101 protein-coding genes, 2 tRNA genes and 1 riboswitch (1 of these 104 running past the window's edge) are annotated in these 114,017 nt (G+C 66.8%); of the genes, 63 read left to right on the top strand and 40 right to left on the bottom strand.

Annotated features, from left to right (window positions below; genetic code table 11):
* Nucleotides 1–144: 144 nt before the first annotated feature.
* Nucleotides 145–1,050 carry a glutamate ABC transporter substrate-binding protein gene (locus tag ACNQPB_RS16495; protein ID WP_498753505.1) on the bottom strand — a complete coding sequence of 302 codons (906 nt, stop codon included), beginning with the start codon at nt 1,048–1,050 and terminating at the stop codon, nt 145–147.
* A 74-nt stretch (nt 1,051–1,124) separates the two neighbouring features.
* The gene (locus ACNQPB_RS16500; RefSeq protein WP_498753506.1) at nt 1,125–1,880 is read right to left on the bottom strand and encodes an amino acid ABC transporter ATP-binding protein; all 756 of its coding nucleotides are present in this window, start codon (nt 1,878–1,880) and stop codon (nt 1,125–1,127) included.
* 152 nt (nt 1,881–2,032) lie between these two features.
* On the opposite strand from ACNQPB_RS16500, the gene ACNQPB_RS16505 reads away from it, so the two are divergent.
* From ACNQPB_RS16505 to ACNQPB_RS16520, 4 genes are all read left to right on the top strand, one after another.
* Complete coding sequence (locus ACNQPB_RS16505; RefSeq protein WP_498753507.1) at nt 2,033–2,887, top strand: LOG family protein; 855 nt, start codon at nt 2,033–2,035, stop codon at nt 2,885–2,887.
* Between the two features lie 29 nt (nt 2,888–2,916).
* Nucleotides 2,917–3,246, top strand: a complete 330-nt coding sequence (locus ACNQPB_RS16510) for a DivIVA domain-containing protein (protein WP_498753508.1) — start codon at nt 2,917–2,919, stop codon at nt 3,244–3,246.
* Nucleotides 3,243–4,481: a hypothetical protein gene (locus tag ACNQPB_RS16515; RefSeq protein ID WP_498753509.1), complete on the top strand. Its 1,239-nt coding sequence runs from the start codon at nt 3,243–3,245 to the stop codon at nt 4,479–4,481. The genes ACNQPB_RS16510 and ACNQPB_RS16515 overlap by 4 nt, the downstream gene beginning before the upstream one ends.
* A 230-nt stretch (nt 4,482–4,711) precedes the next feature.
* Nucleotides 4,712–4,879 (top strand): DUF3117 domain-containing protein, encoded by a 168-nt coding sequence (locus ACNQPB_RS16520; RefSeq protein WP_009357720.1) that lies wholly within the window; start codon nt 4,712–4,714, stop codon nt 4,877–4,879.
* A gap of 59 nt (nt 4,880–4,938) precedes the next feature.
* Here the strand turns inward: ACNQPB_RS16520 and ACNQPB_RS16525 are convergent, their stop codons facing one another.
* Entirely contained in the window at nt 4,939–5,571 is a 633-nt protein-coding gene (locus ACNQPB_RS16525; RefSeq protein WP_498753510.1) for an O-methyltransferase, read from the bottom strand.
* Between the two features lie 246 nt (nt 5,572–5,817).
* Here ACNQPB_RS16525 and sigE point away from each other — a divergent pair, with 246 nt between their 5' ends.
* Genes sigE through ACNQPB_RS16540 form a run of 3 tightly spaced genes read left to right on the top strand, consistent with a single transcriptional unit; the run spans nt 5,818 to nt 7,805 of the window.
* The gene (gene sigE / locus ACNQPB_RS16530; protein WP_498753511.1) at nt 5,818–6,456 is read left to right on the top strand and encodes an RNA polymerase sigma factor SigE; all 639 of its coding nucleotides are present in this window, start codon (nt 5,818–5,820) and stop codon (nt 6,454–6,456) included.
* 7 nt (nt 6,457–6,463) lie between these two features.
* Entirely contained in the window at nt 6,464–7,372 is a 909-nt protein-coding gene (locus ACNQPB_RS16535) for a hypothetical protein (protein ID WP_498753512.1), read from the top strand.
* 43 nt (nt 7,373–7,415) lie between these two features.
* The gene (locus tag ACNQPB_RS16540) at nt 7,416–7,805 is read left to right on the top strand and encodes a twin-arginine translocase TatA/TatE family subunit (protein WP_498753513.1); all 390 of its coding nucleotides are present in this window, start codon (nt 7,416–7,418) and stop codon (nt 7,803–7,805) included.
* Between the two features lie 44 nt (nt 7,806–7,849).
* Here the strand turns inward: ACNQPB_RS16540 and ACNQPB_RS16545 are convergent, their stop codons facing one another.
* The 3 genes from ACNQPB_RS16545 to ACNQPB_RS16555 are packed head-to-tail and all read right to left on the bottom strand — an operon-like array spanning nt 7,850 to nt 10,972.
* Nucleotides 7,850–8,977 (bottom strand): Mrp/NBP35 family ATP-binding protein, encoded by a 1,128-nt coding sequence (locus tag ACNQPB_RS16545; RefSeq protein ID WP_498753514.1) that lies wholly within the window; start codon nt 8,975–8,977, stop codon nt 7,850–7,852.
* A 5-nt stretch (nt 8,978–8,982) separates the two neighbouring features.
* Nucleotides 8,983–9,708: a DUF1003 domain-containing protein gene (locus tag ACNQPB_RS16550; protein WP_498753515.1), complete on the bottom strand. Its 726-nt coding sequence runs from the start codon at nt 9,706–9,708 to the stop codon at nt 8,983–8,985.
* Entirely contained in the window at nt 9,689–10,972 is a 1,284-nt protein-coding gene (locus tag ACNQPB_RS16555) for a magnesium transporter MgtE N-terminal domain-containing protein (RefSeq protein WP_498753516.1), read from the bottom strand. Before ACNQPB_RS16555 ends, ACNQPB_RS16550 begins: the two co-directional genes overlap by 20 nt.
* A gap of 76 nt (nt 10,973–11,048) precedes the next feature.
* Here ACNQPB_RS16555 and ACNQPB_RS16560 point away from each other — a divergent pair, with 76 nt between their 5' ends.
* On the top strand, nt 11,049–11,921 hold the full coding sequence (locus tag ACNQPB_RS16560) for a YflT domain-containing protein (protein WP_498753517.1): 873 nt from the start codon (nt 11,049–11,051) through the stop codon (nt 11,919–11,921).
* Nucleotides 11,922–12,014: 93 nt separating this feature from the next.
* Here the strand turns inward: ACNQPB_RS16560 and ACNQPB_RS16565 are convergent, their stop codons facing one another.
* On the bottom strand, nt 12,015–13,586 hold the full coding sequence (locus ACNQPB_RS16565) for an aminopeptidase P family protein (RefSeq protein ID WP_498753518.1): 1,572 nt from the start codon (nt 13,584–13,586) through the stop codon (nt 12,015–12,017).
* Between the two features lie 197 nt (nt 13,587–13,783).
* Between ACNQPB_RS16565 and ACNQPB_RS16570 the strand changes: the two genes are divergently transcribed.
* Together ACNQPB_RS16570 and ACNQPB_RS16575 are read left to right on the top strand one after the other, a co-directional pair.
* Nucleotides 13,784–14,632 (top strand): PHP domain-containing protein, encoded by an 849-nt coding sequence (locus ACNQPB_RS16570; RefSeq protein WP_498753519.1) that lies wholly within the window; start codon nt 13,784–13,786, stop codon nt 14,630–14,632.
* A 129-nt stretch (nt 14,633–14,761) separates the two neighbouring features.
* Nucleotides 14,762–15,133, top strand: a complete 372-nt coding sequence (locus ACNQPB_RS16575; protein ID WP_498753520.1) for a hypothetical protein — start codon at nt 14,762–14,764, stop codon at nt 15,131–15,133.
* A 37-nt stretch (nt 15,134–15,170) separates the two neighbouring features.
* On the opposite strand, the gene ACNQPB_RS16580 is transcribed toward ACNQPB_RS16575, so the two are convergent.
* From ACNQPB_RS16580 to thiE, 4 genes are all read right to left on the bottom strand, one after another.
* Nucleotides 15,171–16,055, bottom strand: coding sequence for a DNA-methyltransferase (locus ACNQPB_RS16580; protein WP_498753521.1), 885 nt, complete (start codon nt 16,053–16,055; stop codon nt 15,171–15,173).
* Nucleotides 16,056–16,063: 8 nt separating this feature from the next.
* Complete coding sequence (locus ACNQPB_RS16585; RefSeq protein ID WP_498753522.1) at nt 16,064–17,740, bottom strand: DEAD/DEAH box helicase; 1,677 nt, start codon at nt 17,738–17,740, stop codon at nt 16,064–16,066.
* 265 nt (nt 17,741–18,005) lie between these two features.
* Nucleotides 18,006–19,517: an RNB domain-containing ribonuclease gene (locus ACNQPB_RS16590; RefSeq protein WP_498753523.1), complete on the bottom strand. Its 1,512-nt coding sequence runs from the start codon at nt 19,515–19,517 to the stop codon at nt 18,006–18,008.
* 277 nt (nt 19,518–19,794) lie between these two features.
* Nucleotides 19,795–20,478, bottom strand: coding sequence for a thiamine phosphate synthase (gene thiE, locus ACNQPB_RS16595; protein ID WP_498753524.1), 684 nt, complete (start codon nt 20,476–20,478; stop codon nt 19,795–19,797).
* 27 nt (nt 20,479–20,505) lie between these two features.
* Nucleotides 20,506–20,624, top strand: a riboswitch (TPP riboswitch).
* Between thiE and ACNQPB_RS16600 the strand changes: the two genes are divergently transcribed.
* The 4 genes from ACNQPB_RS16600 to ACNQPB_RS16615 all read left to right on the top strand — a co-directional run bounded on the left by ACNQPB_RS16600 (nt 20,615) and on the right by ACNQPB_RS16615 (nt 23,286).
* The gene (locus tag ACNQPB_RS16600) at nt 20,615–21,889 is read left to right on the top strand and encodes an FAD-dependent oxidoreductase (RefSeq protein WP_498753525.1); all 1,275 of its coding nucleotides are present in this window, start codon (nt 20,615–20,617) and stop codon (nt 21,887–21,889) included. It overlaps the preceding riboswitch by 10 nt.
* Nucleotides 21,886–22,122: a sulfur carrier protein ThiS gene (gene thiS / locus ACNQPB_RS16605; RefSeq protein ID WP_498753526.1), complete on the top strand. Its 237-nt coding sequence runs from the start codon at nt 21,886–21,888 to the stop codon at nt 22,120–22,122. The genes ACNQPB_RS16600 and thiS overlap by 4 nt, the downstream gene beginning before the upstream one ends.
* A 3-nt stretch (nt 22,123–22,125) precedes the next feature.
* The gene (locus tag ACNQPB_RS16610) at nt 22,126–22,923 is read left to right on the top strand and encodes a thiazole synthase (protein ID WP_498753527.1); all 798 of its coding nucleotides are present in this window, start codon (nt 22,126–22,128) and stop codon (nt 22,921–22,923) included.
* 21 nt (nt 22,924–22,944) lie between these two features.
* The gene (locus ACNQPB_RS16615; RefSeq protein WP_498753528.1) at nt 22,945–23,286 is read left to right on the top strand and encodes a 4a-hydroxytetrahydrobiopterin dehydratase; all 342 of its coding nucleotides are present in this window, start codon (nt 22,945–22,947) and stop codon (nt 23,284–23,286) included.
* A 57-nt stretch (nt 23,287–23,343) separates the two neighbouring features.
* Here ACNQPB_RS16615 and ACNQPB_RS16620 read toward each other — a convergent pair whose 3' ends face one another.
* The 3 genes from ACNQPB_RS16620 to ACNQPB_RS16630 are packed head-to-tail and all read right to left on the bottom strand — an operon-like array spanning nt 23,344 to nt 24,612.
* Nucleotides 23,344–23,646 carry a hypothetical protein gene (locus ACNQPB_RS16620; protein ID WP_498753529.1) on the bottom strand — a complete coding sequence of 101 codons (303 nt, stop codon included), beginning with the start codon at nt 23,644–23,646 and terminating at the stop codon, nt 23,344–23,346.
* A gap of 33 nt (nt 23,647–23,679) precedes the next feature.
* A complete protein-coding gene (locus tag ACNQPB_RS16625) occupies nt 23,680–23,904 on the bottom strand; it encodes a DUF3107 domain-containing protein (RefSeq protein ID WP_498753530.1) in 225 nt (74 codons plus the stop codon).
* Nucleotides 23,905–23,955: 51 nt separating this feature from the next.
* The gene (locus ACNQPB_RS16630; RefSeq protein WP_498753531.1) at nt 23,956–24,612 is read right to left on the bottom strand and encodes a TetR/AcrR family transcriptional regulator; all 657 of its coding nucleotides are present in this window, start codon (nt 24,610–24,612) and stop codon (nt 23,956–23,958) included.
* A gap of 85 nt (nt 24,613–24,697) precedes the next feature.
* On the opposite strand from ACNQPB_RS16630, the gene moeB reads away from it, so the two are divergent.
* The gene (moeB, locus tag ACNQPB_RS16635) at nt 24,698–25,897 is read left to right on the top strand and encodes a molybdopterin-synthase adenylyltransferase MoeB (protein WP_498753532.1); all 1,200 of its coding nucleotides are present in this window, start codon (nt 24,698–24,700) and stop codon (nt 25,895–25,897) included.
* A 71-nt stretch (nt 25,898–25,968) separates the two neighbouring features.
* Here the strand turns inward: moeB and ACNQPB_RS16640 are convergent, their stop codons facing one another.
* A complete protein-coding gene (locus tag ACNQPB_RS16640) occupies nt 25,969–27,108 on the bottom strand; it encodes a GGDEF domain-containing protein (RefSeq protein ID WP_498753533.1) in 1,140 nt (379 codons plus the stop codon).
* Between the two features lie 186 nt (nt 27,109–27,294).
* The gene (locus tag ACNQPB_RS16645) at nt 27,295–28,641 is read right to left on the bottom strand and encodes a glutamyl-tRNA reductase (RefSeq protein WP_498753534.1); all 1,347 of its coding nucleotides are present in this window, start codon (nt 28,639–28,641) and stop codon (nt 27,295–27,297) included.
* Nucleotides 28,642–28,790: 149 nt separating this feature from the next.
* Between ACNQPB_RS16645 and hemE the strand changes: the two genes are divergently transcribed.
* The 10 genes from hemE to ACNQPB_RS16695 all read left to right on the top strand — a co-directional run bounded on the left by hemE (nt 28,791) and on the right by ACNQPB_RS16695 (nt 40,297).
* Nucleotides 28,791–29,924, top strand: a complete 1,134-nt coding sequence (gene hemE / locus ACNQPB_RS16650; protein WP_498753535.1) for a uroporphyrinogen decarboxylase — start codon at nt 28,791–28,793, stop codon at nt 29,922–29,924.
* 2 nt (nt 29,925–29,926) lie between these two features.
* Nucleotides 29,927–31,444 (top strand): protoporphyrinogen oxidase, encoded by a 1,518-nt coding sequence (gene hemG / locus ACNQPB_RS16655; RefSeq protein ID WP_498753536.1) that lies wholly within the window; start codon nt 29,927–29,929, stop codon nt 31,442–31,444.
* Nucleotides 31,445–31,524: 80 nt separating this feature from the next.
* Complete coding sequence (hemQ, locus tag ACNQPB_RS16660) at nt 31,525–32,226, top strand: hydrogen peroxide-dependent heme synthase (protein ID WP_498753537.1); 702 nt, start codon at nt 31,525–31,527, stop codon at nt 32,224–32,226.
* Nucleotides 32,223–33,452, top strand: coding sequence for a ferrochelatase (locus ACNQPB_RS16665; RefSeq protein WP_498753538.1), 1,230 nt, complete (start codon nt 32,223–32,225; stop codon nt 33,450–33,452). Before hemQ ends, ACNQPB_RS16665 begins: the two co-directional genes overlap by 4 nt.
* A complete protein-coding gene (gene hemC / locus ACNQPB_RS16670; protein WP_498753539.1) occupies nt 33,449–34,432 on the top strand; it encodes a hydroxymethylbilane synthase in 984 nt (327 codons plus the stop codon). Before ACNQPB_RS16665 ends, hemC begins: the two co-directional genes overlap by 4 nt.
* Nucleotides 34,433–34,436: 4 nt before the next feature.
* Entirely contained in the window at nt 34,437–35,354 is a 918-nt protein-coding gene (locus tag ACNQPB_RS16675; RefSeq protein ID WP_498753540.1) for a uroporphyrinogen-III synthase, read from the top strand.
* A gap of 3 nt (nt 35,355–35,357) precedes the next feature.
* A complete protein-coding gene (hemB, locus tag ACNQPB_RS16680) occupies nt 35,358–36,338 on the top strand; it encodes a porphobilinogen synthase (protein WP_498753541.1) in 981 nt (326 codons plus the stop codon).
* 42 nt (nt 36,339–36,380) lie between these two features.
* Nucleotides 36,381–37,433, top strand: a complete 1,053-nt coding sequence (locus ACNQPB_RS16685; RefSeq protein WP_498753542.1) for an LLM class flavin-dependent oxidoreductase — start codon at nt 36,381–36,383, stop codon at nt 37,431–37,433.
* 62 nt (nt 37,434–37,495) lie between these two features.
* Nucleotides 37,496–38,809 carry a glutamate-1-semialdehyde 2,1-aminomutase gene (hemL, locus tag ACNQPB_RS16690; protein ID WP_498753543.1) on the top strand — a complete coding sequence of 438 codons (1,314 nt, stop codon included), beginning with the start codon at nt 37,496–37,498 and terminating at the stop codon, nt 38,807–38,809.
* Between the two features lie 102 nt (nt 38,810–38,911).
* Nucleotides 38,912–40,297 carry a glycoside hydrolase family 3 N-terminal domain-containing protein gene (locus ACNQPB_RS16695; protein WP_498753544.1) on the top strand — a complete coding sequence of 462 codons (1,386 nt, stop codon included), beginning with the start codon at nt 38,912–38,914 and terminating at the stop codon, nt 40,295–40,297.
* Nucleotides 40,298–40,383: 86 nt separating this feature from the next.
* Here the strand turns inward: ACNQPB_RS16695 and ACNQPB_RS16700 are convergent, their stop codons facing one another.
* From ACNQPB_RS16700 to ACNQPB_RS16715, 4 genes are all read right to left on the bottom strand, one after another.
* Nucleotides 40,384–41,121 (bottom strand): amino acid ABC transporter ATP-binding protein, encoded by a 738-nt coding sequence (locus ACNQPB_RS16700; protein ID WP_498753545.1) that lies wholly within the window; start codon nt 41,119–41,121, stop codon nt 40,384–40,386.
* The gene (locus tag ACNQPB_RS16705) at nt 41,118–41,882 is read right to left on the bottom strand and encodes an amino acid ABC transporter permease (RefSeq protein ID WP_498753546.1); all 765 of its coding nucleotides are present in this window, start codon (nt 41,880–41,882) and stop codon (nt 41,118–41,120) included. Before ACNQPB_RS16705 ends, ACNQPB_RS16700 begins: the two co-directional genes overlap by 4 nt.
* Before the next feature lie 93 nt (nt 41,883–41,975).
* Entirely contained in the window at nt 41,976–42,926 is a 951-nt protein-coding gene (locus ACNQPB_RS16710) for a substrate-binding periplasmic protein (protein WP_498753547.1), read from the bottom strand.
* A gap of 338 nt (nt 42,927–43,264) precedes the next feature.
* Entirely contained in the window at nt 43,265–43,975 is a 711-nt protein-coding gene (locus ACNQPB_RS16715) for a 3'-5' exonuclease (RefSeq protein WP_498753548.1), read from the bottom strand.
* A 72-nt stretch (nt 43,976–44,047) separates the two neighbouring features.
* Here ACNQPB_RS16715 and ACNQPB_RS16720 point away from each other — a divergent pair, with 72 nt between their 5' ends.
* The 3 genes from ACNQPB_RS16720 to ACNQPB_RS16730 all read left to right on the top strand — a co-directional run bounded on the left by ACNQPB_RS16720 (nt 44,048) and on the right by ACNQPB_RS16730 (nt 51,416).
* Nucleotides 44,048–44,464: an MGMT family protein gene (locus ACNQPB_RS16720; RefSeq protein WP_498753549.1), complete on the top strand. Its 417-nt coding sequence runs from the start codon at nt 44,048–44,050 to the stop codon at nt 44,462–44,464.
* Nucleotides 44,465–44,580: 116 nt separating this feature from the next.
* The gene (locus ACNQPB_RS16725; RefSeq protein ID WP_498753550.1) at nt 44,581–47,832 is read left to right on the top strand and encodes an ATP-dependent helicase; all 3,252 of its coding nucleotides are present in this window, start codon (nt 44,581–44,583) and stop codon (nt 47,830–47,832) included.
* On the top strand, nt 47,829–51,416 hold the full coding sequence (locus tag ACNQPB_RS16730) for an ATP-dependent helicase (protein WP_498753551.1): 3,588 nt from the start codon (nt 47,829–47,831) through the stop codon (nt 51,414–51,416). Before ACNQPB_RS16725 ends, ACNQPB_RS16730 begins: the two co-directional genes overlap by 4 nt.
* Before the next feature lie 53 nt (nt 51,417–51,469).
* Here ACNQPB_RS16730 and ACNQPB_RS16735 read toward each other — a convergent pair whose 3' ends face one another.
* On the bottom strand, nt 51,470–52,876 hold the full coding sequence (locus tag ACNQPB_RS16735) for a macrolide 2'-phosphotransferase (protein ID WP_498753552.1): 1,407 nt from the start codon (nt 52,874–52,876) through the stop codon (nt 51,470–51,472).
* Between the two features lie 158 nt (nt 52,877–53,034).
* Between ACNQPB_RS16735 and nudC the strand changes: the two genes are divergently transcribed.
* Genes nudC through ACNQPB_RS16750 form a run of 3 tightly spaced genes read left to right on the top strand, consistent with a single transcriptional unit; the run spans nt 53,035 to nt 56,766 of the window.
* Nucleotides 53,035–54,024, top strand: coding sequence for an NAD(+) diphosphatase (gene nudC / locus ACNQPB_RS16740; RefSeq protein WP_498753553.1), 990 nt, complete (start codon nt 53,035–53,037; stop codon nt 54,022–54,024).
* On the top strand, nt 54,021–56,159 hold the full coding sequence (locus ACNQPB_RS16745) for an ATP-dependent DNA helicase UvrD2 (RefSeq protein ID WP_498753554.1): 2,139 nt from the start codon (nt 54,021–54,023) through the stop codon (nt 56,157–56,159). Before nudC ends, ACNQPB_RS16745 begins: the two co-directional genes overlap by 4 nt.
* The gene (locus ACNQPB_RS16750; protein WP_498753555.1) at nt 56,149–56,766 is read left to right on the top strand and encodes a M48 metallopeptidase family protein; all 618 of its coding nucleotides are present in this window, start codon (nt 56,149–56,151) and stop codon (nt 56,764–56,766) included. Before ACNQPB_RS16745 ends, ACNQPB_RS16750 begins: the two co-directional genes overlap by 11 nt.
* Here the strand turns inward: ACNQPB_RS16750 and ACNQPB_RS16755 are convergent.
* Nucleotides 56,763–58,235, bottom strand: coding sequence for a zinc-dependent metalloprotease (locus ACNQPB_RS16755; RefSeq protein WP_498753556.1), 1,473 nt, complete (start codon nt 58,233–58,235; stop codon nt 56,763–56,765). The two genes, ACNQPB_RS16750 and ACNQPB_RS16755, sit on opposite strands and share 4 nt — an antisense overlap.
* A 215-nt stretch (nt 58,236–58,450) precedes the next feature.
* Here ACNQPB_RS16755 and ACNQPB_RS16760 point away from each other — a divergent pair, with 215 nt between their 5' ends.
* From ACNQPB_RS16760 to ACNQPB_RS16785, 6 genes are all read left to right on the top strand, one after another.
* Nucleotides 58,451–59,611 carry a YlbL family protein gene (locus ACNQPB_RS16760; protein ID WP_498753557.1) on the top strand — a complete coding sequence of 387 codons (1,161 nt, stop codon included), beginning with the start codon at nt 58,451–58,453 and terminating at the stop codon, nt 59,609–59,611.
* A 147-nt stretch (nt 59,612–59,758) separates the two neighbouring features.
* Nucleotides 59,759–62,767, top strand: coding sequence for a UPF0182 family membrane protein (locus tag ACNQPB_RS16765; protein WP_498753558.1), 3,009 nt, complete (start codon nt 59,759–59,761; stop codon nt 62,765–62,767).
* Between the two features lie 158 nt (nt 62,768–62,925).
* Nucleotides 62,926–62,999 (top strand) — tRNA-Met (locus ACNQPB_RS16770).
* Between the two features lie 121 nt (nt 63,000–63,120).
* Nucleotides 63,121–63,194 (top strand) — tRNA-Met (locus ACNQPB_RS16775).
* Between the two features lie 243 nt (nt 63,195–63,437).
* A complete protein-coding gene (locus ACNQPB_RS16780) occupies nt 63,438–64,367 on the top strand; it encodes a cytochrome b/b6 domain-containing protein (RefSeq protein ID WP_498753559.1) in 930 nt (309 codons plus the stop codon).
* A gap of 39 nt (nt 64,368–64,406) precedes the next feature.
* Nucleotides 64,407–65,552 carry an acyl-CoA dehydrogenase family protein gene (locus ACNQPB_RS16785; protein WP_498753560.1) on the top strand — a complete coding sequence of 382 codons (1,146 nt, stop codon included), beginning with the start codon at nt 64,407–64,409 and terminating at the stop codon, nt 65,550–65,552.
* A gap of 71 nt (nt 65,553–65,623) precedes the next feature.
* Here ACNQPB_RS16785 and ACNQPB_RS16790 read toward each other — a convergent pair whose 3' ends face one another.
* Entirely contained in the window at nt 65,624–66,412 is a 789-nt protein-coding gene (locus ACNQPB_RS16790; RefSeq protein ID WP_498753561.1) for a PspA/IM30 family protein, read from the bottom strand.
* A gap of 99 nt (nt 66,413–66,511) precedes the next feature.
* A complete protein-coding gene (locus tag ACNQPB_RS16795) occupies nt 66,512–68,557 on the bottom strand; it encodes a TPM domain-containing protein (RefSeq protein ID WP_498753562.1) in 2,046 nt (681 codons plus the stop codon).
* Between the two features lie 348 nt (nt 68,558–68,905).
* On the opposite strand from ACNQPB_RS16795, the gene ACNQPB_RS16800 reads away from it, so the two are divergent.
* From ACNQPB_RS16800 to ACNQPB_RS16820, 5 genes are all read left to right on the top strand, one after another.
* Nucleotides 68,906–70,525 carry a S1C family serine protease gene (locus ACNQPB_RS16800; protein ID WP_498753563.1) on the top strand — a complete coding sequence of 540 codons (1,620 nt, stop codon included), beginning with the start codon at nt 68,906–68,908 and terminating at the stop codon, nt 70,523–70,525.
* 230 nt (nt 70,526–70,755) lie between these two features.
* Nucleotides 70,756–71,547 (top strand): electron transfer flavoprotein subunit beta/FixA family protein, encoded by a 792-nt coding sequence (locus ACNQPB_RS16805; protein ID WP_498753564.1) that lies wholly within the window; start codon nt 70,756–70,758, stop codon nt 71,545–71,547.
* A gap of 15 nt (nt 71,548–71,562) precedes the next feature.
* The gene (locus tag ACNQPB_RS16810) at nt 71,563–72,516 is read left to right on the top strand and encodes an electron transfer flavoprotein subunit alpha/FixB family protein (RefSeq protein ID WP_498753565.1); all 954 of its coding nucleotides are present in this window, start codon (nt 71,563–71,565) and stop codon (nt 72,514–72,516) included.
* A 3-nt stretch (nt 72,517–72,519) separates the two neighbouring features.
* The gene (locus tag ACNQPB_RS16815; RefSeq protein ID WP_498753566.1) at nt 72,520–73,299 is read left to right on the top strand and encodes a PIG-L deacetylase family protein; all 780 of its coding nucleotides are present in this window, start codon (nt 72,520–72,522) and stop codon (nt 73,297–73,299) included.
* A gap of 74 nt (nt 73,300–73,373) precedes the next feature.
* Nucleotides 73,374–73,916, top strand: coding sequence for a gluconokinase (locus tag ACNQPB_RS16820; protein ID WP_498753567.1), 543 nt, complete (start codon nt 73,374–73,376; stop codon nt 73,914–73,916).
* Here ACNQPB_RS16820 and ACNQPB_RS16825 read toward each other — a convergent pair.
* From ACNQPB_RS16825 to ACNQPB_RS16835, 3 genes are read right to left on the bottom strand one after another with little or no spacing between them, the layout of a single operon-like run.
* Complete coding sequence (locus ACNQPB_RS16825; protein ID WP_498753568.1) at nt 73,909–74,667, bottom strand: MerR family transcriptional regulator; 759 nt, start codon at nt 74,665–74,667, stop codon at nt 73,909–73,911. The genes ACNQPB_RS16820 and ACNQPB_RS16825 overlap by 8 nt on opposite strands.
* 51 nt (nt 74,668–74,718) lie before the next feature.
* Nucleotides 74,719–75,186: a tRNA (cytidine(34)-2'-O)-methyltransferase gene (locus ACNQPB_RS16830; protein ID WP_498753569.1), complete on the bottom strand. Its 468-nt coding sequence runs from the start codon at nt 75,184–75,186 to the stop codon at nt 74,719–74,721.
* Between the two features lie 48 nt (nt 75,187–75,234).
* Entirely contained in the window at nt 75,235–76,164 is a 930-nt protein-coding gene (locus tag ACNQPB_RS16835; RefSeq protein ID WP_498753570.1) for a J domain-containing protein, read from the bottom strand.
* Between the two features lie 166 nt (nt 76,165–76,330).
* On the opposite strand from ACNQPB_RS16835, the gene ACNQPB_RS16840 reads away from it, so the two are divergent.
* Nucleotides 76,331–77,026, top strand: a complete 696-nt coding sequence (locus tag ACNQPB_RS16840; RefSeq protein ID WP_498753571.1) for a hypothetical protein — start codon at nt 76,331–76,333, stop codon at nt 77,024–77,026.
* Between the two features lie 21 nt (nt 77,027–77,047).
* Here ACNQPB_RS16840 and ACNQPB_RS16845 read toward each other — a convergent pair whose 3' ends face one another.
* Nucleotides 77,048–77,488 carry a hypothetical protein gene (locus ACNQPB_RS16845; RefSeq protein ID WP_498753572.1) on the bottom strand — a complete coding sequence of 147 codons (441 nt, stop codon included), beginning with the start codon at nt 77,486–77,488 and terminating at the stop codon, nt 77,048–77,050.
* 112 nt (nt 77,489–77,600) lie between these two features.
* Here ACNQPB_RS16845 and ACNQPB_RS16850 point away from each other — a divergent pair, with 112 nt between their 5' ends.
* Together ACNQPB_RS16850 and ACNQPB_RS16855 are read left to right on the top strand one after the other, a co-directional pair.
* Nucleotides 77,601–78,266, top strand: coding sequence for a helix-turn-helix transcriptional regulator (locus tag ACNQPB_RS16850; RefSeq protein ID WP_498753573.1), 666 nt, complete (start codon nt 77,601–77,603; stop codon nt 78,264–78,266).
* A 52-nt stretch (nt 78,267–78,318) separates the two neighbouring features.
* Entirely contained in the window at nt 78,319–79,566 is a 1,248-nt protein-coding gene (locus ACNQPB_RS16855; RefSeq protein ID WP_498753574.1) for a cysteine desulfurase family protein, read from the top strand.
* A 17-nt stretch (nt 79,567–79,583) separates the two neighbouring features.
* Here the strand turns inward: ACNQPB_RS16855 and ACNQPB_RS16860 are convergent, their stop codons facing one another.
* Nucleotides 79,584–80,837, bottom strand: a complete 1,254-nt coding sequence (locus ACNQPB_RS16860) for an NAD(P)/FAD-dependent oxidoreductase (protein ID WP_498753575.1) — start codon at nt 80,835–80,837, stop codon at nt 79,584–79,586.
* A gap of 188 nt (nt 80,838–81,025) precedes the next feature.
* Here ACNQPB_RS16860 and mnmA point away from each other — a divergent pair, with 188 nt between their 5' ends.
* Entirely contained in the window at nt 81,026–82,165 is a 1,140-nt protein-coding gene (mnmA, locus tag ACNQPB_RS16865) for a tRNA 2-thiouridine(34) synthase MnmA (protein WP_498753576.1), read from the top strand.
* 120 nt (nt 82,166–82,285) lie between these two features.
* A complete protein-coding gene (locus ACNQPB_RS16870) occupies nt 82,286–83,935 on the top strand; it encodes a gluzincin family metallopeptidase (protein WP_498753577.1) in 1,650 nt (549 codons plus the stop codon).
* A gap of 21 nt (nt 83,936–83,956) precedes the next feature.
* Here the strand turns inward: ACNQPB_RS16870 and ACNQPB_RS16875 are convergent, their stop codons facing one another.
* Nucleotides 83,957–84,790 carry a caspase family protein gene (locus ACNQPB_RS16875; RefSeq protein WP_498753578.1) on the bottom strand — a complete coding sequence of 278 codons (834 nt, stop codon included), beginning with the start codon at nt 84,788–84,790 and terminating at the stop codon, nt 83,957–83,959.
* Between the two features lie 383 nt (nt 84,791–85,173).
* Here ACNQPB_RS16875 and ACNQPB_RS16880 point away from each other — a divergent pair, with 383 nt between their 5' ends.
* The 4 genes from ACNQPB_RS16880 to ACNQPB_RS16895 all read left to right on the top strand — a co-directional run bounded on the left by ACNQPB_RS16880 (nt 85,174) and on the right by ACNQPB_RS16895 (nt 90,687).
* The gene (locus tag ACNQPB_RS16880) at nt 85,174–86,805 is read left to right on the top strand and encodes an ABC transporter substrate-binding protein (protein ID WP_498753579.1); all 1,632 of its coding nucleotides are present in this window, start codon (nt 85,174–85,176) and stop codon (nt 86,803–86,805) included.
* A gap of 86 nt (nt 86,806–86,891) precedes the next feature.
* The gene (locus ACNQPB_RS16885; RefSeq protein ID WP_498753580.1) at nt 86,892–87,977 is read left to right on the top strand and encodes an ABC transporter permease; all 1,086 of its coding nucleotides are present in this window, start codon (nt 86,892–86,894) and stop codon (nt 87,975–87,977) included.
* Nucleotides 87,977–88,981: an ABC transporter permease gene (locus ACNQPB_RS16890; protein ID WP_498753581.1), complete on the top strand. Its 1,005-nt coding sequence runs from the start codon at nt 87,977–87,979 to the stop codon at nt 88,979–88,981. Before ACNQPB_RS16885 ends, ACNQPB_RS16890 begins: the two co-directional genes overlap by 1 nt.
* Nucleotides 88,978–90,687 carry an ABC transporter ATP-binding protein gene (locus ACNQPB_RS16895; protein ID WP_498753582.1) on the top strand — a complete coding sequence of 570 codons (1,710 nt, stop codon included), beginning with the start codon at nt 88,978–88,980 and terminating at the stop codon, nt 90,685–90,687. The genes ACNQPB_RS16890 and ACNQPB_RS16895 overlap by 4 nt, the downstream gene beginning before the upstream one ends.
* 221 nt (nt 90,688–90,908) lie before the next feature.
* On the opposite strand, the gene ACNQPB_RS16900 is transcribed toward ACNQPB_RS16895, so the two are convergent.
* Nucleotides 90,909–91,571 carry an NADPH-dependent F420 reductase gene (locus tag ACNQPB_RS16900; RefSeq protein ID WP_498753583.1) on the bottom strand — a complete coding sequence of 221 codons (663 nt, stop codon included), beginning with the start codon at nt 91,569–91,571 and terminating at the stop codon, nt 90,909–90,911.
* A gap of 140 nt (nt 91,572–91,711) precedes the next feature.
* On the opposite strand from ACNQPB_RS16900, the gene ACNQPB_RS16905 reads away from it, so the two are divergent.
* Together ACNQPB_RS16905 and ACNQPB_RS16910 are read left to right on the top strand one after the other, a co-directional pair.
* Nucleotides 91,712–92,125: a chorismate mutase gene (locus ACNQPB_RS16905; protein ID WP_498753584.1), complete on the top strand. Its 414-nt coding sequence runs from the start codon at nt 91,712–91,714 to the stop codon at nt 92,123–92,125.
* Between the two features lie 3 nt (nt 92,126–92,128).
* Nucleotides 92,129–93,178, top strand: coding sequence for a uroporphyrinogen decarboxylase/cobalamine-independent methonine synthase family protein (locus tag ACNQPB_RS16910; protein WP_498753585.1), 1,050 nt, complete (start codon nt 92,129–92,131; stop codon nt 93,176–93,178).
* A 9-nt stretch (nt 93,179–93,187) separates the two neighbouring features.
* On the opposite strand, the gene ACNQPB_RS16915 is transcribed toward ACNQPB_RS16910, so the two are convergent.
* The 6 genes from ACNQPB_RS16915 to ACNQPB_RS16940 are packed head-to-tail and all read right to left on the bottom strand — an operon-like array spanning nt 93,188 to nt 99,282.
* The gene (locus tag ACNQPB_RS16915) at nt 93,188–93,904 is read right to left on the bottom strand and encodes a DUF4166 domain-containing protein (protein ID WP_498753605.1); all 717 of its coding nucleotides are present in this window, start codon (nt 93,902–93,904) and stop codon (nt 93,188–93,190) included.
* Between the two features lie 51 nt (nt 93,905–93,955).
* Nucleotides 93,956–95,248: a DUF58 domain-containing protein gene (locus tag ACNQPB_RS16920; protein ID WP_498753586.1), complete on the bottom strand. Its 1,293-nt coding sequence runs from the start codon at nt 95,246–95,248 to the stop codon at nt 93,956–93,958.
* Nucleotides 95,249–95,280: 32 nt separating this feature from the next.
* Complete coding sequence (locus tag ACNQPB_RS16925) at nt 95,281–96,375, bottom strand: AAA family ATPase (protein ID WP_498753606.1); 1,095 nt, start codon at nt 96,373–96,375, stop codon at nt 95,281–95,283.
* Between the two features lie 8 nt (nt 96,376–96,383).
* Nucleotides 96,384–97,565 carry a DUF4350 domain-containing protein gene (locus ACNQPB_RS16930; protein ID WP_498753587.1) on the bottom strand — a complete coding sequence of 394 codons (1,182 nt, stop codon included), beginning with the start codon at nt 97,563–97,565 and terminating at the stop codon, nt 96,384–96,386.
* A complete protein-coding gene (locus ACNQPB_RS16935; protein ID WP_498753589.1) occupies nt 97,562–98,248 on the bottom strand; it encodes a DUF4129 domain-containing protein in 687 nt (228 codons plus the stop codon). Before ACNQPB_RS16935 ends, ACNQPB_RS16930 begins: the two co-directional genes overlap by 4 nt.
* Nucleotides 98,245–99,282: a DUF7847 domain-containing protein gene (locus tag ACNQPB_RS16940; protein WP_498753590.1), complete on the bottom strand. Its 1,038-nt coding sequence runs from the start codon at nt 99,280–99,282 to the stop codon at nt 98,245–98,247. Before ACNQPB_RS16940 ends, ACNQPB_RS16935 begins: the two co-directional genes overlap by 4 nt.
* Nucleotides 99,283–99,679: 397 nt before the next feature.
* Here ACNQPB_RS16940 and mtrA point away from each other — a divergent pair, with 397 nt between their 5' ends.
* The 7 genes from mtrA to secA all read left to right on the top strand — a co-directional run bounded on the left by mtrA (nt 99,680) and on the right by secA (nt 110,203).
* The gene (mtrA, locus tag ACNQPB_RS16945) at nt 99,680–100,354 is read left to right on the top strand and encodes an MtrAB system response regulator MtrA (RefSeq protein ID WP_498753591.1); all 675 of its coding nucleotides are present in this window, start codon (nt 99,680–99,682) and stop codon (nt 100,352–100,354) included.
* A gap of 103 nt (nt 100,355–100,457) precedes the next feature.
* The gene (gene mtrB, locus ACNQPB_RS16950) at nt 100,458–102,290 is read left to right on the top strand and encodes an MtrAB system histidine kinase MtrB (protein WP_498753592.1); all 1,833 of its coding nucleotides are present in this window, start codon (nt 100,458–100,460) and stop codon (nt 102,288–102,290) included.
* Between the two features lie 19 nt (nt 102,291–102,309).
* Entirely contained in the window at nt 102,310–104,001 is a 1,692-nt protein-coding gene (locus tag ACNQPB_RS16955; protein WP_498753607.1) for an LpqB family beta-propeller domain-containing protein, read from the top strand.
* Between the two features lie 138 nt (nt 104,002–104,139).
* Nucleotides 104,140–105,159, top strand: a complete 1,020-nt coding sequence (locus ACNQPB_RS16960) for a ComF family protein (protein ID WP_498753593.1) — start codon at nt 104,140–104,142, stop codon at nt 105,157–105,159.
* 142 nt (nt 105,160–105,301) lie between these two features.
* Entirely contained in the window at nt 105,302–106,027 is a 726-nt protein-coding gene (gene hpf, locus ACNQPB_RS16965) for a ribosome hibernation-promoting factor, HPF/YfiA family (RefSeq protein ID WP_498753594.1), read from the top strand.
* Nucleotides 106,028–106,059: 32 nt separating this feature from the next.
* Complete coding sequence (locus ACNQPB_RS16970; RefSeq protein ID WP_498753595.1) at nt 106,060–107,298, top strand: winged helix-turn-helix domain-containing protein; 1,239 nt, start codon at nt 106,060–106,062, stop codon at nt 107,296–107,298.
* A 160-nt stretch (nt 107,299–107,458) separates the two neighbouring features.
* Nucleotides 107,459–110,203 carry a preprotein translocase subunit SecA gene (gene secA / locus ACNQPB_RS16975; protein WP_498753596.1) on the top strand — a complete coding sequence of 915 codons (2,745 nt, stop codon included), beginning with the start codon at nt 107,459–107,461 and terminating at the stop codon, nt 110,201–110,203.
* Between the two features lie 135 nt (nt 110,204–110,338).
* Here secA and ACNQPB_RS16980 read toward each other — a convergent pair whose 3' ends face one another.
* Together ACNQPB_RS16980 and ACNQPB_RS16985 are read right to left on the bottom strand one after the other, a co-directional pair.
* On the bottom strand, nt 110,339–110,767 hold the full coding sequence (locus ACNQPB_RS16980) for an Rv3235 family protein (RefSeq protein ID WP_498753597.1): 429 nt from the start codon (nt 110,765–110,767) through the stop codon (nt 110,339–110,341).
* Between the two features lie 35 nt (nt 110,768–110,802).
* The gene (locus tag ACNQPB_RS16985) at nt 110,803–111,594 is read right to left on the bottom strand and encodes a LysM peptidoglycan-binding domain-containing protein (RefSeq protein ID WP_498753598.1); all 792 of its coding nucleotides are present in this window, start codon (nt 111,592–111,594) and stop codon (nt 110,803–110,805) included.
* A gap of 181 nt (nt 111,595–111,775) precedes the next feature.
* Here ACNQPB_RS16985 and ACNQPB_RS16990 point away from each other — a divergent pair, with 181 nt between their 5' ends.
* Nucleotides 111,776–112,345 (top strand): hypothetical protein, encoded by a 570-nt coding sequence (locus ACNQPB_RS16990; protein ID WP_498753599.1) that lies wholly within the window; start codon nt 111,776–111,778, stop codon nt 112,343–112,345.
* Nucleotides 112,346–112,354: 9 nt separating this feature from the next.
* Here the strand turns inward: ACNQPB_RS16990 and ACNQPB_RS16995 are convergent, their stop codons facing one another.
* Entirely contained in the window at nt 112,355–112,576 is a 222-nt protein-coding gene (locus tag ACNQPB_RS16995; protein ID WP_498753600.1) for a helix-turn-helix domain-containing protein, read from the bottom strand.
* Between the two features lie 151 nt (nt 112,577–112,727).
* On the opposite strand from ACNQPB_RS16995, the gene ACNQPB_RS17000 reads away from it, so the two are divergent.
* Nucleotides 112,728–113,372, top strand: a complete 645-nt coding sequence (locus ACNQPB_RS17000) for an SAF domain-containing protein (RefSeq protein WP_498753601.1) — start codon at nt 112,728–112,730, stop codon at nt 113,370–113,372.
* A protein-coding gene (locus ACNQPB_RS17005) for a CpaE/TadZ family protein (RefSeq protein ID WP_498753602.1) crosses the window boundary here: on the top strand, nt 113,369–114,017 show its 5' end (the start). Its footprint extends 668 nt past the window's final position; only the first 649 of its 1,317 coding nucleotides appear in the window; its start codon is at nt 113,369–113,371; its stop codon lies off the right edge, out of view. The genes ACNQPB_RS17000 and ACNQPB_RS17005 overlap by 4 nt, the downstream gene beginning before the upstream one ends.

Genomic DNA, 114,017 nt, shown 5'->3' on the forward strand with positions numbered 1-114,017 from the left:
AAATTTTCGCCGCTGTGTTGTTTTCTCCCCCCCGTCCCCACCACGCTCTGGTTGGGGCCCCCCCGTCCCACACCCCTCCCCCGGTGTGCGGGGGGGGGGGGGGGGGGGGGCCCCCCCCCCCCCCCCCCCCACCGCCGTCGGATTCTAGTAGTTGTCTACGGCCGGCTGTTCAACCTTGGTGCCGGAGGTACCGAGGGTGGAGTCGTAGATCTTCTTCCAGGTGTCCTTGCCGTTCGTGAACATGTCGTTGATGAAGGTGCGCAGCGCCTTGTCGCCCTTCGTCAGGCCGACACCGTACTTTTCGGTGGTGAACGGTTCACCGACCACCTTCAGGTTGTCGGGATCCTGGGCGGCGTAGCCGATCAGGATGGCCTGGTCGGTGGTGACGGCGTCAACCGTGCCGTTCTTGAGGGAGTCGACACACTGCGAGTAGGTCTCGAATTCCTGGGGAATGGCCTTGGGGAAGTTCGCCTTGATGTTCTGGATCGGCGTGGAGCCGGTGGCGGAGCAGACCTTCTTGCCGTCCAGATCCTTCTCGCTCTTGATGGCGGTGTTGTCCTTCTTCACCAGGAGGCCCTGGCCGGTGATGAAGTAGGGGCCCGCAAAATCAATCTGCTTCTTGCGCTTGTCCGTGATGGAGTATGTGCCCACGTAGTAATCGATGTCGCCGTTGGTGATGGCCGACTCACGGTTCGCGGAGGGGATCGGCTTGAACTCGATCTTGTCCTTCGCGAAACCGAGGGAAGCGGCAACCCACTTGGCGATTTCGATGTCGAAGCCGCTGTATTCGCCCGTGGCTGCGTCCTTGAAGCCCAAACCGGGCTGGTCCTGTTTGACGCCGATCCGGATCTTGCCTGCCGCCTTGATCTTGTCGAAAGTGGGGCTGCCCGTCAGGGAGACGTTGTCGGCAACCTTGTAGGGTGCCGAGGCCTCGGGAGCAGGGCCGCCAGTTCCGCCGCCGGTTCCGCCGCCGCAGGCGCTCACGGTCAGGGCGAGCGCTGCACCGGCAGCGACCAGGAGGGATTTCCTCCGGGTGATGAGAGACTTCATGACATTCCTTTCATTGGGCGGCCGGGGATGCGGCCATGGTGCGAATGTGGAACGGACCAGTGTTCTTTTTCGGACTAGTGGGTCAGCAGCTTTGAGAGGAAGTCCTTGGCCCTGTTGCTCTGCGGGTTGGTGAAGAATTCCTCGGGCGTGGCATCCTCGACGATCTGGCCGTCCGCCATGAAGATCACACGGTCTGCCGCCTTGCGGGCGAAGCCCATCTCGTGGGTGACCACGATCATGGTCATGCCTTCCTTGGCGAGCTGGACCATGACGTCCAGGACCTCGTTGATCATTTCGGGGTCCAGTGCCGAGGTGGGTTCGTCGAAGAGCATGACCTTCGGCTTCATGGCCAGGGCGCGCGCGATCGCCACGCGCTGCTGCTGGCCGCCGGAGAGCTGGGCAGGCAGCTTGGGCGCCTGATGCCCGACGCCGACGCGTTCGAGCAGCTTCATGGCTTCCCTTTCTGCCTCAACCTTGCTGGCGCCCTTGACCTTGATAGGGCCGAGCGTGACGTTTTCCAGGATCGTTTTGTGCGCGAAGAGGTTGAAGGACTGGAAGACCATCCCGACGTCGGCGCGCAGGTTTGCCAGCTGCTTGCCTTCCTCGGGGAGGTGCTTTCCGTCGATCGAGATGTCGCCGGCATCGATGGTTTCCAGGCGGTTGATGGCGCGGCACAGGGTGGACTTGCCCGAACCCGACGGTCCGATGACCACCACCACTTCGCCCTTGCGGACTTGGAGGTTGATGTCTTTGAGGACGTGCAGCTGGCCGTAGTGCTTATTGACGCCGTTCAGGGAGACGAGCGCATCGCCGGACGCTTGAGTAGTCATAGCTCGAATCTAGCGAAGAAATACCCAAAGTTGATCCAGCTCACAGGAACTTTCCGCAGATCGTGACTGAACAGATACCTGTGCGCCGGGCGTGCCGCAACACCCCATCCGACCGGAACTTGCCGGGCCGCAAGAAGTAATAGCCTTGGTCAATGAGCACGAGCCAGCCTTCAGGACAGACACCGCCTCCGGCCCCGGACGCGAATGGCAAGCAGGGCGCTGTAGTGCCCGCACCGGCCCTCATCGCGGAAGCGCCTGCGAAACACAAGGGGCCCCTGGAGCTCCGCCGGAAACAGGCCGCGGCGCCGATGTCGGACCAGCGGCTGCTGGACACCCGCGGACCCGACCAGTTCATCCACACGGATCCCTGGCGTGTCCTGAGGATCCAGAGCGAGTTCGTTGAAGGATTCGGGGCTCTTGCCGAACTCGGACCGGCCGTCAGCGTCTTCGGTTCGGCCCGCACCAAGCCCGGCAGTTCCTTCTATGAAATGGGCGTGCAGGTCGGCCGCCACCTGGCGGAGGCCGGGGTCGCCGTGATCACCGGCGGAGGTCCGGGTTCCATGGAAGCGGCCAACAAGGGTGCGGTCGAAGGCAATGGTGTCTCGGTCGGCCTGGGCATTGAGTTGCCGTTTGAGCAGGGACTGAACCGCTGGGTGGACCTGGGAATCAACTTCCGTTACTTTTTCGCCCGCAAGACCATGTTCGTGAAGTACGCCCAGGGCTTCATCGTCCTGCCCGGCGGCTTGGGGACCCTCGACGAGCTGTTCGAAGCAATGGTCCTGGTGCAGACCCGCAAGGTCACATCGTTCCCGATCGTCCTGCTGGGCGTGGATTTCTGGAGCCCGATGATCGAATGGATCCGGGAAACGCTGGTGAAGGAGGGCATGGTGTCCGAAAAGGACCTTGACCTGATCCAGTTGGTGGACGATCCTGCCGACGCCGTCCACCGCGTGCTGCACGGGGTTCCACGTCCGCCGTCGAGCAACGGCGACCAGCGGCCGGAGTAAGCCGGGCCAAGGTCTGGCACGATGGGGTTGTGAGCTTCTTCCTGGTTTTCCTGGCAGTGGTGGTCGTGGGGGCGGCTGCCTTCCTGGCCACCGGCACGGCCCGCGGCGGCGCCCGGTCCGCCGTCGGGCTGGATGAAACCGTACCCAACCTCCCGCCGGTTCTCCTGCCGGAGAACGCGAGCCCGTCCGACGTCGACGCCGTGCGTTTCGCCCTCGCGCTGCGGGGCTACCGCATGGACCAGGTGGACCAGGTGCTCGATGACCTGCGCGGGCAACTGGCCGCCAGGGACGCCCAAATCACCGAGCTCCGACGGGCCCTCGAGGCGGCAGGTTCCCGCGACGGGGACGCCGAAGCGTGAGCCGTTCCTTCCGGACGGTACTGCCGGGAAGCGGCCTGGCGGGCCGGGCGGCCGCGTGGCCGTGGTGGCTCCAGGTTTCCTTCATCTACATCGCCGCCAGGATCGTCAGCGCCTGCATCTTCATGGCGGCTGCGCTGCACCAGGGAGTCAACCCCTGGTATGCGCCGTCGCCGGGGTACTGGGACTTCATCAGTATCTGGGACGGCCATTGGTACGCGCAGGCAGCCCGGGACGGCTACCCGTCGGTGCTGCCGCTCAACGCTGACGGCTCGGTGGCGGAGAACACCTGGGCCTTTTACGCCTTGTTCCCTGCTTTGGGCCGTGGGTTGTCGATGCTCACTGGCCTCGGGATCCTGCCGGCCCTCACGATCGTTGCGATGCTGGCCGGGCTCGGTGCGGCGCTCGTGGTGTTCCTGCTGTTCCGGGAATTCGCGGATCGCGGCACAGCACTGTGGGGCGTGGCTTTCTTCTCGGCGTTTCCCGTTTCGGCAATCCTGCAGGTGCCCTATGCCGAACCGCTGAACGTGCTGTTGCTTGCTGCTGCGCTCCTGTTGGTGGTGCGGCGCAGATACCTGGCCGCCATGCCCGTGGTGGTGCTCATGTGCCTTTCGCGGCCCACGGGTGTGCCTTTCGCGGCGATGGCGGGCCTCTACCTGCTGCACCAGTGCCGGCTGAAGTTCCTGCGTCCGCGCGGGAAACCGGAGCCGGCACGGGTTCCGGGCACCGGCGAGCTGGCGGCGCTCGCCGGGCTCGCCGTCGTGAGCGCCGCTGCGGCGCTTGCCTGGCCGGTCCTGGCATGGGTGCGCACCGGTGACATCCGGGCTTATACCCGGACGGAGACCGCATGGCGCGGCGATGACCTGGTGCCCTTCAAACCCTGGTTCGATACCGGGCAGATGCTGTTCGGGGCGGTGCTCGGCATCCTTGCGCCGTTCGTTTTCGCGGGGCTCTTCGCCCTCCTGCTGACAAGCCCCCCGGTGCGGGCGCTCGGCACCGAACTGCGGCTCTGGTGTGCCTGCTACATGGGCTACCTGCTGGTGTTCCTGCACCCGCAGACCAGCACCTTCCGGATGTTGCTGCCATTGTTTCCGCTGGCACTTGCCGCCGCCCTCCTCTCGCGCTCCCGTGCTTACAGGGGCACGGTGGTCGTGATGTTCGTGCTGCTCCAGATTGTCTGGATCGTGTGGCTTTGGGCCTGGGCGCAACTGCCCGGCGGCGGCGACTATCCGCCGTAGGATCCGCGCCGATCCGGGGCTCTGCCCGGTGCCCGCGGCGCGGCCAGTAAATCCAATCGATTAGCTACGCGCGGGTAATTACGGGATAATGGACACAAGCAAGGTCAGGGAGTGCCTCCGGGCACCCGGCGACGACGGCCGCGAGGCCGTGGCTGCCGAAGCTGCACTTGCCGCGCGGAGCCAGTCCGGCCGGGCTGGCAGATTTGGGACAACTGGAGGGGATTTTCCTAATGGCGGCTATGAAACCACGTACAGGCGACGGCCCTATGGAAGTAACCAAAGAGGGACGCAGCCTGATCATGCGTGTGCCGCTCGAAGGCGGAGGACGGCTTGTTGTCGAGCTCAACGCAGCGGAAGCGGCGAACCTCAAGGAATGCCTGGTAGGCGTTACCGAGTAGATTACGGGGCAGGGCCCGGCGAGGAGCCGGAGCCCTGCTTTTTTGTTGCGTTATGTTTGCTATTTCTTGACGGCAACCAGCAGGCCGTCGCCCGTGGGCAGCATCGCGGAGGCGAGGCGTTCGTCGTCGCGGACTGCCTTGCCGATCTGCCGCAGGACCACGGTGGTCGCATCCCGTGCAGCGGGATTGGAAACGCGGTCCTTGTCGAGGGCGTCGTTGACTACCAGGGTGCCGCCCCGCTTGAGGAGCCGTACGGCCTGCTCAACGTAGACGGGGAAGTTCGCCTTGTCGGCATCGATGAACACCAGATCGTATGCCGAGTCGGTCAGCCGGGGCAGCACATCCGCCGCCCGCCCCGAAATGGTGCGGGTGCGGTTTGCCGGGCTGCCGGACTCAAGGAAGGCCTCGCGTGCCGCCTTGAGGTGTTCGACGTCGGTGTCGATCGTGGTCAGAACCCCCTGCGGACCGAGACCGCGAAGCAGGCAGACGCCGGAGACTCCGGCCCCGGAACCGACCTCCACCACGGTCTGTGCCTTCGATGCGGCGGCCAGCACGGTCAGCATCGCGCCGACTCCGGCGCTCACCGCCGTCACCCCGAGTTCGAAGGAACGTTCCCGGGCACGCAGGAGCACCTCGTCCTCGGCAGGAAAGTCTTCTGCGTAGGACCAGCTGCTTGACTTGTCGGCACTCATGGGGATTCGCTTTCCGGGCAAGGGTGATTTTCCTTCCAAGCCTACTTGGTGCGGGGCCGCTTGCCCGGTTCCGGAGGGGAGCGTCGCGGGGGTATTCGGCGTGCTGCGGCGGAAAATCAGCCCTGAGTGGAAAGCAGCCAGCGGTCAGGAAACTCCCAGAGAATCCTGCGATGATATTTGTCCGGCCACCCGAGCGGTGGCGGCACCAGAGCACCGGGTGAAGAAAGGGTGCGAGGGGAGCGGACGATGCCGGCATCAAATGCTGCGCCATCCCGTACATCAGCTGTGGAGACAACCGGCGCAGAGCAAACAACCACTGAATGGGTCGCGCCCAGCTGGGAAGAAGTGGTGGAAAACCACTCTGCCAAGGTCTTCCGGCTCGCCTACCGCCTCACGGGAAACAAGTTCGACGCCGAAGACCTCACCCAGGAGGTCTTCGTCCGGGTGTTCCGTTCCCTGGAGAACTTCAAGCCGGGCACTCTGGACGGCTGGCTCCACCGGATCACCACGAACCTGTTCCTTGACCAGGCACGGCGCAAGAGCCGGATCCGGTTCGACGCACTGGCCGAGGATGCCGAATCCCGCCTTCCCGGCCACGAGCCGGGACCGGAACAGAGCTTCGAACTGAACAACCTGGACCTCGATGTCCAGCGCGCCCTGGAGGAACTGCCGCCCGACTTCCGGGCCGCCGTCGTGCTGTGCGACCTGGAAGGTCTTTCCTACGACGAGGTCGCAGAGGCACTGGGCGTCAAGCTCGGCACCGTCAGGTCACGGATCCACCGCGGCCGCACCATGCTGCGCGAAAAGCTCGCGCACCGCGATCCCCGACCCGCCAAGGCCCGCGCGCCGCGGCTGAAGATGCCCCGGATCGCCGGACTGCATTGAGGTCGCCATGGGTTTGCTGAACGGGCGGCACGCCGCGCCCGGGCGCGGCGTGCGGCACAAGCGGACACCGGAGCACCTCAAGGATTGCGCGCAATGCCAGGCGGAGATACTCCGGGAACGCCAGTATCTGGAGCGCCTGCGGAAGGCGAACGTGCCCGAAGCCAGCCAGGAGCTGACTGCCCGCCTCATCGAACAGACACGCAGGATTGCCGAGTCCGGCGACGTGGGGGTGCAGCCGGCCGGCGGTATCCGCCGCGCCATGCCGGTATTCCGGATGGCAGGGATTGCTGCCGGAGGCCTGCTGGTCAGTGCCGGGGCCCTCGCTGCCGCCGCGTACGTGGTGGGCGGGGACATGCAGCCCGGAGGGGCCAATGCGGGGGACCGCGAAGTGCGCAGCCTGGTGGGATCGACCTTGGCCGGAAACCTCTCCCTTGAGTCTGCGGTGCCGGGGAGCGTCCCCAATAGTGCCGGCGTGAAGGACGGCAGCGTGGCATTGAGCGCCGCCCAACTGGCCGAACTCCGCAGCAAGGGATGGGCGTGCCCGGAACTGGCCGGCATGGGTTTCCGGGTGGTCTCCGCCCGGGCCACCATGCAGGACGGGTACCCCGCCGTCGAGCTGGAACTGACGGACGGCACGCATCACGCAACCCTGGTGGAGCAGCACCTCCAAGGCGACACAAACTCCGGCGCGAGGCTCTCGATCAGCCACGGGAGCCGCTGGGAGGCTGTCTACCGCTCTCCGGCCGCCCTGCTGAGCTATGCCTCCGACCTCCCTGCGGAGAAGGCGGACGACGCCGTTCCGGAGCTCGTGCGTGCCGGTGATTCCATGCTTCATCCTGCCGCCGGAAGTCGGGACAACTGGCAGGAGAGGGTCCGGCGCGGCCTCCGCACCCTGGCGAACCTCGCCGGTTTCTGAGCTGGTTTCTGGGCGAGGCAGCGGACAAGGTAATCTTCGTAACGTGTTTGGAATCAATGGCCCGGAGTTTCTGCTCCTGCTGATCATCGGTGTGCTTGTGATCGGCCCCAGCCGTTTACCCGAATACACCCAGAAACTGGCAAATCTGGTCAAGGAAGTGCGCCGCATGGCTTCGGGCGCCCGCGATCAGATCAAGGAAGAAGTCGGCATCGACATCGACGATGTCGACTGGAAGAAGTACGACCCCCGCCAGTACGACCCGCGCCGAATCATCAAGGAAGCGCTGCTCGACGACGACACGAAGCCTGTCAGCGCGGGCGCACCTGCCGCGGCGGTTGCCGCTGCGGCCGATCCTGCCGCGCAGCCGCCTGCCCGGGTGGTGGAGCGGCTCGCCGAGGGCGAAGCCGCCCCCTTCGACAGCGAAGCCACCTAGGCCCGGAAGCCTGGCTAGCCCAGGAAGCCAGTAGCCCCCGAACGCTAGCGGGGCTGGATTCCCAAGGGCATCCCTGCCAGTCCGCGCGGCCTGGTCTGGATCTTGCCAGCGATGTCCTGGAGGGCCTGGGCCGCCGGCGTTTCAGGGGCAGCCAACACCACGGGCCGTCCCGCGTCCCCGCCTTCGCGGAGCCGGATGTCCAGCGGGATCTGGCCCAGCAGGGGAACGTCGCTGTCCACGACGGCGCCGAGCCGCTTGGCGAGCAGTTCCCCGCCGCCGCTTCCGAACAGTTCCATCCGGCCGCCGTCGGGCATTTCCAGGAACGACATGTTTTCCACGACGCCGGCAACCTTCTGTCCCGTCTGGGCGGCGATGGTTCCCGCACGTTCTGCGACCTCCGCGGCAGCCGCCTGCGGCGTGGTGACCACCAGGATCTCGGCGCCGGGCAGCAGCTGGGCGACCGAGATCGCGATGTCGCCGGTGCCGGGCGGGAGGTCCAGGAACAGGACGTCCAGATCGCCGAAGTACACGTCGGTGAGGAACTGCTCGAGCGCCCGGTGCAGCATCGGTCCCCGCCAGGCCACGGGCTTGTTCCCTTCGACGAACATGCCGATGGAGATCACTTTCACCCCGAAGGCCACAGGGGGCAGGATCATGTCGTCGACGCGGGTGGGCGGCTGGGTGATGCCCATGAGGCCTGGCACGGAGAAGCCATGGACGTCCGCATCCACGATCCCCACCCGCAGGCCGCGGCCGGCCAGGGCGCAGGCAAGGTTGACGGTCACCGAGGACTTCCCCACGCCGCCCTTGCCGCTTGCAACGGCGTAGACCTTGGTCAGGGAGCCTGGCTGGTTGAAGGGTATGCCGCGCTGCCCGCCGGGGCCGCGGAGCCGCTCCTTGAGGGCGTCGCGCTGAGCCTGGTCCATGACCTTCAGTTCCACGTCCACACCCGTGACACCGCGGACACGGGAGAGTGCCGCCGTGGCGTCGGCGGTGATGGTGTCCCGCAGCGGGCAGCCGGCAATGGTCAGCAGCACGGTCACGTGGACGGTGCCGGAGGCATCGGCGCTGACGGACTCCAGCATTCCGAGCTCTGTGATCGGCCTGCGGAGTTCGGGGTCGATGACGGTTGCCAGGGCGGCGTCGAGTGCCTCTGGTGACGGGGTGCTCATGTGTTTCAGTGCCGGCTTTCGGGCTGGTTCTTGCCAGGCAGTTGCCCGGTGGAGTGCTGGGGACGGACCTTGGGGATCTGCTGGGTGCGCGGATTCCGTTGCTTGTCCCGCTTCTCCCTCAGCTTTTCTTTGACTTTTTCGTGGGGACTTTCGCCGTCGGCACTGTCTGACGTCTCATGGGCGCGGAGCTCCTCCTGCGCCTCCAGCAGATCCTCCAGCATGGAGCGCAGTTCGGCGCGGACGTAATCACGGGTGGCGACCTCGCGCAGGGTAATGCGCAGGGAAGCCAGTTCGCGTGTCAGGTATTCGGTGTCAGAGAGGTTGCGTTCGGCGCGCTGCCGGTCCTGCTGCAGCGAGACGCGGTCCCGGTCGTCCTGCCGGTTCTGGGCGAGCAGCAGCAGGGGAGCGGCATAGGAGGCCTGCAAGGAGAGCATGAGGGTCAGCAGGGTGAAGCCCAGTTGCTGGGAGTCGAATTGCCAGTCCTTTGGCGCAAAGCTGTTCCAGGCCAGCCAGAACACACAGAAGATCGTCATGTAGACGAGGAACTGAGGCGTGCCCATGAACCGGGCGAAGCCTTCGGTGGCGTTGCCGAAGGCATCCGGGTTGGGGGAGAACTTGGGGAAGATCCGCTTGCGGCCGCTCAACGGCGTGTCGAGTCCACCGAAGGACGGCAGCTTGCCGCTGCGGATACCGGGCTTGGGCGGTATGTTTTCAGCCAATCCGGCCTCCAAGCTTCTTCACAGGGGCGTCATCCTCATGGGCGCGCCAGTCATCGGGCAACAGGTGATCCAGCACGTCATCAACAGTCACCGCCCCCACGAGGCGGCCGGCGTCGTCAACGACCGGAAGGGAATTAAGGTCATAGGTGGCCAGCGTCCGGGCGACTTCGCTGATATGTGCGTGGTCGGACACCGGCTCCAGGTTCTTGTCCACCAGGTTGCCGAGCGGCTCCGGCGGCGGGAAGCGCAGCAGCTGCTGGATGTGCACGACGCCGAGGAAGCGCCCCGTGGGCGTCTCCAGGGGCGGGCGGGCGATGAAGATCGAAGACGCCAGGGCAGGGGAGAGTTCCTCGCGGCGCACGTGGGCGAGGGCCTCGGCAACGGTGGCTTCCGGCGGCAGGATCACCGGCACCGGAGTCATGAGCCCGCCGGCGGTGTCCTCATCGTATTCGAGCAGGCGGCGGACGTCCTCGGCCTCGTCCGGCTCCATGAGCTGGAGCAGTTCCTCCGCCTGGGCGGTGGGGAGTTCGGCGAGGAGGTCGGCGGCGTCGTCCGGGTCCATCTCTTCCAGCACGTCGGCGGCACGCTCGACGTCGAGCGCGGAGAGGATCTCCACCTGGTCGTCCTCCGGGAGTTCCTGCAGGACGTCGGCGAGGCGCTCATCCTGCAGCTCGCTGGCGACCTCGAGGCGGCGCTTGTCGCTCATTTCCTGCAGGGCTTCGGCGAAGTCGGCGGGCTTGAGGTCCTCGTGCGTGGCCACGAACTGGGTGGCGGCCTGCGGCTCGGTGCGGGCACCCTGCCGGGCGTCGGCCCAGTCGATGATCATGGTCTCGTTGCGGCGCAGCCGGCTGAGCGGCGAAAGTGAGTGGCCGCGGCGGACGAACAGCTTGCTGACGAACCAGTCCCTGGAACGGTGCTGGTCCATGGCGATGTCCTCGATGGTTGCGTCCCCGCTGCCGTCCGCGAGGGTGACCCTGCGGTCGAACATCTCGGCCACCACCAGGGTTTCTGCGCCGCGCTGTTCGAAGCGGCGCAGGTTCACCAGGCCCGTGCAGATGATCTGGGTCTGGTCGATCGAGGTGATGCGGGTCATCGGAACGAAGACGCGCTTCTTTCCGGGAACCTCGACGACGATGCCCACCACGTGGGGTGCGCCGCGGGTGCCGCGGGAGAGCACGACGACATCGCGCAGGCGGCCAAGACGATCGCCCAGCGGGTCGAAAACATCGAGGCCGAGCAGGCGCGCAACGAAGACGCGTGAAGGTTGTGTGCTCACCTCTACAGGCTACCGAGTCTGCTCTCTTTTAGCTGAATTTCAGCCGACGCACATGTGCATGGGACAGAATGAAGCTATGGCAAACATTTTCGGTGCACCCAAGGCTACGGAGGAGTCCCGGAGCGTCCCTCACGGCGACACCGTCGGCTCCTATACCTCGTATCTTGATGCCCAAAAGGCAGTGGACTACCTGGCGGATCAGCAGTTCCCCGTCCAGCTTGTCTCGATCGTGGGAAACGACCTGAAGATGGTGGAGCGGGTCACCGGCCGGCTGAGCTACCCCCGGGTGGCCTTGTCCGGTGCCTTGAGCGGCATGTGGTTCGGCCTGTTCGTTGGCGTCATGCTGTCCTTCTTCTCCCCGACCGGCGGCGCATTCTCCATCATCACCTCGGTCTTGATGGGTGCGGCGTTCTTCATGCTGTTCGGCATCGTCACCTACGCCATGCAGCGCGGCAAGCGCGACTTCACCTCCACCAGCCAGGTAGTTGCCAGCAACTATGACGTCATCGTGGCCTTCGAAGCGGCCCAGGAGGCCCGGCGCCTGCTCCACCAGCTGCCGATGAATGCGGCGCAGGCCGCAGGTGCGCCGCAGCCCTACAGCCATCAGGGCCAGCAGACCCCGCCGTACCAGCAGCCCGGCCAGGCACCGCAGCGTCCGGCGGGCTGGCACGACCCTTACGGGCAGCGCATGCAGCAGAGCGGCGACGCCGCGCAGCCCGTGACGCAGGCTCCCGCCGCAGCCCCGGCGCCCGCGCACCATGGGGACCTGCCGGATGGCAGGCCCCAGTACGGTATCCGGGTGGAACCCGGTGAAGCCCCCGCCGCACCTGCCCGGCCCGCAGTGCCGGCCCGGAACGAAGACGGCCATGAAGACGGCAAGACGGACAGCGCCGGCCACGAAGGCGGCGGCCAGGACACCGGAGGCGAGGACACCCACCGGCAGCAGTAGCCGCCGTCGGGCATTCACCGCCTCAGTGCATGCGCGAAGGGCGGGTCACCGGAAAACTTTCCGGTGACCCGCCCTTCGTTGTGCTTCGTCCGGCTACTCGGCTTCCTGGTAGATGCCGGCCATCCAGGCTTCGACGTCCCCGGCCTTGCGGGGCAGGGCGGCGCTCAGGTTGACCGGGCCGTCGGCCGTCATGAGGATGTCGTCTTCGATCCGGACGCCGATGCCGCGGTACTCCGCCGGAATGGCGAGGTCCTCGTTCTTGAAGTACAGGCCGGGTTCGATGGTGAACACCATGCCTTCGGTGAGGATGCCGTCCAGATACAGCTCACGCTTGGCCTGCGCGCAGTCGTGGACGTCCAGGCCCAGGTGGTGGCTGGTGCCGTGGGGCATCCAGCGCCGGTGCTGCTGGCCCTCGGGGCTGATGGCTTCCTCCACGGAGACGGGCAACAGGCCCCACTCGGCTAGGCGTTCGGCCAGGACCTTGGTGGCGGCGGCGTGGATGTCGCGGAACTTCACGCCGGGCTGTGCGGCGGCGAAACCGGCGTCGGCAGCGTCGAGCACGGCCTCGTAGACCTTGCGCTGGACATCCGAGAACGTGCCGTTGGCCGGGATGGTGCGGGTGACGTCCGCTGTGTAGAGCGACTCTGCCTCCACGCCTGCATCCAGGAGCAGCAGCTCGCCGGCGTTCACCTTGCCGTTGTTGCGGGTCCAGTGCAGCACGGTGGCATTGTTGCCGGATGCCGCGATGGTGTCGTAGCCAAGCTCGTTGCCTTCCTCGCGGGCGCGGGCGAAGAAGGCGCCTTCGACGACGCGTTCGCCCCGCTCGTGGGTGAGGGCGCGGGGCAAGGCACGGACGACATCGGCGAACCCTTCAACGGTCGCCGCCACGGCGGTCTTCATCTGCTCGATTTCCCACTCGTCCTTGAGCAGGCGCAGCTCAGAGAGGGCCTCCGTAAGGAGTTCGTCCAGGGCGTCAAGCTCGGCGAGGTCCAGGTTTTCCGGATCCTTGGCCGTGTTGTAGCGGGCCGTGTCCACCAGGGCGTCGATGTTTTCGTCGACCTTGCGGACCAAGCGGATGGCGATGCCGCCGATTTCCGGGGCGCCCACGTTCTTGGTGATGGCCGCCTCGAGCTCATCGATGTGCGCGGTGGGCAGGCCCAGGCGAGCTTCGAATTCGGCGAGGGTGGGGCGGGCGCCGATCCAGAATTCCCCGGAACGGGCGTCGGCGTAGAACTGTTCGGTGTCCCGGCCGGCCAGCGGACGGAAGTAGAGGGTTGCGCTGTGGTTGCCGCCGTCGTCGCCGGTTCCTTCCTCGACGGGTTCCAGGATGAGCACGGCGTCGGGCTCGTGGTCCAGGCCCAGGCCGGTCAGGTGGGCGAAGGCCGAGTGCGGGCGGAAGCGGTAGTCGGTGTCGTTGGAGCGGACCTTCAAGGGGCCGGCCGGGATGACGAGGCGGACGCCCGCGAACTTGTCGGAGATTGCCCGACGGCGGGCGGCGGCATGGTCTGCAACGGCATCGCGCGCGGGGGTCACCTGCGCGGCGGGAGCCCAATTGCTGGCCATGAAGGTCTTGAAGGCATCGGAGGTGGGCCGCTGGGAACGGTTGTTGACGCGTTCTTCCAGGGGCTGGGCAGCTGAATTCCGGGTGGTTTCTGCATCGTTCACGCTCCCATGTTCCCATCACTTCGAGGCGCGGGCCAACGCGGCCCGCGAGGTTTGGGAGCCCGCGGGTGGGCCCACGGGGGCGAGGGGCCCGGGCCGAGCGCAGCGAGGTTTGGGAGCCCGCGGGTGGGCCCACGGGGGCGAGGGGCCCGGGCCGAGCGCAGCGAGGTTTGGGAGCCCGCGGGGATTAGGCTGGGAAAGTGAAGATCGACCTGCACACCCACTCCAACGTTTCGGACGGAACCGAGACCCCCGGCGAGCTGATCCGCTCCGCCGCGGCGGCCGGATTGGATGTGGTGGCGCTGACCGATCATGACTCGACGGACGGCTGGGCGGAGGCCTCCTTGGCGGCCCTGGAACATGGCGTGGCCCTGGTTCCCGGCATGGAGATTTCCTGCCGCACTGCGGAGGGAATCAGTGTCCACCTGCTGAGCTACCTCCACGACCCCGCGCACCAGGGCCTGCTGGAGGAAATTACGAAGTCGAAGGACGCCCGGCTGACCCGCGCGCAGCGGATGGTGAGCCTGCTTGCGGAGGACTACCCGCTGAGCTGGGACGACGTCATCCATCACGTGGCCCCGGGCGCGACCGTGGGCCGGCCGCACATCGCCGATGCGTTGGTGGCGGCCGGCGCCGTCGCCGACCGCACCGAGGCCTTCACCGCCATCCTCAGCTCCCGTTCGCGCTACTTCGTACAGCACTACGCACCCGAGCCGGCGCTCGCCGTCGAACTCGTCCGGGCCGCAGGTGGCGTGCCGGTGTTCGCCCACCCGGTGGCATCCGCGCGCGGCCGGGTGGTGGGCGAACGCACCTACCGCGAAATGGTCGACGCCGGCCTGCTGGGCTTGGAGGTCGAGCACCGGGACAACCCGGAGCAGGGCAGGGAGTTCCTGCGCCGCTTCGCCGCAGAGAACGGGCTGTTCATGACCGGTTCCTCCGACTATCACGGCACGGGCAAGGTGAACCTGCTGGGGGAGAACGTCACCAGCCCTGAGGTGCTGGCACGGATCGAGGAACTGGGCACCGGCTGCAGCGTTGTCAGACAATAAACAGAAACGGGTCTGCGGACGCGGAATTGTCTTGACTCGGCCTGCTGACTGAGTAGTGTTTCCGATGCTGGGGAGCGGCCAACCGGCCGAGGCAGGACACCGTTGGTCTCCGCACCCCAAGGAGTCATTGTGATCAGGAAATTCATTGCCGTGGGCGCCGCGTTCTTCGCGTTGATGTTCATCGCCCCCGCGGCGCAGGCCCTGCACTGCGAGAATGCGAGCCGGCCCGTGGATACCTCCCACGCCACGGCGGTTCAGATTGATATCGGTACCGTTTATGTCCAAGGAAACTGGGTGGTGCTTCCCTTTGAGCCCGATGTGTGGATCTTCGTCCCGCCTGGATCATTGAAGCTCATCGGCGTGACCGAGCACGTCACTCCGGCAGGCCAACAAGGGAACTACCTGGGCGGTGACGGCATGACGCTGCTGCAGAACAGGTGCGCCAACGTTGTCGTGGATAACCGCCAAACGGAGCACGGAATCCAGGTGGCGTGCCAATAACCGCGTGAACCGCGGCCGCGTGAACCGTTTGCCGTGATCAGCCTGTGGCTTCGTCGCCCAGGAGTTCCACGAACTCGGCCTTACCGTCGAGGCGCTTGCGCATGATGTCGATCGCCGGGGCGTTCTGGTCCACGCAGACGAACTTGCGGCCAAGTTTCCCGGCGACCGCGCCGAGCGTGCCGGAGCCTGCGAAGAAGTCCAGGCACCAGTCGCCGGGCCGGCTTGAGGCCGAGACGATCCGGCGCACCAGCCCTTCGGGCTTCTGCGTCGGATAGCCGGTCTTCTCCCTGCCGGTGGGGGAAACGATGGTGTGCCACCAGACGTCGGTGGGTAGCTTGCCCTTCTTCCGCTTGGCCTCGGTGACCAGGCCGGGCGCCATGTAGGGCTCCCGGTCCACTTCGTCGTTGTCAAAGTGGTACTTTGCCGGGTTCTTTACGTAGACGAGGATGTTGTCGTGCTTCGTGGGCCAACGGTTCTTGGCCCGGGCGCCGTAGTCGTAGGCCCAGATGATCTCGTTGAGGAAGCACTCCCTGCCGAAGATAGCATCGAGCATCACCTTGGCATAATGCACCTCGCGGTAATCCAGGTGCAGGTACAGGGTGCCGTCGTCGGAGAGCAGCCGCCAGGCCTCGAGCAGGCGCGGCTCAAGGAAGGACCAGTAGTCGCTGAAGGCGTCGTCGTAGCTGTGCAGGGCACCTTTGATGGTGTCGTAGGAACGGCCCTGGAAGCCGAAACGGTCGCCTTCACCGTCGGCATTGCGGACCATCCGGGTCTCCTGGCGGCGCTGCACCCTGCCCGTGTTGAAGGGCGGATCAACGTAGATCAGTGTGAAGGCTCCGTCCGGCAGCGTGGGGAGGAACGCGGCGTTGTCCGCATGCACCACCAGGTTGCTGCCGTCCGGCGCCCAAACAGTGTCAGTCATTGAGGCTTTTATGCCTCGGCGTTCTCGGCCGCAGAGGAGACAACTTCGCCGTTGCGGCGGCGGGTCCGGGTACGGCGCGTGCGGGCGGGCTTGTCGCCGCCGCCCTCGCCGCCTTCGGACTGTACGGCAGCGGAACGTGCCGCGCCTTCGGCGGGTGCTGCTTCCCCTTCGGTACGACGGCGGCGGGTACGGGTGCGGCCGCCGCCCTCGCCGGTGGACTTTCCTTCGCCGGATCCGGTGCTGCCGGAACCGCCCTGGCGGCGTCCGCCGTCGTGCTTCCCGCCACGGCCTCCGGAACGGGAGTTCTTCTTGCCGGTCTCGCCGAGATCCTCCAGGACTTCGGCGTCGACGCCGGCCAGCACGCGCTTGTCGCGCGGCAGGCGGCCCTTGGTGCCCTCGGGGATGTCCAGGTCCGAGTACAGGTGCGGGGAGGAGGAGTACGTCTCGACCGGTTCGGGAACGTTCAGGCCCAGGGCCTTGTTGATGAGCGCCCAGCGGGGGACGTCGTCCCAATCGACGAAGGTGACGGCGGTGCCCTTGTTGCCGGCGCGGCCGGTGCGGCCGACGCGGTGCAGGTAGATCTTCTCGTCTTCTACGCACTGGTAGTTGATGACGTGCGTGACGTCTTCGACGTCGATGCCGCGGGCGGCGACGTCGGTGGCCACCAGCACGTCGACCTTGTTGTTGCGGAAGGCGCGCAGGGCCTGTTCACGGGCGCCCTGCCCGAGGTCGCCGTGGATGGCGGCGGCCGCGAAGCCGCGGTCCACGAGTTCCTCGGCCACCTTCGCCGCCGTGCGCTTCGTCTTGGTGAAGATGATGGTCCGTCCGCGTCCCTTCGACTGCAGGATGCGGGAGACGACCTCGGTCTTGTCCATGCTGTGCGCGCGGTAGATCAGCTGGCGGATGTCGCGCTTGGTGAGGCCCTCGTCGTTGGGGTCGGCTGCGCGGATGTGGGTGGGCTGCGTCATGTAGCGGCGGGCCATCGCGATGACCGGGCCGGGCATGGTGGCCGAGAACAGCAGGGTCTGGCGGACGGCGGGGGTACCGGCAATCAGGGTCTCGACGTCGGGAAGGAAGCCGAGGTCCAGCATTTCGTCTGCTTCGTCGAGAATCACCATGCGAACGTTCTTGAGGCTCAGGTGCTTCTGCTTGTAGAGGTCGATCAGGCGGCCGGGAGTACCGACAACCACCTCGACTCCCTTCTGCAAGGCTTCGATTTGCGGCTCGTAAGCACGGCCGCCGTAGATCGTAGCGATGCGCGCGTTGCGCTTCCGGGACGCGGTCTGGAGATCGTTGGCCACCTGGACGGCGAGTTCGCGGGTAGGAACAATCACCAGGGCCTGGGGCGCGCCGGGAACCGCGAGCTTGTCATGGCCGGCGTCGCTCGGGCCGACGACGCGCTGCAGGGCCGGGATGCCGAAGCCGAGGGTCTTGCCGGTACCGGTCTTGGCCTGGCCGATGATGTCATGCCCGCCCAAGGCGACCGGAAGGGTCATGGCCTGGATGGGGAAGGGGTGGGTGATGCCGGCGTCGGCCAGCGATTCCACGATGTCGGCACGGACGTTGAAGTCGGCGAAGGATTTTTCTTCGATCTCGTGGGGTGTTTCGTCCGAGGTGATGGTTTCCTCGGGCTCGATCGATTCGTTGCCGTCACTCAGGACTTCATGGGTGTGCAATTCACTCACGGGGGAGTTTCCTTATTCATTTGGGCTGCGCTGCATGCTCAACGGTTCCGGCGGAGCCGTTCCGGAGCACGGACGGGCGCAAGCAGGTCCAGTGGAAGCCGATCGCGGGCTATCTGAATACTGGCACTGGTGACCAGCGGGCAAATCTCAAGATCGCGTAGGTGCGGGCTTGTTGAGTCAAAAAGGAAATGAATCAACGACCGGGCATCCATTACTACGGGTCAAGTGTACCGGTTTCTACGGTTTGCCCGCTGAAGACGGCTCCTCAGCCGATCAGCTCAAGGGAAATCTGCCGGGTGTTGATGTCGGCGGCCAGCAGCCGCACGCGGACTTTTGTCCCGGCGTCCATCTCACCCTCGCAGCGGGCGGTGACCGCGGGTTCGGCAATCTGCACGACGCCGGAGGGGCGGCCGTTCCCGTTCCCGTTCCCGTTGCCGTTGCTGCCGTTCGGTTTGGTGCCGTTCGGTTTGGTGCCGTTTGGTTTGGAACCGGAGATGACGACGGCGTCGAACTCTTCGCCCACATGGCTCACCAGCAGCGCCGCCTCCACGGTGTCCAAGGCCAGCCGTTCGAGCCTGGCGGCCAGTTGGTCCGATGCGGCCATGATGGCCGGCAGCGCCGGCAGCGCCTCGCGGGCCCACGCCGGAATTCCGCTGCCGTTGCTCAGGGCCTCGCAGATCACCAGGACAAAGCGGTCGATCAGGCGCCGCAACGGGGCGGTGGCGTGGGCGTAGGGGGCGCCGATGGCGGACTGCAGCACCTCCTCGGGGACATCGCCGTCGAAGGGGGTGTAACCCGCGCCGCGGAACAGCATGCCCGCCGAATGCAGGATGGCCAGCTGCTTGGGGTCGGTGGCGTCCAGGGTGCGGAGGTATTCGCCGTAGCTGATGCCCCCGGCGCCGTCCTTCCACGGTTTGCCAAGTGCCGCCGTCTGGCGCTTGAAATGCAGCAGGGAGCGTTCGTCCGGAGACGGCATGGTGCGCAGGATTCCCACTTTGCCGTCCAGCATCAGCTCCGCGGCCGCCATGCCGGTCATCAGTGAAATCTGGGCGTTCCAGTCCTCCACCGGCAGCGGCGGCGCGGCCACGATGCGGTAACCGCCCATCGGCAGGGGCGCGATCTCCTGCTCCGGCATGTTCAGGCTGGCGCCTCCGCGGCGGCGTTCCAGTTCCACGCGCTTCAGGCCGACCTCCTTGAGCAACTGCAGGACGGGCGCAGCGGTGCCGGCATCGATCTCGGCCTGGACATCGTGGTAGTTGAGCTTCGCCCGGCTGCGGACACTGGCCCGCCGGACCAGCGCGGACTGGACCTCCGCCGCGGCATCCAGGGCGAACTCCCACACAAACGCTCCGCAGCGCTGCCCGGCCAGCAGGCTGCCGGCCTGCTCACTGATCACCTCGGGGTGCAGCGGGATCCGCCCGTCCGGAGCGTAGAAGGTCTGGCCGCGGTGCCGCGTCTCCTCGTCCAGGGCGCCGCCGGGGGACACGAAGGAGGGAACGTCGGTAATGGCGTAGAAGACCTTGTAGCCCTCCCCGGAGCGTTCGATGTGCAGTGCCTGGTCCAGGTCGGTGGAGCCGGCAGGATCGATGGTCACGAAGGGAATGTGGTCGAGGTCGAGCGGAGGCAGGGTGTGCCGGGCCACCGCCTCCTTTGCCTCGGCGATAGCGTCATGCGGATAGTCCCCGGGCAGTTCGAGTTCCGTCCTCAGGGCAGCCAGTGCCTCCGCCAGCTGGTTCGACGTTTCACTGACATTCGGGGTTATCCGGTGATGTGACACGAAAGTCAGGGTAACCGATCCGAATAGGGCTGGAAACGACGCCGGGCGACCTAGCATTGCGTCCCGCGTCAATGGGGAGCAGAGGCTGTTTCCTGGTGGTGCCAGTGCGTCTAGTGTGGCGGGTGGGGGATAGAACCAGGAGTCCAAGCCCGAAGGCGCCCGCTACGGTGCCTGAGCTCGTCCGCTGAAACAACGACGGCGGCCGTCGCCCGAGGTGCCAAAAGCACCCGGGGCGGCGGCCGCCGTCGTCATTCAACGGATTGTGACTGCAGGCCCCTCACGTGTCCGGCAGGGCTGCGAGCAGTGACTTGGCGGCCGCCGTCGGGTCGCTTGCTTCGGTGATCGCCCGCACCACTACGATCCGGCCGGCACCGGCCTGCACCACCTGCTCAACATTGCTGTGGTCAATGCCGCCGATCGCGAACCACGGCAGCTGCACCCCGCCCACGCGTTCCTCGTCCGCGGCACGTACCGCACTCGCGGCGTACTTGACCAGATCCAGCCCGACGGCGTCCCGGCCCGGCTTGGTCGGCGTCGCCCAGACCGGGCCAACGCAGAAGTAGTCCAGGCCGCTGCGGCCCGGGGACGCGGCGATCGCGGCGTCAACCTGTTCCGGCGTGTGGGTCGACAGGCCGATCACGGTGGGATCATGCAGCAGCTTCCTCGCCGCGCGCAGCGGCAGGTCCTTCTGGCCGATATGGAACACGGGAGCCCCGGAAAGGGACGCGATGTCCGCCCGGTCGTTGACGGCCCAGAGCCGGCCGTGGCGCTGGGCCACCGCGTGCAGGACCTCCAGGAGTTCAAGCTCCTCGGCTGCTTCGATCGTCTTGTCGCGGAGCTGGATGATGTCCACTCCGCCTTCGAACGCGGCGTCGACGAATTGCTCGAAATCGCCCTGCTTCTTCCGGGCATCGGTGCACAGGTAGAGGCGGGCAGTGGTGTGCAGAACATGCTGGGTCATGGAAACCAGAGTAGTTCCCCTAAACTGGGCTGGTACTGCGGGAGCCGCGACCGTCGTAATGAGACCGTCCGGCTGAGAGGGCTTCAGCGCCGACCGCTTGACCTGATCCGGTTAATGCCGGCGTAGGGAAGGGCCCATGGACACACTTCACCCGGCACCCCGGAATCCTGCCATCACTGCCGACGTCGCGGTCATCGGCGCGGGCATCATCGGCCTCGGCATCGCCCATGAAGCCCGCCGCTCGGGGCGCTCCGTTGTGGTCATCGACCCCGCGCCCGCGACCGGCGCCACCTTTGCCGCGGCAGGCATGCTGGCACCGGTGAGCGAGCTGCACTACCAGGAGGAAGACCTCCTTGAGCTGATGCTTGCCTCCTCGCAGCTGTGGCCCGCATTTGTGCGCGGACTGCCCTCCGATGCGGCCGGTACCGGATACCGCACGACGCCGACCCTCGCCGTCGGTGCGGACGCCGCTGACCGCCGGGCGTTCGCCGACCTGCGGGACGTCCAACTGGGCCTCGGCCTGGAGATCCAGGCCTTGCCGCTGCGTGAAGCCCGCGAACGCGAACCCCTGCTCAGCCCGCAGATTTCCTGCGCTTTCGACATCCCAGGGGACCACCAGGTGGACCCGCGCAGGCTTGCCGCGGCCATCCTCGAAAGCCTGGCCCGGCACTCACCGGGAGACCGCAGCTGGGTCGACGCGGCGGGGTTCGACGGCCTCGTGGACGGTTTCCTGCTCAACACTGCGGCGTCAGGGCTCCTGTGGGAGGACGGCGACGTGGCCGGGGTGCTCCTGGCTGACGGCACCCGGGTCCTGGCCACGGAAACCGTGGTCGCCAACGGCCTGGCCGCCTCCGCGCTGGAAGGCCTGCCGGACGGACTCGCCCTGCCCCTGCGGCCGGTGTACGGAGACATCCTGCGCCTCCGGGTGCCAGGGCATCTGCAGCCACTGCTCACGGCCACGGTCCGTGGCCTGGTCCGCGGCGTGCCCGTATACATCGTCCCGCGCGAAGACGGCACCGTGGTGATCGGGGCAAGCCAGCGCGAGGACGGGCCCAGCTCCGCCATCGCTGTGTCGGCCGGCGGGGTGTACCAGCTGCTCCGCGACGCCCAGGTGCTGCTGCCCGCCGTCGCCGAGCTGGAACTGCTCGAATGCACCGCCCGCGCCCGGCCCGGGACCCCGGACAACGCGCCGCTGCTGGGACGGGTTGGCGGTCCGCATGGCGGCCCGGTGCCCGGCCTGATCGTCGCCACCGGGTTCTTCCGCCACGGCGTCCTGCTCACCCCGGCTGCCGCTGCCATCTGCGTGGGCCTCATGGACAACCGCAGTGACGAACGCTGGAGCAAGTTCGCCCCCGACCGTTTCTCCCACCCGCTCCACACCGCACCATCCGCCATCAAGGACCACGCATGAACATCAAACTCAACGGGGACCACCGTTCCATCGGCGACGGCGCCTCGGTCACAACCCTCGTCACGGAACTGACCGGCCGCGCACTTGACACCAGCGGCCAGGCCACGGACGGACGCAAGATCGGCGTCGCCGTCGCCCGCAACGCCGAAGTGGTGCCGCGCAGCCAGTGGGCTGCGACGGCGCTCGCAGAGGGCGACGAACTCGAAATCGTCACCGCGGTACAGGGAGGCTGAACCATGTCCACCACAAGCATCCAGACACAGAACGATCCCCTGGTGATCGACGGCGTCGGGTTTGGCTCCCGGCTCATCATGGGCACCGGCGGGGCACCGAGCCTGGACGGGCTGGGCGCGGCCCTGCTGGCCTCGGGCACGGAGCTGACCACCGTGGCCATGCGGCGGTATTCGCCCGCTGAAACGGGGTCCCTGTTCCAGCTGCTCCTGGACAATGGAATCCGCGTGCTGCCCAACACTGCCGGCTGTTTCACCGCCAAGGATGCCGTGCTGACCGCCGAACTGGCCCGGGAGGCCCTCGAAACCGACTGGGTGAAGCTGGAAGTCATCGCCGACGAACACACCCTGCTGCCGGACGCGGTCGAACTGGTCGATGCCACCGAGCAGCTGGTGAACCGCGGCTTCAAGGTTTTCGCCTACACGAACGACGACCCCGTGCTGGCCCTGCGCCTCGAGAACCTCGGCGCCACCGCGGTGATGCCCCTCGGTTCGCCGATCGGCACCGGCCTGGGCATCCTGAACCCGCACAATATCGAGCTCATCGTTTCCCGCGCATCCGTGCCGGTGGTGCTTGACGCGGGCATCGGTACGGCATCCGACGCCGCCCTGGCCATGGAGCTCGGCTGCGATGCCGTGCTGCTGGCCACCGCGGTCACCCGGGCCCGGAACCCTGTGCAGATGGGGGAGGCCTTCAAACACGCGGTGGTGGCCGGTAGGCTGGCGAAACAGGCCGGCCGCATCCCGCGCCGCGAGCATGCACTTGCTTCCTCGGCAATGGAAGGCCGCGCCGAGTTCCTCTGACGGGTTCCGCAAAGGAGTGCCATGAGCGAAGCGAAGGACATCCTGAGCCAAGCCGGGATTGATGAGGCCCTGCCTGGCCTGCCGGACTGGGAGTACCGCTCTGGCGCTCTCGTGACGGTCTACAAGCTACCCACGTCCGCGGTAGCGCTGGAGTTGATCGCCGCCGTCGGGCAGATCGCCGAGGAACTGAACCACCACCCGGACCTGGACTGGCGATACAACCGGGTGTTCCTCCGCTTTACTTCCCACGACGCCGGTGCGCGGCTCACTGCGCGCGATGTCCTGGCCGCCCGGCGTTGCAGCGAAGCCGCGGCGTCTGCCGGGGCCACGGCACAGCCGGAGCGATTCCCGGCCGCCGGCTGACCCGTAACGCAGTGAGGCCACCAACCTTCCGGCTGGTGGCCTCCTGCTTTTTGTGCCTTAGAGCCGCAGGGCGGCTGTCAGCTTCGCTGTGTCACGTGCGGTGCGGATCCGTCCCAGATAGAGGACGACGGCGATGGCGGCCCCGGTGCCCAGCACCATGGGCAGCACCCAGGGAATCCAGGTAAGCCCGGGCTGGTAACCGAAGCCGAGCAGGATGAAGATGATCCAGCTCAGCATGCCGACGGCAAGTGCCACTCCGGCCGGGAGCGCGATGCCGTACTTGCTGTGGCGTTTGTCGTTCGCCCAGACAATGAAGCCCGCGGCAATGGTGACCAAGGCCACGATGACAAGTGAAAGCATGGTTACTCCCGGCTGGTGGTCCGCAGAATGGGTCTAGAGGGCTCCGAAGCCTACCCGGCGCACTTCCTCGGCGCCGATCTCCACGTAGCCCAGGACGCTGCCCGGGACGATGACCTGGCGGCCCTTTTCGTCGCTCAGGCGCAGGTCGGTGCCCTTGGAGATGGCTTCGGAGACGATCTTCGCGACGGCCTCGGCATCGAGCGCAGATTCCAGTACGATCTCACGGCCAACGTTCTGAATGCCGATCTTTACTTCCACAGCAAGGCCTCCCAGCCGGTAAAAGGGTTTACTCAGTTCTCTATTTCTAGCCTAGGACTCTTTGGGGAAGCGACTGATTCCGCGCCAAGCTAAACGGTAGATCAGCTCGCTGGCCACATCGAGGTCAAGGCCGCCGTCGGTCTCCAGCCAGTACCGGGCGCTGACCTGGGCCATTCCGGCCAGTCCGCGGCCGAGCAGTTGGGCTTCCATGGGCGGCAGCTTGGTGTCTTCGGCAATGACTTTCGCGACGGCGTCGGCGAAGGTGCGGTTGAACGTCTCAAGCCGGGAGCTGACATCGGGATCGTTGATCAGGTCGGATTCGAACACCAGCCGGTGGGCCTGGTCGTCGGCGGCGATGAACTGGAAGTAGGCGCGCATCACTGCCTGCACGCGCAGCTTGTTGTCCGTGGTGGAATTCAGGGCACCGAGCATCAGCTCAGTGAGAGTGGCCAGGTGGCTGTCCAGCAAGGCCATGTAGAGCTCCCGTTTGGACGGGAAATGCTGGTAAAGGACCGGTTTGCTGACGCGGGCAGTCTCGGCTATTTCGTCCATGGCTGCGCCGTGGAAGCCGTTGGCCACGAACACTTCGAGGGCGGCATTGAGCAGTTGCGCGCGGCGTTCGTCCCGCGGAAGCCTGGCGGAACGCGCTGCCCCGCCCCGCTCCTGCTTTGCCGGAACCACCTGCTGTACACGTGTGCTTTCAGCCACTTGTCTGCCGCCTTTCCTTTGCAGTTATGACCACTTTACGTGCCGGTAATATGACCTGGCAGCAATGGCGGGCATACATTGAAGTATGGCCACTGCATTTGCTGCCCCGACCACGTCCGCCCAGCTGCCTCCCTTGGTGGAAGCTGCCGCGGAATTGAGCACCGAAGAGGTGGAACGCTATTCGCGCCATCTCATTATTCCGGAGATCGGTTCGGTGGGGCAGCGCCGCCTCAAGAACGCAAAAGTGCTCGTCATCGGCGCAGGAGGCCTCGGCTCGCCGGCCCTGCTCTACCTGGCCGCCGCGGGCGTGGGGACCATCGGCATCGTCGACGACGACGACGTCGACCTGAGCAACCTCCAGCGCCAGATCATCCACGGCGTGACCGACGTCGGCCGCCCCAAGATCGAGTCCGCCCGGGACGCCATCCTGGAACTGAACCCTCTGGTCACTGTGCAGCTCCACAACGTGCGCCTCGATTCCTCCAACGCCCTGGACATCTTCGCCGGCTACGACCTCATCCTGGACGGCGCGGACAACTTCGCCACCCGCTACCTCGTCAACGACGCTGCCGAAATCCTCGCCAAGCCCTATGTGTGGGGTTCCATCTTCCGCTTCGACGGCCAGGTGAGCGTCTTCTGGGCAAAGCACGGCCCCAGCTACCGCGACCTGTACCCCGAAGCCCCTCCGGCCGGTTCCGTTCCGTCCTGCGGCGAGGGAGGCGTCTTCGGCATGCTGTGTGCCGCCGTCGGCTCGCTGATGGTGACGGAGGCAGTCAAGCTCATTACCGGCGTCGGGCGCTCCCTACTGGGCCGCGTGGCGCTTTTCGACGCCCTCGGCGGCAGCTGGCGCGAGATCAAGGTGGCCAAGGACCCTGAAGCGGAGCCGGTCACCGAACTCACCGACTATGAAGCCTTCTGCGGCATCACCCCCGCACCCGACGCCGGAAGCGTGCCAACCGTGAGCGCCACGGAACTGGCCGGGATGCTGGCAGCGCGTGAAGCGGGGGAGCGGGACTTCGAACTGGTGGACGTCCGCGAGAGCGGCGAACACGACATCGTGAACATCGACGGATCCGTGCTGATCCCGCAGGGCCGGATCCTGGCGGGTGAAGCCTGGGCCGAACTGCCGCAGGACAAGGACATCGTGTTCCACTGCAAGAGCGGAGCGCGCTCCGCTTCGGTGATGGCGGCAGCCCGCAAGGCCGGGTACACCAGGATCAGCCATCTCGACGGCGGAATCCTGGCCTGGGTGCGCGAGGTGGAGCCGCACAAGGCGGTCTACTGAGCGGGCTGCTGCCGGTTCTTCGGGCCGTTCAGCCACCGGGCCGTTCAGCCACCGGGCCGTTTCTTCCGGGCTCAAGGCCGGGCGGTGACGATCCGGTTGCGGCCAAGTCGTTTGGCCTCGTAGAGAGCGATATCCGCGGCGCCGACCACGGCCGTGAGGTCGCCGGTGGACGTGGTGGCAATGCCGTAGCTCACGGTGGGGAAACAGACCCCTTCGGGAGGCTGCACGGTTGCCAGGTTCCGGTTGATGGTCTCGGCGATGACCCGGGCGTTCGCGTTGCCGGCACCCGGGAGCAGGATGATGAATTCCTCCCCGCCGTACCTGCCGGCAAGGTCCGTATGCCGGATCGAGTCCCGGCAGGCGGCAGCGAACGCCCGGATCGCGGCGTCGCCGACCGCGTGGCCGTGCGCGTCATTGACGGCCTTGAAATTGTCCAGGTCGGCCAGGATCACGGTCGAGACCGAACCCGCGGCGTGGAGCCGCCGGGTTTCCTGGGCGGCCTGCTCCATGAAAGTCGTGCGGTTGAGCAGACCGGTCAGCCCGTCGCGGCTGGCGCGCTCGTTGAGCCTGTTCATGAGCTGTTCGTTGCTGAGCGCCGTCATGCTGAAAGACACGGTGACCAGCATGACGATGGTGATCATGCTTGTGAACGCTGAACTGAAATAGGTGGTGAACGTGGGGCCGTCGGGTCCTTCCAGGATGTAGACGCCCGTCCGGGCGAAGTAATACGCGGACAGGATTCCCGCGGCCATGGCCAGTTCCCGGTGGGCGGCCTGGTAGTCCGCAGGTTTCAGCAGGGCCAATTCCCTGGTGGCAAGGCCCATGCCGAGGGCCATCATGGCGAGGTACACCAGGCCCCCGGACCAGGCGTTGGACGCCGGGTTCTCGATTGCCGACGCTATCGCGGTCACCGCGGGTGCGGCCAGGAGGACCCAGCGTGGCGTGGGACGCAGCCGCAGGGAACGCGATCCGATCCAGACGCTGAACGCCCCGCCCACCAGCAGTGCGTTTCCGAGCGGATCAGCCCAGACCTGCTGGGACGTTCCGGTCAGCAGATATGCGATGTTCCCGACCATCAACAACACCAGGGCAAGGCACCACCAGCCGCTGTACGGGGAACGGGTCCGCCGGAACGAGCCATAGAACAGGGCGCTCAACGTCAGGGCGACGATCCCGAGTGTGATTTTCAGGCTGGAGACATCGAGCACCATTGACGTTCCTCCCAGACTTCGTCACTGCAAGCACCCCTCGGGCCAGCGGAGCTTCAATCCAAGGGAAAGGTGTTCATCATTAAACGTGAAACGACCGGGCAGACGCGGCACCGCCGTAATAAAACGCGGAAACAAATATGCGGAGCAAAAAAGGGCCACCGCTGCGGGGGCCGCGGGAAGGAAGCCTCAGGCGCTTTCCGCGTGGGGGAGGGTTGCGCTCCTGCCCTCCACGGACTGGTGGTCCACCGGGCATTCGGCCTGCCGCGCCGGAGCAGCCGGCTGCTCCACCTGGATCCCGTACAGGGCCTCGAGGGCAGAAACGTAATCGTCCTGCTGGCCGTTGGCCGCAAGTTCCCGCGCCCTGACCGTGGGGATGTGGAGCAGCTGCTTGACCATGCGGCGCAGCGCGAACTCCACCTCTTCGGCGGCAGCGGTACAGCCGTGGCGGGCCCGGACCTTTTCCATCTCGGAGTCGAGCACGTTCATCGTGTGGCGGCGCAGCGCCACGATCGCCGCATCAACAGAACGGGCTTCGCGCTCCTGCTCGAAAGCGGCAGCGGCCCCGGACACAATGGTGCTGGCCTGGGCGAGGGACTCAGCCTGTTCCTGCGGGGCGGCGAGTCGGACGGATTCGAGCGTCAGCAGCTCCACGCCGTCGAGCTCGCCGACGGCGGGGTCGAAGTCATGGGTCAGTGCGAGGTCGATGGCGATCAGCGGGCCGGTGGACGCCTCGCGGATGCGCGCCAGTTCGGCGGCTTCCACGCGGTTGTCCGAACCGCTGCAGCCGATCATGACGTCGGCCGCGGCGACGGCGGCGGGCAGCTTGCCGGCGTCGAGGGCGGTACCGCCGCGCGTGGCCACGAAGGTTTCGGCGCGGCCCGAGGAGGAGTAGACGGAGATGTCGTGGCAACCGCGTTCGCGCAGCAAGGACATGGTGGCGCCGGCGTAGGCGCCGGTGCCGAACACGACTACCTTCTTGGTGCTCCAGTCGGCGTCGTCCGACAGGTCGGTGGCGAGGTCAAGCGCGACCGACACGATCGACAGGCCCCGCGATCCAAGGGCGGTCTGCGCGCCGACGTCCTTCGCGGTCTTTGATGCGGCCTGGAACAGCCGGACAAGGCCCGGGCTGGCGGTGCCTTCGTGCTGGGCGGTGATAAGTGCGCGGCGGACCTGTCCGGCGATTTCGCGTTCGCCCACGACGGCGGAATCCAGCCCGGCGCTGACGGCGAAGAGGTGCCTGCTGACTTCGGAGCCGCTGTTGGTGCTGAAGGCCTTGGAGACGAGGTGCTCGTTAAGGCCGCTCAGTCCGCTGATCTTGCCGACCAGGGCGGAACGGGCCGCCTCAAGGTCCTCGGCGTGCGCGGTTTCACCGTAAATTTCGTAGCGGTTGCAGGTGGCAAGGACAACGGCGCCGGAGACGAGCCCGCTTTCGGCGAGGGCCGCGGAGGCAAGCGCAGAAGAACCGGTGCTCAGCTGAGCAACGGTCTCAAGGTCGATGTCGGCATGGGTTGCCACTAGAGAAAAAAGAACCACAGCAGAGCCATCATAGCTTTTTCGGTGCCACGTAGAACAACAGGCACATGATGGTTCTTGCCACTGACCCGTGTGACGTGAGTCACCCGGGCTGCGCGGAGACAGGCTGTCGTTATCTTTTGCCCCCGATTTTCGGCACAATCGAAGGCATGACTTCCAGCTCTGCCCTGCCGGGTTCCGCCCAGCCTGCCCCTTCCACTGCCGGGGGAGCCGCGGCTCCCGGGCTCGACGCCGGCCACCCCCTGATGGACGGCCGCACCGCTGATTCGCCCCTCATCCAGGCGTACCGCGGCGGCAAGCCCAGCCGGCGTCCGGTGTGGTTCATGCGCCAGGCAGGCCGATCCCTCCCGGAGTACCTCAAGGTGCGCCAGGGCGTGGCGATGCTGGACTCCTGCCTGCGTCCGGAACTGGCTGCGGAGATCACCCTGCAGCCGGTCCGCCGCCATCACGTCGATGCCGGGATCTTCTTCTCCGACATCGTCATTCCGCTCAAGCTTGCCGGCGTGGGAGTCGACATCGTGCCCGGCGTCGGCCCCGTGCTGGACGCGCCTGTCCGCACCGCCGCCGACGTCGCCGCCCTGCCGCAGCTGAGCTGGGAATCCCTGGAACCCATCCGCGAAGCGGTACGGCTCACCGTGGCAGAACTCGGCAGCACCCCGCTGATCGGTTTCGCCGGCGCGCCGTTCACCCTGGCCGCCTACATGGTGGAAGGCCGTCCGTCCCGTGACCACCTCGGCCCGCGCACCATGATGCACGCCGACCCGGAGACCTGGGCCGCGTTGGCCAACTGGGCGGCCGACGCTTCCGGCATGTTCCTGCGCGCACAGTTGGAAGCCGGCGCCTCTGCCGGCCAGCTTTTCGACTCCTGGGCCGGTTCGCTGGGCCTGGCCGACTACAGCGAGCACGTCGCTCCGGCCTCGGCCCGCGCGCTGGACCACGTCCGCCACCTCGGCGCCCCGCTGGTGCACTTCGGCACGGGGACCTCCGAACTCCTCGTGGCCATGCGCGACGTCGGCGTCGACGTTGTGGGCGTGGATTACCGGCTGCCGCTCGACGAAGCCAACCGCCGCCTCGGCGGTACGGTTCCGCTGCAGGGCAACATCGACCCCGCTCTGCTCTCGGCGCCCTGGGAAATCCTCGAGGCCCACGTCCGTTCGGTGATTGCCGCCGGTGCCGGAGCCCCGGGACATGTGCTCAACCTCGGCCACGGGGTGCCGCCCGAAACCGACCCCGCCGTGCTGACCCGCGTGGTGGAGCTCATCCACTCGATCCCGGTGGAGTAGCCGTGCGCGGCCGGCCGGCAGTGCCGGTGCAGCAGGAAAGCCGCCAGACTGCCGTCGTCATCGGCGGCGGGATGTCCGGGCTGCTCGCGGCCCGCGGGCTCGCCGCGGCCGGACTGGCCGTTACCGTCCTGGAAGCCCGGGAAGAATGGGGCGGCTGCGTCGGCAGGCACGAACTCGGCGGGCTGGCACTGGACAGCGGTGCCGAGTCGTTCGCCACCCGCTCCACCGCCGTGTCCGACCTCGCCCGCGAGCTCGGACTGGCGGACAGGATCGTTGCCCCGCATCCCGGCGGCGCCTGGGTCCAGCTGCCGGACGGGCCGCAGGAACTTCCCAAGACCGGCGTCCTCGGCATCCCGGCCAACCCCTGGGACCCGGAAGTGCGGCATTCGCTCGGACTTGCCGGGGCCCTCCGCGCTTCCCTTGACCGCTGGCTGCCCGCCACCTGGGGCGCCGGCGGCGATGTCACCAGCGTCGCCTCCCTGGTCCGTGCCCGGATGGGCCGGCGCGTCCTGGACCGCTTGGTTTCGCCTGTGGTGGGCGGCGTGCATTCGGCCGACCCGGAACTGCTCGACGTCGACATGGTGGCGCCCGGCCTGCGCGCGGCGATGCGCTCCACCGGTTCCCTCGCGGCCGCCGTCGCGCAGCAGCGCAGGGTGGTCGGCGCGCCAGACCCCACCGGGACCCGGAAGGCCGGTTCCGCCGTCGCCGGGCTCGCCGGCGGCATGAACACCTTGGTTGCAGCGCTGCTGGCAGATCTGCGTTCCCACGGCGTCACGCTGCTGCCCGGAACCCGGGCTGAATCACTTGCGCACACCGGCGGCGTTTGGCGTGTAGGGGCCGTCACCGGCGGCGAAAGGCGGGAGTACGACGCCGGACGGCTCGTCGTCGCGCTCGACGGTCCGGCCGCCGTCGGGCTGCTGGAGTCGGCGCTGCCGGAACTGGCAGCGCTCCGCCCGGCCCCCGGGCCGCTGGTCAGCCTGGTGAGCCTGGTGGTGGACAAGCCGGAACTCGATTCCCGGCCGCGCGGCACCGGAATCCTGGTGGCGCCCCAGGTGCCGGGCATCCAGGCCAAGGCACTTACCCACGCCACCGCGAAATGGGACTGGCTTGCCGAGGAAGCGGGACCCGGCACCCACGTGCTCAGGCTGTCCTACGGGCGGGCGCACGGCGGAACTGCTGCGTCCGGAACTCTTGCTGCGTCCACGGACGATCCCGCGGCCTTGGATGATGCGGCGCTCTTTGGCGCCGCGCTTCGCGATGCGTCGGCCCTGCTCGGCGTGCCGCTCGGCAAGGAGGACGTGCTGGACTGGGACGTGGTTCGCTGGGCCGGCGCCCTGCCGTTTGCCGCCGTCGGCCACAAACAGCGGGTGGCCGAGGTCCGGAAGGTGAGCGGCGAGGCCGGGGGGCTCCTCCTGGTGGGCGGCTGGCTTGCAGGCAACGGACTCGCCGCGGTTGTTGCCGATACCGCGCGCCAGATCCAGGCGGTCCTGCCCGGCGTCCAAGCGCCCGGAACCCCCTGAAGCTGTGAGATGACGCACTTCTACGTCTTGTAGAAGTACTCCATTTCGACTTCATGCCCCGCAGGGGGCAAACTTGAACCATGAGCCACACTTCTGCCGAATCTGTCACTAAAACTGCTGAGAACGAAGAACAGTTCTTCACTTTGTGGACTGTTTTCAAGCGTTCGGCAGGCCTCCAGCGCAGCGCCGACGCTGTTGTTGAGTTCGAGAAACTGGCCGCCAGGCTTGCCGAGGACGGCGTTGTCCTGCGCGGCAGCTACGACGTCTCGGCCATGCGCGCCGACGCCGACGTGATGGTGTGGCTCCACGGCGCCAAGCCCGAAGCCCTGCAGGCGGCCGTCCGCGACATCCGCCGCAGCGGTCTCTTCGCAGGCACCGCCATCGTCTGGTCCGCCATGGGCGTGCACCGCGAAGCCGAATTCGCCAAGAACCACACCCCGGCCTTCTCCCGCGGCGTCGAACCCAGCACCTGGCTCTGCGTCTACCCGTTCGTGCGCTCCTACGAGTGGTACCTGCTGCCCGAGGACGAGCGCGGCAAGATGCTGCGCGACCACGGGATGCTCGGCCGTGACTTCCCGCAGGTCATCTCCAACACGGTGTCCTCCTTCGCCCTGGGCGACTGGGAATGGATCCTTGGCCTGGAAGCCCCCGAACTGGTCGACCTGGTGGACCTCATGCGCCACCTGCGCGCCACCGATGCCCGCAACCACGTGCGCGAAGAGATCCCCTTCTACACGGGACGCCGCATCACCCCTGCCGAGATCGCCGAGGTCCTCGCATGAGCAGTCCTCGCGTGAACCTGGCCGTTTCCACCGAGCAGAACGACATCACCGAACCGGGCCGCCAGGAACCGCAGGATTACGACGCCATCCTGCTCGCCTCCTTCGGCGGGCCCGAGGGCCAGGATGACGTCATCCCCTTCCTGCGCAATGTGACCCGCGGCCGTGGCATTCCGGATGAGCGCCTGGAGGAGGTGTCGCACCACTACCGCGCCTTCGGCGGAATCAGCCCCATCAACCAGCAGAACCGCGAGCTGAAGTCTGCCATCGAGGCCGAACTCGCCGCCCGCGGCATCGAGCTGCCCGTGCTGTGGGGCAACCGCAATTGGGACCCGTACATCGCACCGGTGCTGCAGGACGCCTACGAGGCCGGCCACCGCCGCCTGCTGATGCTCACCACCAGCATCTACTCCTGCTACTCCAGCTGCCGCCAGTACCGCGAGGACATCGGCATCGCCTTGACCGAAACCGGGCTCGACGGCAAGCTCCAGGTCGACAAGATCCGGCAGTACTTCGACCACCCCGGCGTCGTACTGCCGTTCCTCGAGGGAACGGCGGCAGGCATTGAGGAGATCCGCGGCAAGCTTGCCGCCGCAGGCGTTGAGGACCCGGACTCCAAGATCCGCGTCCTCTTCGCAACCCACTCCATCCCCACCCGCGACGCCGAGGCGGCCGGGAAGTCCGAGGGCGAATCCCGCGTGTTCGCCGAAGGATCCGCCTACGCCGCGCAGCACCTGGCCAACGCCAGCGCCATCATGAAGTCCGTTGCCCCCGAGGTCGCCTGGGACCTGGTGTACCAATCCCGCTCCGGCGCTCCGCACATTCCGTGGCTGGAACCCGACATCAATGACCACCTCGAAGCGATCGCCCCCGACGGCGTGCGCGGTGTGGTGATCGTGCCCCTCGGCTTCGTGAGCGACCACATGGAAGTTGCCTGGGACCTGGACACCGAGGCCCTCGAAACCTGCGCGAACCTGGGGATGGAAGCTATCCGCGTCCCGACTCCCGGCACCCACGCGGCCTTTGTCTCCGGCTTGGTTGACCTCATCTGCGAACGTACGGTGAACAACAACATCGCCGAACGCCCGCATGTCACCGACCTCGGGCCCTGGTACGACGTGTGCCGCCCCGGATGCTGCGAGAACTTCCGCGGCGCCAAGCCCGTGATCGCCGAGGACGGCATCCGCACCGGCACCGGACACGACCCGTACCCCGGAGCTACCAAGTGACCGTCCGGATCGGCACGCGGGCCAGCAAGCTCGCGCTGACCCAGACCCAGCAGACGGCGGACCGGCTGGCCGCCGTCGGAGGCTTCGACGTCGAACTCGTGCACATCACCACCGAAGGTGACGTCAGGACCGGTTCGCTGTCCCAGATGGGCGGCACCGGTGTGTTCGTGGCGGCCCTCCGTGAGGCGCTCCTGGACAAGCGCTGCGACGTTGCCGTGCACTCGCTCAAGGACCTGCCGACGGGCGCCGAGCCCGGCCTCACCATCGCGGCCACTCCCCAGCGGGTGGACGTGCGCGACGTGCTGTGCGCCCGCGACGGGCTCACCCTGGCCGGACTCCCTGCGGGGGCCAGGGTCGGCACCGGGTCCCCGCGGCGGGCGGCCCAGCTCCGGGCGCTTCGCCAGGACATCGAGGTCATCGACATCCGCGGCAACGTGGACACCCGCCTGGGCCGCGTGCCCGGCCTGCCCGGCAACGCCACCGACGCCGTGGTGCCCGGCAAGAGCAACGACCTCGACGCCGTCGTGCTCGCCGCCGCCGGACTGGAACGTATCGGCCGGCTCGAGACCGTCAGCGAATTCTTCGAAAGCGACGCCATGCTCCCCGCCCCGGGGCAGGGTTCCCTCGCGATCGAATGCCGCACCGCAGATGCCCCGGCCGGCGGCTCGCAGGAAGCCCTCGCCCAGGCACTGGCCGCGCTGAACGATGAGGACACCCGGCTCGCCGTGACCGCCGAGCGCGCCGTCCTGGCCCGCCTCGAAGCGGGTTGCGCAGCCCCGGTGGGGGCCTTCGCCCACCGCAAGGGCAGCATGCTTTACCTCGAAGCGGTGGTCTGCTCGGTCGACGGCGGCAAGACCGTCCGCGAGAAGAAGGCCACCGACGGCCTGAACGAGGTTGGCGCCACCCTGTTGGGCATCGAAGTCGCCGAATTGCTGCTCGCGGCGGGCGCTGCGGAGATCACCGACCTTGCCGCTTCCTGAGTCCGTGGACGTGCCAGCCGCCAGTGCTCCCTGGAACAATGCTTCTGGAGAAAGGCCGCTGCACGGCCGGAAGGTCCTCATCACGAGGAGCCCCGACCGTGCCGGCTCGCTGGCGCGTGCCCTGTCCGCGGCCGGCGCCGAACCGCTGCTGCTGCCGCTGATCGACTTCGAGCGCGCGGCCGACCAGCAGGCCCTGGGGGAGTCGCTGGGCGGGCTTGCCGGGGGACGCTACGACTGGCTCGTGGTCAGCAGCATCACCACGGTCCGCGCGCTGAAGGCCAGGGCCGCAGAACAGGGCATGGAGCTTTCCGCGCTCCTGCCGTCCGGAGTGCGGGTGGCGACCATCGGTCCGTCCTCGCGCCGGATCCTGGAAGCCGAGGGCATCCGCGTGGACCTTGCCCCGGAAGGCAGCCAGTCCGCCGCGGGCCTGCTCGAGGTGTGGCCGGCCGGACCCGGACGGGTCCTGCTGCCGCAGGCGGACATCGCCGACTCCCTGCTCTCCGACGGGCTGGCCGGAAAGGGCGCTGAGGTAGCCGTCGTGACCGCCTACCGCACCGTCGACTACCCGGCCCGCCCGGAGGAGCGTCTGGACACGGAACTGGCCAAAGCCGCCGCCTGGTCTGTCACCCCGGGTGATGAGCTGCCCCTCTTGGAGCCTGCGCGCGCCCGGGGATTGATCGACGACGGCGACCTGGCCGCCGTCGTCGCCGCCTCACCCAGCGCTGCGCGGCGCATCGCCGCAACCCTGCTGCCGCTGCGGGACTGCCGTTTCATCGCGATCGGACGCTCGACGGCGGCGGAGGCCGGTGCCCTCGGCGTCACCGTCGCCGCGACCGCGAAGGAACCCACCCCGGAGGGCATCGTCGCCGCCCTCACCGAATTGTTCGCCACCGCAGGGCCGCCCGCCCCGGAAAGGACGTAAGACATGAGCTTCCCCAACCACCGCCCCCGCCGGCTCCGCACCACGCCTGCCATGCGCCGCCTGACCGCCGAGCACCGGCTGGTCCCGGCCGAGCTCATCCTCCCCGCCTTCATCCGCGAAGGCCTTAGCGAGCCCGTGCCGATCAGCTCCATGCCCGGCGTCGTGCAGCACACCACCGATTCGCTAAAGCGGGCGGCCGCGGAGGCTGTGGAACTGGGTGTCGGCGGCATCATGCTGTTCGGCGTCCCCGCCGTGCGTGACGCCTCGGGCTCCGCCTCGCTGGACCCGGAGGGTGTGTTGAACAAGGCAATCCGCGATGTCCGCGCCGAAGTGGGCGACGAATTCGTGGTCATGAGCGACGTGTGCCTGGACGAATTCACCGACCACGGCCACTGCGGCGTGCTGGACGCCAACGGCTACGTCGACAACGACGCCACCCTGGAGATCTACGGGCAGATGGCCGTGGCCCAGGCCGACGCCGGCGCGCACGTGCTGGGCCCCTCCGGCATGATGGACGGTCAGGTCGCCGTCATCCGCCAGGCCCTCGAAGAAGCAGGCCACAAGAACACCGCCGTGCTGGCCTACGCCGCGAAGTACGCTTCGGCGTTCTATGGGCCCTTCCGCGAAGCCGTGGATTCCCAGCTCAAGGGCGACCGACGGACCTACCAGATGGATGCCGCCAACCGGCGTGAGGCCATCATCGAGGTGGAACTGGACCTCGAAGAAGGCGCGGACATGGTCATGGTCAAGCCGGCCATGAGCTACCTCGACATCCTGGCCGACGTCGCAGCCATGAGCCCCGTACCGGTGGCCGCGTATCAGATCTCCGGCGAGTACGCGATGATCGAAGCGGCCGCTGCCAACGGCTGGATCGACCGCCGCGGAGCCATCACCGAATCCGTGCTCGGCATCAAGCGCGCCGGGGCCGACATGGTCCTGACGTACTGGGCGTCCGAACTTGCCGGCTGGCTGAAGGAAAACTGAGCCTGTACGGCCGGGAATGATTCCGGGAGCTTCGCGGTTTGCATGCGTATGCATACAGATTCCGAACATCCGGTCCTCCTCGGCGTCGACACCTTCGGCGATGCCACAGTGCACGACGACGGACGTCCCAAGTCCCACGCGGAGGTCCTCCGCGACGTCGTGGAAGAGGGGATCCTGGCCGACCAGGTGGGCTTGCACAGTTTCGGTGTCGGGGAGCACCACCGCAAGGACTTTGCCGTTTCCGCCCCCGAAGTGGTCCTCGCCGCGATCGCCGGGAAGACCTCGACTATCCACCTGGCCTCGGCGGTCACGGTGCTGTCTTCCGACGACCCCATCCGGGTCTTCCAGCGCTTCTCCACCCTGCACGCCATCTCCAACGGCCGTGCCGAGGCCGTCCTGGGCCGGGGCTCCTTCATCGAGTCGTTCCCGCTCTTCGGCTACGACCTGGAGGACTATGAACTCCTCTTCGAGGAGCGCCTGGCCCTCTTCGACAAGGCACGCTCCCAGAGGCCCATCCAGTGGGAGGGACGGACGCGCGCACCGATCCATGGCCTCATGGCCTACCCCCAGCTGGAGGAAGGTCTCCTGCCCGTCTCCATCGGCGTCGGCGGCAGCCCGCAATCCGTGGTGCGCACCGCCAGCTACGGCTACCCCATGACCTTGGCGATCATCGGCGGCGACCCGGTCCGCTTCCGCCCCTACGTGGACCTGTACTACAAGTCCCTCGAAGAACAGGGCAAGGAGTGGCAGCCCCTGGCCGTCCACTCACCCGGACACGTGGCCGATACCGACGAGCAAGCCCGGGAAGAGTACTTCCCGCACTGGCTGGCGAGCCGCAACAGGATCGGAGCCGAGCGCGGCTGGGGACCTGCCGGCCGCGCGGAGTTCGACGAGCAGGTGGCCGACCACGGCGCTCTTTACGTAGGATCGCCGGAGACCGTGGCCCGGAAAATCGCCGCGACAACGAAGAACCTGGGCCTGCAGCGCTTCGACCTCAAGTACTCCAGCGGCACGCTCCCGCACTCCGCAATGATGAAGAGCATTGAGCTGCTCGGTACGAAGGTCACGCCGTTGGTGCATGAAATGGTGGGCTAGACGCCATTTCGCCGGCGGCGGGAGCGTCGAAGAGTGTCAGCCCGGGATGGAAGAATAAGGGCATGACTCGTTCGGATGATCTCTTCGCCCATGCCCAGACCCTGATGCCAGGCGGCGTCAACTCGCCCGTGCGTGCCTTCGGTTCCGTGGGCGGCACCCCGCGTTTCATGGTCTCGGCAAAGGGGGCTTACCTCACCGACGCTGACGGCAAGGAATACGTGGACCTGGTCTGCTCCTGGGGCCCGGCGCTTCTCGGCCACGCCCACCCCGCAGTGCTTGACGCCGTGCACGCCGCAGTGGACCGCGGGCTCTCCTTCGGCGCGTCCACCCCGGACGAGGCCCGCCTGGCCGAACTGGTCAAGGAACGCGTTTCCGCCGTCGAGCGCCTCCGCATGGTGTCCACCGGCACCGAAGCCACCATGACCGCCGTCCGCCTGGCCCGCGGCTTCACCGGCCGCAACCTGATCGTGAAGTTCGCCGGCTGCTACCACGGCCACCTCGACGGCCTGCTGGCCGCCGCCGGTTCCGGCCTGGCCACCATGGCACTTCCCGGTTCGGCCGGCGTCACCGAGGCCGCCGCCGCCGAAACCCTCGTGCTGCCCTACAACGACATTGCCGCCGTCGAAGCCGCGTTCGCCGCGCACGGCGGGCACATTGCCGCTCTCATCACCGAGGCCGCCCCGGCCAACATGGGCGTGGTCACCCCGGGCGAAGGCTTCAACGCCGCCCTGTCCCGCATCACCCGCGAACACGGCGCCCTGCTCATCCTCGACGAGGTCCTCACCGGGTTCCGCACCGGCTACGCAGGCTACTGGGGACTCACGGGCGGCGCCTCCGAGGGCTGGACCCCGGACCTGCTGACCTTCGGCAAGGTCATCGGCGGCGGCATGCCGACGGCGGCCCTCGGCGGACGTGCCGACGTCATGGACTACCTCGCGCCGCTCGGCCCCGTGTACCAGGCCGGAACGCTCTCCGGTAACCCGGTCGCCATGGCCGCCGGTGTGGCCACCCTTACGCATGCGACTCCGGAGGTCTACGCCTTCGTGGACGCCCGTTCGCTGGAGCTCTCCGCGGCCCTGTCCTCCGCCCTCGACGCGGAGGGCGTGGACCACTCCATCCAGCGCGCCGGGAACCTGTTCTCCGTGGCCTTCGGGACCTCCGCCAACGGCGTGCACAACTACGCCGACGCCCAAGCCCAGGACGTGTTCCGTTACGCGCCGTTCTTCCACTCCATGCTGGACTCCGGCGTCTACCTGCCGCCGAGCGTCTTCGAGGCCTGGTTCCTGTCCGCCGCCCACGACGACGCCGCGATGAACCGGATCTTCGACGCCCTTCCGGCCGCCGCGAAGGCCGCCGCGCAGGCTGTTCCCGCCTGATATTCCGCAATACCCACGTTGCCGGCGGCGGTTCCTCGCCGCCGGCCGTGGGAGGCGTAGTGTGGCTTGAGACGCACAAAAGCCTCGCCAGGCAGTGGATTCATGTCCGGAAACAACACACCCGAGCCCCCGAGCAAGCCGGCAGCCGGCCGCAGCGCCAGGCTGCTGCACTCGGGCGCCGCCTTCATCATCTTTGCCATCATTGCGGCGGCACTCTTCTCGGCTTTCGTCCGCTCGGACATCCCGGCCCTGAGTGGCACGCACGGCACGCCGTCGAGCTCTGCTGCCGGGCCGCCGTCGTCCGCTTCACCCTCGGCGACGACGCCATCCGCCAGGGCATCAGCAACGCCGACGGCACGCCCCACAGCGACTACGCCCCCTCCCGCCCCCAGCGCCACGCCGGGCGGATCTTCCCAGCCCGTCCCGACGCCGACCGGAAGCACGCCCGCTGCAGCCACGCCGGAACAACTGCTCGCCACTCTCAGCCTGAAGGAACGGGTGGGGCAGCTGTTCATGGTCGCGGCCAATGCCGGCGGTATCGATGCGGACGCCGTGGCCCGGCTGCTCAGCGGCCAGCACGTCGGAAACATCTACCTGGCCGGACGCAGCCAGGCCGGCGTTTCGGCGACGGCCGCGGTGATCGGCTCACTGCGCACCGCCGCCAGACGGTCTGGCAACACCGTGCCGCTCTCCGTTGCCACCGACCAGGAAGGCGGCTACGTGCAGGTGCTGCGCGGGCCGGGCTTCTCCGAGATCCCCACCGCCTTGGCCCAGACCGCCTTCACGCCGACGCAGCTGCGGGCACAGGCCCGGATCTGGGGGGCCGAACTGCTGAGGGCCGGCGTGAACGTCGATCTGGCCCCGGTGCTGGACACCGTCCCCGGCGCGGCCTTCGCGCCGTATAACGCACCGATCGGCTATTTCCAGCGGGAGTACGCCTTCACGCCCGCCGATGTTTCCGCCTATGGGAACGCGGTGGCGGCGGGCCTGCGGGACGCCGGGGTGGCTCCCGTCGTCAAGCACTATCCCGGCTTGGGCAGGGTCACTCTCAATACCGACGTCAGCGGCAATGTCCGCGATACCGCCACCACCCGGACGGATCCTTACCTGGCACCCTTCACCGCGGCCATCCGGAACGGCACCCGCTGGGTCATGGTTTCCAACGCCTATTACGACCGCATCGACCCCGCCCTCCCTGCACCGTTCTCGCCGGTGGTCATGCGGGGCATGCTGCGTTCCGACGCGGGATTCACCGGCATCATCGTCTCCGACGACCTGTGCAACGCAGCGCAGCTCGCGCCCTGGACGGTGGGCGCGCGGGCCGGGAACTTCATCGCCGCCGGCGGCACGATGGTGCTCTGCGCCAGCACCGCTTACGTTCCCGCCATGTTCAACGAGGTACTGCGGCGCGCGACGGCGGAACCGGCCTTCCGCCGGGCCGTGGACGCCGCGGCGCTCACCGTGCTGCGGGTCAAGGCCGGGGAATAGTTCCCATTAAAACCGGAATCCCCGGCACCCGACGGTTCCGCCGCATGCGCAGGGACCGTCCGGTGCCGGGGATACGCCGGGTTCGCTTACAGCACGTCCGAGAGGAACTTCTGCAGGCGCTCGGTCTTCGGCTCGGTGAAGAGCTGATCGGGACTGCCGTTCTCCACCACCACGCCCCCGTCCATGAAGACCACCTGGTTGGAAACGTTGCGTGAGAAGCCCATTTCGTGGGTCACCACCACCATGGTCATGCCGTCCTGGGCCAGCTCCGTCATGAGCGCCAGGACGCCCTTGACGAGCTCCGGGTCCAGCGCGGAGGTGGCTTCGTCGAAGAACATGACCTCCGGCTTCATGGCCAGTGCGCGGGCGATCGCGACACGCTGCTGCTGGCCGCCCGAGAGGGTTGCGGGGCGCACTCCGGCCTTGTGCTTCAGGCCCACCTTGTCCAGCTGTTCCAGGGCTTCGGCCCAGGCCTGGTCCTTGGGCAGTTTCCGCAGCTTCCGCAGGGCGAACGCCACGTTCTCGCCCACCGACTTGTGCGGGAAGAGGTTGAACTGCTGGAACACCATGCCGATCCGGCGGCGGAGTTCGTCGGGGTTGTCCTTGAGGACCGAGCGGCCGTCCAGCAGGATGTCGCCCTGGTCCGGTTCGATGAGGCGGTTCATGACGCGCAGCAGGGTGGACTTGCCGGAACCGGAGGTGCCGATCACGGAGGCCGCAGTGCCTTTCTCCACGTGGATGTCGATCCCGCGCAGCACCTTGTTGCTGCCGAAGGCCAGGTGCAGGTTCTTGCCGGTGAGGGATCCGGAGGTGAACTGGCTCATGCGTGGGCTCCCTTCCCGATGACGGCCGCGGCCTCGTCAGGTTCGTGCTTCTGTTCCTTGCCGGTCCGCAGGCGGTTGTCGATGTAGTTGACCAGGTGGGTGAGCGGGATGGTCAGCGCCAGGTAGAAGATCGCCGCGGCGACCAGGGGAGACTGGTTGCCGTTGTTGGCGGCGAAGTCCTGGCCGATCTGGAACAGCTCACGCTCACGGCTCATCAGCCCGAGGGTGAAGACCAGGGACGATTCCTTGATGAGGGCGATGAACTGGTTCATCAGGGCAGGGAGCACCCGGCGGATGCCCTGCGGGACAACGATCATGCGCATGGAGGGTCCGTAACCGAAGCCAAGCGCACGGGAGGCTTCGAGCTGGCCCTTGTCGACGCTCTGGATGCCCGAACGGAAGATTTCACCCATGTAGGCCGAGGCCATCAGGCTCAGGGCGATGATGCCGAGGGGGTAAGGGCTGCGGATCCCGGCCAGTTCCTTCAGCAGCGGGCCGAAGCCCAGACCGATGACAAGGATGACCAGCACCGCCGGCAGCCCGCGGAAGATGTCGGTGTAGATGCGGGCGATCCAACGTGCCACGGGGTTCCTGGAGATCCCCATCAATGCCAGCAGCATGCCCAGGAAGGTGCCGATGAGCCCGGAGGCCAGCGCCAGGACGATCGTGTTCAGCAGGCCGTACGAGAACATCGTGGGCAGCACCTCGGCGATGTAGCCCCAGTTCAGAAAGGTGTCCGCAAGGCGGCTCCATGCGTCCATATGACTCCTCGGTCTTAGCCGCTCAAGCCCGGACCCGAATCCGGGCCCAGGCTTGAGCGGTGGTTTTACTGCGGTCCGGCTAGGGGCCGGTCCTTACTTGTCGGCGGGGACCAGAACGGCCTTGCTGCCCGGCTTCCAACCGTCGGGCATGCGCTCGGCGTCGGTCTTGCGCTCAGGGAACCACTTCTTGGCCAGCGTGGTCCAGGTGCCGTCCTTGATCACGGCGTCGAGAGCGGAGTTCAGGGCCTCGATCAGGGCCGTGTTCTCCTTGGCGACGGCGAAGGCGGAGAAGTTCTGGGTTGCGACCTTCTTCTCCTGGATCTTGGTGCCGTCGCCTGCCTTGATCTGGCCTTCGGCCTGCTGGGACGGGGCCAGCCAAGCGTCGATCTGGCCGCTCTTCACGTTGGCGTAAGCGGTGTTGTAGTCCGGGTAACGGACGGGATCCAGGCCCAGCTGGTTGGTGACCATGTCGTCCTGGACGGTGCCCTGGACGACGCCGACGCGGACGCCTTCCTTGAGGTCGGCGATGCTCTTGACCGGGCTGTCCGTCTTGGACACCAGTGCCATGAAGCCGAAGTCGTAGCCGTTGGTGAAGGAAACGGTCTTGCGGCGGGCGTCGGTGGTCGAGATCGAGGAGGATCCGACGTCGAACTGCTGGTTCTTGACCTGGGCCAGGAGGCTCTGGAACTTGGTCGAGGCGAATTCGACCTTCAGGCCCAGCTTCCCGCCCATGGCCTTTAGCAGTTCGTTGTCGAAGCCGGTGAAGTTGCCGGACTTGTCGATGAAGATGCTCGGCGGGGCGTCGGAGAGGGTGCCGACCTTGATGGTGCCATCGGTCAGGAGGCCCAGCTTGCTCTTGTCGATCTTGTCCAGGGGCGTGACGTCTGCAGTGGTGTACTTGTCGGTGCTCTGGGCACCGGCAAGGGCGTCGGTGGGGGAAGCCGTGCTGGCCGGGGATGTTCCGCCGCCGCATGCGGCGAGGGATACGGCGAGGGCGGCGGCTACGGGGACAGTAGACAGCCACTTCAGAGCTTTGATTTTCATCAAGCGTTCACTTTCATTGGAATTACTGGGGATCTCGGTGACGCGGGCGGGGATGCGGCCGCAGGTTCATTCGTGGGCTCTAGCAGAACTCAACCCGCCAAACATAATTATGTCATCCGGCCCTGAGGCTCAAAGATTCCGAACATAGTTCGCAATAATGGTCAATCCTTCGAAGGATTGTTACTCCAAGTGACAATCTGTTGCTTGATTGACCGTAAGAAAACGCAATGGATGAATTGTGTCCGGCCCGCGGAGGCCGTGCCCTGAGGCCCGTTTCCTGTGACATGCGTCATGCCGGAATGCGTCCCTGGGGCGGTGGAAGAGCCGCCTTGTGGCGCCTAGAAACCGCCGCGGCTCGCGTCTTCCGGCGGAAGCACGGGCCAATCGCCTTCGATCACTGCGGCGGGCTTGCTGCGGCGCAGGTAGGACTGGAAGTCGGCGGCCTGCGCGGCGGCCCAGTCGACCTGCAACTGGTGGAGCTTGGATGCCGGCATGTGCAGTTTGGGGAACTTGCCCGCCATCGCGTCAAGCACCCGCAGCGTCGCCAGCGCATCGGCAGCGGAGGTGTGTGCGTTCTCCAGGTCCACCCCGTATTCCTCGCACAGGGCACCGAGGGTCCGCTTGCCCTTGCGGTAGCGGTCAACCTGTTTGTTCATGATGTACGGGTCCAGCACCGGGAACCGGCTCAGCTGCGGCACCCCGTAACGGGCGGATTCGGCAGCAAGGACCGTGAAGTCGTAACTGGCGTTGAACGCGATGACGGGAACGCCGTCGTCGAACAGTTCCTGCAAAGTGGCCGCGACCTCCCGGGTCACCTCGGCGGCCGGGCGGCCCTCCGCACGCGCCTTCGCGGTGGTGATGCCATGGACATCGCTGGCCTCCTGGGGGATTTCAACGCCGGGATCGGCCAGCCACTCGCGCTCCGTGATCACGTTGCCGTGGCCGTCCACCACGGTGATCGACGCCGTGACGATCCTTGCGGCACGGGAGTTCCGGCCCGTGGTCTCAAGGTCGAACGCGGCGCGGGGGAGGGTGTTCCAGGAGCTCATGCATTCACGCTACCGGCAGTCCCCGACAAGATTGGAAACCGACACCGCGGCGGCAGCCGATACGCTTGAAACATGCGGACGGAGTTTGTGACGGCGGTGCTTGCCGTCGTGGACCTCGTGCCTCCGGGCGCGGCCCTCGCCTATGGCGACGTCGCCGAACTGCTCGGGCGGGGCGGACCGCGCCAGGTCGGCTCCGTCATGAGCCACTACGGAAGCGCGGTGGCCTGGTGGCGGATCCTGCGGGCGAGCGGAGAAGCCCCGCCGGGCCATGAAGCTGAGGCGCTGCGCCACTATCTCGCAGAGGGAACCGCGCTGCACGGGGACCCGGACGGATTCCTGCGGACCGGCGAAGGGCGCTGGCGGGTCGATATCGCCGCTGCCCGGTGGGCGCCCGGTGAGGAAGACTTCGACCGGATCGACGCGATTTCGGAGGAGCTGGAGCGTCAGCTCCATCAATTGTCAGTGCCCGATGATGAAATGACTGTGTGAGCGCCCCTCTGACCCGACAGCCCGTAAGCAGAACCCCGGCAGTAAACCCGCAAGCCACGCAGCGTGCCCTGCGCCTCCGGCTTGTCGCGCCGCGCGAAAATATCTGCGCGGTACCCATGCTGTCCGCGGACCAGGCCGCCGTCGTCGGGCTTCCGCATGGTTCCGGGCCGGTCCTGGTACCCGGTGCCCCCGGCACGGGAAAGACCACCGTCCTGGTGGAAACTGCCGTCCGGCGGGTGGTGCGGGACGGCGTCGACCCTGGCCGAATCCTGATCCTGGCCCCCGGCCGTCATGCCGCCTCGGCGCTGCGGGACCGCTTTACCGCACGCCTCGGGCGGACTTTGAGTACGACGCCGGCACGCACCTGGGCGTCCTACGCTTTCGATCTCATCCGGCGGGCTAAAGCCGAAGGCGTCCTGCCGTTGCCGCGGCCGCCGAGGCTCCTTTCGGGGCCTGAACAGGACCTCATCATCAAGGAGCTGCTCGAGGGCCACGCCCGGCCGGGCCTGGAACTGCCCTGGCCGGAGGACCTTTCCGCGGCGCTGCCCACCCGCGGCTTCCGCCAGGAGATCCGCCAGCTCTTCGACCGCATCATCGAATCCGGCCGCACTGCCGAAGACCTCACCGCCCTCGCCTATGAGTGCGACCGCCCGGACTGGATGGCCGCGGCCCGCCTTTATTCGGAGTACCGCGACGTGCTGGACCTGCGCATGCCCGAGGCCTTCGACCCCGCGGGAATCATCACGGCGGCGCGGCAGATTTTCCAGGATGCACCCGCTTTCCTGGCGGCCGAACGCGAGCGGCTCCAGCTGATCCTCGTCGACGACATCCAGGAAGCGAACCCGGCTGTCTTCGAACTGCTCGCCGATATCGCCGAAGGCAAGGACGCGGCGATCACTTCATCTCCGGATACCGTAGTCCAGGGATTCCGCGGTGCCCGCCCGGACCTCGTGGCGGAGCTGCCCCGCCTGCTTGGCGGCGGCAACGCCGTCCGGGAGCTTCCGCTGCGGACCGCCCACCGCCAGCAGCCTGCTGTGACGAAGGCCTGGCTCGGCGTCGCGGCGCGCATTTCGCAGCGCCAAGGCGGACAGCTGGCCCGGCGTCTCGAAAGCACCGGCCACCCGGCGCAGGAAGGCCGCGCGGAGGCGCACCTCCTGCCCTCTCCCGCCCACGAACTCCGCTACGTGGCGCAGCGCGTCCTCGAAGCACAACTGCGTGAAGGCCGCGCGTTCAGCGAGATCGCCGTGATCGTGCGAAACGGCGGGCAGCTCGCACAACTCCAGCGCTACCTGTCCGGGCAGGGAATCCCGGTACAAGTGCCGGTGGCGGACGCCGCCGTCCGCGACGAGGTTGCGGTGCGTCCGCTGCTGGAGCTCTACGGCGTGGTGCTGGTGCCGTCGAAGCTCACGCCGGAGCTCGCAGTCTCCCTGTTGACCTCCCGGATCGGCGGAGCCACGGCCATCGAACTGCGGAGGCTCCGGCAGTCCCTCCGCCGGGACGAGCTGCTAGGCGGCGGCGGGCGGGCCAGTGATGCTCTGCTGGTTGAAGCGCTGCTCCAGCCCGGGGCCTTGGGTTCACTGGGGATTGAAGGCAGTTCCGCCCGGCGCATTGCACGCATGATCTCGGTCGGCGCGGAGGCCTTGGGACAACCGGGAGCCAACGCCGAGACCGTGCTGTGGGCGTTGTGGCAAAGCAGCGGACTGGCGGCCCGGTGGACAGCATTGGCGCTCGACGGCGGCGCGCCGGGTGCCCGTGCGGACCGCGACCTGGACGCGATGATGGCCCTCTTCCACACCGCGGAGCGCTACGTGGACCAGCTCCCGGGTTCGGGCGCCGAGCAGTTCCTGGAGTACCTGATGAACCAGGAACTGCCGATGGACACCCTGGCGGCGCGCGCCCAGTTGGAGGAAGCCGTGGAGCTGATGACCCCGGCCAGTGCGGCAGGCAGGGAATGGCCGGTGGTCATAGTGGCCGGCCTGCAGGAAGGAGTGTGGCCGAACACCCGGCTGCGCGGCGAACTCCTGGGCAGCACCCTGTTCGCCGACGCCGTCGAACACGGGGTGGACCACGCCCTGCAGCGCGGCCCCCTCAGCCGGCTCCGTGACATCCGCTACGACGAACTCCGCAGCTTTTCCACCGCCGTTTCCCGTGCCAAGGAACTGCTCATCTGCACCGCGGTGTCGTCCGAGGACGAGCAGCCTTCGGCGTTCCTGGACTACGTGGCGCCCCTTGACCCGGGCCAGTACAGCCGCGGCTACACTCCGGTGGAGCGCCCCATGACTCTCCGTGCCCTCGTGGCCGAGCTCCGCCAAAAGGTGCAGGTGGATGGGACAGTGCAAGGGGATGGGACAGTGCAGGTGAATGGGACAGCCCAGGCGGACCCTTCTCCCCCTGCCCGTGGCGTATTCGGTGCCGGCCCTGAGGGCGAGGCCGCCGAGGCCGCAAGGGTCCTGGCACACCTGGCCTCGGCCGAGCCGCCGGTCCCCGGCGCCCATCCGGATAGTTGGTGGGGCCTGGCCCCGCTGAGCAGTGAGGATGCCGTGGTCCCGGAGGGGGGAACCGTGATGGTGTCACCGTCGAAGGTCGAATCCGTGCACAAGTCCCCCTTGGACTGGTTCGTGCAGGCCGCCGGCGGCGAGGCCGCCACTGATTTTGCCCGGAGCCTGGGCACACTGGTGCATGCCATCGCCCAGGACCTTCCCGACGCCTCGGGGGCCGAGTACCTTGCGGAACTGGCGCGGCGCTGGCCGGCCCTCGGCATGAAGGACAACTGGGAAGGCCGGCTGGATTTCCAGCGGGCAGAGGCCATGGTCCGGAAGCTGGCCCAGTACATCCTGGTCATGCGCAGCGAAGGCCGGCGCCTCCTCGGCGTCGAACTCGATTTCGAGGTCCCGCTGCCGCCGGTGGGTGAGCGTGCCGCGATGCTCCGCGGCCAGGTGGACCGCCTTGAGATCGACGGCGAGGGCAGGCTCGTGATCGTGGACCTGAAGACAGGCAAGCGCCAGCCCGGCAAGACCGAACTCGCCCGGCACCCCCAGCTCGGCGCTTACCAGGCAGCCGTCCTCCAGGGGGCCTTCGACGCCGGGTCCGGCCTTCCGGAGGGGGCCGCCGCGAATGGTGCCGTCCCCGGCGGGGCCGTTCTGGCCCAACTCGGCACCAAGACCAAGTCTCCCGGCATCCAGGTGCAGGAAGCCCTCGACGCCGGAGACAACTGGGCACAGGACATGGTCAACGAGGCCGCTGCGCTAATGTCCGGGGCCACCTTCGAAGCCCGGCATGACCCGTCCAAGGGAGGCCACGGCGGCCATGGCTGCCGGCTGCCGGAGATTTGCCCGCTCTGCGCCCGAGGAAAGCAGGTTACGGAATGACGCTCGACACCCTTGCGCCCGCGTTTGGCGGGATCGCACCGCAGCCCGGTGCAGGGGTTTCCCGGCCGCGCTTCACCCCCGGCGAACTCGCGGACATTATGGGCGAGAAGAACCGCCCCACCGATGAACAGGCAGCCATCATCGCCTCGCCGCTGTCGCCACGGCTGGTCATTGCCGGTGCGGGATCGGGGAAGACGGCCACCATGGCTGACCGCGTTGTCTGGCTCGTGGCAAACGGCTGGGTCCGGCCCGAAGAGGTCCTCGGCGTCACCTTCACCCGGAAGGCGGCAGGGGAGCTGGCCAGCCGCATCCGGGCCAAGCTGGCCACCCTGCAGCGGATCGCCGTCGCGGACCCCGGGCGGCACGGCTTCCCGGACTGGCTGGCAGGTTCTGATGAGCTGGAACCCAAGGTGTCCACCTACCACTCCTACGCCAGCGGCATCGTTTCGGACTACGGTCTGCGCTTGGGCATCGAGCGCGACGTCGTGCTCCTGGGCGGCGCCCAGGCCTGGCAGCTGGCCAGCGAGGTCGTTGAAGGCTACGACGGCCCCTACGAGCACTTCACCGCGGCGAAGTCCACCCTGGTCAACGCCGTGGTGCAGCTGGCTGGCGAATGCGCGGAGCACCTGCGCGAGCCCGCCGAGGTGAAGGCGTGGCTCGTGGACCGTGCCACGGAGTTCGGCCAGCTGCCGTACCAGGCCGGAGCCAAGAAGAACCCCACCCAGGCTGCTTCCGAGCTGAACGCCATGCTGCTGACCCGTGCAAGTGTCGCGGACATGGTCGGCCGCTACCAGGCTGCCAAGCGCGAACGGGGAGTGCTCGACTTCGGCGATCTCGTGGCGCTGGCGGCCAGGATCGCCCGGGACGTCCCGGTGGCCGCCGCCACCGAGCGGTCCCGCTACAAAGTGGTGCTGCTCGATGAATTCCAGGACACCTCGCACGCCCAGCTCGTGCTGTTCTCCCGGCTGTTCGGTGAGGGTCATGCCGTCACGGCAGTGGGTGACCCCAACCAGTCGATCTATGGTTTCCGCGGAGCGTCCGCGGGTCAGCTGTTCCATTTCGTCCAAGAGTTCCCGGCAAGGAACGACGACGACGGCGACCGCCCGGCGTCGATCCTTCCGGCACCGGTGTCCTACCTGACGACGGCATGGCGGAATGGCCGCAACATCCTCGGCGCCGCCAATGTCATTTCCGCGCCCCTGAACAAATCGGCCGGGTCCGCAGGCCCTGCCGGTGAACGGACACAGGGGAGCGCAGTCACAGTCCCGTCGCTGCGGCCAAGCCCGGCGGCCGTGGAGGGCAACGTCATCCTCGGACGCTTTGCCACGGATGAGGACGAAGCGGCGGCCGTCGCCCGTGACGTCCTGCGCTACCGCCGCACCATCTTCGAAACAGACCAGGCCGGGCAAGCCGTCCTGCCGAGCATGGCCGTTCTCTGCCGCCGGCGGGCACAGATGGAGGTCCTGCGGCGTGAATTCGAGCTGCAGGGGATTCCCTACGAAATCGTCGGATTGGGCGGGCTCCTCGACACCCCCGAGATCGTGGACCTCGTATCCACGCTGCGGGTGCTGGCCGATCCGGGCCGCTCGGACGCCCTGATGCGCCTGCTTGCCGGTGCACGGTGGCGGATCGGAACGGCCGACCTCATGGCGTTCCACGATTGGTCGCGCTTTCTCGCCAGGCGCCGCGCGCAGGGCAGCTCCGGCCCGGAGGCCCTGATGGCGGACCTCGCCGCGGACGAGGACGCCCGTGACGTCGTTGTGGAAAGCGACATCACGGACGCCGCGAGCCTCGTGGAAGCCCTGGACTTCCTGCCCCGTCCGGGCTGGGCCTCGGCCCACGGCCGTTCGCTGAGCGACGCCGCACAGGAGCGGCTGGGCAGGCTGTCGGCGGAACTTCGCGCGCTCCGCAGCTTCCTCGGGGACGACCTCACCACCCTGCTGGGGGAGGTCGAACGGGCCATGCTGCTCGACGTCGAAGTGGCCGCCAAGCCCGGGGTCAGCATCCACCAGGCGCGCCGGAACCTGGACGCCTTCCAGGATGCCGCTGCCGGATTCCTGCAGACCTCCCAGCGGGTGGACCTGTTGGCGTTCCTTTCCTGGCTGGAAGCTGCAGCCTCCGAGGAAGGCGGGCTGGACGCCGCAGCGACGGAAGTCAACCACGAGGCCGTACAACTGCTCACTGTCCACGCCTCCAAGGGTCTGGAATGGGACGTTGTCTTCGTGCCGGGGCTCAACGCCGGTGCCTTTCCCAGCAGCCGTGACTCACGGTGGAGCAGCGGGGCCGCAGCGCTTCCCTGGCCGTTGCGCGGCGACCGGGCCGACCTGCCGCAATGGGACCTGGACCAGCCGGACCAGAAGGGCTGGCTGGACGCGGAAAAGGTGTTCAAGTCCGAGGTCCAGCACCATGGTGAAGCCGAGGAACGGCGCTTGGCGTATGTCGCCTATACCCGGGCCAAATTCGTGCTTTGGGTGTCGAGCGCAGCCTGGAACGGTTCGCGGTCCGGAATCGCCGAGATCTCGCCTTTCCTCGCCGAGCTCGCGCCGTTGACGGAGGGGCCTGGTTCAACGGAGGTCGCTGACCTGCCGGGAGGTTCCGACGCCGGAGCTGCCGCGGACATCCATGCGGCGTCCCTGCGCGAAGACGAACTGCCGGCGGAAAGCCCGCTGACCGTGGCCGCCGAACTGGCAGTATTTCCCTACGATCCGCTCGAAGGTCCCTGCGATCCGCGGACCGGGGAACGGCTGCGGAATGTGCCGGGCCGCCGGGCCGCCATGGACGCTGCGGCGGCCCGCGTCCGGCAAGCCATCGACGGGCTGCGCCCGGGAGAGCCCCTGTGCCTGCCGGAAGGCCCCGTTGGTCTTGGTGAAGACGCCTCGCCGCGCGGGGCCGTGCTTCGTGGAGCCGCTGCCGGGTGGGCGGCGGAAGCCGATCTCCTGCTGAAGCGCTCCCGGCAGCGGAAACCAGTCCAGGACATCCACCTGCCCGGCCACATTTCCGCATCTATGTTCGTGGAACTGGGTGACGATCCGGAAGCGGTGCTCGCCCAGCTCAGGCGCCCTGTGCCGCGCGAGCCCGGTGTCGCGGCCCGCAAGGGAACCGCCTTCCATGCCTGGGTGGAGGAGTATTTCGGTACGAGCGGCATGCTGGACCTCGGCGAGGAACCAGGGGCCGACGCCCACATTGATGCCGCCTACGACCTCGATGACATGGTGGACACCTTCAAGAACTCCGAGTGGGCCCACCGGGCACCGGCCTTCGTCGAGGTGCCGGTGGAGACAAGCATCGCCGGGGTGGTGGTCCGCGGAAGGATCGACGCCGTTTTCCGCAATGCCGACGGCAGCTGGGAACTGGTGGACTGGAAGACCGGCAGGCGTCCTTCGGGCGGCCGCCTCGCCAGCCGCTCCGTGCAGCTTGCGGTGTACCGGTTGGCCTGGGCGCGCCTGATGGGAGTGCCCTTGGAAATGGTCAGCGCGGCCTTCTACTACGTGCCGGACGACGCCGTGGTCCGTCCGCACGACCTCGGCTCCGAAGCGGAACTCGAAATGATCATCAACGCGGCACTGTCCCGCCCCGGGGATTGACCCGCGGGGAATGACCTGTGGGGCAACTGCCGGGACCGACAGGCCCCTGTTGGCTAGCGGTTTTCCGCGTCCTGAAGCCCGGTCTTGCCAGAGTCGGAAGGACCTTCCGCGGATTGGTCTCCGGCCGGACCGTCCCCGTCAGCGGCGTCCGCCCGGCCGCCCGCCTGCGCGGAGATGCCCTGAGCGGAGGCGCCGTCTTCGGGCGCGGAGGCGCCGCCCGCGTGCGCGCCGGTGGAGGCCGGAGGCACGATCCGGATGGCCGCTGTCGAGGCTTCCGAGGCTTCCGAGGCTGCCGGGGCTCCGCCCGCAGGTTCGGCCTCGTCCCCGGTGCCCGGGCCGGCGTCGGGAATGGGGGCAATGCTGACGGCGGGAGCAGGCACGGCGCTCACGCTGACGGCGGGCGTCGCCGTGCTGACATCGGGACGGGAAGCGGCACCGCCGGCGGGCGTGTGGCCCGGCGGCCCTGGCTGAGCCGGAGCCGGGGCGGCCCCGCCGTCGACAGCCCCGCCCGTTTCGGCGGCAGCGTCGCCCTCGGCGGTGGCCGCGTCCTGCTGGCCGATGTCGTCCGCCAAAGACTTAAGCATGCCTTCGGCTTCCGCTGTCATCACGGCGTGGCCGGCTGCGAGGGCCTTCACCAGATACTGTGCCAGGGCGAACTCGGCAAGAAGTGCCGCACGGCGCAGTAGGTGGCTGTCGGCCTTGTCCCGACGGGCCTCCGTGTAGTGCCGCAGGACCCCCTCGACGAACGCTTGCTCGTTGGAAGCTACCAGCCAGGCGAAGTCGTCCGCCGGGTCGCCGATCCGAAGATCGGTCCAGCCCGTCAGGGCGGTCACGCGGTCGCCTTCCACCAACAGGTTGTCCTCATGCAGGTCGCCATGGACAACGCAGGGGTTGAAGCGCCACAGTGCGACGTCCTCCAGCGCGTGTTCCCAGCGCCGAAGCAGGATCGTTGGAATCTTGCCCGTAGTTGCCGCCTGGTCCAGCTCATTGAGCTTGCGCTGGCGGAACTCGTTGGCTGTGTAGCTGGGCAGGTCGGCATTGTTGACCAGGGCCTGGGGCAGGTCGTGGACGGCAGCCAGGGCAGTCCCGATTTCCTTGGCCAGGGCGTCGCTGCAGGCCGAAAGCTCCTCGATGCTGCGGGTCGAACCGGCAAGGTGGGTGTAGACGAACGTGCTTAACGAGCTTTGCCGCACGGTGCCTGCGACGCTGGGAAGCAGGAAAGGAAGTTCGGCGCGGATGGCCGGGGTGAATGCCCGCAGCACCATGAACTCGGTTTCCAGCCGGGTGCTGGCTTCGGCGTGCCGGGGTGAGCGAACCCGCCAACGTTTGCCGTCGGCGTCGAGCAGAAGCGCCGAGTCGAAGTCGGCGGCGTCATCCGGGGCGGAAGCAGTGGCTGTCGGCGCCAGGCCGGGCACTGCCGCTGTTGCAATTGCGGCCAGTTCGAGCGGTGTTCTTCTCACACCTTCCAAGGTAGAGTCACCGGCGCTTGTCCGGGCGATGTCCTGCGGCGAGTCTCCAGATCGGGCCCGAAAAGCCGCCTGCGAAGGCGCTCACGCGAATGGTGGCGCCCTGAACAGGGCAAATGTAATTTGTCGGTGCGAGTCAGTACGGTATGTACATGAGTTTTACCGAGTTCCGCGCGCCGGCGAACCACCTGACGGATACCCTCCTCCCAGTCCACCCCGCCATGGTTGACAGGGGTTCCGCCGAGCGGATCAAGCCGGGCTTGATCGAGGAACTCATCGCCTCCGGATCAGCGAAGGCCATGGTCCTGGCTGAGCGGCAGGCGCTGGTCGAAGGGGACGCGCTGTGGCTGGGCGACGCCGGTGCTTTGTTCGATTCCCTCCAGGACCCTTCCGGGGCCCCGGTGTCCGCGATCTACCTGGGCAGGACACTGGCAGACGCCGCACTTCCACGGGACACTCCGGTGCTGCTGTTCGTTCCGGCGGTGACTCCGGATCCCGGCACCCTTGGCGCCCCCGCATCTACTTCGTGGGTGGGCTTCCGGGAGGTGGCTGCCCGCCTGGACGCCACTGAGACCGCACTGTTCATCCAGGCCAGCGCCATCGCCAATTGGCATGCAACCCACACCCACTGTCCGCAGTGCGGCACGCCCACCGAGGTCGAGGCCGGGGGCTGGGTGCGGCGCTGCCCCAAGGACAATTCGGAGCACTACCCGCGCACGGACCCGGCGATCATCGTCACCGTGGTCGGTCCGGACGGCAGGGTGCTCCTTGGGGGCGGCGGTCCGGCCGGTTCAATCAACCATTCCACCCTGGCCGGTTTCGTGGAACCCGGAGAGTCCCTTGAGCAGGCTGTGGTCCGGGAAATCGGCGAGGAGGTGGGGCTCCGGGTCAGCAGCTGCCAGTACCTGGGTTCCCAGTCCTGGCCTTTTCCCGCATCGCTGATGCTCGGGTTCACGGCTTTCACGGAGGACACAGAGCCGCGGCCCGACGGCGTCGAGGTCACCCGGGCGCGTTGGTTCACCCGGGAGGAACTCCAGGCAGCCGTCCTCTCCGGAGAGATCACGATTCCGTCCCGGCTGTCCATCGCGCGTTCCCTGATCGAGCACTGGTACGGCGGCACCATCGAGGACCTCCAGAAGTGACCTCCGCATCGCCCGGCTTGGCCGGTTCCTTGGAGGACCGGATCCTGGGCGGCCTCGACGCTGAACAGCGCGAGGTCGCCAGCACCCTGTCCGGACCCTTATGCGTCCTCGCAGGCGCCGGAACGGGCAAGACCCGTGCCATCACCCACCGCATCGCCTATGGTGTGCACTCGGGCGTGTACAGCCCGCAGCGCCTGCTCGCGGTAACGTTCACCGCCAGGGCAGCCGCCGAGATGCGCAGCCGCCTGCGGGATCTCGGCGCCGGCAATGTCCAGGCCCGCACCTTCCACGCGGCTGCCCTGCGCCAGCTGCAGTTCTTCTGGCCGCAGGCGATCGGCGGCACCCTGCCGAACCTGCTGGACCACAAGGCCAGCATGATCGCCGAGGCCGCGCGCCGGCTGCGGCTGAGCACGGACCGTGCGTCCATCCGCGACCTCGCTGCGGAAATCGAATGGGCCAAGGTTTCCATGCTCACGCCGGCCAACTATCTCGAGAACGCCCAGGGCCGCGGCACGCCCGGCGGCTTCGACCTCACCGCCGTCGCCCGCGTCTTTCAGTCCTACGAGGACGTAAAGACGGATCGCAACGTCATCGACTTCGAGGACGTCCTGCTGATCACCGTGGGCATCCTCCAGGAAGATCCGAAAGTGGCCGCCACGGTCCGCGAGCAGTACCGGCACTTCGTGGTGGACGAATACCAGGACGTTTCCCCGCTCCAGCAGCGGCTCCTGGAGCTGTGGCTCGGGGACCGCGACGAGCTCTGCGTGGTCGGCGATGCCAGCCAGACCATCTACTCGTTCACGGGTGCATCGCCCAAGCACCTCCTGGGTTTCAAGAAGCAGTTCCCCGAAGCCACCGTGGTCAAGCTGGTCCGCGACTACCGGTCCACTCCCCAGGTGGTGAAGCTCGCCAACGAACTGCTCGGCTCCCGCCGCAGCGGCGGCCCGGCGGCCGATGCCGCCTGGGCGAAACCCCTGCAGCTGGTGGCTCAGCGCCCGGCCGGCCCGGAGCCCCGGTTCATGGAATGCCCGGACGACGAGGCTGAGGCCGCGGTTGTGGCGGGTCGGATCCGCGAACTGCTCGACGCCGGCGTGCAGGCAAGCGAAATCGCCGTCCTCTTCCGCACAAACGGGCAGTCCGAAGCCTATGAACAGGCCCTCGCCTCGGCCGGGATCGGCTACCAGCTCCGGGGCGGCGAACGCTTCTTCGCCCGCAAGGAAGTGCGGGACGCCATCCTGCAGCTCCGCGCCGCCACCCGCGCCGCAGCCGAAACCGCAGGCGAACCGCTCGGCCAGCTGGTCCGGGACATCGTGGCATCGCTCGGCTACTCCGATTCCGCCCCGCACGGCGGCGGCGCGCTGCGGGAACGTTGGGAATCCCTGGCAGCCCTCGTGGCGCTCGCCGACGAGCTTGCGGCCAACCGCGGCCCGGAATTCGGCCTCGCCGAGTTTGTCAACGAACTCCAGGAACGCTCCGTCGCCCAGCACGCCCCCACGGTGCAGGGGGTCACCCTGGCCTCCCTGCACGCCGCCAAGGGCCTGGAATGGGACGCCGTGTTCCTGGTGGGCCTGAGCGAAGGCCTCATGCCCATTTCCTTCGCCGACACCCCGGAATCCGTTGACGAAGAACGCCGTCTTCTGTATGTCGGCATCACCCGTGCCCGCGAGCACCTCAGCATGTCCTGGTCCACGGCCCGTACGCCGGGCGGGCGCGCCAACCGTAAACCGTCGCGTTTCCTCGATGGCTTGCGCCCTGACTCCGTCGGTTCGGCCAGTGCCCGCAGCCGCGCCCTGCCCCGGCGCAAAGCGGCCGCCCCGGCGTCCTGCCGGGTGTGTGGCAGCATGCTCGCCACCGGCGCCGAACGCAAGATCGGGCGCTGCCGCCAGTGTCCGCCCAGCTACGAGGAGCAGACCTTCGAGGCGCTGCGGCAGTGGCGCAAGGACGCGGCAAGCTCAGCGGAGGTTCCTGCGTTCGTTGTCTTCACGGATGCGACCCTGACCGCCATCGCGGAGGCCCGGCCCGCAAGCCTTGAGGAGCTTGCCACCCTGGCCGGCGTCGGCCCTTCGAAGCTCGAAAAGTACGGGGAATCCGTCCTTGCGGTGTTGGCCGAAGGCGGGCAAAGCGATGCGTCCTGAGCGTGCCGTCCCCCTGACCGCACACGAGCTGACCACGCACGATGGCGCCCCTATCGTCGTGCGTCGCTCGGCCCGGCGCCGCCGCACGGTGGCCGCCTTCTGGGAGGACGGCAATGCCGTCGTCGCCATACCGGCGTCCTTTACCCAGGCACAGGAGCGCGAATGGGTGCGGCGGATGCTCGAGAAGCTCCGCCGCCAGGGGGAGCGCCGCGCGCAGGGTGCGGGACGCCGTCGGCCATCAGGGGACGCCGGACTGGCCGCCCACGCGGCGGCCCTTTCGGACAGGTACCTTGGCGGGCGGGCGGTCCCGACGTCGGTCCGCTGGGTCAGCAACCAGAACTCCCGTTGGGGTTCGGCCACCCCCGCCGAGGGGAGCATCCGGCTTTCGGACAAGCTGAAGCCCATGCCGCAGTGGGTGGTCGACTACGTGCTGCTCCATGAGCTGGCACACCTGCTGGTGGCCGGACACAACGCCGCGTTCTGGCGCCTGCTGGAGGCCTACCCGGAAACGCAACGAGCGAAGGCTTTCCTTGAAGGAGTAGCCTTCGCCACGTCGCGGGGTTTGGATCGGGATCCGGAACCCGATGGGGAAGCGGGCGGCTGTTAGGCTTTCGCCCCGCCGGGCCCGTCTTCGCTGTCGTCGTCCGGGGTGTCCCCGGCATCCAGGTCCGCAGTGTCCGGGTCCGAAGTGTCCGGGTCCGCAGTGTCCGGATCCGCAGTGTCCGCGGGGGAGTCGTAACCCCCGTTGAGCAACTTCTGCAGGGCGTCGTCCACTTCACTGTCGCTGGCCTCGGCAAGGCGGCGGCGTTCCGAGAATCCCGTGGGATCGTCCAGGTCCTCGGCTGTGGGCAGGAGGTCCGGGTGGTGCCAGATGGCGTCGCGCCCGGCGATTCCGCGCTCTTCCTTCAGGGCCGCCCACAGGGTGGCCGCCTCGCGAAGCCTGCGGGGCCGCAGTTCCAGCCCGACCAGCGAGGAGAACGCGTGCTCGGCGGGACCGCCTGTGGCGCGGCGGCGCCGCACCGTTTCGCGCAGGGCCCCGGCCGAGGGCAGCATCTTCTCCGTTGCGGCTGCGGTCAGTTCGTCCACCCAACCTTCGACCAGGGCCAGGGCGGTTTCGAGTTTCTCCAAGGCCGCGGACTGGGCGGGGGTGCGTTCCGGGGTAAATACGCCCTGGGACAGGGCCTCCTGGATGCCTTCAGGGTTGCTGGGGTCGAGGTCGCGGGCCAGGTCTTCGATCCGGCTCATGTCGATGTGGATACCGCGCGCGTAGGCTTCGATCGCGCCAAGGAGGTGTCCGCGCAGCCACGGAACCTGGACGAACAACCGCGCGTGGGCCGCCTCGCGGACGGCGAGGAACAGGCGGATGTCGTTTTCCGGAACACTGAGCCCTTCGCCGAACTTGGCAACGTTGCCCGGAAGCAAAGCCATTTCGAGGTCTGCCAGCGGGACTCCGATGTCGGTGGAACTGACAACCTCGGCGGACAGGGCACCGATGGCCTGGCCCAACTGCATGCCGAAAATTGCACCGCCCATGTTCTGCAGCATGGACGAGGCGCCGCCCATCATGGACTTCATCTCCTCAGGCATCTGCTGGGTCAGTGCGTCCGAAAGCGCGTTGGCGATGCTGTTCGCCACCGGCTCAGTCAGGCGCTTCCAGGTCCCGAGGGTTGCTTCGACCCATTCCGCACGTGACCAGGCGCGGCCGATCAGGCCGGTGGCCTGGAGGTCCGTGACTGGATCCAGCCACAGTTCTGCAAGCCGGAGTGCTTCATCGATCGCGCGGCTTTGCGCGGACGTCACGGAGGGATCGCTGCCAGCCGCGGCAACACGGCGTGCGTTCTCGTGGGCGAGCTGCCAGTTGACCGGGCCTTCGGAGCTTGAACTCATCATGGCCTGGACCTGCGAGAACATCTGCTGGAGCAGTGCAGGATCGTTGGGCAGGCCCGCTGCCTTGGCCAGTTCGGCGGGGTCGATGTCGCCCATGCCCTGGCCGCCCATCAGGTTCTTCAGCATTTCCGCCAAAGGATCCTGGGGTGAATCGTCCCCGTTGGAGGGGGTGTTGGGCTTGGAGGTCATGGTGCCGCCGATCGTCGCTGCTGACTGGTGATCATCTTCAAGTTACCGCGCAGGACCGGGGCTGTCTGCCTTGCAGGCGGCCCGTTCGCTCTAGGCAAAGCAGCGTCGGAAGGGCACGGCGTCGTAGGGTGGGACGTTGAGAAGGGTGCCGGAAAGCGAAGCGCCCGGCGTGACGACATTGCGCACCAGCCCGTGCGCGCGGAGAGGCCATTTCATTGAATACAACGCCGAACCCCTGGGAGGGTCGGGATACCGGAAGCTTCGACGACGGCGCGCACCAGTTCCAGGAGCAGGCACCCTTTGAGGCGGCAGAACAACCCCGGCAGCGCAGCGGCCGGTACACCGCGATGCTCATCGCGGGGGCGCTCGCGATCCTCCTGGGCACCGCTGCCGCGACGCTGCCCGTTCCCTATGTGGTGGAGTCTCCCGGTCCCACCTTCAACACCCTGGGCACGGACAAGGGAAAACCCGTGATCACGGTCAGCGGGCATGAAAGCTTCCCTGCCAAGGGCAACCTCGATCTGACTACGGTTTTTATCAGCGGTGGTCCCAACGGTCCGGTCAGCCTGGTGGAAGCCTTCCAGGCATGGCTCGACGGCTCCAAAGCCGTGTACCCGGAGGAACTGATCTATCCCAAGGGCACCACCAAGGAAGAATCCGAACAGGAAAGCGCCCTGGCCATGACCTCCTCGCAGGAGAACGCCGTCGCCGCGGCCATGAAGGAGCTGGACATTCCCTTCGGACAGAAGCTTGAAGTGGCTGCGCTGAGCAGCAATTCGGCGTCGGAAGGGAAGCTCCGAAAAGGGGATACCTTCACGTCGATCAACGGCAAAGCCGTGACGTCGCTCGCCGTCATCCAAAGCGAACTGGCCGCCACCGCGGGCGCCCCTGCCGCCGTCGTCGTTGACCGCCAGGGCAAAGCCGTCACGGTAAGCATCAAGCCGAACAAGAGCGACAGCGGCCGCTGGCTGCTCGGCGTGGCCTTGCAGTACAAATTCACCTTCCCGTTCCAGGTGAAGATTTCCCTTGAGGATGTCGGCGGGCCGAGCGCCGGAATGATGTTCGCCCTGGGGATCGTGGACACGATGACCCCCGGAGATCTCACGGGCGGCAAGCACATCGCCGGGACCGGGACCATTTCGCCCGATGGAGCGGTAGGGCCGATCGGCGGCATCGCACAGAAGATGCACGGCGCGCGGGCGAGGGGGGCCAGCTTGTTCCTGGCCCCTGCGGCAAACTGCGATGACGTGGTGGGCCATGTTCCCGACGGCCTGCAGGTGGTCAAAGTGGAGACGCTCGGCGACGCCGAAGCGGCCGTGAAGCGGCTCGCCGCGGGACAGGACACCTCCGGACTGCCGGCCTGCACTAAGAACTAGACTGACGGTGGAACTTAGCTCCGCCGCCACTCGTGGCATATTTGACGGCCCTGGACCGCACAGCACGGCTGGCCCGTGTTGCGCGGGACGGGCCGTCAGCACCCGCACTGACCCGTATATCTGACAACGAGCTATGAGGTACCTGGTTTGTCTCGTCCTGCAAGCACCCGCCCGTCCGGAAGACCGCCGCTGAGACGGGGTGCCCTGACTCCCACCTTGATCGTCGTGGCGCTCGCAGTCGTGGCTTTCGTGTTCTTCTCCAATGTCTGGACCGACGTCCTTTGGTACCAGCAGCTCGGCTTTTTCGAGGTGTACGTCCGCGAAAACCTTGCACGGATCCTGACCTTCGTCGGCGGGTTCGTCCTCATGTTCGGCGCCGTGTACGCCTCGATCCGGGTGGCGTACCGCGCCCGGCCGGTCTACGCGCCGGATTCCGACGTGCGTGACAATCTCAGCCGCTACCAGGTTCAGCTTGAACCGGTGCGCCGCGTGGTCATGATCGGCTTGCCGGTGCTGTTCGGGCTCTTCGCCGGCAGCGCCGCAGCGAGCCAGTGGCAAAAGGTCCTGCTGTTCTTCAACCAGGAGCAGTTCGGGCAGCAGGACCCGCAGTTCGGCCTGGACATCAGCTTCTACCTGATGAGCCTGCCGTTCCTGGGATTCGTGACCGGATTCCTGATCAGCGTGGTGGTGGTAGCCGGTATCGCCGGGATCCTGACCCACTACCTGTACGGCAGCATCCGCCTCATGGAACGCGGGGTCTTCACCAGCCGTGCCGCGCAGATCCACCTCGCAGTGAGCGGCGCGCTGTTCCTGCTCCTGCTGGGCGCGAATTTCTGGCTCGACGTCTACGGCACCGTGCAGAACAATGGCGGCCGCTGGGCGGGTGCTCTCTACACGGATGTCACCGCCGTCGTGCCCACCAAGTCGATCCTCGCGGTCGCTGCGGGCCTGGTGGCCATCCTGTTCATCGTCGCCGCCGTCATCGGCCGCTGGCGCCTGCCGGTGATCGGCACGGCGATGCTGATCATCACTTCGATCCTGGCCGGCGGGGTGTACCCGTGGGTCATCCAGCAGTTCCAGGTGCGGCCCTCCGAGCAGACCTTGGAGAACAAGTACATCGAGCGGAACATCTCGATGACCCGGTCCGCGTACGGTCTGGACAAGGTCGATGTGCAGCCGTACAAGGCAACCACCACCGCAAGCACCGGCGCACTGGCGAAGGACGCCCAGACGGCGGCCAACATCCGCCTGCTGGACCCGAACCTGGTGTCCTCGGCGTTCGGCCAGCTTGAGCAGTACCGCCCGTACTACCAGTTCCCCAAGGCCCTGAACGTCGACCGCTATACAGTGAACGGCAAGGTCCAGGACACCGTCATCGCGGTCCGTGAGCTGAACGCCGACGGCATCAGCGCGGGCCAGCAGACCTGGTACAACAAGCACATTGTCTACACCCACGGATATGGCGTGGTGGCCGCCAAGGGCAACAAGCTCACGGCGGACGGCAAGCCCGACTTCCTGCTTTCCGGTATCCCGTCCAGCGGTATCCTTGGCAACGATTCGAACTACCAGCCCCGGATCTACTTCGGGGAAAACACCGAGGACTACTCGGTGGTCGGCGCCCCGGACGGGTCGACGCACCGCGAGCAGGACCGTCCCGCCGGCAAGGACGGCTCCACCGACACCCAGTACACCTTCACCGGGAACGGTGGCCCGAACGTGGGCAACTGGTTCAACCGCATCCTGTACTCCATGAAGTTCCAGTCCTCGGACCTGCTGCTGTCCGACGGCGTGAACGAGAAGTCCCAGATCCTCTACGACCGCACGCCGCGTGAACGCGTGGAGAAGGTGGCTCCGTACCTGACCGTGGATGGCAACGCCTACCCGGCCGTGGTCGACGGCCGTGTCAAATGGATCGTGGACGGCTACACCACCAGCCAGTACTTCCCGTACTCCCAGCAGCAGCAGCTGCAGAACGTCACGGCGGACACGCAGACCAGCACGGGCCGCACCGCGGTGCTGCCCAACAGCACGGTCAACTACATCCGGAACTCGGTGAAGGCCACGGTCGACGCCTACGACGGCTCCGTGGCGCTGTACGCGTGGGACGACCAGGACCCCATCCTGAAGTCCTGGCAGAAGATCTTCCCGAGCACCATCAAGCCGTATTCGGAAATGTCCGGGCAGCTCATGAGCCACGTCCGGTACCCCGAGGACCTGTTCAAGGTCCAGCGCGAACTGCTGGGCCGCTACCACGTCACCAACCCGGACCGTTTCTACAACAACGTGGACGCCTGGAGCGTGCCGAACGACCCCACAGTGACCGGTGCCGACGCGGTGAAGCAGCCGCCGTTCTACCTGTCCCTGCAGATGCCGGGCCAGGCCAAGCCGGCCTTCCAGCTGACCTCCTCCTTCATCCCGCAGACCGTCAACGGCAACGCCCGCAACATCCTGTATGGCTTCCTGTCGGCTGACTCCGACGCCGGAAGCTCCAAGGGCGTGAAGGACCCGGGCTACGGCCAGTTGCGCCTGCTCCAGCTGCCCACCGATACCCAGGTGCCCGGTCCCGGCCAGGCGCAGAACAAGTTCAACTCCGACCCGGAGGTGTCACAGGCGCTGAACCTGCTGCGCCAGGGCGCTTCCGAAGTGCTCAACGGCAACCTGCTGACCCTCCCGGTCGGCGGCGGCCTGCTTTACGTGCAGCCGGTCTACGTGAAGTCCACGGGTGAAACCTCGTACCCGACGCTGCAGCGCGTCCTGGTCGCCTTCGGCGACAAGGTGGGCTTCGCGGCCACGCTTGACGAGGCCCTGGATGACCTGTTCGGCGGCGATTCCGGCGCCACCGCGGGGGACTTTGCCAACAACGGCCAGACGCCGCCCACGTCCCCCACCAACCAGAAACCGGGCGTGGAGGATGCCAAGGCAGCCCTCAAGGCGGCCCTCGACGAGGCCAACAAGGCTCTCCAGGACGGCCAGGCCGCCCTGGCCAAGGGCGACTTCGCCGGCTACGGCGCGCAGCAGAGCAAGCTTGCCGCAGCGTTGAAGAAGGCGCTCGACGCCGAAGGCCGCCTTGGCGTGACGCCGTCACCTACGTCTTCGCCGACGTCGACCCCGACGCCCACAACCACTGCGACGCCGAGCCCGACGCAGAACGGCTGAGGTCCGGTAACGGAAAACATGATGGAGCCGGTGCTGCCAGCGATGGCGGCACCGGCTTCTGCCGTTTCCTCACGGAGACCGCCCTGCGGGGAGGAGACGGACGTCACGTCACCAGGATTTGGCCGGACATTCACTTGACGGTAAAGTAGTTCATGCGACGCGGGGTGGAGCAGTTCGGTAGCTCGCTGGGCTCATAACCCAGAGGTCACAGGTTCAAATCCTGTCCCCGCAACTGGAAGAAGATCCGGATCAGTGCCAACTGATCCGGATCTTTTGTTTTCCCAGGGGCGCTTCCATCGCCGGGAGGCGGTGGTCAGGAGCCCGCCGAAAATAGGGTAAAGTAGAGACCGCGACGCGGGGTGGAGCAGTTCGGTAGCTCGCTGGGCTCATAACCCAGAGGTCACAGGTTCAAATCCTGTCCCCGCAACTGGAAGAAGATCCGGATCAGTGAAAACTGGTCCGGATCTTTTGTTTTCCGGCCCATGGAGAATAGTTGGATTTCCTAGTATTCTCGGTTTTGGGCGCCCGGACGGCAGGGAAGTTCAGCAGGAACAGGCACCCGAGGGCCGCATCCGAAGACTGGCGTAACAGGCGTTGGCTGCGGCAGGCGAAAGCCTGTTAGCTTGATGCGTCCATGATTGCCAAAGTTCCCCGAGAGGTGTCTGCGAAGATGTCCGCCCCCACGAAAAAGCCGTCAGCAAAGCAAAGCAAATGGCTTCGACCGGTCCTGGCCGTTTCCGGCGCCCTGCTGCTGCTTCTGATCCTCGTGCTGCTGGCCAAATGGTTCACAGGCACCACCGCCGGGCAGTCCTTCCTTCACGATTACCCGGGCCGCTCCGAACTGCCCGTCGGCACCGAGGTGGGGATCCCGGCATGGCTGGGCTGGCAGCACTTCCTGAACGTTTTCTTCCTCGTGCTTATCGTCCGCTCCGGCTGGCAGGTACGCACCGCCAAGCGCCCCCCGGCATACTGGACCCGCAACAACAAGGGCTTTATCCGCACCAGGAATGCACCGACGAAAATGAGCCTGGACCTGTGGTTCCACCTCACCCTGGACGCCCTGTGGGTCCTCAACGGACTGATCTTCATCATCCTGCTTTTCGCCACGGGCCAGTGGGTGCGGATCGTGCCCACCAGCTGGGACGTATTCCCGAACGCGGTCTCGGCCGGCATCCAGTACCTTTCCCTTAACTGGCCCGTTGAGAACGGCTGGGTCAACTACAACGCCCTCCAGCTGTTGACGTACTTCCTCACCGTCTTCATTGCCGCGCCGCTGGCCATCCTCACCGGCCTGCGCACGTCATCGGCCTGGCCCAAGAAGGCCGCCGTCAACAAGATCTACCCGATCGAAATCGCCCGTGCCATCCATTTCCCGGTAATGATCTACTTCGTCGCGTTCACGCTTGTGCACGTCACTCTGGTCCTCGCGACCGGAGCGCTGCGCAACCTCAACCACATGTACGGGGGCAGCAGCGACGAGAACTGGATCGGTTTCGGGATCTTCGCCGCATCGCTCGCCGTGATCGTGGCCGCCTGGTTCCTGGCCAGGCCCTTGTTCCTTCGCCCCATCGCATCCTTGACGGGGAAGGTCAGCAAATAACCCTGGCAGCTAGCCGGCCAACCCGGATAAGGAGTGCCCATGTTCGAGCTCAACGAAGAGCAGCAAGCGGTCGTCGAGATGGTCCGCGACTTCGCGGCAACCGCCATTGCGCCGCATGCTGCCGAATGGGACGAACATAAGCATTTCCCTGTGGATGTCCTGCGGGAGGCCGGCGGGCTTGGGATGGGCGGCATCTACGTCAGCGAGGAATTCGGCGGTTCCGGTCTTAGCCGGTTGGATGCCGTGCTGATCTTCGAAGAGCTCTCCAAAGCGGACCCAAGCATCGCTGCCTACATCTCCATCCACAACATGGTGGTGTGGATGATCGATGCCTTCGGTAACGACGAGCAACGCGCCAGGTGGGTGCCGCAGCTTGCGTCCATGGAGGTCCTGGGCAGCTACTGCCTGACGGAGCCGGGCGCCGGCTCGGACGCCGCGGCCCTGACCACCAAGGCCGTGCGCGACGGCGACGATTACCTTTTGACGGGTACCAAGCAGTTCATTTCCGGGGCCGGGGTCGCCGGGGTGTACGTGGTCATGGCCCGCACCTCCGGTTCGGGCAGCCACGGCATCACCGCTTTCGTGGTGCCGGGTGACGCCCAGGGGATGTCCTTCGGTCCGAACGAGAAGAAGATGGGCTGGAACGCCCAGCCCACCCGGCAGGTGATATTCGACGGCGTCCGCGTGCCTGCCGCCGACAGGCTGGGGGAGGAGGGCAGCGGCTTCGCCATCGCCATGAAGGGTCTGAACGGCGGCCGCCTCAACATCGGGGCATGCTCCCTGGGCGGTGGCCAGGCCGCGATGGAGAAGTCAATTGCCTACCTGAGCGGGCGTTCGGCTTTCGGCGGCCCCCTCATCAACCAACAGGCGCTGCTGTTTGACATCGCCGACATGGACACGGAGCTCGAAACGGCCAGGACCTTGCTGCTGCGGGCCGCTGACGCCCTGGAACGGGGTGCACCGGACACCGTGCGCCTGTGCGCCATGGCCAAGCGCGTTGCCACCGACGCCGGCTTCAACGTGGCGAACAAGGCCGTCCAACTGCACGGGGGGTACGGCTACCTCTCCGAATACGGCCTGGAGAAGATCCTCAGGGACCTTCGGGTGCACCAGATCCTCGAAGGCAGCAACGAAATCATGAAGCTCATCGTCGGGCGCCTGGCCGTTGAGGCCAAGCACGGCTGAACGGGCAAACGCAACAGCCCGGTGCAGGTCCAGGAGGACCGGCACCGGGCTGTTGCGTAATGGCTCCCGGTTTACAGCTTGTCGAAGTCCGCTTCGTTGATGGCGGGCGTGGCGGGGGCCGCGGAACCGCTGCCGATTGCCGCGGTCGTCCCGCCGGACTTCAGGGCCGCAAGGCGGGCTTCGATCTCGGTCTGCTCGCCGAGGTCTTCCAGCTGGTTGAACTGGGCATCCAGGCTGGAGGCGGCGAGTTCCTGCTGGCCGAGGACCTTGGCTTCTTCGCGGCGGATCTTCTCCTCGAAGCGTCCCACTTCGCTGGTCGGGTCCATGATGTCAATGCTCTTGAGGGCATCGTGCACCTGGGACTGGGCCTGGGCGGTCTTTGCACGGGCCACCAGTTCGTTGCGCTTGGCGGTGAGCTGGTTGAGCTTGCTCTTCATCTGGTCCAGGCCAGCCTTGAGCCGGTCCACCACCTCGGTCTGAGAGGCGATGTTCGGCTCGGCGGCCTTGGCTTCGCTCTCGGCAGTCATTCCGCGCTGGATGGCAACCTTGGCCAGGTTGTCGAACTTCTCGGCATCGGCAACATCACCGGCGGCGCGGTACTCATCCGCCTTGCGGGACGCGGCGAGGGCCTTGTTGCCCCAGTCCTGGGCGTTCTTGATGTCCTCGTTGTAGTCGGCCTGGAGCATCCGGAGGTTGCCGATGGTCTGGGCAACCGCGGACTCTGCCTCGGCAATGTTGTTCGTGTAGTCACGGACCATCTGGTCCAGCATTTTCTGCGGGTCCTCAGCCTGGTCGAGCAAGGCATTGACGTTTGCCTTGGCGAGCTGCGCGATCCTGCCGAAAATGGACTGCTTAACCATGGTGTTGCCTTTCGTCCTGCTCAGTGGGTCCCACTGAATCCAGTGATCAGTTGTTGTACCGCTCTACGTGGGGCATTTGGCCCCGCCTAGTCTTGTGGGCTAGAAGCTCCCGGAGTCTCCTCCTCCGAAGTCGCCGCCTCCGCCATCCCAGCCGCCGCCGTCGCCGCCGCCGAAGAAGCCTCCACCGCCGCCGCCGTCGCTGTGGCCGCCGCCCCAGCCGCCCCCGCCGCTGTTGAAGATGGAGTTGATAAGGATGCCGCCAAGAATGGCGCCGCCGAGACCGCCGCCACCGCCGCCGCCGAACATGCCGCCGCCGTAGCCCTGGTTGGCGTAGCCGCCGAACTGTTCGACGTCGGACTGGGCCACCTGTGCGGCCTGGGCCGCCAGCGCGTGGGCCTGCTGTGCGTAGGCAAGCGCCGTGACGGGGTCGTTCCGGGAGATGGAGAGCGCGTAGTCAAGATTCCGCTGCGCTTCGGCGAGACGGGTCCGTGCTTCAGTACCCACGCCGCCCCGGCGGGCCGTGATGTAGTCGGAGGTGGCACTGATCTGGGCTTGGGCCGCCATGATGGTCTGCTGGAGTGAAGCCTGCGCGCGGCGGGCCTGCTCCTGCTGGTCACGGATTCCGCCGAGGGACTGGTCGAGGGCCTGGTGCGCCTTCTCCACCTTGTCCAGGGTGGCGATGGGATCGATCTTTCCGGCCTGGATTTCGGCCTTCACCTGGGCCAGGGCGGACTCGACGCCGGCCACCGGTCCTGCCAGTTCCGGGTGCTCTCCGGACTGGATCATGGCTTTGGCCTGCGCCAGGTCCTGGCTGGTGTCCACCACCGCCGATTCAAGGGCCGTCCTGGCCTCGTCGAGGCTGCCGGCCACCTTGGAAATGGCGTCGAGGAGGACGTTGGTCTGGTGCAGTCCTTCTTCAGCGGCGCGGACCGCAACCGCCGCGAGGCTGTTTTCACCCGAAGAGAGTTTTTCACCCGCGGTCTTCTCCGCGTTGTGGACGAAAGCGAGGCGTTCCTTTGCTTGCGTGATGTTGTCGGCAACCGGAGTCAGGGCACTGTCGGCGTACTTCGCGCGGAGGCCGTTGAGCGACTGCTCGGCGCTGGCGATCTTCGCTTCCGCTTCGCTGACGCCGGTACCGACGGTCGCCAGGGCTTGCGGGGCCTTCTTTTCCAGCTCCCGCAAGGAGTCGAAGTCTTCCTTCTGTTCCCTGAGCGAAGCCAGCGCGGCTTCGGAACGGCGGATGATCTCGCCGAGCCAGCTGCGCTGCTGCTCTTCGGTGTCCGGAATGTGGTCGTCGAGCTGCTGCTGGAGTTTGAAGGACTCCGTCATGTGGCCCTTGGCTTCCTGGAGTGCCTTCGTGAAGTTCCCGACGGCGGCATCACCGTATTGCGCCTGCGCGAAGCCGAGTTCCTGCTCACTGGACTTGATGGCGTCATCCGCTTCAATCAGGAGGGAACCACCCTTGCGGCGCAGTTCCTCGACGCTCATCGACGCCAGCGGATCGGGCTCTCCCTGCCCCGGGGCATATCCGGCGCCGGAAGCCACCGCGCCCTTCTTCCTGCGGTTGCGCAGGTACAGGTAGGTGCCGACGCCGCCGGCCGCGACGACGCCAGCGCCGACGAGCACGGCAGCGCCGGAGCCGCCGCTTGGCACATTGCCGCTGCCGCCGCCGGCGGCATCGCCAATGGCGGCCGCGGTGTCGATGGCTGCCTGGGCGTAGTCTTTCTTGCCGCCGGCGAGGTTGGCCACGATCGCGTTTTGGGTGATGTTGGAGGTCTTTGAGGCGATGGCGCTGGCGGAGTTAGGGGCGAAGTAGTATTTGCCCTCGGTGGCGATGGCAAGGATCACATCGGCTTTACCAAGACCTTTGCGGGTTGCCGTCGCCTGGCCCCAGGCCTTGGGATCCGAAGGGTTGGTGAACGAGGGCACAGTGACAACGTAGAGGTTGTACTTGTGGTCTTTCAGGAGCTTCTGGATGGCATCCTGGACCTCACCCTTGCGGCTGCCGAGGACGTTCGCATCATCGACGATGTTCTGCCCGGAAGGGATCGTCACCGGGTCATCAGCCCATGCGGACGCAGCCGGGAATGCCAGCAATCCGGTCAGGCCAACGACGGCGAGAACTCGTTTCAACATTGACCGCATGCGCAACCCTTCAGCACGTCTGCGACTGGTCCAAGCCGGACCAATCGTCACAGAATGCAGCAGCGCCCCCACGCATGGTTTGTAGAGCCGCAGGTCGCTGTGGCAATTCCATTTTGATTCTATGGTGCACCCCAAAGGGCGTCCACGGCGCCGAATATGCCGCCAGCGAAACGCGGAGAAAAGCCGGAACCTCCCGCGTTGTAGACAGTTTTTGCAGCCGAACATCCGGGTGTCCGAGGGAGGATGCCCGAGGCCGCTTCCGCGTTCAGCAAGCTTTCAGCAAACATCCGATCTTGATCCAGCAAAAAAGGCCATAGTTAATGCCAGACGAGGAAGAAAGGAAGTCCCATGACGGAGAACCCAGCGCAGGGCCCGGGATCCGAACGCGAGACCCCCGAGCAGAACAATGCGGAGGTCCAGCCCGGAGGCGCGGCCGACCGGCCCGCAGGCACCCCTGCCGGAGGCGAACAGCGGCCCGGGGAGCAGCCCACCACCCGGCTGCCCGCCTACGAGCCTGGCCGGCCCGTCCAAGCAGGCCCGCCCTCGCAACCCGGACAGCCCGCCCAGCAGCCGCACCCGGGCGAGGCTCCAAACGCCGGCCCGTCCTACCCGCACCATGCTCCCTTCTACGGTGGCAGCCACCCCGGCAGCAGCGGCTATCCCGCGCACATGCCAACGCAGCAGCACCCCACCCAGCAGTTCCCGCACCCCATGGGTGCCCCGGCCGGTGCCCAGGGAAACACGGCAATCGCCACCAAGCGCAAGCCCGTGTTCGGCGTCGGAACCCTCGTCGCCAGTATCCTTGCGGCCGGGCTCGTCGGTGGCGGTGTCGTGGCCGCTGGCAATCAGCTCTTCGACAACCAGGCCCCCGCGTCCAGCACCGGCAGCCAGGGCGGTGGCACCGTCATCGTCAACAACAAGGACGACGTCAACGCGATCACGGCCGCGGCAGCCAAGGCTTCCCCGAGCGTGGTCACCATCAAGGCCACCAGCGGCAGCGAAGGCGGCACCGGTTCCGGCGTCATCATCGATGACCAGGGGCACATCCTCACCAACACGCATGTGGTGACCCTCGACGGCGCCACGGCCAACGCTTCGATTGAAGTGCGTACCCACGACGGACGGGTCCTGAAGGCAAGCGTGGTCGGCACCGACCCCTTGTCCGACCTCGCGGTGATCAAGGTTGCGGACGCGTCCGGCCTGGTCCCGGCGACCCTGGGTGACTCCAGCAAGATCAACGTGGGGGACACCGCCGTCGCCATCGGCTCGCCGCTTGGCCTCACCGGCACGGTAACGGACGGCATTGTCTCCACCTTGAACCGCACCATCAGCGTGGCTTCATCTGCCGCGCCGAAGGAATCACCGGACAGCTCGAACGGCAACGGCGAGGGCGGCTTCGAGTTCGCCCCTCCAGGTGAGAGCCGGAACCAGGGCAGCTCCAACCAAGGCTCCATCTCCATCAACGTGATCCAGACGGACGCGGCGATCAACCCCGGCAACTCGGGCGGCGCCCTGGTCAACAGCAAGGGTGAAGTGATCGGGGTCAACGTGGCGATCGCCTCCGCCGGCAGCAGCACCTCCGATTCCTCCAGCGGCAACATCGGCGTGGGCTTCAGCATCCCGATCAACCACGCCAGGCGGGTCGCCGAGGAAATCATCAAGGACGGCAAGGCCAGCCATGGCCAGTTCGGCGTCAGCGTCCAGGCGAAGTCGGCCACCGGAAGCAGTTCCGGCTTCTCCGTGGGGGCCGAGGTAGCCAGTGTCACCAAGGGTTCCGCCGCCGAGAAGGCGGGGGTCAAGGTGGGCGATGTCGTGGTCAAGTTCGCCGGGCAGGTCATCAGCGACCCCAACCAGCTGACGGCCGCCGTGCGTGAGCAGGCAGCCGGCGCCACCGTCAAGGCCACCATCCAGCGCGACGGGCAGGAACGTGAAATCGACGTCACCCTGGACGCCGCGCCGCAGCCGTAGGGCCTCCCTGCAGAAGTAGTGCGAACAACGGGGCGGAAAGCGGGCGGCACCATCCGGTGCCGCCTGCTTCGTCGTCCCGGTGCCGCAACAGGCGTTAATCGGGCACATCGTATTGCGCCGCAATATGCTTAGCTAGGACGAAGCCCGCGAGCCGGGCGCCCATGGCCATGCGCCCAGCCGCTGGCCATCCTCAAGCAAGGAAGGCTGCCTCGAACACAGTGGAAGAGACATTGAAGATTGTTGTTCTGGTCAAGCACGTCCCTGACGCGCAGTTCGACCGACACCTCACGGGGCAGGGAAACACTGTCGACCGTGACGAAAGCATCCTCTCGGAACTGGACGAGTACGCCCTTGAGGCCGCGTTGCAGCTGAGCGAAGCCCGTGGCGGTGCCAAGGCAGGCAATGAAGTCATTGCCTTGAGCATGGGCCCGGCCGGAGCCGTGAACTCCGTCAAGAAATCCCTGCAGATCGGCGCCAGCTCCGGCGTCCACCTCAGCGACGACGCCCTCGCCGGGTCCGACGCCGCCGCCACCTCCCTCGCGCTGGCCGCGGCCATCCGCTACCTCGGCCCCGTGGACCTGGTGCTGACCGGCATGGCCTCCACCGACGGCGAAACCTCCCTGGTACCGGCACAGCTTGCCGAACGCCTCGGTGTGCCCCAGGTGACCTTCGCCTCGGCGCTGGAACTGAACGGCACCACCCTGACCGCACGGCGCGACGGCGATGGCCGCTCGGACACCGTGGAGGCGTCGTTGCCCGCTCTCGTCTCCGTGACCGACCAGATCAACGAGCCCCGGTACCCGAACTTTAAGGGCATCCTGGCCGCCAAGAAGAAGAAGATCACCACGCTGGCGCTGTCCGACATCGGCGTTGACGCCGGTCAGGTCGGCGCCGCCGGTTCGCTGACCGCCGTCGAGACCGCCGCTGCCCGCCCGCCGCGTACCGCCGGCACCATCATCACCGACGAAGGCGACGCCGGCATCCAGCTGGTTGACTTCCTGGCCGCCCAGAAGCTGCTCTAAGAGGACCCAAGACACATGGCAAAAGCACTTGTTTTCATTGACAACCCGGGCGGCTCGCTGAAGAAGAGCAGCCGCGAGCTGCTCACCATTGCCCGTTCGCTCGGCGAGAGCGCGGTGGCATTCAACGGCGAACTGCACGACGACGTTGCTGCGGCCATTGCTGCCCACGGCGCCACGGCGGTCTACCGTCCGTCCGCCGCCGACCTGGATGACTACCTGGTGGCTCCGAAGGCCGCCTACCTCGCCGCGGCGGTTGCCGCCTCCGGCGCGGACACCGTCCTGCTGGAGAACTCGGCGGACGGCAAGGAAATCGCCGCACGCCTGGGCGTGAAGCTGAATGCCGGCGTGATCACCGACGTCGTAGGGGTCGACGCCGACGGCACCGCCCACAAGTCGGTCCTGGCCGGTGCCTACACCACTACTGCGAAGGCGCGCACCGCCGTCGCCGTCCTGACGGTCAAGCCGAACAGCGTCGACGTCGCCGAGGCCCCCGCCGCTCGTGCCGCGGAGACCGTCACCGTTGAAGTTCCGGCGGACGCCACGGCCTCGGCCGCGCGCATCACGGGGCGCAGCGAACGTCCCGCCAGCGGACGCCCGGAACTCACCGAGGCCCGCGTGGTCGTGGCCGGCGGCCGCGGCGTTGACGGCGACTTCGGCCCCGTCGAGGAACTCGCCGATGCCCTCGGCGGCGCGGTCGGCGCTTCCCGCGCGGCCACCGACGCCGGGTGGATCGGCCACGACTTCCAGGTCGGGCAGACCGGCAAGACCGTCTCCCCGCAGCTGTACATCTCGGTGGGCATCTCCGGTGCGATCCAGCAGAAGGCCGGCATGCAGACCTCCAAGGTGATCGTTGCGATCAACAAGGACGCGGAGTCTCCCGTCTTTGAAATCGCCGACTTCGGCATCATCGGGGACCTTTTCAAGGTTGTTCCGCAGGCGACCGAAGAGATCAAGAAGCGGAAAGGCTGATCCTTGAACTCTGACACCACGTCAGCAAAGAGCCCGTTCAACGCCTCCACGGAGAGCGTTGAGCGGGTGCTTTGTTTTACCGCCCACCCCGACGACATCGATTTCGGCGCCGCCGGCACCATCGCCGCCTGGACTGCTGCAGGAGTGCAGGTCAGCTACTGCATCATGACCGACGGCGATGCCGGCGGCTTCGACGCCGACGGACACCATGCGATCACCGATACCCGGACGCAGGAACAGCAGCGTGCCGCGGCGATCGTCGGCGTCGAGGACATCCATTACCTGCACGAGCGCGACGGCTATCTCGAGGTGAATCATGGCGTCATCAAGCAGGTGGTGAAGCTGATCCGCGAGATCCGTCCGCAGATCGTCCTGGCCATGCACCCGGAACGCAACTGGGACCGGATCCAGAAGAGCCACCCGGACCACCTTGCCGTGGGCGAAATTGTCACCCGGGCGGTGTACCCGGCTCTGGAGAATCCCTTCGCCTACCCGGAAATCGCCGAGGCCGGGCTCGAGGCCTACAAGCTGCCGTGGCTCTGGCTCTTCGCGGGTCCGGAGTCCCGTGAGAACCATTTCGTCGATGTCACCGGCAAGGTGGAAGAGAAGCTCGAGGCGATCCGGGTCCACGCCAGCCAGCACCCGGACCTCGCCGCCATGGAACGCACGGTGCGCGGCATGATGCAGCACACCGGGCGCCGGGCGGGATTGCCGGAGGGCCGCAGTGCCGAGGCTTTCCATGTCGTCTCTGTTAACGGGTCCCAGACCATCGCCGGGTTCTGATATTGCCGCCGTGTAACGCATGTCATATGCTTGAACACGGTTAAATCATATTTATTTAGGAAGGCAGACTTTCAATGGCGAAGACTGCGCAGCAGCCCGTCCTTGTGATCATGGGCGTTTCGGGCTCGGGCAAATCCACTGTCGCCGGTGTCCTGGCCGGACGCCTCGGCTGGGACCTCGCGGAGGGCGACGACCTCCACCCGGAAGCGAACGTGGCGAAGATGCACTCCGGCCAGCCGCTCACCGATGAGGACCGCTGGCCCTGGCTCGAACTGATCGCCGGCTGGATCCGCTCCCGCACCGAGGCGGGGGAGCCCGGAATCATCACCTGCTCGGCGCTGAAGAAGCGGTACCGGGATGTGCTGCGGGGCGAGAATGTGGTGTTCGTTTTCCTGCAGGGCAGCAAGGACAAGATCTCCGACCGCCTGGCGTCCCGGCACGGGCACTTCATGCCGCCGTCGTTGCTTGAATCCCAGTTCGACGCTCTCGAAGAGCCGGGTGCGGACGAGAACCACATCTCGTTGTCCGTGTCGGCTTCCCCGACGGAGGAAGCCCAGGAGGTCATCGAGCGTCTGGAGCTTGTGGCCAACGACGCTGCGCAGGGCGGGATCAGCTAAGCCGCGCCTGCGCGTAGGCCGCCATCGCGTCACTCATGTAAGCCGCCAGGCGTTCGTCGTACTTGTCGTGGAACGCTTTGAAGCGGGCATCCTCCACGTACATCCGGCCGAGGGCCGCATACGAGGCGCGGCCCGGTGTCCAGCTGCGGAGGATCCACTGGTAGTGGAGCTCGACGGCGGCCAGGGTGGCGGCGTCGTCGGCCGGCAGTCCTGCATTCAGGCAGTCCAGGACGGCGCGGTTGGCGGCGTCGGCCTGCTCCATGAACTCCCGCTTCTGGTCAGGGGTCATGGCCGCGTGGCGGGCCTTGGATTCATCCACCACCTTGTCGCCCCAGCGTTCACGGGCTTCGGCCTCGTAGGGATTGTTGTCGAAATCCTTGAAGATGTTTTCGGCGGACATCGGTGCTCCTCGACGTAGTGCTGTGATGGTGGCGTCGACTGTCCTGGACATGCGGTCCAGGCGGTCGCGCTCGGCCAGCAGCCATTTCCGGTGGACGGCGAGTGCCTCCACGGGATCGGCTTGGCCGTCCAGAACTTCGCCGATGGTTTCGAGCCCAAGGCCAAGTTCCCGAAGCAGGAGGATCCGTTGCAGGCGCAGCAACTCCGGCTCCCCGTAGTAGCGGTAGCCGTTGTGCGCGGTATACGCCGGTTCCAGGAGTCCGAGCTGGTCGTAGTGCCGCAGGGTCCGCGATGAAACCTTGCTGGCCTTCGCCACTTCGGAGATGCTCCAGGTGCCTTCTTCCTGCTTCATGGTTCAAGCGTAGAAGTTGACGTTACGTCAAGGTCAAGGCTTTTCGGCGGGTCAGATCGTCGCGCCCGAAAAACCGTTCTGCCGCCACGCTTCGTACACCGCAATCGAGGCGGCGTTGGCGAGGTTGAGCGAGCGCAGCGACGGCAGCATGGGAAGGCGCAGCCGCGCGGTGATGTGCGGATCCTGTTTCAGCCAGTCCGGCAGGCCCACGGATTCGGGCCCGAACAGCAGCACGTCGCCCGCCCGGTAGGAGATATCCGTGTAGGAGGTATCGCCGTCGGAGGTGAAGGCGAAGACGCGTTCCGGCTGCAGGGCTTCCCAGGCCGCGTCGATGTCCTTGTGCACGGTTACGACGGCGAGGTCGTGGTAATCGAGCCCGGCCCGGCGCAATTTCGCGTCGGAGAAATCGAAGCCGAGCGGCTCCACGAGGTGCAGTTCGGCGCCGGTGATGGCGGCCAGGCGGATGGCATTGCCCGTGTTGCCCGGGATTTCAGGGGTGTGGAAGAGGATGCGGAACACGGATCAATCCTAGCCAGCCCCGGCGCCTTCCATTGCCAGCGCGGGACGTCAGTGCATGCCGCGCAGCAGGCGCGCCAGCACCGGGACCACCACGGTATTGGGCACAGGGCCGGAGGACAGGAATTGCTTGAGACCTTTTGCGAGCCCGGCGGCGTTGACCACCTGGACGCCTGCGCTTTCTTCGGCGTGACGGTAGCGGTCGATCACCGGTTCGTGCGGGTTGGTGTCCGGCCCGTGGACCACCACCCAGGCGGTCACGTTGAGCTCGGGAAAGATGTCCTGCATGTGGCGCGCGATCATGTCCAGCTGCGGCGGAGGAACGGCGCGTCCTCCATGCCTTAGGGCCACCCCGTCCCAGGCATAGGCGCCCCTGGGCAACAGCATGGAACCGATCAAGGCCAATCGGTAGCCGGCCAGGACGGCATGGTCGATGTGGCTGTTGTCCGAGGGGGAGCGGAGTCCGTTGATGAGCCGGGCGGAAGGGATTGCCGGCAGGACCTGCCGGCTGATCAACTGCACGGTGCGCATTTCCCGCTGGATCCTGGCTTCGGCGCCAAAGATCCCGCGCCTGCGCGGCATCCCGTGTACTTGCTGGGCGGCCTCTGCGGCGGAAAGCAGCGGAACTTCAAGCGGGTCATCGAAGGCCGGGACGTAGACGGGGGCGTCGCCGGCCGTGTTGCGCGGGACGTTGGGACGGTGGACGGTGGTGCGGCTCGCGGGGCCAGGGTCAGTGCTTGTGCCGTAGTCGGCAGGGGTCGCGGGCCGGACGCTTGCATAGCGGCGGTCGTATTCGGCCCGACGGCGGGGATCCACCAAGGTCTCATAGGCAAGGGTCACCTGCCGGAACACCGCAGGATCTCCGCCGTGGTCCGGATGGGCCAGCCGGGCGGCCTTGCGGTAGGCCCGCTTGATCTCCTGCTCCGTGGCATTCACGGAGACACGGAGTATCTGATAGTGGGAGCTGCTGCCCTCGGCCAAGCACGGCCCTTTCTCTGGAAGTCTGGGTTCGGGGCCAGTTTAGCCAGCCTTCAGGGACAACGAACCACGACCTCCCTCCGGTTCCCGGGATGGGACCCCATGCCCTGGAGCCGGCGGCTAGACTCGGAGGCGGCAAGGGCACAAGCGGAATGATTGGGGCTACGGTTTGGAGATATTCGGACGGCGGGCGGCGGCATGGCCTGCGCGCTTTGGCACTGTCATCTTCGCGGCGGCGGCGCTTGCGTCGTTGGCCTCCTGCAGCATCAACGTTCCCGACCCCGGCGTGACCACCCCGCCGCCTGCTCCTTCCGTCCTGGCCACTCCCACCATTACTCCCGGCCACGATGCCGACGCCGTGGCTGCCAAGGACCTTCCGCTCAGCGCCGGCGGCACCCTGGCGGCCGGCGTCCCGGTGGGAATCGCTGACGGTCTGCAGGAAGCCCCGGGCTGGAAGCTCGCGCAGGCGACAGCCCAGGGGTACAACCGCTTCGCGCGGAAGGACGGCTGCCAGGTGACGACGAGGCTGAGCCTCAACCAGGGTGCGCTCGCCGTTGCCGGCGATGACAAAGCCTCCACCGAGGCTCTTTTCGCCTACCTTGATCCCGGTATCGAACCCGCATTCCTGAAAACCGAGACCCTGCGTTGGGGAGCGGACACAGACAAGCCCAGGCGGAAGGTCCAGGTGCTTGCCTTCAATGCGCGGCCGGCGGCCGACGGCAAGGTGTTCAGCGTTCTTGCCCGCCTGTTCGCCACCGCCGGCTCGTCGGTCTACGTCACGGTGGCTTGCCCTTCGGCGACCGCCCTGGCGACGGCCAAAGCCGACGTGGCGAACTACCTTCCGCTGATCCCGCCCAGTAGCTGATTCGGCCAGCCAACCAGGCGCTCACCGGCCCCGGCTTGTTCCCAAGGCGACTTTGCTGCCCGCGAGCCTGTTGAGGGCGAGGGCGGCGATCATGAGGCCGAAGTCCCGGAGCGCGACGTCGAAGAAGTTGCCCAGGACCAGCAGGTTGACGATGATCCCCAGCAGCCACACGGCCACGAGCAAGGAGCCGAAGCGCGGGCGCGCGGCGACGGCGATGCCTGCGAGGATTTCCACGACCCCCACCCCGTACATGAATGCCTGCGGTGTCACCGGCACCACGGCCGTGGCTACCGGGGCAAGGTAGCTTGTCCAGTCCGTCAGGATATTGGTGAATTTGTCCAGGCCGAAGATGATCGGCGCGACTGTGAAGACGGTCCTGAGCAGCAGGTATCCCTGCCGTGCCGGGTCCATGGCGGCGATCCTGCCGGCGCCGGCCTGTACTGCGCTTTCCTGGGTTTTCATGGTTCTTCCTTCCTGGGTGTTCCTCTTGCATCCTTCTAAAAATGGATAGTTTGATTTTAGAATTTCGGCGGGATTTAATCAACGGATGCCTTTTTAGAGTTACCCTTGTCCCATGACCGGACTTTCCTGGCTCGAACGGCTATCCGCCCTGTCTTCGCTCGGTGACGACAACCGCCGCCGGCTGTACGAGTACGTGTGCTCCGTCGGTGCCGCGACCGGGAGGGACGGTGCCGCTGCCGCCCTCGGCATGCCGCGCAGCACGGCATCGTTCCATCTGGACCGATTGGTCCGCGACGGGCTGCTCGGGGTCGAGTTCCGGAAGCCGGCGGGCAAAGGCGGACCGGGTTCCGGACGCCCCGCCAAGCTCTATGTGCCGCTCTTCGCCGAGATCGGCGTTTCTGTTCCCGAGCGCAATTACGACCTTGCCGGCGTCGTTCTCGCGGCGGCTGTCAGTTCCGCCATGGAGGACGGGGGAGCCGCACGCGAGGCCCTGCTCGGGACCGCCCGCGCCAAGGGCGCCGAGGCCGGTGCCGGGGGACAGGAGTTCCTTGAAGTCCTCGCCGGGCAGGGGTACCAGCCGGAAGCGGACGACGACGGCGGTCACGCCCTGCTGAACTGCCCGTTCCACAAGCTCTCCCGGAGCCATCCGGAAGTGGTGTGCGCGATGAACGGCGCTTTCCTGGCGGGAGTTGCCGATGCCTGCGGCATCGATGGCGGGCGGATCGCCGGGGACGAACGCCCTGGCCACTGCTGCGCCCGGATCCTGCCCGGCGACTGACCCCCCGCCGAACCCGTCTGCCGCCGTCGGAGGGCGTCGATAGACTCTTAAGGTGCCTGTATATCTGGACCATGCCGCCACCACCCCCATCGCCCCCGCCGCGCTCGAGGCGATGACCCGCGAGCTTGCGCGGACCGGTAACCCGTCATCCCTGCACGCTTCTGGCCGGCGCGCCCGGCGCTCCGTAGAGGATGCCCGGGAAACCCTGGCTGCGGCTGCAGGCGCCCACCCCTCCGAAGTCATCTTCACCTCCGGGGGGACCGAGGCGGACAACTTGGCAGTCAAGGGCCTGTTCTGGAACCGGCGCGACGAAGACCCGCGCCGGACCCGGATCCTGTGCTCCGCCGTCGAGCACCATGCCGTGCAGGACACCGTCGAGTGGCTGGAACGGCACGAAGGGGCCGAAGTCGTGTGGCTGCCGGTGGACTCGGACGGTGTGGTCAGGCTGGACGCGGTCGCAGCGGAACTGGAACGGGATCCTTCATCCGTTGCCCTGGTGACCGTCATGTGGGCCAACAACGAAGTTGGCAGCATCCAGCCGGTCCGGGAGATCGTGGAACTCGCCGCGGCGCACGGCATTCCGGTGCACTCGGACGCCGTGCAGGCTTTTGGCGCCCTTCCGGTCAATTTCAGGGATTCCGGCTTGGCCGCGATGTCGGTCTCCGGGCACAAGATCGGCGGGCCGGTCGGCGTGGGCGCCCTGTTCCTGGGCCGCTCGGTCAAGCTGACCCCTGTTCAGCACGGGGGCGGGCAGGAACGGGACGTTCGTTCGGGAACCCTGGACACGGCGTCGATCGCGGCATTTGCAGCCGCTGCAGCTTCCGTCGCCTCCGGGCTGCCCGCGGAAAGCGCGCGGATTGCGCACCTGCGGGACAGGCTCATCGACGGCGTCCGTGCGGCGGTGCCTGAGGCGGTGCTGCGCGGGGCGCCCGGCGATGGCCGGCTGCCGAACAACGCCCACTTCACCTTTCCGGGCTGCGAGGGAGATTCCCTGCTGTTTCTCCTCGACCTTGCCGGCGTCGAATCTTCCACGGGCTCGGCCTGCACGGCGGGAGTTCCGCGCCCTTCGCACGTGTTGCTGGCGATGGGGCTGGACGAGGACACGGCGCGCGGGGCCCAGCGCTTCAGCCTGGGCCACACCTCAAGCGAGGCTGACGTCGATGCCCTGCTCAAGGCCCTGCCGGACGCCTATGCCCGCGCGAAGCAAGCGGGCATGGCCGGGCACGAGTCCAGCATCCAGACGGCGGCCACCGTGGCGCGGTCTTCGGGGCCCGCGTCCCCGGGGCCAGGCACGGCCTGATCCCGCCACTGCGTCGTTCAGCCCTCCGGGAGGAGTTCCTCCAAGGGCACATCCGGATCGGCGAGCCGTGCGGGATCCACCTGTACGCGCCCGGAAATCAGGGCCTTGATGGTCTTGTGCACCTTGGGCCGGTTGATGCTCATTCCGGCGACCACCGTTGCACTGTCCGAAGAGCCCGGGTTCAGCCAGAAGGCCAGGAAGCTCCCGTCATCCATCGAACCGCGCAGCAAGGGGCTTTGACCGGCGGCTAACGTCGGGAAGCCGGAGTACTCCATGGCGACGTCGAACTGGTCTGTATAGAAATAGGGCACCATGTCCAGCTTCGCGTCCTGGCCCAGCATGGCCCTGGCGGCCACCTTTCCGCCGCTGAGGGCGTTGTACCAGTGCTCGCTGCGGTGGTGTTCCCCGGTGAAGGGATGCAGGGCGTTGGCGACGTCCCCGGCAGCGAACACATCGGGACTGCTGGTGCGCAGGGATGCGTCCACCAGGATGCCGTCTTCCAGCGTGAGCCCGGCGTTTTCGGCCAGGGTGGTGTCGGGTAGGACGCCGGACGCGATGACCACCAGGTCCGCGCGGATTTCCTCTCCGGAATCGGTGACGACGGCGCCGGCCCGGCCGCCGGTTCCCTTGATTTCCTTGGCGCTCGCAGGCAGCCGGAACCGCACGCCGTGGGATTCATGCAAGTCGCGGAAGTATGCCCCCAGCTCCGGGCCGATGGCCGACGACAGCGGGATGTCCTCCAGGCCCAGCAGCGCGACCTCATTGCCGAAACTGCGGGCGGCGGCCGCGAGTTCCATTCCGATCCAACCGGAGCCGACCATCACCAGGTGCCGTCCGCCGTCGGACAGTGCTGACTTCAGGCGGCGCGAGTCGTCAAAGGTGCGGAAGGTGCTGACCCCTTCCAGGTCGCTTCCCGGTATCGGCAGCTCCCGCGGCCGGGCGCCTGTGGCGATCAGGAGTTTTGAGTACGCCAGCTCCTTTCCGGATTCGAGGCGGACCGTATGTGCCTGTGGATCTGCTGCGACGACCGTATCGCCAAGCAGGAGTTCGACGCCATTCTCCCGGTACCAGTCCGACGGCACCACCAGGACTTTCTCTTCGCCGTCTTTGCCCAGGAGGAACTCCTTGGAGAGGGGCGGCCTGAGGTAGGGCACCTGTGTTTCGGCGCAGGCGATGGTGATGGCGCCTGTGAAGCCTTCGGCTCGGAGGGTGCGGGCGGCGGTTGCACCTGCCAGGCCTCCGCCGGCGATGACGATATGTCCGGTGTCCATGATGCCTCGATTCCTGTCATTGGCTCGTTACCGCATCTAAAACCGTCAATTTTGACTTTAGAAGCGGCGGGGTGAACGGTCAAGGGTTCCGGGAGGGGTTTCAGGCCCGGATCCCGCTGGCGGTAGAATGGACGGGCGTGCGGTGTCTTCCGGCGCAACATTTCCCCAAATTCCAGCAGAAAGCCAGCATGCGAGTACTTGCAGCCATGAGCGGCGGAGTCGATTCCGCCGTTGCCGCCGCCCGCGCCGTCGAGGCAGGGCACGACGTCGTCGGGGTCCACCTGGCGCTGTCCCGCATGCCCGGAACGCTGCGCACCGGTAGCCGTGGCTGCTGCACCATCGAGGATTCCCGTGACGCATGGCGCGCGTGTGACGTGCTCGGGATCCCGTACTACGTCTGGGATTTCTCGGAGCGCTTCAAGGAAGACGTCGTCCAGGATTTCATCGACGAATACGCCGCCGGCCGCACGCCCAACCCCTGCATGCGGTGCAACGAGCGCATCAAGTTCGCTGCCTTGCTGGAAAAGGCGCTCGCCCTCGGTTTCGACGCCGTGTGCACCGGCCACTACGCCAAGGTGATCAACGACGCCGACGGCAACCCGGAACTGCACCGCGCCGCGGACTGGGCCAAGGACCAGAGCTACGTGCTGGGCGTGCTGACCCATGAGCAGCTCAAGCACTCCATGTTCCCCCTCGCGGACACCCCCTCGAAGGCGGAAGTCCGTGCCGAAGCCGAGCGCCGCGGCCTGTCCGTGGCCAACAAGCCGGACAGCCACGACATCTGCTTCATTTCCGACGGCGACACCCGCGGCTGGCTGGCCGAAAAGATCGAGATGACCGCCGGCGACATCGTCGATGAAAGCGGTGCCAAGGTCGGCGAGCACCCCGGAGCCAACGCCTTCACAGTGGGACAGCGTCGCGGCCTGAAGCTTGGCACGCCTGCAGCGGACGGCAAGCCGCGCTTCGTCCTGGAGATCCGGCCGAAGGAAAACAAGGTGGTCGTCGGGCCGGAAGCCCTCCTCGCCATCGATGAGATCCGCGGCATCAAGGTCTCCTGGGCCGGCCTCCCCATCGCCGAAGTGACCACCGGTGCCGAGTTCGACTGCCATGCCCAGGTCCGTGCCCACGGCGATCCCGTTCCCGCCCGCGCCCGCGTGGAATCCGTCACCGACGATTCCGGCGTGGAGCGCGAAGGCCTGGTGGTTACCCTCAACGAGCCGCTTCGTGGCGTCGCGCCCGGCCAGACCGTGGTGCTGTACCAGGGCACCCGGGTGCTGGGCCAGGCAACCATCGACGCCGCCCGCTCACTGCAGCGCGCCGCCCTTTAGGCCCGCAGCCGCTCCCGGCGGTCCGCCGTCGTCGCCATTGCCTCCGGCTGCCGCCGGGCAGATACTTGGCTATGCAGCATTCCGCTGCGGATTTGCTGGGGTTCCGCACAAGGGGCGGCGATGGCTGTGGCATTTCAGGGCGCTGTGGAAGACAAGGGCAAGGCCCCGGGGGACATCAAGGCCGGGCAGATGGTCCCCCTGACAGTGCTTGCAGAGGGGCCGATCGGCAGCAACGGGCTGGCTCCCATCACCACGCAGCTGCGGATCCCCGTTGAGCGGCTGCGCAGGGGGCCGACCGGCCACCGCTTGAGCGTACACATCAGGAAATGGCGCGGCACCAGCGTGGTCCCGGTGTCGCTGACGGTTCCGGGCAACCCTTGGCAGTTCATCTCGGAAGATCCGCCCGGCGAACTGCGGGAACTCCTGGATGATTCGCGTTTTCTCGCCCAGCACGTTTACGGGGTGGCCGCCTCCACCCTGCATCTCTTCGAATCGACCCTGGGTCGCCGCATGCCGTGGCACCCCGAGGGCCGGCTGACCCTCAAGGCCCGGGACCTGGTCACCGCCACGGACACGGGATACGAACGCGGCACCAACATCATCCGCTTCGGCTCCATCGACCGTATGGGCTACAAGGTTCCGACCGCGCTGTTCCGCGACATCGTGGCTCATGAAGTCACCCACGCGATCCTCGACGGATTCCGGCCTGCCTGGGCGGACCAGCTTGCCGGGATCGAACAGCTCGCCATGCACGAGGCTCTTGCCGACCTGGTGGCCATCCTCTCCGTGTTCTCCTCCCGGGACGTCGTATACCGGCAGTTGCTGGCCGCGGCGGGGAAGGCGGGCTCGGACGCTGCGCTCGACGACGACGCCCTGATGCGCACGCTCTTCGACTTCGCCCGGGACCTGTACGCCCGGGGGCCGTTACGGGAGCCTTTTGCCGGAACCGTTCCGGACAACTGGCAGGACCAGCCCGAACCGCACGTCAGGGGAACCGTGGTGGTGGGGGCAGTCCTGCGGGCCGTCCACCGGCTGTGGATGGAACGGAACCGCCGCATGGGCGAAGGCCAGAGCCTGCAGCAGAAGGCTGATTCAGGTTCCATCGTGGGCACCCGGGTGCTCCGCATGGTGATCCGGGGCTTGTCCTACATGCCGCCGGTCGATGTCCTGTGGCGGGACCTCCTGCGGGGAATCATCGCCGCGGACCTGGACATGGTCCCCGAGGACCAGCATGGCTACCGGGAGGCGATCCAGGAGGAGTTTTCCGGGATCGGGATCCGGAGGGTCCCCCTGGCCAACATTTCCGGGGTCGAGAACTACCGGGGCCTGCGCTACCCGGTCCGGCTCGCAGCCCTCGGGTCCGACCCGCAGGAAGTCCAGCGCTTCGTCTGGGAAAACCCCCGGCTGCTCGACGCCGCCCGGCTGGAACGGCGCACCCCGCTCAGTTCCACCCGGGTGCGGACGTCCGAGCGCGTATCGCCCGACGGATTCGTGGTCTCGGAAATCGGCGCCTCCTTCGTCCAGACCGTGCGCATGAGCCGTCGCGAAGCCGCCGTCAGGCTCGGCCTGAAGACCAAAAGTGAGTACGTGGACATCCGTGGGGGCGGACTGCTGCGTTTCGACGCCGGCGGTCGCCTGGTCTACGCCGCGCTCAAGCCCGTGATGTCCCGGGAGCGGCAGTCCGCAATGTTCGTATCGGACGAGCAGCACGCCGCCGAACAGCAAGTGTCCAGCGGCGTGCAGGGCAGGTTCCACAGCACCGGCGACTAGCCCCGGCCAGGCGCCCCGCGGCTATCCGGGCGTTCCCCACGCCGCCTTGCGGGCCGCCGTCGACGCCTCCAACTGGGCCACCTGGTCAAAGCCCCCGGCCTTCAGTCCCTTGCTGACCGCCTTGAGGATGTCCGCCCGAGGGAGGGCGCCGTCGGATTCCAGAGCTTTCACCAGGTTGTAGGTGAAGGCGCCGTTGTAGCGCTGGTTGAGGAACGCATCGGCGGCGGTCTGGTCGGCACGGCACGCGGCCATCAGCACGGGCTTCGAGTCGCCCCCGGCCTTGACCAGGTCCCGCAGCACCCGGGTGTCGCTGAATTCCGAGGCGGCAACGGCCCGCGCAGTCGGTGCCGGGAGGAAGCGCGGACGCCGGCCGGGCAGGAGGTCCAGCGACTTCAGCCCGGTGCCGCTGTGGCAGGTGTCCAGCACGACCTCCATGAGCACGCCTTCCGGCAATTTCAAGAACAGCTCGTGGAGTTCGTCGTCGGCGATCACCGTCGCCGGGTCCCATGCGTCACCGGTGCTGTTGATGCCGTGGCAGGCGAATGCCTCATCCAGGCGGTCGGCCTCGTCGCCGCTGGTGTCCGGGATCTGCGTGCCGTGGCTGGAGAAAGTGAAGACGAGGTGATCGGCTTTGCCGGATACCGCCAGGTCCATGATCCGGGACAACTCGGCCATGACGGCGTCCTTGTCCGCGTCGGCGTCGTGCAGGACCTTGATGTCGGAGGAGGGAAAACCATAACGGCCCTCCAGCAGGGCCGCGAGATCGTTGGCGTCGTTGACACATCCCTGGAGCCAACTGGATTGCGGAAGGAACTTGAATTCGTTGATGCCCACACACAGGGCTGCCTTGTTCATGAGCGCGTCCTTTGACCGGAAGTTGCGCGGATTCAGCTAGGCGGCCCCAAGCTCCGCCGCCAGGACGGCCCGCCTGCGGCAGGGCGCATGCGGACCGACGAGCACAACCTGCTCCGGGCGGGCCGGAAGGCCGACGGCGGCGGCGGGCCACGGAGCGCACCTCAACTTTAGGCCTGGTCGGAGGGTCCGGCAATGGATGCCGGAGGGTGCCTCGGCCCGCGAAAAGTAAAGTTTGTGTTTCAAATCACCGAAACCACTCTTTTCCGACCGATTGTTCTGGTTGAATCGAGGCATCAGCTGTGTGCCCCATCACAATCGCGGGCATCCCTACCTCCAACAGCCAATCCATCGGACACCGACTCCACAGAACAGAAAGTTCACTGATGGCAATCAACAAGAAAGCCCTGCACAGCGTCATCGCGCTCGCGGGGATCTCCGCATTCGCTCTTACGGCCTGCACTGGTCCGTCGGGCGGTGCACCCAGTAATGGAGCCAGCGGTGCGGCAAGTACCGTCGCTTACGGCACCACCGACAAGGTGACCGCGCTGGATCCCGCTGGATCGTACGACAACGGGTCGTTCATGGTGATGAACCAGATCTTCCCGTTCCTGCTTAACTCCAAGCCCGGCGGGGCCGACCCCGTTCCGGACATCGCCGAATCCGCCTCGTTCACCAAGCCCACCGAATACACGGTCAAGCTCAAGAGCGGCCTGAAATGGGCCAACGGCCACACCTTGGACTCCAAGGACGTGAAGTTCAGCTTCGACCGCCAGGTCAAGATCAAGGACGCCAACGGGCCATCCTCCCTGCTGACGAACATCTCCTCGATCAGCACGCCGGACCCGCAGACCGTGGTCTTCACCCTCAAGCAGGCCAACGACCAGACCTTCGCCCAGATCCTTTCCAGCCCCGCCGGTCCGATCGTCGACGATGAAGTCTTCCCGGCTGACAAGCTCCTCCCCGACGAGGACATCGTGAAGGCCAAGGCCTTCCACGGCCAGTACACCATCGAGAGCTACAACAAGAACACACTCATCAGCCTCAAGCCCTACGCGGACTACAAGGGCGTGCTGGACAAGGCGGCGAACGGCGGCGCCACCATCAAGTACTACACGGACCAGAGCAACATGAAGCTGGACATCCAGCAGGGCAACCTGGACGTCGCCAACCGCAGCCTGAGCGCCACTGACATTGAGGACCTCAAAAAGGATTCCAAGGTCAAGGTGCACGTTGGCCCCGGCGGTGAAATGCGCTACATCGTCTTCAACTACAATGTGATGCCGTTCGGTGCGAAGACCCCCGACGCCGACCCTGCCAAGGCGCACGCCGTCCGGCAGGCCGTGGCGGACCTCGTCGACCGCCAGGCGATCGCCGACCAGGTCTACAAGGGCACCTACCTGCCCCTGTGGTCCAACGTTCCCTCCGGTTTCCTCGGCGCCAACGAGTCCTTCAAGGACCTCTACGGCCAGGATGGCAAGCCCAGCCCGGACAAGGCCAAGAAGGTCCTCTCAGACGCCGGCGTCAGCACCCCGGTGACCATCAAGCTCCAGTACAACCCTGACCACTACGGCAAGTCCTCCGGCGACGAGTACGCCATGGTGAAGGACCAGCTGGAAAAGGACGGCCTGTTCAAGATTGAGCTCCAGTCCACGGAGTGGGTCACCTACAACAAGGCGTCCAAGGCGGACACCTACCCGGTGCACCAGCTGGGCTGGTTCCCGGACTTCTCCGACCCGGACAACTACCTCACCCCGTTCTTCCCCAAGGGCGGATTCATGAATAACCACTACTCCAACCCCGAGGTCGACAAGCTGATCGAGAAGCAGCTGACCGAATCGGACAAGGCCGCCCGCGAGAAGGACATCCAGGATGTCCAGAAGCTGCTCGCGGCGGACATCTCCACCCTGCCGCTGCTGCAGGGTGCCCAGGTCGCCGTTTCCGGCGCCAGCGTCAAGGGTGTCGATTCCACCCTGGACGCGTCCTTCAAGTTCCGTCTGGGCAGCGTTTCGAAGTAATTCGTCCACGCAGGAGGCGGGGTGCGCCCCGCCTCCTGCCGTGAGCAGGGCAAACGCCCGAAACGACTGTCTACAAAGGATTCCTCATGGCAACACTCATTGAGGCCGAGACACCTGATGTGCTCGGCCCGGCTGCGCCAAAACGCGGCGCCGGGGGAGTGGGACGGTACATCCTCGTCCGCTTCCTCCTGATTTTCCCCACCATCTTCATCCTGGTCACGCTGGTCTTCTTCCTCATGCGGATCACCGGCGACCCCATCACCGCCGCCCTCGGCGGACGTCTCCCGCAGGACCAGCTCGACGCCAGGATCCACGAGGCCGGCTACGACCGGCCCATCCTCGTCCAATACTTTGAATACCTCGGCCAAGTCGCCACTGGAAACTTCGGTACCACCCTCTCGGACCGCCGTCCGGTCGTCGAAATGCTGGCCACCTTCGGCACGGCAACCCTCGAACTGGCCATCAACGCCCTCGTAGTGGCACTGCTGGTCGGCATTCCGCTGGGCATGATTGCAGCCCACCGCCGGGACCGCACGCCCGACGCCGTGCTGCGCTTCTTCGCCATCCTCTGCTACGCCACTCCGGTCTTCTTCGCGGGCCTGCTCCTGAAGCTGACCTTCTCCGTGGCCTTGGGCTGGCTGCCGGTCTCCGGACGGGCTTCCACCAACACGGAACTGGCCATGTCCCAGCTCGCGGCACCCAGCGGCATCTATTGGCTGGATGCCATCCGCAGCGGAAACTACCAGGCACTCGGTGACATCGCCGCGCACGCGGTGCTTCCCGCCGTCGCGCTCGGACTGCTCACCGCGGGCGTCTTCCTGCGCCTGGTCCGCACCAACCTGATCGGGACGCTCGGCAAGGACTATGTGGAAGCCGGCCGCTCGCGCGGCGTCAGCGAATTCCGCCTCGTCACCAAGCACGCCTACAAGCCGGCGCTCATCCCGATCATCACGGTCATGGGCCTGCAGATCGCGCTCTTGCTCGGCGGCGCCGTGCTGACCGAAACCACCTTCGAATGGAAGGGCCTGGGCTACCAGCTTGCGCAATACCTGACCGCCCGCGACTTCGTCGCCGTGCAGGGCATCGTCATGCTGCTGGCCGTGATCGTGGCGGTCACCAACTTCGTAGTGGACATCTTTGCCGCAATCATCGACCCGAGGGTGAGGTACTGATGTCTGAAACGACGACGGCGGCCGTCCCGCCGCCCGCTCCTCGCAGGGCGCCGCTGCTGGACCGGCTGCCCGTGACCTCGCACATCCGGCAGAGCGTCGGGCTGCAGCGCACCATGCTCCTGATCGGCACCTCGCTGACCGGTATTTTCCTGCTGGCTGCACTCCTCACCCCGCTGATCGCACCGTTCGGTTTCTCGCAGATCTCCGACGCCGCCGGCACGTTCCCGGCGCAGGCCGTCCCCGGCGGCAAGCACCCCTGGGGGACGACGGTCGGTGGCTACGACGTGCTGTCCCGCGTGCTCTGGGGTTCCCAGACCGCGGTGATCGTGATCATCGTGTCCGTGGCGATGTCCCTCTTCGTGGGTGTGGCGCTTGGCCTGCTCAGCGGCTACTTCGGCGGTTGGCTGGACAGGGTGCTCGTGGTCATGGCGGATGCCATCTACGCCTTCCCGTCGCTGTTGTTGGCCATCGTGATGTCGATCGTCATCAGCCGCGGACAGTCCAGTTTCTGGGGCGGCATCCTGGCCTGTGCGTTCTCCATCACCGTGGTGTTCGTGCCCCAGTACTTCCGTGTGATCAGGGCCGAAACCATCCGTCTCAAGGCCGAGCCCTTTGTGGAGTCGGCCATGGTGGTGGGTGCTTCGAGCTGGCGCATCATGGGCCGGCACATCTTCAAGAACGCCACCCGCACCCTGCCGCTGATCTTCACGCTCAACGCCTCCGAGGCGATCCTGACCCTGGCCGGCCTGGGCTTCCTGGGCTTCGGCATCGAGCCGACTTCGGCTGCCGAATGGGGCTTTGACCTGAACAAGGCGCTCGCCGACGCATCCTCCGGCATCTGGTGGACGGGCGTGTTCCCGGGCGTGGCGATCGTCCTGACAGTGCTCGGCCTGACCCTGGTGGGCGAAAGCATGAACGACCTCAACGATCCCCGCCTGCGCGGGCGCCGGGCTGCAGGAAAGATACGGGCCGGCAGCAAAGCGAAGAAGGCAGGCAAGCCATGACCATCGACCTCGGAAACATCTCGGACGAGCGGAAGCCCGCGGGCGAAGTGGTCCTGGACATCGACGACCTCAAGGTCACCTTCGCCACGGACACCGGGGACGTCCAGGCGGTCAAGGATGTCAGCCTCGATGTGAAAGCCGGCGAAGTGCTGGCCATCGTGGGTGAGTCCGGCTCCGGGAAGACGGTCACTGCCAAGACAATCCTGGGGCTCCTGCCCGAAACGGCCACCAGCTCCGGCACCGTGCTCATCAAGGGCAACGACGTCATCAGCGTCAGCCCCGCCACCCTCCGGAAGATCCGCGGCAGGGACGTCGCCATGGTGTTCCAGGAGCCCTCCACCGCGCTGAACCCTGTGTTCACGGTGGGCTGGCAGATCGCCGAAGGCATCCGGGCGCATGCGGCGGACGGGCACCGGATTTCAGCCAAGGAAGCCAAGGCGCGCGCCACCGAAGCCCTGCGCAAGGTGGGCATCCCGGATCCGGAAATCCGCGTCAATTACTATCCGCACCAGCTTTCCGGCGGGCAGAAGCAGCGCGTGGTCATCGCCGCGGCGCTTGCCCTGAACCCCGGGCTGATCGTCGCGGACGAACCCACTACGGCGCTGGACGTCACGGTCCAGGCCGAGATCCTCCAGCTGCTGCGGGATCTCCGGGACAAGTACGGCACCTCGATCGTACTGATCACCCACAACATGGGCGTGGTCGCGGACCTGGCGGACCGTGTGGTGGTGATGTACCAGGGCGAGGTGGTGGAAGAAGCCACCGCCAGGACCCTGTTCGCGGAACCGAAGCAGGACTACACGAAGAAGCTGCTGGCCGCGGTTCCGCACCTCGGCCGGGAATCGGCGTCGGAAGGAGCCACGGAACGGCTGCACCAGGGCGGAAAGGTCCTGGTGGAGGCGAAGAACCTCAGCATCGAATTCCCGGGACGCCTCGGCACTCCGGGGTTCAAGGCCGTCAACGGTGTCAGCTTCACCATCTCGGAGAACGAGGTCTTCGGCCTGGTGGGCGAATCCGGTTCCGGGAAGTCCACCATCGGCCGGGCCATCGCCGGCCTCAACCGGGCCACCGGCGGCAGCCTGAAGGTTTTCGGCTACGAGATGCTGGGTTTCAAGGAACGCAGCTTCAAGCCGCTCCGCAGGGACATCGGCTTCGTGTTCCAGGATCCGGCGGCCTCGTTCAACCCGCACCTCACGGTGGGGGAGTGCATCGCCGAGCCCTTGCTGATCCACACCCATCCGAGCCCGGCACAAACCCGGCTCCGGGTAGCCCAGCTGCTCGAGTCCGTGCAGCTGCCGGCCTCGTACGCCGCACGGTATCCGCACGAGCTTTCGGGCGGGCAGCGGCAGCGTGCCTCCCTGGCCCGTTCACTCGCCCTGAACCCGCGGCTGCTGATCGCCGATGAGCCGACGTCGGCCCTGGACGTATCCGTGCAGGCAAAGGTGCTGGAGCTGTTCAGGGATATCCAGGAGGAGTTTGGCTTCGCGGCACTGTTCATCAGCCACGATCTCGCGGTGGTGGACATGCTCTCGCACTGGGTGGGCGTGCTGTTCAAGGGCCGTCTCGTGGAGCAGGGCATCGGCAGCCAGATCATGGGTGCCCCGAGCCAGGACTACACGAAGCGACTCATCGCCTCACTGCCGGTCCCGGACCCGGTGGAACAGGCCCTGCGCAGGGAGGCGCACCGGGCGCTGCTTGGCAGCTGAGCTGCCCTGCCGGTCTCGAGGGGTGCTTTTGGGGGCGGCATGCCGCGATCCTCTGCGTGCTATTCCCCGCGCCCTTCGGCAGCTAAGCGAGCTGCTGAAGGGCGCGGGGCCCCTTTTGCGCACGCTGCCGGATCACGGCACGCCGACGGCGGCCGCCGCAGTCGAACGCGCTGCCGGATCACGGCGCGCCGCCGCCGCCCGCCGTCGTCGTCAGTCCCTCGTCAGTCTTCCGAGACGATCGCGATGTTGAACATTTTCCCCCGCGGCTGCTGCATGAAGATCCGCAGCCACAAGGGAAGCCACATCTCCATGCCGCGGGCGGCGTCCAGGCCGCCCAGGTCGCGGATCCTTTCCGGCCGCCAGCCGAAGCCGCGCAGGAGTTCGGCCACGACAGCCTTGGCTTCGGGGTCGTTGCCGGCCAGGAAGACGTCATGTTCCCCGTTGCCCAGCCGCTGCGGATCCACCATTACCGGCGCGCTTACGGTGTTCAGGGACTTGACCACGCGGGTCAGTGGGAACGTGCGCTGGATGGTTTCGGCGATGCTGTCTGTGTTGCAGACCGAGAGCGGGGGCGGAAAACCCGCCGAATTATCCAAGGGGTTGGACACGTCCAGCAGCACCTTGCCGTCGAGATTGCCTTCGCCGGCCTCGCCGAGCGCGGCGAGGGACACCGTTCCGGGAGTGGCGTTGATAACTAACTCCGCCATCGCCGCAGCCTGGGCAAAGGATCCTGCCGAGGCGTTCGGCCCCGCGGCCGCGGCCCAGTCCGCGCCCTTGGGATTTCCCGCCTCGCGGGAACCCATCATCACTTCGTGGCCGAGCTCCACTAGCCTTCCGGCCAGCGCGTGGCCCACCATCCCCGTTCCGAGGACTGCGATCTTCATCGGTTCTCCTTCCTTCCTCAGCCCGGGCCCGGGCAGCTGTCCGCGGGCCCGAAACACAGCAAGACCATTCTGCTCCCGGGCTGCGTCCAGCACACGGGTAACACCGGCGAAGCTTCCGGCGCAGAACATAGACTGGTGCAATGACCGAGCCGAAGCCTTTACTTTCCGAAGACGCCCGTCCCGAGAACGTCTCCGAGACCACCGCTGACTCTTTCGATCCCGCCGCGAGCTCGCTGGTCGGCCAAGTGGACCGCTCGGTCATGGATGAGCTGCTGTCCATCCGCTCCAGCATCGACAACATCGACGCCACGCTCGTCTTCCTCCTGGCGGAGCGCTTCAAGGCCACCCAGAAGGTGGGCGTGCTCAAGGCCACCCACAAACTGCCCGCGGGGGACCCCGGCCGCGAGGCCGCCCAGATTTCCAGGCTCCGGCGCCTGGCCGAGGAAGCGCACCTGGATCCTGCCTTCGCGGAGAAGTTCCTGAACTTCATCATCAGCGAAGTGATCCGCCACCACGAGGCAATCGCCGAAGGCCACCAGGTCAGCCGGGACTGAGCCGTGGACGAACGTTCGGTGGCCGGACTCCCATCAAGCCAGGTCACGGCCACGGGCCTGGGGCCCTGGCCGGGCGATGATCCCCTGGAAGCCGCCCGCACCATTCGCGGGGAACTCGGCAGCCCGCACCTGCCCTTCCTTGCCGAGCTTCCGGACCGGGGTGTCGGCTCGGACCCGCTGGGCCGGACCGCGTCGCTGCTTGTCGAACTTGCCGTGGACGTGCAGCCGCACGGCTGGCGCCTCGTGGACCGCCCGGGCAAGGACCTGCAGCGCGCACGGTCCGCCTTGGCCACCGACATCAACGTGCTGGCCGATGTGGCCGGTGCCGAGGACGCCTCCGCCGGGGCGGTGAAGATCCAGCTCAGGGGGCCGCTCAGTCTTGCCGCGGGCCTCTACCTGCACAACGGGGAACGCGCCCTGCTGGACTTCGGCGCACGACGGGACATCACGGACTCCCTGGCCGTCGGCGTCGCTGGGCACATCACCCGTATCCGGGCCGCGGTGCCGGGGGCCGACGTCGTGGTCCAGCTGGACGAGCCGGACATCGCCGCCGTCCTCGCCGGAACCATCCCGACGGCGAGCGGTTACCGTACGCTGCGTTCGATCCCGCAGGATGAAGCAACTGCCTCCTGGCGCAGGGTTGTCGAAGCACTGCACGCTGCAGGCGTCGCGGAGACCGTGATCGCCGTGCCCGAAATCGAAGCCCCCTTTGCCCAGATCCTTGCCTCCGGGGCCGACGGCGTTGCTGTACCGCTCAAGGCCCTGACCACGCGGCAGTGGGAGCAGTTGGCCGGGGCAGTCGAGTCCGGCAAACGGGTCTGGGCAGGCGCGCTGCCTGCAGGCGAGCCGGGCGGTGCACTCCCGCGCACGGCGGAACTCGTGGAAGCGGTCTGGCGGCCCTGGCGCCAGTTGGGCTTGCCGGCGTCGTCCCTTGCGGCACTGCGGGTGACGCCGTCCCACGGCCTGGCCGGGCACAGCCCGGCGGCGGCGAAAGACGCCCTCAACCGCCTGACCCAGCTCGCGGACGGCCTCAATCAGCTGGCACTCGGCTAGGGAAGCAGCTTAGGTACGGGACTCCCAGCGGTCCGGCTCCGCGTAACGCGGGAGCCCGACGGCGGTCCCGTCCCCGGCCGCGGGTTGCGGCAGCAACGGGGCCAGCCGGTAGTCGAAGTATCCGGCGTAGACGAGCACCAGGCCAACGTGCTTTTGCAGCACCTTCACTTGGATCCGGTGCTTGCCTGCCCCGGAATCCCACCATTGTTCGGCGTAGGCATTGGCATCCAGCAACCCGGGCACGCCGAGCCGGAGCGGACCCAGGAACGCCCGCGTGGCCCCGGAGATTCCCCGGAGCCTGCCCTCAGGCGTGACGGCGAGCCGGAGTTCGGTGGCGAGGCGCCGATGCTTGCCGAGGTAGTCGACCAGCCGCGTGCCGCCGTTCTCCTCGACGGCCGAGGTGGTGTCGTGGAAGAGCCGCGTGCGGCCGGGGAAGAAGATCTCGCGCCGGGCGGTCAGGCTGGAACGGCCGAACGGATCCAGGTGGGCGTGGTTCTCGATCCGGAACGGCACCCTCTCTCCGTATTCGGGGAACAGGGCTTCCTCGGCGGAGGCCAGGGACAGCAAGGGCCGCAGCCAGCGCTGGCGGCAACCCACCAGTTCGAACACGCCCTCGCCGATCCCGTAGGAGCCGGATCCGGGTACCAGGGCGAAGTAATCTTGCAGCTCCGGTTGCAGCCGGCGGAAATCGCTGCCCAGGGCGCGTTCGTAGATCGGGGTGTTCACGGTGGACACCTGCTTTCTCCTTCCTGCGGCCCGCTTGCCGGGGCCTGCCTGCTACAGCCTGCCGGCAGCCTTCAGCCGGATATAGGCGTCCGCGAGCTTCGGCGGCAAATCCAGCGGTTCCGCGTCCACTACTTCGGCCCCGAGTTGCTTCAATTGTGCGGAAACCGCGGCTCTGTCCAGCAGCGCCCGTTCAGCGGCCGCCGCGCGGAAGACCTGGCTCGCCGTCGTCCGTTCCGCCGCCATCGTACCCAGCAGCGGGTCCCGCACCGAGGCGACCACCACCACGTGCTGGAGGGCCAGTTGGGCCACGGTGGGAATGAGGTTCTCTTCAGGCACGCCGCTGTCCAGGGAGGTCAGCAGGACCACGAGGGAACGGTGCGCGGACACGGCCCGCACCTGGGCCGGCACTTGGCCCCAGTCCATCTCGATCAGCTCGGCTTCCAGCGGAGCCATGGCCTGGACCAGCCGGCCCAGCAGGGTCCCCTTGGACGCCGAATCGACACGGCCGCGAACCCTGCGGTCGAAGGCGAGGAAGTCAACCCTGTCGCCGCCGCGCTCGGCCAGCACGGCCAGCAGCAGGGCCGCCTCGATCCCGGTGTCCAGCCGGGGTTCGTCGTCGATCCTTGCCGCGGCGGTGCGTGAGGTATCCAGCATGATTACCACGCGGCGGTCCCGCTCGGGCCGCCAGGTGCGGACGACGACGGCGGTCCGCCGGGCGGTGGCGCGCCAGTCGATCGATCGGACGTCGTCGCCGCGGACATAGTCGCGCAGTGAATCGAACTCGGTCCCCGCACCGCGGATCTGCACGGCGGCTTTGCCGTCCAGTTCCCGGAGCTTGCGCAGCTTTGAGGGCAGATGCCGTTTCGAGTGGAACGGCGGCAGGACACGCAAGCTGCCCGGCACCGTCAGGGTGCTCTGCCGGGCGGCCAGGCCCAGCGGGCCGAAGGAACGGACCGTGACATGCGGAGCAGCGAGATCACCGCGGCGCACGGGAACAAGGCGCACGGTCATGCGGCGCCGCTCACCGGCAGGAACCGTGATCCGCTGGACGGGGTCCACCGCGCCCGCCGAGGGCTGCCAGGCGTCACGGACCAGGGCCCGGAGGGCGCGGTCGTTGGTGTTCGTCAGCAGCAGCTGGCTTTCGGCCCCCGCATGCAAGGTCACATTGGCAGGCTGCCGGCGCTCCACGACCAGCCGGCGCGGAGAAGCCGCCAGCAAAGCATCTGCCACCGCAAGCATCAGGAACAGGGTGCACAGCAGCGCGGCCGTACCCCAGTTGGGGAAAAGCAGCATCGGCACGAGTGCCGCAGCCGCCAGCAGCACCAGCCTTCCTGTGACGACCATTCATGACCCCCGGATCAACATGCGGGCGGGCATCAGCGCGGCACGGGAACGGATGCGAGGATGCTGCCGAGGACGTCGTCAACATGCACGCCGTCCATCTGCGCTTCCGGCCGCAGGCCCACGCGGTGGCGCAGGCACGGCAGGGCAAGTGCCTTGACGTCGTCGGGGGTAACGAAGTCCCGCCCGGAGAGCCAGGCCCAGGCCCGGGCAGTGGTCAGCAGCGCGGTTGCGCCGCGCGGCGACACACCCAGCTGGAACGACGGCGCCGCCCGGGTGGCCCGCACCACGTCCACGATGTAGCCCAGGATTTCCGGCGCCACCCGCACTGCGGCGACCTTCGCGCGGGCGCTGTCCAGTTCGCTGCTCCCGGCCACCGCACGAACACCTGCGGCCCCCAGGTTGCGGGGATCGAATCCTTCGGAGTGCCGCCGGATGACTTCGATCTCCTCGTGCCGGGCGGGCAGCGGCATGGCGAGCTTGAGCAGGAAGCGGTCCAGCTGTGCTTCGGGCAGGGGATAGGTGCCCTCGTATTCCACTGGGTTCTGCGTTGCGGCCACGATGAACGGCACCGGCAACGGCCGGGAGACGCCGTCGGCCGATACCTGGCGCTCTTCCATGGCCTCCAGCAACGACGCCTGGGTCTTCGGCGGCGTCCGGTTGATCTCGTCGGCCAGCAGGATGTTGGTGAAGACCGGCCCCTCGCGGAAGGTGAACTCGGAGCTGTGGGAGTCGTAGACCAGCGAACCCGTGACGTCGCCGGGCATGAGGTCAGGGGTGAACTGGACCCGCTTGGTGTCCAGGCTCAGGGCCTTGGACAGGGCCCGCACCAGCAGCGTCTTAGCAACGCCGGGCACGCCCTCCAGCAGCACATGGCCGCCGCAGAGCAGCGCGATCAGCATGCCGGTCACAGTGGAGTCCTGCCCGACGACGGCCTTGCCCACTTCGTGCCGCACGTCCAGGAGCGCTTGGCGGGCCGGGTCGCCGGCGGCTGCCGGTGAACGCTCCGGGGCCGGCGGGGGCGGGGCGCCCTGCGCGGCCGGTACAGGGTGGCTCCCCGCCCCGGTGGAAGCCTTTCCGCCATCGTAGGAAGGCGCTGTGCCGGTGTATCCGTCCCATTGTGTGTTCAAGTTTTCGTTCACCGGGCTGATGCCTCCTGCTCGAGTTGTTCCAATGTCTGTGCCCACCGCACCAGGCCGGACTGCGATTCCGGCCTGTAATCGAGGATTTCCCGAAGCTGCACGGGCGGGCGGCCTGTCTTGCGGGAGATCGCTTCCACCAAGGCGTCGACGCCGGCCTCCGGACCGAGCCGGAACACCCGCGAAAGCCGGACCAGCGTACCGGCCCGTAGGTTTGCCGCCGCCCTTTCCGTGGCTCGGGAATCCTGGTAAAGCCTGGCCCTTCCCTCGGCGGTTTCGGCCGCCTTGACCACTACCGGCAGGGGTTCGAACACGAGCGGTCCGAGCCGCCGTCCCCGCCATAGCACAGCCAGGAGGGCGACGACCACGAGCCAGGGGCCCAGGAATGCCACCCACGGCGGTGCGAGCTCGTTCAAAGTGGCGGGGTTCCTGTCCTGGGGCACATCGCCCAGGCCAGGCAGGTACCAGAGCAGCTCGGGGGAGTCGCCCAGGCTGCGAAGAACGAGCGCTGCGTTTCCACGTTGGTCGAGCAGTTCGTTGCTCAGCAGCGCGGCGCTGCCGAGGACCACCACCCGGCCGTCATTGCTGACCGCGTACAGGCCGCCGCCGTCCACGCGGTAACAGATCTCACCTCCGGCATACAGCTGACCGTTCACAGCCGAGATGTTCCCGGCCACCCGCGGATCCTCGAGGCTGCATTGGGGTTCCATTACCTCGTGCCCCTGCGGCAGAACCCCGGCGTTGCGGAGGCCGCCGTCCAGTCCCCGCAGGGTCCGCCGGCTGGGACTGATCACCACGATCCTGTCCGCAGCCGCGCGGAGCTGCCGGAGTTGGGTTTCGCTGAGGTAGCTGTTCTGGTCGTAGAGCAGCAGGGTCGCCGGACCGTCCTTGGCTTTCAACTTCCCCAGAGCCTGTTCGAAGGAGCCGGGTTCGCTGATGGCCACCCCTTGGGTGCGGAGGATTTCGGCGGCGGCCATGGCTCCGCCGGGAGCCGCGTTGTGGGGCGAGAGTGCCCTGTCGTCGGGGCCGGACGACAGCCGGGACACCACCACGTAGCCCAGGGTGAGGGCCACGATGGACCCGATCACGATCCAGACCAGATGCCGCCGAAGACGGGCTTTCCAGCCGGCCGGCGAGCCTGGGGTGCCGGCATCAGCGTGCTGTTGGCCGAGGGCCGTCATCGCGGCACCGCCAGTCCCGGGCCGGGCTTGCCGAGGTAGTCCGGTTTCAGCGTGACGAGCTCGCTGTCCAGGGTTCGCACGGTTTCGTACTGTTGCGGGTCGGCGGGGGCGCGCCCGTACTTGACGGCGTCAAAGAGCCTGGCTGCGGCATCCAGCCGCTCCTGGCTTCCGCTGAACGCACGTCCCAGTTGCGCGGCCGCTTCGTCAGCAGTGCGGCCGGCCTGCGGATCGATGACGGTCCGGTCTTCGGCCGAGCGTACCAAGGCACGGAACTGCTCGACGACGGCGGCACCCCAGTCTCCCCGCGCCGCGGCGGCAGCTGCCCGCGAACGGAAGGTCCCGGCGTCGAGGGTTGTTTCCTCGTCGAAGACGGTGGCGGAGGACCGCTTCCGTGCGGCGTTGAGGCGCGGCCTGACCACGATGACCGCCGTGACCAGGAGCGCGACGGCGAGCAGGATGACGAGCGGCCAGGTCCAATCCTGGCCCTGGCCCGGGCCGTCGGAATTCAGGGAGCGCAGCCATTCCAGGAAGTTGTTCACGAGTTCGTCGAACCAACTCGGCTTCGCGTCGGCGTACTGCGGTTTGCCGAGTTCTTCGATCGCCCAGCGCCGGGCCTCGTTGCGGTCCGGGTCGACGGGAGTGGCGGTGGACAGGGTGCCCACTAGCGCGGAAAGGGCAGTCATCCCGGCGGGAACCCCGTGCCCGATTCCGGCTGCCATCGCCCGGGGGCGGGGCGCGGGGTCAGGCCCCGGCCCGGAACTCCATCCGGGTCGCTTCCGGATTCCATCATCCGCAGGAGTTCGACATCCAGCCCGTCACGGCGCATCCGCAGGTCGAGGTAGACCAACGCGGACACTGCGGACTGGAATGCGAAGCCGAGCGCCCCGATCAGCCCGCTGACTACGATGCCGATCACGGTGAGCAGGAGTCCTGTGCCAGTCTGCTGCTCGGCGCCGGCGTGGGGCGTGACCACTGAACTGATCCCGCCGACTGCGAGGCTGATGGGGATCTGGACCACTTGGCCGATCACTCCGATAATCAGGGCGGCCACCAGCACGATGCCGAAGATCCGCCACCAGCTCGCGGTGGTCAGGGACCAGGAGCGGCGGAGGGCCTCGGTGACGCCCAACTCTTCGACGGTCACGGCTGCCGGGGCCACCAGCAGCTTGATGGACAGCCAGACGATCACGGCGACGGCGCCAAGTCCGATCGGAAAAACGACGAGGAGGCCGGCGGGACCCATCCCGGTGACGATGGCCACCGCAATGACGACCAGGAGGCCCAGGGGAACGGCGGGTACCAGGAGCAGGAGGAAGGACAGCCCGGTGAGGGCCAACAGGCGGTGGCGTACGAGGACCCACATCTGCTTGAACCCGGTCTTCCGGTTCAGCGATGACCGCGACACCGGAACGGCCATGACGCCGCCCAGGATGGACAAGAGGACCCCTGACAGCATCGAAACGCCCAAACCCCCAGCGGCCAGGCCAAGAGCGGGCCCGAGGAGTGCGGATGCTTCCGCCCTGTTGTCCAACTGGCCCCCGTTCAACTGTTCGAGGCTGGCGAGGAGGCTGATGCTGCCTGCGATGAGCGTGGCAGCGAGCAGGAGGGACACGCATTGGCCGATAAGTGAGGAGCCGAGCATGGCTGCCGGGTTCCGGCGGACGGTCTGGAAGGCGCCATCCAGGACTTCGCCGAAAAGCAGGGGACGCAGGGGCACGATCCCTGGTTTGGGAGGCGCAACGTACCGTGGCTGGCCGTAAGGGCTGCCTGGCGCAGGGGGCCACCCCGGAGGCTGAGGTTGACCCCACTGCGGCTGGCCCCACGGGCCCGGGTGTTGGGACGGTCCGCCCCACTGCGGCTGCCCGCCCCATTGCGGTTGGTTTGGCGGCTGCCCGCCCCGCTGGGGCTGCCCCCAAGGCGGCTGGCCCCCGGCTTCCGGTTCTTGCTGTGACACGCTTTCCTCCCCAAAAGTGCCGTGTCCGCCCAGCCTATAGTTCCGCCGTCGCCGCTCATAGCCCGTGCCGCACCCGGAACTCCGCTGCGGCAGCGGCATGCGCCATGCCGTGATCGGGGGTCAACGGGACAACGGCCATTCGATGGGGGAATATATAACTATGAAGGCACGCATCCTGGTAGTTGACGACGACGAAGCACTGGCCGAAATGATCGGCATCGTACTTCGCAACGACGGCTTCGATCCGGTTTTCTGTGCAGACGGCGGCCAGGCGCTCGACGTCTTCCGCACTTCGAAGCCGGACCTGGTCCTCCTGGACCTCATGCTTCCCGGCTCGGACGGCATCGAGGTCTGCCGCCAGATCCGCGGCGAATCGGACGTTCCTATCGTCATGCTGACGGCAAAGTCGGATACCTCCGACGTCGTCCGGGGCCTGGAATCCGGGGCCGACGACTACGTGCCCAAGCCCTTCAAACCCGCCGAACTCGTCGCCAGGGTCCGCGCGCGGCTTCGTCCGGGGGAACAGAAGGCCCCCGAGACCCTCCGGATCGCGGACGTCACGATCGACGTCGCCGGCCATATGGTTACGCGCGGCGGGGAGCGGATTTCGCTCACCCCGCTGGAATTCGATCTCTTGGTCGCCTTGGCGCGCAAGCCTTGGCAGGTCTTCACCCGCGAACTCCTTTTGGAGCAGGTGTGGGGCTACCGCCACGCCGCCGACACCAGGCTGGTCAACGTCCACGTCCAGCGGCTGCGCTCCAAGATCGAGCGCGACCCCGAAGCACCCGAAGTTGTTCTGACGGTCCGTGGTGTCGGTTACAAAGCGGGATCCTGAGTCACCTTCCGGCCACGGTGGCGCCGGAACCACTCCGCCGGACGCGTTGCCGGAGGACCAGGCTGTCCCTTCCGCCCCGCCGGAAAGCCAAACCATTGGCCACGTGCGTCCGCTGAACGTCCGGCGCCTGCTGCTCCTGGGCCGCATCTGGACGCGCCGCGCCCTGATCCTCGCGTTGCGTGTGTCCCGGCTGGTGGTCACGGCCCTGCGGCACATCCGTCCGGGACTGCGCTACCTCTGGAAGTCCCTGCTTCGGCGCTGGCGGCGCTCCCTCGAATTCAGGACGGTCATGATGACCATCCTGCTGTCGGTGATTTCCTTCGCCGTTGTCGGGGCGTATCTGTCCAGCCAGATCGCCAACAACCTGTTCCAGGAGCGGCTGACCCAGGCAGAATCGGAGAGCCGCTACTACGTCAAGCAGGTCCAGGACACCTTTGACGGCGCCCAGGTCAACGATCAATCCAGCGTCATCACCCTCGTCTACGACACCCTCAACGCGGTGGAAGGCAACGGATCGGTCATCCAGCGCCGCTATGTCTTCGAAGCGCTTCCGGAACAAACCAAGCCGCGCAACCGGTGGGTGGAATCGCGTGCCTCGGACCAGCTGACGGTCCGGGTCATCCCGCCGGAACTGCGCAAGGCCGTGCAGGAATCGGGCAAGGAACAATACTGGGCGTCCACCGAATTCCCGGTGGGAAACCAGGACCACCCGGGGATCGCCGTCGGGAACAAGGTCACTTTCAACGGCACCGTCTACGAGCTGTATCTGCTCTATGACCTCGAGAACGCACAGCAGACCCTGGATCAGATCCAGAATGTCCTCTGGGCCGGCGGCGCGGCGCTGATCATCATGATCGGCGGCATCGCCTGGTACGTCACCCGGAACGTGGTCAGCCCCGTGAGCCACGCCGCCGTCGTCTCCGAAAAGCTGGCCGCCGGGCAGCTCCAGGAGCGTATGGTCGTCAAGGGCGAGGACGAGGTTGCCCGGCTCGGGGCCTCCTTCAACCACATGGCCGCGAGCCTCCAGGAACAGATCACCCAGCTCGCCACACTCTCCCAGATGCAGCAGCGCTTCGTCTCCGATGTGTCCCACGAACTCCGGACCCCGCTGACAACGGTTCGGATGGCGGCGGAAGTACTGTTCGATGCGCGCGAGAGCTTCGACCCCATCAACAGGCGCTCCGCCGAACTTCTCTACAACCAGGTGGAGCGGTTCCAGTCCCTGCTATCGGACCTGTTGGAGATCTCGCGCTTCGACGCGGGAGCCGCCGTTCTCGAAGCGGAGCCCCAGGATATTTTCCAGCTCATCGGGCAGGTCATCGAGGGCGCGTCGCCCGTGGCCGCCGAATACGGGTCCGAGGTCCGGCTCACGTCCCGGAACAAGAGCATCATTGTTGAAATGGACTCCCGCCGGATCGACCGTATCCTGCGCAACCTGCTCCTCAACGCCCTGGAGCACGGCGAAGGCAAGCCGGTGCACGTGACGGTGGCGGCCAACCACGACGCCGTCGCCGTGTCCGTCCGTGACCACGGAATCGGCTTGGCCCCGGCGGAGGCGGCCCGGGTGTTCGACCGGTTCTGGCGGGCCGATCCTGCGCGTGCCCGGACCACCGGCGGCAGCGGCCTGGGCCTGTCCATCGCGGCCGAAGATACCAAGCTCCACAACGGCTGGCTGCAGGCCTGGGGCCAGAAAGGTGCGGGTTCCAACTTCCGGCTCACCTTGCCCTTGAAGAAGGGCGGAACCATCGTGAAGTCGCCGTTGCACCTTGAACCGCATGACCTCCGGCTGCCGGGCAGCGGCGCGGACCGCCAGATGCTGCTGGTTGATACTCAGGAGAAGGGCCTGCTGCTCCCTGCCGAAGTGCCGCCGTCGGGTCCGTCCGGCTCAGCCGACGACGGCGGCGCTCCCGGAACAGGGGAGGCCGGCCGTGCGTAATCGTCTTCACCGCTTCCCGGTGCTGTTGCTTGCCCTCCTCGCCACTGTTGCGCTCGTGCTCAGTTCCTGTGCGCAGATTCCGCGGTCCGGGCCGGTAGGCAAGAGCAAGGAGGAAAGCGCCGGGAACTCGAACGTGCCTGACTTCTTCCCACCGCCTCCCCAGCCCGGGGCCTCCCCGGACACCGTCATCGAGGACTTCTACGGAGCAGGCAGCGGCTATGCGGACGACTACGCGGTCGCGCGGCAATACCTGACCCAGTCCCTGTCGGTGAGCTGGAAGTCTGATAAGCGCGTCTTCGTGTACCGCAAGGCTCAGGTAGTCCGGACCGCTGTCGAGAACGAGTTCCGGTACGAGCTTGACCTTGCGTACGCCGTTGACGCCGACGGCGTTGCCACCCACTATCCCGAAGGTACGCTGGAGAGCATCCCGGTCACTGTCGAACAGGTTGACGGCGAATGGCGGATCTCGGAGGTGCCGGACGGCACTGCGATACCGGAACAGACATTCCGGGTGATTTACGGCGCGTACCCGATCTACTTCTACGACCCGGGGTTCACCTACGCGGTGCCCGATTTCAGGTGGTTCATCAAGAAGAAGACCGTCAAGGCCATGACGAGCGCACTGCTTGCGGGCCCGGCCCCGTACCTGCGCGGCGCCGTCGTCAGTGCCTTCCCCTCCGGAATCCGGCTGGTGCGCGAATCCGTACCGGTCGTTTCAGGTTCCGCCCAAGTCGACCTCTCGGCGAAGGAACTGGTGGAAGCCTCCGCGGAAGATCGGCAACGCATGCAGAACCAGCTACTGCTGACCTTCCGGTCCCAGCCGGATGTGATCAGCGTCCAGCTCCGGGCAGACCAAGACCTGGTCCGGGTGGAGGACACCGGCTCAGTCCTCCCGCCGGTCCTGGAAAAAAGCGTGCCGTCACGCCAGATTGCGGTAAACAACGGTGAGCTTGCACGCTACGAAAACAACCGGCTCTCCCCGCTGCCGGATATGCGGCCGGTCGCCGGGTTTGGACCTCAGGCCCCAGCCGAATCACCGGCGTCGAAGGCTGTGGCATTCCTCAACGGTTCGGGCACCACGCTGTATTCGATGTTGCCGGGCCAGGATCCGCGCCCATTGACTACCCGAAGCACCCTCACGCGACCGTCCTTCAGCCTCCAGGACTGGGTCTGGACCGCAGGTCCGGGAGCCAACGGAGGCACGCAGGTTGTGGCTTTCAAACCATCCGCCGCGTCCAAGGGCGGGGCTGTTCCTGCAGTGACCCTGGCGCCGCGATGGCTCGCCGGGCGGTCCGTCAAGGAATTCAGGATCTCGCGCGAGGGAACCCGTGCCCTGGTCATCTCGGAGCTGCACGGCCGGACGTCCGTCCAGGTTGCCGGGATCATCCGTAACCCGGACGGTTCGCCCAAGGACCTCAGTGCGCCCAACACGCTTGAGGCCGCCAACGGTGTGGACCATGGCGCCTGGGTCAATTCGACGACCGTCGTGGTCATGAAGGAATCGTCCTCCGGCAACGTCGTTCCTGAATTGCTTCCGTTGTCCACCGGGCAACCGCAGCAGCTCCCGGCCTGGCAGGGACTGACCGGCCTGAGCGCCGGCAACGGCCCGGAGGAAATCTACGGGCAGTCCGCGGCAGGCGTCTTCCAGCGGGTCGGAAACGGCTGGGAGCTCCAGCTGAAGGGTCCTGTCGACCCGGCGTTCCCCGGTTAGCTGTACCTTCCGGGCCTCGGTCCGCGGGATTTCGAGCCAGGAGTTCTGTCCACATAGCGGTGTAGTCCGCTGGCGCTGCCGACGGTGCAGCCCGAGGCTGGTCAGATGGACCTGTTCCCGCCAACTTTGGGTGCCCTGGTGAGGGCAGACAGCATGAACCCCGACGCCGGGACGCCGGGTGTGCGCGATCCCGACCTTGCCGCCATGGCGGATCATCCGGCCCGTCACCGGGGCCGGCATGTGCTGCCGCTGCTGCGCCTCTTCGAAGGCCTGCATATGGCTTGGACCGAACTGCTGGCTCTCCTGGCACCGGTGGAATGCGTCTGCTGCGGGCGCGAGGATACGCAGATTTGCGGTGCCTGCGCCCGCCGGATCCGGAACCTTTGCTCCCAGCCTTTCCGTGCGGAGTCCCAGGCTCCGGCGCTGCTTACAGTGGACGGTGCGGTGCTGGTGCCGGTGGTCGCGGTGGGGCCCTACCGGGAAGAACTTGCCCAGGCCGTCCTGTCCTTCAAGAAGCTGGGCCAACGCAGCCTTGCCGTGCTGTTGGGGCGGATGCTGGAACGCGGCTTGCGCGCAGCAGCGGGGGAAAGCCGGCGGATCTGCCTGGTTCCCGTTCCCACCAGCGCCGCCGCCTTCCGCCGTCGCGGTTTCAGCCCTGTCCATCTGCTGCTCCACCGGGTCCGGCGAAGGGCCGGAAGTCAATGGCCGTTGTGTGAAGCCCTGCGCAAACGGCGGAGCGGCACCTTCACCTGGACGGGTGCGCTTCGCCGGGACGTCCAGGGGGCGCCACTTCCGGGGCTCCTCGCCGCCGGCATGGACCTGGCCGGGTGGTCCGGCGCCGGGCATAGGGGGAGTGCGGGGCAGAAGGGACTGGACAGGGGCAGCCGTGCCCGTCGGGTGCGGGGTTCGATGGTCGTCCGCCCCTCCCGGAGGGGCTCAGTGTCCGGGAAACTCTGCATCATCGTCGACGATGTCCTGACGACGGGAGCAACCATTGCCGAGGCGGCCAGGGCCGTTGAAGCGGCGGGAGGGCTCGTCTGCGGCGCCGTGGTGCTCGCGGCCACACGGGCTCCTGGTGGCTCGGGTTCCGACGTGCGGATGGCGGCCGGCCGTTCCGTTGACTCAAAACAAATTAAAAGTGCCGAAGGGGTGAATTAGCGGTAACGATGAACTAACGTCGGAGATGGGTACCAAGAACAGATGTACCTGTCGATAGCGGCTCGGAAAGGGGCTCGACTGTCCGTCAGAAAAGCCCCCGAAAGTGCCGTTGTCGTGTCACCTGAGTTATTTGGAGGGCACCATGGAGTTCATGATCAGCGGCCGGAATCTGACCGTTTCGGATCGCTTCCGCGAATACGCGGGCGAGAAGATTTCCAAGATTGAATCGCTCGGGGACAAGGTCCAGAGGGTCGACGCCAAAGTTTCCAAGGAAAGCAATCCGCGTCAGAACCCGGGCCAGCTCACAGTGGAAGTGACAGTCATGGGCAGGGGTCCGGTCATCCGGGCAGAAGCCAGTGCCGCTGACAAATTCGCAGCTTTCGACCTTGCTTACAGCAAGCTCCTCGAACGACTGCGCAGGGCCAAGGACAGGAAGAAGGTCCACCACGGGCGGCACACACCAAAGGCGGTGCGTGAAGCCACGGCAAGCCTCGAACCTGTCAGCACGAAGGAGCCCATTTACGCTGCGGCAAGCGACCACCAGGAACCGGCTGTCCCGGGGGCAGAGGCTTCGCCGTACGATATCGACAATGACATCCCGGCCGGTGACTCTCCGGTGCTGATCCGCCGGAAGGTCTTCCCCGCGGCGTCCCTCACCATCGACGACGCCGTGGACAACATGGAACTCGTGGGTCACAACTTCTACCTATTCGTAGACAAGGAGACCAACACGCCGTCGGTGGTCTACCGCCGTCGCGGCTGGACCTACGGCGTCATCACACTGGACTCGAACTGCGAGCCGGGGAATGAAGCGGTGGAAGAGAAAATCCACGCCTACCGCTCCGATGACCATGCGGCAACGGCCTAGGCTGCCCCGTCTAACCTGACGAAAGGACTGGCATGGCCGCTTCGCTGAGCCTCCAGCAGGCACGGCGGATCGCATTGGCAGCCCAGGGCTTGGACAAGGTCCGGCCCACCGGTCCCGTAACAGCACGGGCGGTGGGCCGGACCTTTGCCCGCCTGCAGCTTGTGCAGATCGATTCGGTCAACGTCCTCTCCCGCAGCCACTACCTGCCCTTCTTTTCCCGGCTGGGGGACTACGACCGCAGGATCCTCGATTCCCTGTCCGGCCGGAGTCCGCGCCGCATGATGGAGTACTGGGCCCACGAAGCAAGCTTTATCCGGCCCGAGCACTTCGCGGACCTGCTCCTGTGGCAGCGGCGTGACTGGGTCGGCGCAAGCCATCTGGACCGCTCCCTGCGGGAAGACATGGCAGCACGGATCCTGGCGGCACTTGCCGCCGGCCGGCCACTGACAGCGGCGCAGCTCACGGCACGGCTGGGCCACCAGGAGGACCGCCGGAACGAGCAATGGGGCTGGAACTGGAACCTCGTCAAACAGGTGCTGGAGCATTTGTTCGAAGAAGGCCAGGTCAGTGCGGCATCCCGGACTGAACAGTTTGAGCGCCGCTACACCCTCACCTCACGGGTGCTGCCGGCAGCGGTGCCGGCTCCGGGCACGAACCACAGGCACGCAGAAAACGACGTCGGCGGTCGGGAGGCCGCCATGGAGCGCCTGATCGATGCGGCTGCGCAGGCACACGGAATCGGGACGGTCCGCTGCTTCGCCGACTACTTCCGGACTCCTGTCAAGGCAGCAACCCAAGCGGTCGGCAAGCTCGTCGACCAGGGGCGCCTGGAACCGGTGACCGTACGGGGCTGGGACCGGGGGCTGTACCGCCACGCCCAGGCAAAGAGTCCCCGGAACGTGACGGGGCGCGCGCTGCTGAGCCCCTTCGATTCACTCGTCTTCGAGCGTCGTCGGCTGCACGAACTCTTCGGCTTCCATTACCGCATCGAGATCTACACCCCGGCTACGAAGCGGAAATTCGGATACTACGTCCTGCCCTTCCTCCTGCGGGACAGCATCGTTGCGCGGGTGGACCTGAAGGCTGATCGCACAGGCCGGCTGCTGCTGGTCCGTTCCGCCCATGCGGAAGCTGACGCGCCGGCAGACACAGCGGAGGAACTTGCCGCAGAACTACGGCTCATGGCCCGCTGGCTGGAACTGGACGACGTCGTCGTATCGCCCGAGGGTGATCTCGCCCCGCGGCTGGCGGACGCGCTGCACAGGGCATAGGGACGGAAGCGCCAGGTGCCGGTTCCCGCACGGTGTCCGGGCCCGCGGGACGGTTCCATGGGGCTCTCCGCTCTCAGGGGAACAACTCTCTTTGGTGTTGTACGCTCCCGTAGACTGAAACCGCCAGAATTCGGCAGCTTGAGACTGGGAGCAACTTCACGTGGCATCACTTATCGAAAAACTTCTCCGCACGGGTGACAAGAAGACCCTGAAACAGCTGCGGAGCTATGCCGATTCCATCAATGCCCTTGAAGAATCCTTCAAGACTTTCACCGATGCGGAACTCCGTGAAGAAACGGACGTGCTCCGCGCCCGCTACCAGGACGGTGAACTCCTGGATGCCCTGCTTCCCGAGGCATTCGCAGCCGTACGCGAAGCCTCCTCGCGCACCCTGGGCATGCGCCACTTCGATGTCCAGCTCATGGGCGGCGCGGCTCTTCACCTCGGGAACATCGCGGAAATGAAGACCGGTGAAGGCAAGACCCTCGTCGCCACGGCCCCGGCCTACCTCAACGCCTTGACTGGAAAGGGCGTGCATGTCGTCACGGTCAACGACTACCTCGCCGAATACCAGTCCGAACTCATGGGCCGTGTCTACCGTTTCCTCGGCCTGAGCAGCGGCTGCATCCTGGCCAATCAGGACCCTTCGGTGCGCCGCGAGCAGTACGCCGCGGACATCACCTACGGCACGAACAACGAATTCGGTTTCGACTACCTGCGCGACAACATGGCGTGGGACAAATCCGAACTTGTCCAGCGCGGACACCATTTCGCCATCGTTGACGAAGTCGACTCAATCCTCATCGACGAAGCCAGGACTCCGCTCATCATCTCGGGCCCGGCCCAGGGCGACACCAACCGCTGGTACAGCGAGTTCGCCAAGGTCGTGCAGCGCCTCAAGCCGGAGACCGACTACGAGGTGGACGAAAAGAAGCGCACAGTCGGTGTGCTCGAAGCCGGCATCGAGAAGGTGGAGGACTACCTCGGGATCCAGAACCTCTACGAATCCGCCAACACCCCGCTCATCGGGTTCCTGAACAACGCCATCAAGGCCAAGGAACTGTTCAAGCGTGACAAAGACTACGTCATCCTCGAAGGCGAGGTGCTCATCGTCGACGAACACACCGGACGCATCCTGGCCGGGCGCCGCTACAACGAGGGCATGCACCAGGCGATCGAGGCCAAGGAAAACGTCGAGATCAAGGCCGAAAACCAGACACTCGCCACGGTGACCCTGCAGAACTACTTCCGTATGTACGAGAAGCTTTCGGGCATGACGGGCACGGCTGAAACCGAGGCCGCCGAGTTCATGAGCACCTACAAGCTCGGCGTGGTTCCCATCCCCACCAACCGCCCGATGCAGCGGCTCGACCAGTCGGACCTGGTCTACAAGAACGAGATCGTGAAGTTCGAAGCCGTGGTCAAGGACATCGCCGAACGCCATGAGAGCGGCCAGCCCGTCCTTGTTGGCACGACCAGCGTGGAAAAGAGCGAATACCTTTCGCGGCTGCTGGCCAAGGACGGCATCCGGCATGAGGTCCTCAACGCCAAGAACCATGCCCGTGAGGCTGCCATCGTCGCCCAGGCCGGCCGCAAGGGTGCGGTCACCGTCGCCACGAACATGGCCGGCCGTGGCACGGACATCATGCTCGGCGGCAACGCCGAGTTCACCGCGATCGCCGAGCTGGCCAGGCGTGGCCTGGATCCGGAGGAGAACTCCGAAGAATACGAGGCCGCGTGGCCGGAAGCCCTCGAATCGGCGAAGCAGGCAGTCAAGGATGAGCACGAGGAAGTGCTGGAGCTTGGTGGCCTCTACGTCCTTGGCACCGAACGCCATGAGTCCCGCCGGATCGACAACCAGCTCCGTGGCCGCTCCGGCCGCCAGGGCGACCCGGGGGAGTCCCGCTTCTACCTGTCGTTGACGGACGACCTGATGCGGCTCTTCAACTCAGGTGCAGCCGAACGGCTGATGAACAGCTCGGTGCCGGACGACGTCGCCCTTGAATCCAAGCTCGTATCCCGGGCGATCGCTTCTGCCCAGGGCCAGGTGGAAGGCCGAAACGCCGAACAGCGCAAGAACGTCCTCAAGTACGACGACGTCCTGAACCGCCAGCGCGAGGCCATCTACGGCGATCGCCGCCGGATTCTCGAAGGCGACGACCTTCACGAGAAGGTCCAGTTCTTCCTCGAGGACACGATCAATGCGTTCATCGATGCTGCTACGGCCGAAGGCACCGGCGATGACTGGGACTACAACCAGCTGTGGACCAACCTGAAAACCCTGTATCCCGTGACGGTTTCCGCCCAGGACATCATCGACGAGGCCGGTGCCAAGTCCAGGGTTACCGTTGACTTCCTGAAGAACGAGATCCTCTCCGACGCCCAGCTTGTCTACAAGGCCCGGGAAGAAGCCATCGGTCCTGATAGTATGCGCGAGCTGGAGCGCAGGGTGGTCCTCTCCGTCCTCGGACGCAAGTGGCAGGAACATCTTTATGAGATGGACTACCTCAAGGAAGGCATCGGCCTGCGGGCAATGGCGCAGCGCGATCCACTCGTCGAGTACCAGCGCGAGGGCTTCATCCTTTTCCAGGGCATGATGGAAGCCATCCGCGAGGAAAGCGTTGGCTTCCTTTACAACCTGGAAGTCGAGGTCACTCCCGCCGAGGACGTTGTGGTCGCTGACGACAGCGCAGAGGGGGGCCACACGGAACACCACGATCCGCAGATCCATGCGGCGGGTCTGCAGGCGCCCGAGCGTCCGGCGCAACTGCAATACACGGCGCCCGGCGAGGACGGAGCGAGCCAGACCCGGGTTGAAGGACGGTCCGGTGGCCGTTCAGGCAATCCCGCCAAGGCCGCTGCGGAGGACAAAGCAAAGAAGGCGGCCCGCAAGAAACGCCGCTGATCCTTGGGCAGCGGGTTCCTGCGAACGAAATAAGTGAGGACCGGAACATTGTTCCGGTCCTCACTTGTTTTCTGCGGCTCTCATCCAGGGCCTTCCTGCGCTTGCTATGGGTCTTTCGGGACGGAATGCCGCAGCCTAGCCGATCTGGAGGGCGGTCACTTTCCATGCACCGTTGCTCAATTCAAGGCGCATGGCGACGGCACGGGACCGCAGCTCCTCCCGCACCACCATCGCAGCCTCGTAGACGGTTTCGGAGACGGCGCACATGTGCACCGAGCGGACCTGGGGATTGCAGTGGAGCCGGGATTGGCTGTTTCCGGTGCGCATTGTGTGTGCCCGGGTGAGGGCCGCCCGGTGCTGAAGGGAGGCCAAGGACCTCGGGTCCAGGGAACGTGAGAGCTGCTGGACAGGGCGGGTGCCAGCCAGGACTTCGATGGCCGCCTGGGCGATGCGGCGTGCGTGCATCATGACGTCCTGCTCTTTGGCGGCTTGGCCTGGGAAGCTGGTCCCGGAGGGTGTGTTGCGGGGGACGGGAAGCGGGAGAACTGCGGTTGCTGCGTTCATGAGCGGGTCCTTGACTGTGTTGGATTGGATGGTTCTTAGTTCCTGGCTGGTGCCTGGAGGACCTGGCCGGGGAGGATGAGTCCGGGGTCACCTCCGATAACGTCCTTATTGGCGGCGTACCACTTCGGCCAGTGCCGGGCGATCTCCACATCGCTTGCCATCGGACCCAGATCCCTGGCTGCAATGGACCACAGAGAGTCCCCGCGCATCACCACTACTTCCTTTGCGACAAGGCTGCCCGTCTGCTGAGTGGCGCGCGTGGTATTGGTTCCCATAAGCCCGGGGCCGATGACCGGCGCGCGGGGTTGCCACTGCGGTTCAAGCAAACCGGGGGCGGAACCTGGGCCGTGCGTGGAGTTTCGGACTTGAGTCACCAGCTGGGGCCCGGCGGCACTTTGCGTTTTGGCGACGGCGCCAACCGCTGGGTGGGAAAGCGGGGTCCAGGCTGCGGCAATGCTGGTGGACACGCCCGATGGAGACCACGCTGCCTCGACAGGGCTGGATGATGCCTGGGCAAGAGGAGCACCAAGCAGATTCAGGCCGAGCACGGCCAACGCGAGTCGTTGCATGAACAGTGGGCTGAAACGTCCGGTGACCCTCGCTCCCGTGGTGCGCCCGGTCTTTTGGCAGATGGCCGAGGCAACGGCCAGGACCAGTGAGATCAACCACCAAGCAACGATCAACAACCCTGCGCCGGCCGCAAGAAAGCCGACGGCGTCGCCGAACATGAGCCCTTGGTGATGCGCTGCGGAGATCCTCCAGCGCTCCAAGAGGAGATAGCCAAGACCAAGGAGCAGAAGCCCCAGCATCAGGATGACCGCTGCCATCGCAGCATCGTGGCGGATGGGCCTTTCCGTTCCGTTCACTGTATTCTCCCTACATTTGATGAAGTTTGATGCAATTTGATGTGTCTCTGGTAATTTTGAACACTGTCATCTGGGTTTGTCTACTCTTGTGACAATTTGACTCGAAATTGACCCGGCTGAAGCGCCCGCTTACGCTGGCGGCATGCGTTGGGATGCTCTCTTTCAGGACATGGAGGCGCAGCTCGCCGCCGAACAACGGCTGGCACTTGAATCCGAAATTTCGGAGCGGGCCCGGGTGGAGATGGCGGGCGTTTCCCTGGCAGACCGGCTGCGCGGTGCGCTGAACCGTGAGATTGCGGTCCTGCTCTCCTCGGGAATGCGTGTTTCAGGTGTTCTGGCACACGTGGGCAGCGAATGGATTGTGCTGAACGAGGCGCCGCAGCAATGGCTGGTGCCGTGCTCGGCGGCGGTCAGTTACCAGGGCGTGGGCCGCCACGTCCTTCAGACCACGGGCGTGCGGGCACGGGTGGGCCTGGCGAGTGCGCTGAGGGGCCTGGCAAGGGACAGGTCGGAAGTAACCGTCCATCTGGCGATGGCCGGGGCTCAGGAAAGGGCTTTGTTCGGGGTGATAGACCGCGTCGGAAAGGACCATTTCGACCTTGCGGTCACTTCAGCAGGGGAGGCCAGGAGGCAAAGCAACGTCAGCTCCGTGATAACGGTGCCCTTCGCGTCACTGGCGGCACTGCGTTCACTGCGGGGGCAGGAAATCTAGGCTGCTTCCCTAGGAACGGGAAGACTTCGCTTTTGCTTCCTCGATCATGCGGCTGGCTTCCGCGTAACGCTCCTGGATGTACTGCTCCAGCATGCTCTCTTCGACGCGCCACTGCCCCCGCCCGCCGACCTGGATGGCCTTGAGTTCGCCGCTTCGCACAAGGGCGTAAGCCTGCGGCGAGTTGATCTGCAACTGTTCGGCGACATCGGCCAGGGTGAGGAATCGTGGCATGGCTCCATTTTGCCACTTTCCGGCCCTTTTGATCCGCTTATCCACAGTTTGGCGTGATTTGAAGGATTTGACTTTGGAAGTTGCTCCATTGCGGTCAGAATGAAGGCGACTTCCGGCCGGGCGGCCGTCCAGGGAAACAGGGGGATTCATCATGAATGCCAACACAGCAGCTGCGGCAGCGCGGCTCAGGAAACCGTCATGGAAGGATCCCCGGCTGCTGGTCGGGATCCTGCTGGTGCTTGCATCCGTGGCAGGTGTCATCGCCTTGGTGGGCGCTGCGGACCGTACTGTCCAGGTCTACATAGCCCGCGAGGGCATCGCCGTCGGCCAGAAGCTGAGCAGGGATGATCTTTCGACGGTCAAGGTCCGTCTTGACGACGTCGAGTCCAGCTATGTCACGGTTGAATCCGGCCTGCCCGAAGGGAAGGTGGCAGTCCAGCGGATTGCCAGGAATCAGCTCCTCCCCAAGGAGAGTCTGGGCGACGCCGACGCTCTCGACCGGAAACCGGTAGCCGTAACCGTCGAAGACTCGCTCCCGCCACAGGCCGTGCCCGGTTCCAGGGTGGACGTGTGGGTGTCCTTGCCGGACGCCCGGAACGGCTTCGCTGAACCGCGATTGCTACTGCCCGGTGCGGAAATCGCACAGGTCACCGAGGGATCCTCTGCCCTCGGGGCATCCAAGGAAACGGTGGTGCTGGTCCTGGTCACTGACGAACAGATGCCGAAGCTGCTCGGCGCCCAGGCGAACAAGGCAAAGGTCGCCGTCGTTTGGAACCCGGCGGGGACGGCGAAATGAGCATTCCGGTTGTCACCGTCGGTCAGTCCCCGCAGGACCTCGTCGGCGGACTCGAAAGACTTCACGGCCCGGTAACAGTGGTGCGGCGCTGTGACGAGCTGGCTGAATTGCTCGCCGCCTGCCAAAGCGGCCTGGCCCGGGCGGCTGTCGTAGCGGAAGGCAGTGAAGATCTCGCGGCCTCTCTCGTGGACCGCCTTTCGGCGGTCGGCGTCGCTGTCGTGGCACTTGTTTCCGAGCCTGAAGAAGCCGCCCGGCTGCGCGCCATCGGAGTGCTCACGGCACTTCCTGACGTCGATGCGGCAGGACTCGCCTCGAAGATCTCAGACGCCGTCCATCAGCTTACGGGTCGCGGGCTGAGGCATCCGGAGGCGCGGGACTCCGGCCTTGCGGACCCGTCCGCGGGATTGCGACCCGCCGCACCTGCTGTCGCCGACGACACGCCCGCACCAAGCGGCGCGGGCGAGGTCATCGCCGTCTGGGGCCCGGCGGGAGCTCCCGGAAGGACGCTCTTGGCGGCGAACATCGCCGCGGAGCTCGCGGCCGAGGGCAAGGCTGTACTGCTTGTCGACGCCGATAGCTATGGTGCCAGTGTTGCGGCCACCCTGGGGCTCCTCGATGAGTCTGCCGGACTCGCCCAGGCGTGCC

It is taken from the genome of Curtobacterium sp. LFS079, assembly GCF_047977865.1.
Classification (GTDB): Bacteria; Actinomycetota; Actinomycetes; order Actinomycetales; family Micrococcaceae; genus Arthrobacter.

Bases quoted from the DNA above. Each gene is read 5' to 3' on its own strand.
- ACNQPB_RS16610 (WP_498753527.1), top strand. From the start codon at position 22,126: ATGTCCACCACAAGCATCCAGACACAGAACGATCCCCTGGTGATCGAC.
- hemL (WP_498753543.1), top strand. From the start codon at position 37,496: ATGACTCGTTCGGATGATCTCTTCGCCCATGCCCAGACCCTGATGCCA.
- thiS (WP_498753526.1), top strand. From the start codon at position 21,886: ATGAACATCAAACTCAACGGGGACCACCGTTCCATCGGCGACGGCGCC.
- ACNQPB_RS16495 (WP_498753505.1), bottom strand. From the start codon at position 1,050: ATGAAGTCTCTCATCACCCGGAGGAAATCCCTCCTGGTCGCTGCCGGT.
- ACNQPB_RS16500 (WP_498753506.1), bottom strand. From the start codon at position 1,880: ATGACTACTCAAGCGTCCGGCGATGCGCTCGTCTCCCTGAACGGCGTC.
- ACNQPB_RS16535 (WP_498753512.1), top strand. From the start codon at position 6,464: ATGGGTTTGCTGAACGGGCGGCACGCCGCGCCCGGGCGCGGCGTGCGG.
- ACNQPB_RS16900 (WP_498753583.1), bottom strand. From the start codon at position 91,571: ATGAAGATCGCAGTCCTCGGAACGGGGATGGTGGGCCACGCGCTGGCC.
- ACNQPB_RS16525 (WP_498753510.1), bottom strand. From the start codon at position 5,571: ATGAGTGCCGACAAGTCAAGCAGCTGGTCCTACGCAGAAGACTTTCCT.
- hpf (WP_498753594.1), top strand. From the start codon at position 105,302: ATGGAGTTCATGATCAGCGGCCGGAATCTGACCGTTTCGGATCGCTTC.
- hemB (WP_498753541.1), top strand. From the start codon at position 35,358: ATGAGCTTCCCCAACCACCGCCCCCGCCGGCTCCGCACCACGCCTGCC.
- hemE (WP_498753535.1), top strand. From the start codon at position 28,791: ATGACTTCCAGCTCTGCCCTGCCGGGTTCCGCCCAGCCTGCCCCTTCC.
- ACNQPB_RS16545 (WP_498753514.1), bottom strand. From the start codon at position 8,977: ATGAGCACCCCGTCACCAGAGGCACTCGACGCCGCCCTGGCAACCGTC.
- ACNQPB_RS16750 (WP_498753555.1), top strand. From the start codon at position 56,149: ATGCGTCCTGAGCGTGCCGTCCCCCTGACCGCACACGAGCTGACCACG.
- ACNQPB_RS16985 (WP_498753598.1), bottom strand. From the start codon at position 111,594: ATGGCAGCGGTCATCCTGATGCTGGGGCTTCTGCTCCTTGGTCTTGGC.
- ACNQPB_RS16820 (WP_498753567.1), top strand. From the start codon at position 73,374: ATGGCGAAGACTGCGCAGCAGCCCGTCCTTGTGATCATGGGCGTTTCG.
- ACNQPB_RS16710 (WP_498753547.1), bottom strand. From the start codon at position 42,926: ATGAAAATCAAAGCTCTGAAGTGGCTGTCTACTGTCCCCGTAGCCGCC.
- ACNQPB_RS16845 (WP_498753572.1), bottom strand. From the start codon at position 77,488: ATGAAAACCCAGGAAAGCGCAGTACAGGCCGGCGCCGGCAGGATCGCC.
- ACNQPB_RS16800 (WP_498753563.1), top strand. From the start codon at position 68,906: ATGACGGAGAACCCAGCGCAGGGCCCGGGATCCGAACGCGAGACCCCC.
- ACNQPB_RS16980 (WP_498753597.1), bottom strand. From the start codon at position 110,767: ATGAACGCAGCAACCGCAGTTCTCCCGCTTCCCGTCCCCCGCAACACA.
- ACNQPB_RS16620 (WP_498753529.1), bottom strand. From the start codon at position 23,646: ATGCTTTCACTTGTCATCGTGGCCTTGGTCACCATTGCCGCGGGCTTC.
- ACNQPB_RS16600 (WP_498753525.1), top strand. From the start codon at position 20,615: ATGGACACACTTCACCCGGCACCCCGGAATCCTGCCATCACTGCCGAC.
- ACNQPB_RS16930 (WP_498753587.1), bottom strand. From the start codon at position 97,565: ATGACGGCCCTCGGCCAACAGCACGCTGATGCCGGCACCCCAGGCTCG.
- ACNQPB_RS16615 (WP_498753528.1), top strand. From the start codon at position 22,945: ATGAGCGAAGCGAAGGACATCCTGAGCCAAGCCGGGATTGATGAGGCC.
- ACNQPB_RS17000 (WP_498753601.1), top strand. From the start codon at position 112,728: ATGAATGCCAACACAGCAGCTGCGGCAGCGCGGCTCAGGAAACCGTCA.
- ACNQPB_RS16580 (WP_498753521.1), bottom strand. From the start codon at position 16,055: ATGACTGACACTGTTTGGGCGCCGGACGGCAGCAACCTGGTGGTGCAT.
- ACNQPB_RS16905 (WP_498753584.1), top strand. From the start codon at position 91,712: ATGACCGAGCCGAAGCCTTTACTTTCCGAAGACGCCCGTCCCGAGAAC.
- ACNQPB_RS16665 (WP_498753538.1), top strand. From the start codon at position 32,223: ATGAGCAGTCCTCGCGTGAACCTGGCCGTTTCCACCGAGCAGAACGAC.
- sigE (WP_498753511.1), top strand. From the start codon at position 5,818: ATGCCGGCATCAAATGCTGCGCCATCCCGTACATCAGCTGTGGAGACA.
- ACNQPB_RS16920 (WP_498753586.1), bottom strand. From the start codon at position 95,248: ATGGTCGTCACAGGAAGGCTGGTGCTGCTGGCGGCTGCGGCACTCGTG.
- ACNQPB_RS16875 (WP_498753578.1), bottom strand. From the start codon at position 84,790: ATGAACAAGGCAGCCCTGTGTGTGGGCATCAACGAATTCAAGTTCCTT.
- ACNQPB_RS16850 (WP_498753573.1), top strand. From the start codon at position 77,601: ATGACCGGACTTTCCTGGCTCGAACGGCTATCCGCCCTGTCTTCGCTC.
- ACNQPB_RS16790 (WP_498753561.1), bottom strand. From the start codon at position 66,412: ATGGTTAAGCAGTCCATTTTCGGCAGGATCGCGCAGCTCGCCAAGGCA.
- ACNQPB_RS16730 (WP_498753551.1), top strand. From the start codon at position 47,829: ATGACGCTCGACACCCTTGCGCCCGCGTTTGGCGGGATCGCACCGCAG.
- ACNQPB_RS16970 (WP_498753595.1), top strand. From the start codon at position 106,060: ATGGCCGCTTCGCTGAGCCTCCAGCAGGCACGGCGGATCGCATTGGCA.
- ACNQPB_RS16810 (WP_498753565.1), top strand. From the start codon at position 71,563: ATGGCAAAAGCACTTGTTTTCATTGACAACCCGGGCGGCTCGCTGAAG.
- ACNQPB_RS16990 (WP_498753599.1), top strand. From the start codon at position 111,776: ATGCGTTGGGATGCTCTCTTTCAGGACATGGAGGCGCAGCTCGCCGCC.
- ACNQPB_RS16935 (WP_498753589.1), bottom strand. From the start codon at position 98,248: ATGACTGCCCTTTCCGCGCTAGTGGGCACCCTGTCCACCGCCACTCCC.
- ACNQPB_RS16785 (WP_498753560.1), top strand. From the start codon at position 64,407: ATGTTCGAGCTCAACGAAGAGCAGCAAGCGGTCGTCGAGATGGTCCGC.
- ACNQPB_RS16895 (WP_498753582.1), top strand. From the start codon at position 88,978: ATGACCATCGACCTCGGAAACATCTCGGACGAGCGGAAGCCCGCGGGC.
- ACNQPB_RS16795 (WP_498753562.1), bottom strand. From the start codon at position 68,557: ATGCGGTCAATGTTGAAACGAGTTCTCGCCGTCGTTGGCCTGACCGGA.
- ACNQPB_RS16505 (WP_498753507.1), top strand. From the start codon at position 2,033: ATGAGCACGAGCCAGCCTTCAGGACAGACACCGCCTCCGGCCCCGGAC.
- ACNQPB_RS16695 (WP_498753544.1), top strand. From the start codon at position 38,912: ATGTCCGGAAACAACACACCCGAGCCCCCGAGCAAGCCGGCAGCCGGC.
- ACNQPB_RS16640 (WP_498753533.1), bottom strand. From the start codon at position 27,108: ATGGTGCTCGATGTCTCCAGCCTGAAAATCACACTCGGGATCGTCGCC.
- thiE (WP_498753524.1), bottom strand. From the start codon at position 20,478: ATGACCCAGCATGTTCTGCACACCACTGCCCGCCTCTACCTGTGCACC.
- moeB (WP_498753532.1), top strand. From the start codon at position 24,698: ATGGCCACTGCATTTGCTGCCCCGACCACGTCCGCCCAGCTGCCTCCC.
- ACNQPB_RS16685 (WP_498753542.1), top strand. From the start codon at position 36,381: ATGCGTATGCATACAGATTCCGAACATCCGGTCCTCCTCGGCGTCGAC.
- nudC (WP_498753553.1), top strand. From the start codon at position 53,035: ATGAGTTTTACCGAGTTCCGCGCGCCGGCGAACCACCTGACGGATACC.
- ACNQPB_RS16520 (WP_009357720.1), top strand. From the start codon at position 4,712: ATGGCGGCTATGAAACCACGTACAGGCGACGGCCCTATGGAAGTAACC.
- ACNQPB_RS16885 (WP_498753580.1), top strand. From the start codon at position 86,892: ATGGCAACACTCATTGAGGCCGAGACACCTGATGTGCTCGGCCCGGCT.
- ACNQPB_RS16715 (WP_498753548.1), bottom strand. From the start codon at position 43,975: ATGAGCTCCTGGAACACCCTCCCCCGCGCCGCGTTCGACCTTGAGACC.
- ACNQPB_RS16995 (WP_498753600.1), bottom strand. From the start codon at position 112,576: ATGCCACGATTCCTCACCCTGGCCGATGTCGCCGAACAGTTGCAGATC.
- ACNQPB_RS16560 (WP_498753517.1), top strand. From the start codon at position 11,049: ATGGCAAACATTTTCGGTGCACCCAAGGCTACGGAGGAGTCCCGGAGC.
- ACNQPB_RS16755 (WP_498753556.1), bottom strand. From the start codon at position 58,235: ATGACCTCCAAGCCCAACACCCCCTCCAACGGGGACGATTCACCCCAG.
- mtrA (WP_498753591.1), top strand. From the start codon at position 99,680: ATGAAGGCACGCATCCTGGTAGTTGACGACGACGAAGCACTGGCCGAA.
- ACNQPB_RS16860 (WP_498753575.1), bottom strand. From the start codon at position 80,837: ATGGACACCGGACATATCGTCATCGCCGGCGGAGGCCTGGCAGGTGCA.
- ACNQPB_RS16890 (WP_498753581.1), top strand. From the start codon at position 87,977: ATGTCTGAAACGACGACGGCGGCCGTCCCGCCGCCCGCTCCTCGCAGG.
- ACNQPB_RS16880 (WP_498753579.1), top strand. From the start codon at position 85,174: ATGGCAATCAACAAGAAAGCCCTGCACAGCGTCATCGCGCTCGCGGGG.
- ACNQPB_RS16720 (WP_498753549.1), top strand. From the start codon at position 44,048: ATGCGGACGGAGTTTGTGACGGCGGTGCTTGCCGTCGTGGACCTCGTG.
- hemQ (WP_498753537.1), top strand. From the start codon at position 31,525: ATGAGCCACACTTCTGCCGAATCTGTCACTAAAACTGCTGAGAACGAA.
- ACNQPB_RS16780 (WP_498753559.1), top strand. From the start codon at position 63,438: ATGTCCGCCCCCACGAAAAAGCCGTCAGCAAAGCAAAGCAAATGGCTT.
- ACNQPB_RS16700 (WP_498753545.1), bottom strand. From the start codon at position 41,121: ATGAGCCAGTTCACCTCCGGATCCCTCACCGGCAAGAACCTGCACCTG.
- ACNQPB_RS16825 (WP_498753568.1), bottom strand. From the start codon at position 74,667: ATGAAGCAGGAAGAAGGCACCTGGAGCATCTCCGAAGTGGCGAAGGCC.
- ACNQPB_RS16870 (WP_498753577.1), top strand. From the start codon at position 82,286: ATGGCTGTGGCATTTCAGGGCGCTGTGGAAGACAAGGGCAAGGCCCCG.
- mnmA (WP_498753576.1), top strand. From the start codon at position 81,026: ATGCGAGTACTTGCAGCCATGAGCGGCGGAGTCGATTCCGCCGTTGCC.
- ACNQPB_RS16725 (WP_498753550.1), top strand. From the start codon at position 44,581: ATGCTGTCCGCGGACCAGGCCGCCGTCGTCGGGCTTCCGCATGGTTCC.
- ACNQPB_RS16705 (WP_498753546.1), bottom strand. From the start codon at position 41,882: ATGGACGCATGGAGCCGCCTTGCGGACACCTTTCTGAACTGGGGCTAC.